The sequence below is a fragment of the Rhizobium sp. BT-226 genome (assembly GCF_025847085.2).
Lineage (GTDB): Bacteria > Pseudomonadota > Alphaproteobacteria > Rhizobiales > Rhizobiaceae > Rhizobium > Rhizobium sophorae.
In genome coordinates, this window is the sequence record NZ_JAOYTI010000003.1 from 978,143 (window position 1) to 1,080,362 (window position 102,220).

A 102,220-nucleotide genomic window follows, 5' to 3' on the forward strand; every position below is an offset into this window, starting at 1 on the left:
TCATGGCCCCGTTGCGGGCCGGCCTTGTCACATGCCTTCTTGCGATGGGGGCAGGCTCTGCCGCCGCCGCCGACAATCCCTATAAGCTTATCGAGCCCGGGGTGATCAGCGTCGGCACGATGGGCGATTCCAAGCCCTATACGTTTGCGACGGCGGACGGCCAGTTCACCGGTTTCGATATCGAGCTGTTTCTCAACGTCGTCTCCCGCCTCGGTTTTCAAAAAGACAAGGTCACGTTCACCGGCCAGGAATTTTCAGCACTCCTGCCGTCGGTCGCAAACGAGCGGTTCGACGTTGCCGTTGCGGCGATCGGAACCACCGAAGCCCGCAAGAAGACCGTCGACTTTTCCGACGGCTATCTTGCCGGTTATCTCTCCGTCCTGACCCCTGATGCCGGTATCAAGGATGCCGATGGTCTCAAGGGCAAGCGTCTCGGCGTCGTGCAGGGGACCTTGCAGGAAGTCTATGCAGCCAAGAATTTCGGGGGAACCGATCTGGTGAAATTCCCCGACAACAATTCTGCCGTGGCCGCCCTCAACAACGGAACGGTCGATGCGCATTTTCTCGATTACGAGGCCGCCAAGCAATATGGCGAGCGATATCCCGCGCTGAAGGTTGCAGTGAATATCCCGTCCTTCGATGCGCCTGCCGGCTTCGTGGTCCGGAAAGGAAATGATGCCTTCCGCACGGCGTTGAACGGCGCGCTTCACGACGCGATGCAGGACGGCACCTGGAAGACCCTTTACGAAAAATGGTTCCCCGGCTCGCCGATGCCGGAACAGTATCTTCCCAAGAAGTGACGCCGTAAGCCGCCCGCTCACGGCGGGCGGCTTACCAAGGCACTGCTAAAGCATGTCGCGCAAAAGTGTGCAGCGGTTTTGCGCTAACGACATGCGTAAAGACAAAGACCTAAAGCGCGACAAGCGAATCTGAAAGATCGCGATGCGCTTTAGGCGGCGTCTGCACCGGGCAAGAATTCATGGGGATCTGAATGAACTGGCTTGAAAATCTGCGCCGCAGCTTCCTGGACTGGGACGCCATGGCGGAAGTTCTGCCGAGCATGATCAGCGTCGGCTTGAAGAATACCCTGATCCTCGCCGCTGCCTCGACCGTGCTCGGCGTCGTCATCGGCATGGCGCTTGCCGTGATGGGCATCTCGCAATCCCGCTGGCTGCGGCTGCCGGCACGCATCTACACCGATGTTTTCCGCGGGCTGCCGGCGATCGTCACGATCCTGATCATCGGCCAGGGTTTTGCCCGGATCGGGCGCGAGATCTTCGGTCCGTCGCCATTTCCGCTCGGCATCCTGGCGCTCAGCCTGATCGCCGGAGCCTATATCGGTGAAATCTTCCGGTCGGGCATCCAAAGTGTCGAACGCGGCCAGATGGAAGCCTGCCGGGCGCTCAGCATGAGCCACGGGCAGGGCATGCGCCTGATCGTCATCCCACAAGGCATCAGGCGGGTTCTGCCGGCGCTGGTCAATCAATTCATCGGAAATGTCAAGGATTCCAGCCTTGTCTACTTCCTTGGATTGCTCGCCTCCGAGCGGGAGATCTTCCGTGTCGGCCAGGATCAGGCCGTCGTCACCGGCAATCTGTCGCCGCTGCTGCTGGCGGGCGTCTTTTATCTCGTCATCACCGTGCCGCTGACCCACTTCGTCAATTATATCGATGCGAGACTGCGGCTCGGAAAGCAAGGCCGCGGCTCGGGTGCTGCGAGCGGATTGGTCGAGGTGAGCGAACTGCGGGCCGCGGCCGGCAAGCATCCCGCGGTCAAGGCGGTCGAGGAGAGTACGCCGCGCTTCAAAGGCGGTGCCCTGAACATCCGGGATCTCACCATGGCTTACGGCGATCTCGCCGTGCTGAAGGGTGTCGATCTCGGCATCGCCGCCGGTACAGTCACCTGCATTATCGGCCCTTCCGGCTCGGGAAAATCGACGCTGCTGCGCTGCATGAACAGGCTTGTCGAACCGAAAGGCGGCGACATCCTGCTCGATGGCGAGAGCATCCTGGCGATGAAGCCGGAGAGGCTGCGCCGGCGTGTGGGCATGGTGTTCCAGCACTTCAACCTGTTTCCCGACCACACGGCACTCGAGAACGTCATGCTTTCGCTGACGAAGATCAAGAAAATGCCGAGGCAGGAGGCGCGGCGCATCGCCGAGGCACGTCTGGCCGATGTCGGTTTGGCAGAGCGTAGGGATCACCGGCCGGCAGGTCTGTCGGGTGGGCAGCAGCAGCGTGTCGCCATCGCACGCGCGCTGGCCATGGATCCGGAGGTCATGCTGTTTGACGAGGTGACCAGTGCGCTCGATCCGGAACTGGTGAAGGGCGTGCTTGACCTGATGGCCGCTCTCGGCCGTCAGGGCATGACGATGGCCGTGGTGACGCATGAGATGGGATTTGCGCGCAGGGTGGCCGATCAGGTCGTCTTCATGGATGAGGGCCGCATCGTCGAGGCCGGCTGCCCGCAGCAGATCTTCGACAATCCCAAAAGCGAGCGGCTGAAGCGCTTCCTTGCGGAAGTTCTCTGAAGCGCCTGAGGCAAGGCATGGTGCCCCGGTCGTCCTCATGCCGGGTGCACCGGATTTCATTCGATCTAGCAAGAGCAGAAAACAAGGTTATCGACATGAATGCTTCCACCAAAACTTCGAAGGTCGTCGTCATTGGCGGCGGGATCTTTGGCGTCTCGACCGCTGTCCATCTGGCACGGCTCGGGGTCCGCACCGTGCTCATCAATGATGGCCCGCTTGCCAACGGGGCCTCCGGTCGTTCGCTCGCCTGGCTCAACTCGGCGCGCAAACGCACCGATGCCTATCACCGGCTGCGGTTGGCCGGCATAGATCGCTATCGCACGCTGGCCGTCCGGTATCCCGATGCGTCGTGGCTGCGCTTCGACGGGGGCTTGACCTGGGATGCGGACGATGGCGCCAACGAGATCGCCGAAATCTTCGACTATGAGCGCGATCTCGGCTATCACGCGCAATGGCTCGCCCCAGAAAGAATTGCCGCGGCGACGCCGGGTGTCGATGCAAGTGCGGTGACGCGGCAAGGCGCAATCTTCAACCCCGGCGAGGGCTGGGTCGATCTTCCGTCCTTGATCGGCACGCTCGTGGAAGAATTCCATACGCTGGGCGGCGAGATCGTCACGGACGCGGGTCGCGCGACGGTCGATGTCGAAGGTGCGGGCGTCCGCGGTGTGATCACGGCGGACGGCACGCGCCGCGATGCGGATGCCGTGCTGCTTGCTGCCGGCAGCGAGGTTCCGGCAATCGTCGCCGAGGCCGGCCAGCATATCGGCGATTCAACGCCTGTCGCCCTTCTCGTCCGGACCAAGCCGATCCGCCATCCCCTGAAGGCCGTGCTCAACACCCCTCGCGTCGCCATCCGGCCGACGCCCGACGGTGGCTTCGCGCTCGACGCCGCCTGGTCCGAGGAAGAGGTGAGCGTCAAGCCCGACGGCAGCTATGATGTCAGACAATCGACGCTGGAGGGATTGCTGCGCGAGGCCTCCAGGGTTCTCGAAGGCAATCCGATGCTGGAGGTCGAAGATTATGGGGTCGGCCCGAAGCCTATCCCGGGCGACGGCGAGCCCGTCTTCGGCGAGCTGCCGTCGATCTCGGGTTACTTCGTCGCCTTCAGCCATAGCGGCGCCACTCTCGGCCTGATTGCCGGCGAACTGCTGGCGGACGAGATCGTCACCGGACGCCGTCATCCGCTGCTGGCGGAATTTCGGCCGGCGCGTTTCAGCGCGTCGCGAAGATGAAGGCAGGAGCGGAGGCCGATGCATCCTTCTGAGCCGTCGAGCGTTCTATCGCCAGGAACAACTGGAGACGCATCATGTTCAAGGACGAACTCGGGGAAACCGGCACAGACAAGGATATGCGCGACGGTGTAGAAACCGCGCCGGCCTCCTTCGAAGAGGCGACCATCAACCCAGATCTTATCAGACCTGAAGGTTTCGCCAGCGAGGCCGAATATCGGGCGTATATTGCGACGTTCGGTGGTCGTGCGTCCGTTGGAGACACCGTTGAGCAGCCTCTCCCGATCTACGAAGGTCATGCCTTGGAAGGCCGGCTGCGAGAACTGAGAGAAGAGATCGAAAACCTCCGCGCTCGTCTTCACGTGATCCAACATCAGGCTGCGACAGTCGTTACGGAAAACGTCCGATGGGCCGATGCAAGCGCTCATGCGCAGCTCGGCAATCAGCCTTGGCTCAAGCTGGCAGGCGCGATGGCGGCGACCTTCGTCGTTACGCGGGGCATCAGGCGGCTGCCTCTGGGGGGCGTGGCGACGACGGTGCTACCATTGTTGGCGGCAGCGATGAACCGGAAGCTCGCCCAACGTCGATGACTATCAAGCGAAACCGATTTCCGCTAGCAGAGGCAGGTGGTCGGAGGCGACCCTTGTCAGCCGGTTTTCCAGGACCGCCGCCTGTTTGACGATGAGATCCTGGGTGACGAAGATGTGGTCGAGACGCATCAGCGGGTAGCGGGATGGAAAGGTTGCTCTCGGCGCGTTGCCGCCTGCGAGTTGGGCGTCTTTCAATGAACGCGCGGCAAGTCGGTAAGTCGCCGATGACGGAATGGCGTTGAAATCGCCGCAGAGAATGCTGGGAAGCGCTTCGTCTGCTGTACCGCGCAGCCAGCCCGAATTCAACAGCGTCGTCATCTGCCGGATACGTTCGCGGCCGCGAAGGCCGAGATGGGTGTTGACGACAAGCAGTTTTCTGTCGCCGACCAGTATTTCGACGGACAGCGCCCCGCGCTGTTCGCCGATGGACGGCAGCGGGCCGGCCTTGACCGCGCCTGTCGGCAGCGCGGTGATGATCGCGTCGCCATACTGCTCCTCGGCAACCGACAGCGCCGGATGGAAATGCGCCTGCATCTTCAGCAGCGAGGCAATCATATGGGCCTGGTCGACGCCGCCGGTCCTGCGCCGGAGGACATCGACCTCCTGAAGCGCGACGATATCGGCCTCAGCCTCGGCGATGACGGAAGCGATGCGGCCGGGATCGAGCTTCCGGTCGCTGCCGATACAGCTGTGCACGTTATAGGTCAGAAGTTTGATCGATTTATCCGGCATTGGCCCCGCTGAAAAGCTTGTTCCCTCCGGGAGAACACGGAACTCGTTCCTCCCCAGGGAGAACATAGAACGTGTTCGCCTTGGGAACACAAAACTCGTTTGATCGTTCCAGATCATCGAGCCGTGGCGCTCGCATCTCGGAAACGGATAATCGATGAGCTTGAAACGCATAATCTTGAATGGACTGCTCGTGGCCGCCCTTTGCCTTGCGATCTTTCTTCTCTATCGGATCTTCCAACAATATAGTCTCGAGCAGATCATCCAATCGGTTCGCAGCATTCCTTTTTCGAGCTTCTGCACGGCCCTTCTCTTTGCGGCGGCATCCTATCTGTGCCTCAGTTGTTTCGATCTCCTGGCGATCCGTTCGCTCGGCAAATCCTTGCCCTATTCCAGGATCGCGCTGACCTCGTTCATCAGCCTGTCGCTCGGCCACAATATCGGCTTTGCCGGCCTGAGCAGCGGCGCCTTCCGCTATCGTTTCTATTCTCGCTGGGGGCTGACGGCGGAGGACGTGGCGAAGATCATCCTGTTTTGCGGCGTCACGGTGGGGCTGGGGTTGATCACGCTTGGCGGTCTTGCCATGATCGTCAATCCCGGCGATGCCGGGCGCCTGCTGCACATCCATCCGGCGAGTGTGCGCATCTTCGGTGCGCTGGCGCTGGTCGTGCCGGTCGTCTATGCGGGCTTGGCGTTCTTCATCCGCGGCACGTTGCGGCTGTGGCGCTGGTCGTTTCAGCTACCGCGATTTTCGATCGCAGTAGCACAGATCGGGGTCGGGACAATCAATTTCATGCTCGTCTCCGCCTGTCTACACCAGATGCTTTCGGCCTTCGGCGACGTTGCCTTCTTCAGGTCGGTGACAGCTTACGTGCTTGCCAATTCAGCGATCCTTGCAACGCATGTTCCGGGCGGTCTCGGCGTGCTCGAGGCGACGGTCTCCTATGTCGTGCCGAAGGAGGCGTCGATCGGCGCGCTGATTGCGTTCCGCTGCGCCTATTTTTTTATCCCGCTGGCGCTCGGCTCTACGCTTCTCATCATCAGCGAGGTGATCTTCAGGCGGAGATCACGCGGGGCGGATGAGGAGGCGGACGAGCGCGCCGAGGCCCAGTCGGTCTAAGGGTGCGAAGGGTCGAACCGGGTCGAAGAGCGCGGTGCCTGAAATCGGCGAAATGCTGCCCGACAATTCGACGGTGAATTCCCGCAAGCGCCGAGGCCCGTCATTGAGCGTATCGACCGCAGCGATGACCGAGCCGCTTTGCACAAAGGCTGCGGCAAAGCTTTCGGGCGTGGTTCCGAGATATTCCGAAAGCAGGCGATTGCGCAGATCCGCGATTGCGCGGCGGTGCTCGTCATTGTCGGCCTCGAACAGCATGTCGCATTCGCAATCCAGCCCTTCCGAGCGATTGTTGAGGTTGGAGGAGCCGATGCGCACCAGCTCGTCATCGGCGATGATCAGTTTGGAATGGACGAGCACCTCGACTTCGCCGTCTTCTCCCGGCGTGACTGCGTAATAGACGCGCAAGCGACCGGCGCGATCGGCACGTTTGAGGCGGCGGATGACGCGGTCGCGATTGCCGCCCATGACAAGCTTTTCGATCAGTCCGTGAGAGCTGCGCGTACAGATGATGACGACTTCAGGCCCGTCTTCCTCCTGCAGCCGCGCGGCAATGGCGTCGGCAACGCGGAAGGAGGCGAGATATTGCGCCTCGATGTAAAGCTGCCGCTGCGCCCGGGCGATGACGTCCAATGTCATGGCGATGCCGTCGCTGATGCCGGGGCAAATTGCGGTCGAGGGCTCCGTCAGCGCGAAGCTGACCGCGACCTCCCTCATGGAAATGGCGAGATCGTCCGGCCAGGCGAAGGGGATATTTTCGGCCAATGGCAGGTGGCTTTCGCCGGTGGCCTTTTCCCAGCGCTGCCTGGCGATATCGCCGATCAGCCTGGCGGCATCGCCGGTGACCATTGCCTGAACGTCATGCAGCGGATCGTAGGAAACGCCCTCGGGGTCGCGCCGCAGTTTCTCATCGGCGCGATGGCGCCTTGTATCCCACCGCCGCGATGTCAGGTCTATGCCGCCGATGAAGGCGACGGCATCGTCGATGCAGACGAGTTTCTGATGGTGGCAGCCGCGCAATGTCGGCTGAAGTTCGAAGCGCAGATCGATCCGCGCATTCCTGGGAAAGTTCTTCTTTCGCAGCACCTGCAGCGACTTTTCCGAATAGATCGGCCCGAGCGTCCAGATGAGGATGCGTATTTCAAGCTCGGAATTTGCCGCGACCAGGGCATGCAGCAAATCGGCCAATGTTTCGTCGGATTTTTCCGGTTGCATCCGGATGTCGGGATTGAAATCCCATCCGATGATCCAGACAGTGCGCCGCGCCTGCCGCAGTACGCGCGCCAATTCGGCGAAATAGCTGTTGCCGTTGATCAGGAAGGCTGCCTTCGCAGCGCTTCCTTCCAGGCGCAAGGCGCCGCCCTCCTGTTTTTGGAGGTCGCCTGGTCGTTGTGATTTCGTCTGGGGCAAGCTCGGGTCATTGAAGATAGTTTCGAATGTCGTCATGATTGCCTCGGCCTCTCACTGGGAGAGCAAACGCTTGAAATATTTTTGGGTTCCCTGTCGCGCCGGATGAGGCGAGCATGCCAGCACCGACGGGCGATACAAAGTGCAAGGAAGCAAGATGTCACTACGAGCAGGCAGCGCCGATCTTCCCCTTCACGGGGGACGCGTGCCGCATTGGCTCGGCGACCGGATGACGCGGCTCGGCACGCTGATCACCGAGGCGATCGTTCATCACTATGGCCGTGACGAATTTCTGCGCAGGCTCGCGCATCCCTTCTGGTTCCAGTCCTTCGGTGCGGTCATGGGCATGGACTGGCATTCCTCCGGTATCACGACCAGCGTTCTCGGCGCGCTGAAGCGCGGGCTGAAGCCGCGTGCCGGCGAACTCGGCCTGCATGTCTGCGGCGGCCGCGGCACGCATTCGCGCAAGACCCCGCAGGAACTCGTTTCGATCGGCGAGCGTGTCGGTCTCGACGGGGAGGGGCTGGCGACCACGAGCCGTCTCATCGCTAAGGTCGACAGTGCTGCCCTTCAGGACGGGTTCGATCTTTATCTCCATGGCTTCATCGTCGCCGACGACGGCCATTGGGTGGTGGTGCAGCAGGGCATGAACGGCGACAAGCGGCAGGCCCGGCGTTACCACTGGCTGTCGGAGGGGCTGGAGAGTTTCGTCGACTCGCCGCATGCAGCAATCGAGGGAAGGAGCCAGGGCGAGATCGTCAATCTTGCCGACCGGCGTGCCGAACGATCGCGGCGCGGTCAGCTCGATCTGCTGGCGACGCTCGGCCCCGACCGGATCATCCGCGAAGCCGCCGCCTTGCAGCGTGCCGAAGAGCCAGCGCCCGAACCCGCCGAACAGCCGATGCTACCGCACCTGATCATGCCTGCTCATCACGATGTCCGCGAGAGCGACGTCAACATGCGGCGCCTGCATGGAAATCTGGCTGCCGCTGCCGATCGCGGGCCGGCGGATTTCGAAGAGCTGCTGCTCGTTCCAGGCGTCGGCGCCCGCACGGTGAAGGCGTTGGCGATGGTGGCGGAAGTCGTCCACGGCGCGCCCTGCCGTTTTTCCGATCCGGCGCGCTTCTCGATCGCCCATGGCGGCAAGGACCGCCATCCTTTTCCGGTTCCGCTCAAGGTCTATGACGAGACGATCGCCGTGATGAAATCGGCGGTGCAGAAGGGCAGGCTCGGACGCGAGGAGGAATTGCAGGCGCTCAGGCGCCTGGACGATCAGTCCAGGCAGATGGAACGCTACGTGACGGGTCCCGACCTCAAGGAAATCATTGCCGGTGAATTCCGCCAATCCGCCGATTTCGGCGGCCGGAGCGTCTTCGGCTGGGAGGAGCCGCCCGCGAAGTAAGGCATCCCTTTATGCCATTACCTTAAGTCGCTGAGCCAGGCAGGGCGACCTTGCCGTTCCGGGCGGCGACACGAAGCTAAAGATAAGCAGCGCTGTAGCTTCAATGGCCGTCGCGTGGGACGGCCTCAATCGGAACCGTCTCTTTCAGATTTTTCCGATGGAAGATGAAGAGCCCCGCCACGACGATGATTGTGGCGCCAATGATGACCTGCGCGTCGGGAATATCTTTGAAGAAGAGGTAGCCGAGGACGATCGCCCAGAGCAGCAGCGTATATTGCAGCGGCGCGAGCAGCGATGCCGGTGCGAGCTTCAGCGAGCGGGTGATGAGCAGATGTGCGCAGGAGGCGACGATGCCGAGCAGCAGCATGCCGGACCAATCGATGAGCGTTGCCGGCTGCCAGTGGCCTACGCTTAAAACGATGCCGGTGATCAGCGCGGCGATCGTCTGCCATGTCACGAGCGTCGTGTCGCTGGTCGAGCGCAGATAGCGGCTCATCACCAGCGACAGCGCAAAGGCAAGGCTGCCCGCAAGACCGAAGAGCGATGGAAGCGACAGCATCGCCGTGGACGGACGCAGAGCGATGACGACGCCGGCAAAGCCGATCAGAACGGCAAGCCAGCGGCGCCAGCCGATCTTCTCTCCGAGAAAGAAATGCGAAAGCGCCGCGATATAGATCGGTCCGGCCATATAGAAGGTCATGACGTCTGCGAGCGGCAGATAGGCGACGGCAGCGTAGAACAGGGCGACATCGCAGGTGGCCATGAAAACACGGATGAACTGCAGGCCCTTCTGCTCGACGCGGAACAAGGCCATCGGCCCTTGCCGGAGGATCATTGGCCCGAGCACGATGAAAGCGCCGACCGAGCGGATCACCAATACTTGGCCGACGGCAAAGCTCGCGACCAGCCACTTGCCCATTGCATCGTTCAGCGCAAAGAGAAGATCGCCAAGCAGCATCAGCACGACGCCGGTCATGATCAGGTTTCCGGCATTGGCGGTAGCCGTCGTTGTCTTCATCTTGGAATCCTCGCAAGAGCGGCCGTGCATGGGCGGCCGGTGCGGCTTCGTCCTTAAGAGCCTCGATGTCAATGGTTCGTTCGAGGCGCACGCACTCGAATATGGCATGAACGTCACTGCGGCACTGCTGTCACGAGCGGCATAAGACGGCGTGGTTTGAACTTCCGGATGTGCTTGGAATGGCGGTCGGCTCCATTCGGAACTTCGATAGCCATCGCATGCTCCGTGGGGCTGAGAGCTTGGGTATGCCTATCCAACCCGCGGCGAGAGCAGAGGTTCCGTTGCAGTACCTTCGAAAGAGCAACCTTCATCGCTCAAATAACTGCTCACCTGCTCTGTCCCCTGTCAGCGGTAATAATCCAGGCGCGAGAATCAAGCAGTACGCCTTCAAAACGCCTAAGGCGCTATCGACATTCGGTCACCCAGACTTTTGTGAAATATATTTCACTATATGAATTATATTGACAGCGTTCCGCTGTTGCGATTATCTGCCCATACCGGACTTCGAGGAGGAACTCCGGTCTTCAATGGATCATCGGCAGCCGCTGAGGCGCCGCCGGATATTTGGGAGGGGCTTCGGCCTCGAGGAGGAAACTTGCGCAAATTTCTAAGCACGACCGCATTGGCGGTCCTCGCATCGACGCTTTATGCCGGCGTGGTCAGCGCGGACACGGAAAATCCGTTCCGCTGCAAGCCGGGTGAAAAATACGTCATGAATGTCATGGTATCGGGCGTCGAATATTGGTTCCCGGTCTATGAAATGTTCAAGCAGGCCGGTCAGCAGCTCGGTTGCGAGACTGCCTATACCGGCACGCCGGAATATGACGTCAACAAACAGATCGCCACTTTCGACCAGGCGCTTGCTCAAAACCCGGCTGGTATTCTCGTTCATCCGATGAACTCCGACCCGTTCATCGAGCCGATCAACCGGGCGATCGACCAGGGCACGGCGGTGGTCACCTTCGCAGCCGATGCGCCGCTTTCCAAGCGCATCTCGTTCGTCACGTCGGACAATACCCGCGAAGGAACTTATGCGGCCGACGCGATTGCCGAAAAGATGGGTGGCAAGGGTGAATATGCCGTTCTGGAAAATCCGGGCCAGGACAACCACGACAAGCGTATCGCCGCCTTCATCGCCCGTATGGAGGAAAAATATCCTGATATGAAGCTGGTCGGCCGCGCTGCGTCCAACCAGGACCCGAACAAGGCCTATCAGGGCCTGATGAGCTTGGTGCAGGCACATCCGAACATTGGCGCCGTCTTCATGCCGGAAGCGAATTCGGCCATCGGCGCTTCGCAGGCCAACAAGGAAAGCGGCGGCAAGATCCTGGTGATGTGCGCCGACGTCAACGCCAACATCCTCGACATGATCAAGGCGGGCGAAGTGTTCGGCTCGATCAATCCGAACCAGGGCATGCAGGGTTACATGGGCTTCATGCTCCTCTGGCTTGCCAAGCATCCGGAACTCATCGACCCGATGAACGACGCCAAGCGCGTTGGCTTCAACCCGATGAGCATTCCGTTCGTCGACAACGGCCTGTCGATCGTCACGGCTGATAATGCCGACGACTTCTACTGGGACAAGTACCTGAAGCGGCGGGGCACCAAAGGCATCGAGGAGTAAGCCTTTGTGCCGGCTGTCCGGGGCAGGAAACTCCGGACAGCCACCGCAAGCGTGAGGAGAAGACGATGATGGCGTCGGTGCCGGTTCTGGAAATTCGCAATGTCAGCAAGCACTTCGGTGCGGTGAAGGCGTTGACGGATGTGAGCTTCAGCCTTGAGAAGGGCGAAGTTCATGCGCTTTGCGGCGAAAACGGCGCGGGCAAGTCGACGCTGATGAACATCATTGCCGGCGTGCTGCAGCCGACCGAGGGGGACGTTCTCGTCGACGGCGCGCCGGTAAAAGTGACGTCGCCGGCCGTGGCGCAATCGCTCGGGCTTGGCCTCGTGCATCAAGAAATCGCGCTCTGCCCCGATGCGACGGTGGCCGAGAACATGTTCATGGCCGCGACCAACCGCCGCCGCTCGCCTTTCATGAACTATGGCCGGCTGGAGCGGGATGCGCAGGTCGTGATGAACCGTCTGGCGCCGATCGACGTTCGCCGTAAAGTCGGCGATTTGTCGATTTCCAGCCAGCAGCTTGTCGAGATCGCCAAGGCGCTGACGCTCGATTGTCGGGTGCTGATCTTCGACGAACCGACGGCGGCATTGACGGAATCGGAGACGCAGGTCCTGTTCGGAATCATCCGCGACCTCAAGGCGCAGGGTATTTCGATCATCTATATCAGCCACCGCATGGCCGAAATCTTCAGCCTGTGCGACCGGGTCACTGTGTTTCGCGATGGCCGCTATGTCTCGACGGAGAAGGTGGCGGACTTGACGCCGGATGATGTGGTGCGCCGCATGGTCGGGCGCGAGATCACCCAGCTCTATCCGGAAAGGCAGGCGCTGGCGGAGCGGACCGATGAGATCATACTGAGCGTCCGCGATCTCGGCGACGGCAGCCGCTTCACGAATGTGAGCTTCGAACTGCGCAAGGGTGAAATTCTCGGCGTCGGCGGGCTGATCGGCTCGGGCCGCACCGAGATCGCCGAAGGCATTTGCGGATTGCGGCCGGTAATCGCCGGCGTGGTGCAGCTGCATGGAGAGCGGCTGCGGGCGCGTTCCTATGCGCAGACCGCGAAGGCGGGCGTCGTCTATCTGTCGGAAGACCGGAAAGGCTCCGGCATCTTTCTCGATCTTTCCATCGCCCAGAACATTGCCGTTCTCGATTTGAAATCGCTGACCGGACCGCTGGGACTGTTGAATTCCAAGGCCGAGGCCGATCGTGCCCGCGACCTGGTTCGGCGGCTGGGTGTGCGGACGGGTGGCATCGACATGCCGGTCTCGTCGTTGTCGGGCGGAAACCAGCAGAAGGTGGCGATTGCCAAGCAGCTGGCGGTCAATCCCAAGGTCATCCTGATGGACGAGCCGACCCGCGGCATCGATGTCGGCGCCAAATCGGAAATCCACCGGCTGCTGCGCGATCTCGCGCGCTCCGGCATCGGCATCGTCGTCATCTCGTCGGAACTGCCGGAGCTTCTCGGCCTGTGCGACCGGGTACTGGTCATCCACGAGGGCACCGTCGCAGGCGAGGTCGAGGGCGAGACGATGACGGAAGAAGCGATCATGCGGCTCGCCTCGGGTATCGGCGGTCACAACAATTCGAAGGCATCAGAGCATGCCGCTTAAGGAAAAAGCAGGGGCAGGAGACAGGGTCATGGCGGACACCACATTGGCAACGGCACATCAGGCGCGCGCGCCCGGCTGGAAACGGCTGGGGACGATGCGCGAGGCGGGACTGATCGCGATCATCCTGGCGCTCTGCATCGTCATGAGCTTTGCCTCGCCGCATTTTCTGACGCTCGGCAATTTCCGGGCGATGCTGATGTCGTTTTCGGTGGAAGGGATCGTTGTCGTCGGCATGACCATCCTGTTGATCGTTGGCGGCATCGACCTGTCGGTCGGCTCGGTCGTCTGCTTCTCGATGGTGCTGTCGGGTTCACTGTTCCTGATGGGGCTCGATCCGTGGAGCGCATCCCTGATCGGGATCATGGCCAGCGGCCTGATCGGCTGTGTCATGGGCTTCTTCGTCACGGTCGTCGGGCTCAACCACTTCATCACCTCGCTTGCGGCCATGGTGATCGTGCGTGGTATCTGCCTGATCATCACCAAGGGCACGCCGCTCTCGCTCTTCACCTTGCCGCCCTCGTTCAAGGCGGTCGGGCAGGGCACATTCTACGGCGTCCCCTATGTGATTCTGATTTTTGTCGCGGTCGTCGTGCTGTTCGATTTCCTGCTGCGCCGGGCAACCGCCTTCCGCAAGGTGTTCTACACCGGCAGCAACGAGAAGGCGGCGCTCTATTCCGGTATCAAGACCAACCAGGTGAAGTTCTGGGTGACGGTGCTCTGCGCCACGCTGTCCGGTGTTGCCGGGGTGATCTACATGTCCCGCTTCGGTGCCGCGACCCCGACCTTTGGTGTCGGCATGGAGCTCAACATCATCGCAGCCGCGGTGATCGGCGGTGCGTCGCTGAATGGCGGCTCCGGCACGATCCTCGGGGCAATTCTCGGCATTGCCCTTCTGTCGGTTGTAACAAGCTCGTTGATCTTGCTCGACGTGTCCGTCTATTGGCAAGACATGATCAAAGGCTGCATTCTGCTTGCTGCCGTCTCGATCGACCATTTCCTGCACAAGCGGAAGGCTGCCTGATATGCCGATAGCCAAACTCAAACCCGCAAATGCGCCGCGCGAGGAAATCGTCATCGCCCGGCAGATGCACCAGGCTCTGGTCCTCCATTTCCTCGAGGGACTGACACAGGCGCAGATTGCCGATCAGCTCGGCATCTCGCACGCCACCGTCAACCGCCTGATCAAGCGCGGCCGCCAGCTCGGCCTGGTCGAGATCAAGATCAAGTCGCCGGTCGAGCCGCTGGTCGATATGGAAGAACAGCTACGCGCGCTTGGCGGCATCGGCCGCGCCGTGGTGGTGCCGACAGTGTCCGACAATCCGCAGACAGCACTTCAGGCCGTCGGCGAAGCGGCAGCAAGGTTGTTGCTGGAAGAGATCACCGACGGCGATACGATCTGCATCACCGGCGGCAAAGGGGTGAGCGCCGTCGTCGCCGGTCTGCAGCCGCCGCGTCGGTTCAATGTCGAGGTCATTCCCGCAACCGGCTGCGTGCAGGGTAAACACTATACTGACGTCAACCATGTCTCGACCTTGATGGCCGACCGGCTTGGGGGGCGTTCCTACCAGATCCACGCGCCGCTCTTTGCCGACGATGCCGAGCAGCGCGCGATGCTGATCAACATGCGTTCCGTCGCAGACGTTTTCAAACGGGCGCGCGAGGCGAAGGTGGCGGTGGTCGGCATCGGCTCGATCCTGTCGGACGATTCGAGCTATTACGACCTGCATCCCTCCTCAAGCACCGACCGCGCCGCGATCGAGCGGTCCGGCGCCTCCTGCGAATTGCTGGCGCATCTGCTCGATGATCATGGCCAGGTCTGCGACTACAGCCTCAACCGTTCGCTGGTGTCGCTGACGCTGCCGGAATTCGCCTCGATCCCCACCAAGATCGGTGTGGCGAGCGGGCCGAACAAGGCAGGCCCGATCCTCAGCGTTCTCAGGGGCAATCATCTGGATACGCTGGTGACCGATGAGGCGACGGGGGCACGGGTGCTGGCACTGGCGAATGGCGAAGGAAAATGGGCATGAGCGGACAGCAACTGACACGTGAGATCGGCAAATCGGGCGTTTCCGCCTCGGCGGTCGGACTGGGCACCTGGGCGATCGGCGGCTGGATGTGGGGCGGGACCGACGAGGCCGAATCCATCGCCGCGATCCAGGCATCGCTCGATGCCGGCGTGACGCTGATCGACACGGCGCCGGCCTATGGGCTTGGACGTTCCGAGGAGATCGTCGGCAAGGCGTTGGTTGGGCGCCGCGACAAGGCTGTCATCGCCACCAAATGCGGCCTTGTCTGGCATACGCAGAAGGGCCGCCATTTCTTCGACCAGGACGGCAAGCCTGTCCACCGTTATCTCGGCCGTGATGCGATCCTGCATGAGGTCGAGGAAAGTCTGAGGCGGCTCGGAACCGACTATATCGACCTCTACATCACCCATTGGCAGGACCCGACGACCCCGATCGAGGAAACGATGCGGGCGCTGGAAGACCTGCGCTCATCGGGCAAGATCCGGGCGATCGGCGCAAGCAATGTCAGCCCCGACGACCTCGGTGCCTATATCGTTGCCGGTGGCCTCGATGCGATCCAAGAGCGGTTCAGCATGATCGACCGGGGGATCGAGGCGGAGCTTCTGCCGCTGAGCAAGGCCAACAGCATTGCGATGCTGAGCTACTCGTCGCTGGCGCTGGGATTGCTGTCCGGCACCGTCGGTCCGGACCGGGTGTTTTCCGGCGACGATCAGCGCAAGAGCAATCCGCGCTTTTCAGTCGGCAACCGCCAGAAGGCGACGGCGCTGGCCGACGCCATCCAACCGGTCGCCGAAAAACACGGCGCCAGCATCGCCCAGATCGTGATTGCCTGGACGCTGGCGCAGCCGGGCGTCACCTTTGCACTTTGCGGGGCGCGCAATCCGGCACAAGCGCTCGACAATGCACGGGCCGGGACCATCCGGCTGGATGCGGCCGATCTTGCGGCCATCGATACGGCCATTGCGGCGAAACTGACTGACATGGACAGGTAGCGGATCGCCATCATGAAACGGCAAGAAATATTGGACGGGCTCCGCCAGAGCCCGAAGGTCGACGTCTGTGTCATCGGCGGCGGCATCAACGGCATCAGCGTCTTTCGCGAGCTGTCGCTGCAGGGACTGAACGTGCTGCTCGTCGAGAAACACGACTATTGCTCCGGCGCCAGCTCGGCGCTGTCGCGCATGGTGCATGGCGGGCTTCGCTATCTTGAAAACGGCGAATTCAAGCTGGTGCAGGAATCCCTGGTCGAGCGCGACCGGCTGCTGCGCAACGCGCCGCATTACGTCGCGCCGCTGCCGACGACGGTGCCGGTGTTCGATATATTTTCCGGTCTCGGCAATGGCATCGTCCGCTTTCTCGGCCTCAGCCGCCGCCCGAGCCGGCGTGGCGCCGTCGCCATCAAGGCGGGCCTGAGCATCTATGATTTCCTGACGCGCAAGCGGGCGCTGATGCCGCGCCACCAGTTTCGCGGCCGGCGCAGAACGCTTGCCAAGTGGCCGGCGCTCAATCCCGACATCAAGAGTTCGGCCACCTATTTCGACGCCTGGGTCAGTCACCCGGAGCGGCTGGGCATCGAGCTTCTGCAGGACGGTCTTTCAGCAAAGTTCGGGGCAATGGCGCTGAACTATGCGGAACTGCGGCGGACAGAGGATGGTCAGTACCGCGTCGAAGACCAGATCGGCGGCGCATCCGTTGCCGTCGAACCGGCGCTGATCATCAACGCCACCGGCGGCTGGATCGACATCGCCAATCAGACCCTGCTTTCGCCAGACGCCCGGCCGTCACCACTGATGGGCGGCACCAAGGGCTCGCATCTGATCATCGACAATGCCGACCTGCGCGACGCACTTGCCGATCACATGATTTACTACGAGAACGAGGACGGCCGGATCTGCATCCTCTTTCCCTATCTCGGCAAGGTTCTGGTCGGTTCCACCGATATCCGCGTCGATGATCCGGAAAAGGTGCGCTGCGAGGCGGACGAGCGGGATTATATCCTGCAGTCGCTCGCCTTCGTGCTGCCAGGCATCGCCATCCGGCCGGAGCAAATCGTTTTCCAGTTTTCCGGCGTGCGGCCGCTGCCGGCCAGCACCGACAGTTTTACAGGGCGCATTCCGCGCGATCATTTCTGCACGGTCGTAGAGCCGAAGGATGGTGGTCCACCGGTTCTGTGCATGATCGGCGGCAAGTGGACGACATTCCGGTCCTTCGGGGAACTGGCGGCCGACATGGCTTTGGAACGGCTAGGCAGGCAGCGCCGTGTTGCGACAACCGATCGGCCGATCGGCGGCGGGCAGGCATTTCCTGCCAACGCGCCTGTCTGGCTTGCGCAGGCGGCGGCCAGCAAAGGCCTTTCCATCCGGCGCATGGCTGAGCTGTTTGCCCGATATGGCACGAATGCCGAGGCGGTTGCCGGTTTCATCGCGGCGAGCCCCGATGCCGTGTTGCCGCACGCCGGCTACTCGGTGCGCGAATTGCTGTTCCTGATCCGCTGTGAAGCGGCGGAGCATCTCGACGACCTGCTTTTGCGGCGCACGACGCTGGCCGTTTCGGGCGAGCTTTCGCTCGACATGATGGATGCCGTACTCGACCTGCTGGCGCAGGAAAAGCGTTGGACGCTCACGCATCGCGCCCGTGAGCGCGACCGTTTTCTCACCCTTCTCAACGAACGCCACGGCGTCGACGAAGACATGCTTTCGGCAAGGGACGAACCAAGGAGCATAGAATGCGACACAACAGCAAAGTCCGGATGAACCGGCTGTTCGGCGGCGGCCGCTGCCTCGACGTGGCGATCGATCACGGCGTCTGCAACGAACCGTCCTTCCTCAACGGGCTGGAGGATATTCAGGCCGTCGTCAAGGCCCTGGTTTCTGCCGGGCCGGATGCGATCCAGATGAATTACGGCCAGGCGGACCTGCTGCAGGACGCGCCCGGCAAGCACAAGCCGGCGCTGGTCATGCGCATCGACATGGGCAATCCCTATAACCGGATCCGCCACCGCGACATGTGGGCGGTGCTGCAGAACGAGGCCGAACCGTTGGTCGGCGCGATCGAAATGGATGCAGCCTGCGTCGTTGTCAACCTATTCATGCTGCCGGACGAGCCGGACCTGTTCCGCCAATGCGTTGAGAACATTTCCCGCGTGCGGGCCGATTGCGACAAGTATGGCATGCCGCTGATGATCGAGCCGCTGGTGATGCAGCCGGTCACCGAAAAGGGCGGTTACATGGTCGATGGCGATGCCGACAAGATCGTTACCTTGACGCGGCTCGCCCGCGAGATGGGGGCGGATATCGTCAAGGCGGATCCGACCACCAATGCCGAGGATTTCCACAGAGTGGTGGAAGCAGCCCGTTGCCCGGTTCTGGTGCGCGGCGGCGGCAAGGAAGATCTTCGTGCCGTCTTCGACAAATCCGCAGCATTGATGCGACAGGGCGCAATGGGCATGGTTTATGGGCGCAACATCTATCAGCACACCAATCCGAGTGCCGTGGTGCGCGGGCTGATGGCGATCGTGCACGAGGATGCGAGCGGCGAACAGGCCTTTGCGCTCTACCAGCAGGGCTGAGTAGCGATTTCAAACCTTGGGAGGGGTTCTGCATGGGAAACTATCTTTTGGGGCTCGACGCCGGAAACACCGTCATCAAGGCGGTAATTTTCGACCGGGTGGGCAACGAGATCGCGGCTGCGTCGGAAGAGGGACAAAGCCGCATGCCGAGCCCGGGGCATGTCGAGCGGGGGCTGGACGAACTCTGGACGAATGCACGAGAAGTCATCCGCGCCTGCATCGAAAAGGCAAGGATCAAGCCGGAGGAAATCGCCGCGATCGGTTGCGCCGGGCATGGCAACGGTCTCTATGCGCTTGATCGCGACGGCGCTCCGCTCATCGGCATCCAGTCGCTGGACACGCGGGCGGCCGGGCTGGTCGATGAATGGCGAGAAGCCGGCATTGGTGACCGGACCTATCCGATTGCCCGCCAGCGCCCGTGGCCATCCCAGACGCCGACATTGCTTGCCTGGCTGAGGCGTCACCGGCCGGACCTGTTCAACCGCATCGGTACGGTGTTCTTCTCCAAGGATTTCGTCGTCAACCGCCTGACCGGCCGCCGCGTCAGCGAGGTGTCCGACATGTCGGGGGCGGGTCTGCTCGATCTTGCCGCGCGCCGCTACGACAAGGCGCTGATGGAAGCCTATGGGCTGGGCGATTGCATGGATCTGTTGCCGCCGCTCATCGAAAGCGCCGACATTGCCGGGAGGGTAACGGACGAGGTGGCGACGCAAACCGGGCTCGCCGCCGGTACGCCTGTGGTCGGCGGGCTGTTCGATGTCGTCGCTTCGGCGCTCGGCTCGGGCGTTTCGCGCACCGGCAGCGCCTCGATCATTGCCGGCACCTGGAGCATCAATCAGGTCGTTATCGACAGTCCCGACCTCGAGGGGCCGGTCTTCATGTCCTCGACCTTCGATCGCAGCCGCTACATGGCGATGGAAAACAGCGCCACCTCGGCTGCCAATCTCGAATGGCTGGTGCGGGAGTTCTTCGAAGGTGAGCATGCGGAAGGCGCTTCGCCCTTCGATGCCTGCTGCGCACTGGCCGGGGCGATCGAGCCCGCGGCAGACGACCCGCTCTACCATCCCTATCTCTATGGCGCCCAGCAGGACGGCCACGCACGCGCCGGCTTCTACGGCATTGCCGGCTGGCACACCAAGGGGCATCTCGTTCGCGCGCTTCTCGAAGGCGTCGCCTTCGGTCATCGCCAGCACATCGAGACGATCCGAAAGGCCGGCGCGGTGTTCAACGAGGCCGTGCTCTCCGGCGGCGGCTCGCGCAGCCTGATCTGGCCGCAGATCTTTGCCGATGTGCTCGCCGTACCCGTCACCGTTGCCCGCTCGCGTGAAACCGGTGCCCTGGGAGCGGCGATCGCGGCCGGAACCGGCGTCGGCGTCTTTGCGGACTTCGGCGCTGGTGCTGCGGTCATGGTCCGGACCGAGCGGCATTATCGCCCGGATGTCTCGCTTGAGGCGCATTACGCGCGCCGCTACGCTCTCTATCAGGATATCGCCGAAGCGATGGCACCGCTCTGGCGGCGTCTGACGGCGGTCCCGCCGGCGGTAGCGGGAGGGGCGGCGTGACGATGCGTGTGAATGATGCGGCCATTGATGCGGGAAGCTACGACTTCATCATCGTCGGCGCGGGATCGGCGGGATGCGTTCTGGCCAACCGGCTGTCGGCCGATCCGAAAACCCGCGTCCTGCTGCTCGAAGCCGGCGGCAGCGACCGGTATCATTGGGTGCATGTGCCGATCGGCTATCTCTACTGCATGGGCAATCCACGCACCGATTGGATGATGAGGACGGCCGCGGAAGCCGGACTGAACGGTCGGTCATTGCCCTATCCGCGTGGAAAACTGCTGGGCGGCTGCTCGTCGATCAACGGCATGATCTATATGCGCGGCCAGGCGGCCGATTACGACGGCTGGCGACAGGCGGGTAATTCCGGCTGGGGCTGGGACGACGTGCTGCCCTATTTCCTGAAATCCGAGGACAACTATCGTGGCAAGTCGCGGATGCACGGGGCAGGCGGCGAATGGCGGGTGGAAAAGCAACGGCTTTCCTGGCCGATCCTCGATGCCTTTCGCGATGCGGCCGAGGAACTCGGTATCCCGAAGACCGACGATTTCAACGATGGCGACAATGAGGGCTCGGGCTATTTCGAGGTCAACCAGCGCGGCGGCCTGCGCTGGAATACGACCAAGGCCTTTCTGCGCCCGGCGATGAAGCGGCCCAATCTTCGTGTGCTGACCAGCGCCGAAACCGAGCGGCTGGAATTTGACGGCAGGATGGTGGCCGGGGTGCGGTTCCGGTTGAACGGGCAGAACCATCTGGCTCGCGCCGGTCGCGAGGTCATCCTGTCCGCCGGTGCGATCAATTCGCCGAAAATCCTGGAGCTTTCCGGGGTCGGTCGCTCGGATGTGTTGTCCGCTGCCGGACTGGACGTCGCCCATGAACTTCCCGGTGTCGGCGAAAACCTGCAGGACCATCTGCAAATCCGGACGGTCTTCCGCATCGAGGGCGCAAAGACGCTGAACCAGCTCTATCACAACCTGTTCACCCGGGCGGGCATGGGGCTTGAATATATGCTGCGCCGGTCCGGGCCGCTGTCTATGGCGCCGAGCCAGCTCGGTATCTTTGCCAAGAGCGATCCGGCTGTTGCGACCGCCGATCTCGAATATCACGTGCAGCCCTTGAGCACCGACCGGCTCGGCGAGCCGCTGCACAAATATCCCGCCGTCACCGTTTCCGTCTGCAATCTGCGGCCGGAGAGCCGGGGGACCGTGCATGTTGGTGGCCCGGACTTTTCCGTGGCGCCGGAAATCCGCCCGAATTATCTTTCGACCGTCGGCGACCGGATTGTTGCGGCGAAATCGATCCGGCACGCCCGCCGGCTCATGGAGGCCGGTGCGATCGCCAAGTACCGGCCGCAGGAGATGCTGCCGGGCATGGAATACCGGACTGACGAGGAACTGATCCGTCGCGTCGGCGATATCGCCACAACGATCTTCCATCCGGTCGGTACCTGCAAGATGGGCAGCGACACGATGGCGGTTGTCGATCCGCAATTGCGGGTGCATGGGCTGGCGAAACTGCGGGTAGTCGATGCCTCGATCATGCCGACGATTGTGTCGGGCAACACCAACTCGCCGGTGATCATGATTGCCGAGAAGGCCGCGGAGAGCATTCTATCAGGGGTGTGATGAGATTAGCGCCTCGCATTGTCTAAAGCGAATGCCTGACCATCCTTTGTCAGAGAGAAAATGCTCTGGTTGCCGCCCCTGCGCTGGCATGGGCGTCGTCACATCATATTCGGGATTTCCAAGGCGCGGGCGTTAAACAACACGTCCTCTATCGCCGGCGTTTCGGCTTAAAGCATGTCAGTGTGCAGCGGTTTTGCGACAACGACATGCGTAACACAGCGCGAAGATCGCGACGCGCTTTAGAGTACGAAGGCATTCGCGCCCGCGACTCGTGAGGATGAGCCCAACCCGCTCAACGCAAGCTGGGCCACCTTCCATTTCGATCAGAGGGTCGAGACGTTCTCAGCCTTCGATTTTCCGGTCTTGCGATCCTGTCCAACTTCGAAGCTGACCTTGTCGCCTTCGCGGAGCGATCCGCCGCTCTGCAGCGCAGACACGTGAACAAAAACGTCCTGGCCGCCACCCTCAGGGGTGATGAAGCCGAAGCCCTTGTCGTCATTGAAGAATTTAACGGTACCTGTCGGCATGAGATAACTATTTCCTTGTATCGTTCGACGATTTGCGAAGGCGAAACTATAGCTTCGGGGCTTCTCTATCAACCCTTTAGCACGCCAACGGCTCTTTGACCGCAAAAAGATATCAACTCCGGCGAAGCTCAATGCGGCTCGTAACAACCGATCGACCTGTCGCGGGGTCGGTATCGATGGTTGTGAGACGCATGCCCGATGCCCCGGTTTTTTCGATCGTCATCTGCGCACGTCGATCGCCATTCACTTCTTTCGCCCATTTGATCGCCAGCCTTATGGCATTACCAGCGCGTTTTCCGCCAAGACCGGCGGTACCGCTGCCCGCGCCCACATAGGAGCCGGTGTAGCTGTCACCGCTGGCCTTGAGGTTAGCGCTGATGACACGGGAAAAAACGACGAGACTGGTGCAGCGCCCATTGAGTGCAAGGGAGCTTGCATTCGCGTCCGACTTGAACCGGCAAGTGACTTTCATGGTGGGTGCATTTGTCCGCACTTTCACCGTACCCTTACCGCTCCAATTTCCCGCCAGTGTTTTGAGGAAGGCGGATTCGTCGGCGTGGGCAGCGCCGGCCATGAGCATTGACGCCGTCGCAGTGGCGATGGCGCAGGCAAGGATCTTCATCATCTGAGTAACTTTCGGGCCGCTTAACATCCGCATCATAACGCTCGGCTGATCGAGGAGAGGGGTGTCATATAACCGCTCGGCGATCATTTCGTTCCGTATGGGAGGCATCGATTGGGCTCGCAGCAACCACTATCTCGCGAAAAGACCTTCGCCGGGGCCTTCGCGGGCTCGTCCGCACGGCAGCCTGAAATCAAAAACACCCCCAGTCGCCTCGGCCTCAAACCGAGACAACCTCCTGAAAGCTCACATCTAGAGCGCCCAGTCCTCCCCATTTTTGACTTCGGCAGCTTTATCCTCGCGGCAAATCGTTTCCAGCGCCAATGAGGCACGACTGGAGTGCCTTTGCTTATGCCGCAGGATTGCAAATTGACGGGACGGTAGAGGAAAGCGCACCTTCACCAGCAGACCTTGCGTCAAGAGCGGCGCGGCCACGGCACCTGAGACGACCGTTGCGCAGAGGCCTTCTCTTGCTGCCGATATGACCGCCTCGTTCGACGGCAGCTCAAGCGCGACAGCCAGATCTCCGGGAGCTATGCCGAGATTGGAAATCGCCGCCTCGAAAGCCGACCGGGTTCCGGACCCTTTTTCTCGCATGACCCATTTCGTGCCTGAAACCAGGTCCGTCGGTGCAATTGGTTTGCCACGCGCCCAGGGATGGCGCGGACCGACGACGACAAGGAGTTCGTCCTCGGCAAGCGGCTGAACATCCAGCGCCGGCTCATCAACGCTGCCTTCGACGAACCCGACTTCGGCCAATCCATCGAGAACCGCTTTTGCCGCCGTGGTCGTGTTGCCGATCATCAGCTTCAGGTCGATGCCCGGATAGCGGATCTTGAAGCGCATCAGCATCGCCGGCAGCCAATAACTTGCGATCGTCTGGCTTGCAAAAACCACCAGTTCACCCTTTTGCAGGCCGCCGAGATCGGACAAGACCAGCGCTGCGGCTTTTGCGCGCGCGAGTGTGGCTCTTGCCTCCCCCAGAAACACCCGCCCCTCATATGTCAGCTCTATGCGGCGTCCGACACGGTGAAAGAGCTCGACGCCATAGGAGGCCTCGAGATTGCGGATGGCCGAACTGACGGCCGATGGCGTGAGGCCGATTGCCGCGGCGGCGTTGGTCAGGTGCTCGCGTTCCGCAACCGCGACGAAAATGGAGAGCTGTTCGAAGGTCATGATGCAATCGTTCGATTTTATCGAATGAACTATATTAAACTATTCAATGGAAGTCGACAATTGAGTGTGGGACAGTACAGTCCTTCTGCAAGGTCTTGCCGATGCTCGTTTCCGTCTCACGTTCCCCGTCGCTTCCTGCCGTCCTGCCGGGGCTCGTCCTTTGTGCGGCAGTCACGCTCCTTGCGCAGCTGGTTGAGCAGTTGCAACTGATGATTTTCGGCGCGCACTGGATCGAGAGCTTCGTGCTGGCCATTCTGATCGGTATTGCCGTGCGCTCCTCGGTCCGTCTGCCGCAGACTTTTAGTCCTGGCATTCACTTCGCCGCCAAGACGCTTCTCGAGATTGCCGTCGTGTTGCTGGGCGCCTCGCTCAGCACGGCCGCCATCCGGCAGGCCGGATTGCCGCTTGTCGGCGGAATTGCCGTTCTGGTTGCTCTGTCCTTGGCCGGCAGCTTTGTTATCGGGCGGCTCTTCGGGCTGTCGACCAGCCTGGCGACCTTGGTTGCTTGCGGCAACTCGATCTGCGGCAATTCTGCGATTGCCGCGGCAGCGCCGGTGATCGGCGCCAAACCGGAAGATATCGCCGCCTCGATAGCCTTTACCGCGCTGCTCGGCGTTGGTGCGGTACTGACGCTACCGCTTCTGCATCTGCTGCTGGGTCTTAGCGCTGTACAGTACGGCGTTTTCGCAGGACTGACAGCCTATGCCGTCCCGCAGGTCTTGGCGGCCACGGCCTCCGCCGGAGCCGTCAGCACCCAGGTGGGCACGCTCGTCAAGCTGATCCGCGTGATGATGCTCGGGCCTGTCATTCTTGTGCTCGGTGCGGTTCATGGTCGCCGTCCCGGCGGCTTCGCAGTCAATCTCCGCCATGTTCTGCCATGGTTCATCCTCGGTTTTGCAGCCATGGCGACGCTTCGCTCCTTTGACGCGATCCCGGCGCCGCTGCTGACCGGGATGTCGGCTGTCTCCGCCGCTTTCACCGTCACCGCCATGGCCGCGTTAGGCCTCTCCGTCGATGTCAGGTCCATCGCCCATACCGGCGGCCGGGTCCTTGCAGCGGCGGCGCTGTCGCTGCTGGCTCTGGCGGCTCTTGGGCTATGTCTGATTGGGCTGCTTCACATCGGCTGATCGAAGTGATTGCCCAAAATACCGGCAAAGATTCCGGTTGCCTTCCAAACGATCGGCGGCTAGCCTGTATATACAGGTCGAGTGAAAGCAAAGATCGTCATGCGGGTCATCTCTTCACAGCAAGCTGCGGATCTCCTCGAAGACGGGATGACTGTGGCTGCTTCGGGTTTTGGAGGATGCTGCCATCCCGAAGCCATCACGGCTGCGGTCGAGGAGCGTTTCCTTGCCTCCGGAAAACCCCGCAATCTGACGCTCCTGTTTGCTGCCAGCACCGGCGATCGTCAGACGCGCGGCATGGGGCATTTTGGCTATGAAGGCCTCGTCGCCTGCGTGATCGCCGGGGGATGGCGGGGAACGCCGCGCCTTGGCAGGCTGGCGATCGAGGAAAAGATCGAAGCGCATTGCTGGCCGCAAGGCGTCATCGCCCAGCTCTATCGAGCGATTGCCGCCGGTCAGCCCGGGGTGGTCACTCATATCGGGCTCGGCTCTTTCATGGATCCGCTGCATGGCGGCGGCCGCATGAATGCGACGACGCCGCGTGCGCTTGTCGAGCGTGTGTCGTTGCGCGGCAAGGAATGGCTGCTTTATCCCTCCATGCCGCTCGACTGCGTGCTTTTGCGCGGAACGACGGCCGACGAAGACGGCAACATCACCCTCGAGGACGAGGCCTTCCCGCTCGACGTGCTCGCCATGGCGCAGGCAGGCCGAAATTCCGGCGGTATCGTCATCGTCCAGGTCAAGCGGATTGCCGAGCGCGGCTCGCTACCGCCGGGCGATGTTCGCATCCCGGCGGCGCTAGTCGATTATGTCGTCGTCTGCGATGATCCGGCTCAGCACGGCGTCAGTTTCGCCGAGACGGACAATATCGCCTATACCGGGCGCGTCCGGATGGCGGTGAGCCGCCTGCAGCCGGCACCGCTGTCGGCCGATAAGATTATTCAGCGCCGTGCCTTCCTGGAGCTGGCGCCGCTCAATCGTCCGACGATCAACCTCGGCATCGGCATTGCGGCCGGGATCGGCCGTATCGCTAGCGAAGAGGGATTCGACGATTATACGGTGACGATCGAATCCGGCGTCATCGGCGGCGTGCCGGCCGAGGAGCTGTCCTTTGGCGCCGCCGTCAATCCGACCGCCATCGTCCCACAGGCTTCGCAGTTCGATTTTTACGACGGCGGCGGCCTCGATATCGCCTTTCTCGGCATGGCCGAGGTGGATCGGCATGGGGCGGTCAATGTCAGCCGCTTCAACAATTCCATCGTCGGGGTCGGCGGCTTCACCAATATTTCGCAGACGGCGGGGCGTGTCGTCTATCTCGGTGCATTTTCGGCCGGCGGCGCGGAAATTGTGGTTGCCGACGGCAGGCTTGACATCATCCGGGACGGCAGAGTTTGCAAGATCGTCGATCATGTCGACCAGATCAGTTCGAGCCCCGCCTTTGCGCCGGAGGGGCAATCACAGCTCGTCGTTACCGAGCGGGCTGTCTTTCGGGTGATCGACGGATGCTTGACGCTGATTGAGTTTGCCCCCGGCATCGATCTTGCCGCCCATGTTCTCGACCGCCTGCCGAAGGGCGTCGCAGTGTCGGACCAGTTGAAGCAGATGGATGCGCGCCTGTTTTCGACCCACGCCATGAAGGACTTTGCCCCATGAAAATCGAGGGAGCCGTCATCATCGTCACGGGCTCGGCAACGGGCGTCGGGGCCGCATGCGTGAAGCAGTTCGCCGAGGGTGGTGCCCGCGTGGTCATCAACTACAGCCGCAGCAAGAAAGAGGCCGATGAGACCGGCGATATCTGCCGCAGCCTGGGCGCGGACGTCGAGATCGTCCAGGCCGATGTTGCCGATGACGCAGCTTGCCGCCGAATGGTCGCGACTGCCGTCAATCGATGGGGGCGGCTCGACGCCTTGGTGAACAATGCTGCAATGACGGTCAAATCCGATCCTTTCGATCTGGAGACGCTGTCGGCCGAAGATTTCCAGAGTGTTTTCGGTGTCAACGTCATCGGCGCCTATCAGATGTGCCGGGCGGCGGTGCCTGCCATGCGTGACAGCGGCGGCGGTGCGATCGTCAATGTCTCATCCAATGTTGCCTTTACCGGCGGCGGCAGCTCGCTTGCCTATACGGCATCCAAGGGCGCGCTGAATGCGCTGACCTTGGCCTTGGCGCGCACCTGCGGCCCCGATATCCGCGTGAACGCGGTTTGCCCCGGCATCATCGATACGCGCTGGATGCGCGACACGCTCGGGCCGGATGCCTATGGAGCCATTGCCAAGCGATTTTCGGAAACCGCGCCGCTCGGCCGGGTCGCCACCCCGGAAGACGTTGCCGGCGCCATTGTCTGGCTTGTTCAGGGGGCTGACTTCGTCACCGGTGAATTGCTTTCCGTCGATGGCGGCATTCGCCTGTCCGGTGGCGTTCGCAAACCCGTGGTATCCGGCGGAGCCGCATCGTGACGCTGTCGGCCCAATCCATCCTCGACTTCCCGGTGCCGCAAGCAACGCATGTGGTCACCGCAAGGGATGCCATCCTCTACGCCCTGTCGGTTGGCTACGGCACCAACCCGCTCGACGAAAACGCGTTGAACTACGTCTATGAACGCGATCTCGTGACCGCGCCGACCCTTGCCAATATCGTGGCGCATCCGGGGCCATGGATGAAGGACACAGGCGTCGACTGGGCGCGTCTGGTGCATTCCGAACATCGCCTGACGATCCATCGGCCGGTCCCCCTCGATGTGCCGCTCATCTCCCGCTCGCGCGTCCTGTCGGTGGTCGACCGCGGCGTTGAGAAAGGAATGTTCGTCAGCTTCGAGCGCTTGATCGCAACCGTGGACGGTGATGAGCCGATCGCGACCATCGTTCAGACCAATGCGTGCCGCGGCGACGGTGGATGCGGCTCGGCGGGATCTGCGCCCGAACCGTTGCCGATAGTCCCGGACAGAGAGCCGGACCTTGAATTCAATATCGACATCCCTGATAACGCCGCACTGCTCTATCGCCTGAACGGCGATCTCAATCCGCTGCATGTCGATCCGCAGGCAGCCGGCAGGAGCGGCTTTGACCGGCCGATCCTGCATGGGCTCTGCAGCTTCGGTTATGCGGGCAACGCCATTGTCGCTGCCATCGATCCAAGCATGACCGTCGGCTTGAGCGCGATCGCGGCGCGTTTCAGCGCGCCGATCTTTCCCGGCGAAACGATCACCGTGCAGATGTGGCGGAACGATGCCGAGATCCGCTTCCGCGGCCTCGTTGCTTCTCGCGGCGCGACCATCCTCGACAATGGCATGGCGAGGTTGTCATGACGAAAGCGGTCAAACCGGCCGCCGGCGAGGCGCGCCATTATATCAGGATCAAGGAGCAGATCCTGGCCGAGATCGCCGAGGGCAAGCTGCGGCCGGGAGACCGGGTATCCTCCGAAAGCGAATTGGTGGCGGCATTCGGCGTCAGCCGCATGACGGCGAACCGGGCGCTGCGGGAATTGATGTTCGAAGGTGTCCTCAAGCGATCCGCCGGGATCGGAACCTTCGTGTCGCCAAAACACCTCGATGTGGATCTGCTTCAAATCCGCAACATAGCCGACGAAATACTGGAGCGCGGTCACACGCATCAGGCGGCGGTCGTCAAGGCCGGCTTGATGCAGGCCGATGCCAACGTCGCTGACGCGCTCGAACTGACCCTCGGCGCTGAGGTGATGCATTCGCTGATCGTGCACATGGAAAACGACCAGCCCATTCAGGTCGAGGAGCGCTACGTCAATCCGCTGGTCGCGCCCGACTATCTATCGACCGATTTTCACAGCATGACGCCAAACGAATATCTGACGAAGGTGGCGCCGATAACGGCGTTCGAACATATCGTCCAGGCCGTCAAACCGGACACGGCGATCCGCAAATATCTAGGCCTGAAGAACGATCATCCTTGTTTGCGCGTCTTTCGACGGACCTGGTCGGGCGAGGCCGTCGTCACATGTGCGCTGTTATACTATCCCGGCGCGCAATATCGGCTGGAAGCACGATCCACCAAGGGTCCCTCCAAACCCGTCGCCATTCTCGGAGAGAAACAGTGAGCGCCACCAATTCTCCATCGATCATCTTCAGCTCGGCGCCGCCCACGATCGAGGACATCGCAGCAATTGCCCGTCGTCACGCCAGGATCGAGATCTCCGCCGAGGTCGATGCCCGGATTGTGGCCGCGCGCGCCGTCGTCGATCGCTATACGGAAAAGGATCTGCCGGTCTATGGCTTGACGACGGGACTTGGGGCAGGGGTCGATACACGACTTGCGACGGAAGATCTGGTGGCGTTCCAGATGCGTGTGCCGCAAGCCCGCGCGGTCGGCGTCGGAGAACCGCTTGCCCGGGAATCCGTGCGGGCGATGATGGCCGTCAGGGCCGCCGGCATGGCGGCGGGCGGTTCCGGCGTTTCGCTGAAAGTCTTCCAGGGTCTGATTGCCGCCATCAATGCAGGTATTCATCCTGTCGTCCCATCATTGGGCTCGATCGGTGCGGCGGATTTGGCTCCGCTTGCCCATATGACCCGCGGCCTTCTCGGCTTCGGCGACATCGAGCTTGACGGCGAAGTGCTGCCGGCCGCCGTCGCCCTTGAAAGGGCCGGCTTGAAGCCCCTCGAATTCGCGCCAAAGGACGGGCATGCGCTTGTTGTGGCCAACAGCCTCTCCATCGGCCTCGCCTGCTTGACGCTTGTAGATATCGAGCGGCTGTTCGATTGGTCCCTGAAGGCGATTGCCGTTAATTTCGAAGCATTCCGGGCTAATGTCAGTGCCTTCGACGACCGCGCTCTGGCTGCAAGACCGGCCTTTGGGCAGCGCCGCGTCGCGGCTCAACTGATGGAGCTTCTTTCGGGCAGCTCCTTGCTTGCCGCCGATGCAGCAAGGCGTCTCCAGGATCCTTTGAGCTACCGCTGCACACCGCAGGTCTGGGGCGCGTTGAGGCATGCGATCGATGAGGCAAGGCAGGCGACTGAGATTGAGCTCGTCAGTTCCAGCGACAATCCTGTTGTGATCGCATCCGAAGGCGTCATTCTTTCACACGGCAATTTTGACATGACCGCGTTTGTGCTCGCCTGGGAAAGGCTGGGGCAGGCGATGGCACATTGTGCGGCAGGCACCGCCTATCGGATCATGAAGATCATGTCGCCTGCTATGTCCGACCTGCCACGCTTTCTGACCCCGATGGGCCAGAGCCGTACCGGTTTTGCGACCGTGCAAAAGACCGTCTCTGCCATGGAGGCCGAAATCCGCCATCTGGCCATGCCGGTTTCGCTTTCGCCCATTCCTGTCGCCGATGGCGTCGAAGACCAGGCATCGATGGCTCCGAGTGTTTTGGCAAAGGCGCAGGCGATCGTCGAGCGCCTGCGCTATCTGGTCGCCATCGAACTGATCGCATCGGTACAGGCCGTCGAACTCAGAGGCGTCTCGGGCGAATTGGGCAAGGGATCGGCGCAAGCCTATGCTTTCGTGCGCACCCACGTCCCGGCGCTTGAAGAGGATCGCGCGCAAGGGCCGGATTTTGCGACGATTGCCGCATTGATCGGGCTCGGCCCGCAATAAGCCGGTTCGCCACTGCCCCGGCAAGAAGGGCAGGGCGCCGACCGGTCATGCCGACGGTTATTCCGGGGAATGCCGTCGGTTCGTTCATTGAAAAGTCAACAAGAGGGAATGACTATGAAAAATTGGACAAAAGGCATCTTTGCAGCCGGCATCATGGCAGCCGCCATGTTCCAGTCTGCATCCGCAGAGACCATCAAGGTCGGCAGCAAGAATTTCACCGAGCAGTTCATCCTCGCCGAAATGTATGCCGCCGTTCTGGAAAATGCCGGCTTGACCGTCGAGCGCAAGATCAACCTCGGTGGCACGCTGATTGCGCACCAGGCATTGGTGGCGGGTGAGATCGATCTCTATCCGGAATATACCGGCACGGCGCTGGCGTCCGTCGTCAAGGGCGAGATGTCGACCGATGCCGACAAGGTCTACACCCAGGTCAAGGACTTCTATGCCAAGCAGTTCAACCTCACATGGCTGAAGCCGAGCGGCATCAACAACGGCTATGTCATCGTTGTCCGCCAGGAAACGGCGCAGGCCAATAATCTGAAGACGCTGTCGGACCTCGCCAAGGTTTCCAAGACCCTGGTCTTCGGCGGCGGCGCTGAATTTCCCGACCGCGCCGATGGCTTGCCCGGCCTTAAGCGTGTCTATGACGCCGAGTTCAAGGAGTTCAAGCAGTTTGCCAAGCTTGGCCTTCGTTATGACGCGCTGGAACAAAAGGACATCGACGTCGCCAATGGCGCCGCGACCGACTGGCAGATCGGCTCGAAGAACCTCGTGCCGCTGGCAGACGACAAGGGTCTGTTTCCGCCCTACTACGTGGCCCCTGTTGTCCGCCAGGACGTGCTGAAGGCCAATCCGAAGGTTGCCGAACTGCTGGAAGCGGTCGGCTCCCATCTCGACAATGAGAAGATGCGTGTCCTCAATGCCAAGGTCGAGACCGATCACGAGGAAGCCAAGGACGTGGCGGTCGAGTTCCTCAAGGAAAACGGCCTGCTGCCGAAATGATTGTCACGCCCGCGGCCGGATATCGATCTGGCCGCGACCTGGCGTGGCGATCTTCTTACGGTGTTTGTTCGAAAATCCGTCCGCTCAGCAGCCGGACAGGAATGCGGAGAAGTGGGAAATGCAGGAAATCTGGATCGATTATCTCAATGCCCTCGATGCCAAGGCACTGGCGCTGACGAATGACGAGATTCTCGATGCGGTGTCGAAAGCGCTGGATGCGCAGGGCAGGGGCGAAACCGTCATCGAGCCGCGTGTTCATCTTGTGCCGGAGAGCTCCGACAAAGGCCATTTCAACGTGCTTCGCGGCTATGTCAAAGCGCTGAATTATGCCGGCGTCAAAGTCGTCGGTGACTTCGTCGACAACTACAAGGTCGATCTGCCCTCGGAGCTTGCGGTCCTCAACCTGTTCGATCCGAACACCGGCGTACCGAAGGCCATCATCGACGCGACTGCCATCACCGACATGCGCACCGGCGCCGTGACTGCTCTTGGCGCAAAATATCTCGCCCGCAAGGACAGCAAGGTGCTCGGCCATATCGGTGCCCGCGGAACCTCTTACTGGAATGTCCGGCTTCTCGACCATCTCTTCGACTTCGAGGAAATCCGCGTGCATTCGCGCCGGCCGGAAAGTCGTGATGCCTTCGCCAAGCGTCTTGAGGCGGATCTCGGTAAGAAGATCGTCGTCACCGACAATTGGGAGGATTGCCTCAAGGGTGCCGACATCATGGTCGAGGCCAGCCGCCTGCCGGAACCGGCGCCGCTGTTCAAGACTGAATGGGTGAAGAAGGGTGCCTTCGTCGTGCCCTATGGCACGATGAGCGCGCTCGAATTCGATCTCACCGACATCATGGACAAGGTCGTCGTCGATGATTGGGGACAATGCGGCCCTGGCAAGCCTTTCGGAGCGCTTCGCCGTCACGTCGACGAGGGCAAGGTGACGGCCGAGAACTTGCATGCCGAAATCGGCCAGATCGTCTGCGGCAGGAAATCCGGCCGCGAGAGCGACGAGGAAACGATCCTGTTCTGGCATCGCGGCCTCAGCACGACCGACGTGGCGCTCGGCGCCGCCATGGTCGACAAGGCAAGAGAGATGAACATCGGCCAGCGGCTGCGGTTCGCATAATTGCCATGGTGATGTCCAAGCCGATCGCCTGTTCGAGAATGTATAATCTCAGTCCGCGCATTCGCGGCCTGTGGGATGCGCTGTTTGCGCAGGTCAGCCTGCGGTCCGGCATTGAACTCGAGATCATCGCTCATGCAGCACCGGCACCGCTGTCGGAATTGTGGGCGAGGCCGGACATGGGCGCGGTCTTCATGTGCGGCTATCCGTTTTCACGCATGCCCGAGGCTGCGCGACCGGCGGTGCTTACCGCACCCGTCTCGAGCGAGGCATGGTCTTTGGACCAGCCGCTCTATGCCAGCCACATTCTCGTCGCCTCCACCGGACCGGTGAATGCTGTGGCGGATCTCGCACCGGTACGCTGGGGCTGGACCGTGCGCGATTCCCAGTCGGGCTACCACGCGGCGCGTTCCTTTCTTGCCGACCGGTTTGCCGGGAAAATGAAGCAGAGCATGACGGTCGGACCGCTGCTCAACCCGTCAGGTATCGTCGCCGCCCTCAAGGACGGCAGGATCGATGCGGGCGCGATCGACGCTTACGCCTTCCAATTATTGTCGATGCACGAACCCGACGCGATCGATGGTCTTCGTATTCTGGCGACGACCGATCCGCTTCCTGCGCCGCTACTGGTTGCAGCGCAGACATTGCCGTTGGAAATCGCCGCAGCGTTGCAGCAAAGCCTCGTGACGCTGCATGAAACGCCTGAGGGAGCGGCGGTTTTGGTGCGGCTCGGCCTCAGGCGGTTCTCGACGGTCGTTCCCCCGGCCTACGATATTATGCCGCTGAGGGCCGACGACGCCGATCGCAGATTGGGGATCTCATGGTAGACAGGCGAATGAGCGCCCCGATGCGGAGGTCTCGACGATGAAATGGGTCCCTAAACATCTCGACCGGCTCTTCGAAGCGCTGTTGGAGCACCTGTATCTCGTTTTTTCCTCGGTCGGCATTGCCCTGGTGATCTCGCTGATCGTCGGGATATGGGCGGCAAGGCGGCCGCGGAGTTTTGCGGCGATCGTCATTTTCACCGGTATCCTGTTCGCGGTGCCGAGCCTGGCGCTGTTTGCGCTTCTCATTCCCATCATGGGCATCGGTGCGGCACCCGCCATAACCGGTCTTGCCGCTTACTCGCTGATGATCCTGATCCGCAATATCGGCATGGGATTTCAGGCTATTCCGCGTGACATACTCGAAGCCGCCGACGGCATGGGATACGGCACGGCACGGCGGATTTGGGAAGTCGAGCTGCCGCTGGCGATGCCCTATATCGTCGGCGGCATCCGCATCGCCATGGTGACGGTCATCGGCATTGCGACCGTTGCCGCCTATATCAATGCCGGCGGGCTTGGCGTCATCATTTTCGAAGGCATCGACCAGCGCTTTCCTGAAAAGATCATCGCAGGCGGACTGCTGACGTCATTTCTGGCGCTCTTTGCCGACTACTGTTTTGCATCGTTCGAAAAGCTGCTGCGCCGGCGCAGTGGGGGTAAAGCAGCATGATCGTAATCGATGCATTCAGCTGGATCTTCAACAACTCCGGGACCTTTTTCAACGCCTTCAATCGCCATCTTCTGATGTGCGTCCTGTCGCTCGGCATCGCCTTCGTCATTGCCGTGCCGCTCGGATTTGCCGTCGCACGGGCACCCCGCGCCGCCTTTGCAGTGGTCAATATTGCCGGCGCCTTGCGCTCCATCCCGAGCCTTGCGATCCTGTCGGCGACGATGCCTTTTCTCGGCATCGGATTGCTGCCGTCGGTGATCGCCCTCATCGTCCTGGCCGTGCCGCCGCTGCTGTTGAGCACGATCATCGGCATCCGCGAGATCGACGCCTCAGTGATCGATGCGGCCGACGGAATGGGCATGAGCGCCGGGCAGATGCTGTGGGAGATCGAACTTCCTCTGGCCGTTCCGTCGATTCTGTCGGGCGTCAGGACGAGCGCCATCCAGGTCATCGGCGGGGCGGCGCTGGCCTCCTTCATCGGCGGCGGCGGGCTTGGCGATTTCATCAATGCCGGCATTGCGATCATGAACATGCCGCGCCTTCTCGTCGGAGCGGTGCCGATAGCCTTGCTCGCAATCTTTGCGGAATTGGCCTTCGGCGCCCTGGAGCGCGTCTTCACTCAACGGCGCTAAGCGGCCGAAAGCGGATATCAGGATGATTCACCTCGATCATGTGACAAAGAATTACGACAGAAGCGGCCAGCATGCGGTCGACAATCTCGATCTCCTGATCGAGACCGGTACGACGGTTGCCCTGATCGGTCCTTCGGGCTGCGGCAAGACCACGACCATGCGCATGATCAATCAATTGGAGACACCGACGACGGGACGCGTGCTGGTCGATGGCAAGGATATCGCCCGGGTCGATCAGAAGGAGCTGCGCCGCAGTATCGGCTATGTCATCCAGCAGGTCGGTCTGTTTCCGCATATGTCAATCGCACGCAACGTCGCAACCGTCCCGCGGCTTCTCGGCTGGGAAAAGCCGCGCAGCGATCGCCGCGTCGACGAACTCCTGGATCTCGTCGGTCTTGATCCGGCCATCATGCGGCAGCGCCTGCCGCACGAATTGTCGGGCGGGCAGCGCCAGCGCGTCGGTTTCGCCCGCGCACTCGCAGCCGACCCCGCAATCATGCTGATGGACGAACCATTCGGCGCGATCGATCCGATCACCCGCGTCCGGCTTCAGGACGAATTCCGCGATATTCTCAGGAAGGTGAAGAAGACCGTCGTCATCGTCACGCATGACCTCGACGAGGCGATCAAGATGGGTGATCGCATCGCGATCATGCGGGACGGCCGCCTCCTTCAATATGATAGCCCGCAGGAAATCCTCGCGCGTCCCGTCAATGAATTCGTCGAGAGTTTCCTCGGCCCCGACCGAGCCATAAAAAGGCTGAGCTTGATTGCCGTATCGACGATCATGACCGCGCCGGAACCGTCCAATGGCGATGCCCAGATTGCTGCTGACGCCACGGTTCACGACGCCTTGGCACTCATCCTCTCCGGTGAGATGCCAGGCCTGCATGTCAGAGCCGCCGATGGCACGCTTGCGGGATATTTGTCTCGTGACACCTTATTGCGTGCCAATCGGCTGTAGAGCTCACCTAGATGCGAGCGCGGCGCCGAGGGTTCGAGCGGTCGATATCGCGGCGCAACTTATTGACTCGCTCGCCGCGGCGCACACGCATACGAGGGGATCAACTACTAATGGTCCCCACGCGCGCTGAAAGGGATTGCCGATCGCCCTCCTCAGGTTGTAGATCGGTTTTACACAATGGGATTGTGCAAGCGGCCGGAATAACGTCAACTCCGCTGGTTCATTGCCGGCCGCTGTCTGAAGCTTTCCCAACGCACTGCGCTGTCACATGAGGGGTCCGACGCCATTGACTTCGCTTGTTATTCCTAGTCGCCCGCTCTCGTTGGCGCGCAACGTCATCTCCACCCCGAGCGCTTACTTCTGGTCAACGCCGATCATCCTGGCACTGTCTGTCTTTCTATTTGTCTCGGAAGCACCAGGCGTGATCCGCGATTTCCAGATCAGCCAGAATCCTTTGACGCTCGAAAATGGCGACGTGCAAAACGGGCGATGCACGACACGTAGGGCAGTCTCTACCGATTGCGAGGCACGCCTTGTCTACAGCTATGGCGGACGAGACTACGACACCGAGGTCGAGGTCATGTTCGTCGATTTCCATACTGGCGACTACGAAACCGGTCTTGTGATATCTGCCGATCATCCGGAACTTGCGACGATGAGCCTGGGCCTGGACATGCTCTGGAACCGGATCATCACGCTCACCGTGTTTGCGCTACTGTTTGGCGGCATGGGCTTGGGAATGATTTTCCTCGCGATGCGCATTTGGTGGGTCAAGGGCCAATTGCTTCGGCCTGCTATGCTGACCCCCGTTCCGGTCGAGGTCACCGCATTCGACCGCAGACGCGGCGTCTTTTCCATCACCTACAATGACAAGATTGCCAACGACAAAACGGGGCGATCGGCTTACACGCGCATGAAGAATGGAGAGGAGCCTCTGATCGTCGGGGAAGCCAATGGCAAAGCGATCGGACTGGCGGTTAGGCACGGCAATACTGCCCTGCCAGTGCTTCTGGACGATCGACTGCAGCGCGTGAAGCTTACCGATGATGAGCGCAACGCAGCTTTGCACCTTTCGCGTATCAGCAAGAAGGCGATCGGGGTGTGCCGGTTTTGATTGAAGACCCCAAGCAGGCGGGGGTATCGATCTGGAGGCGATTGCAGGTGTTCTTCGGTACGTTGCTTCTGATCCTCGTCGGTGTGGTCGGCTTCTGGCTTTGGTACGTCACGACCTCCACGACAGCATTCCAATCTCCTGGCATGGACATCAACAACCTCATGCCGGCGCCGTTAAACGAGTGGGGATGCGAGCAGCTCAAGAAGCGGTTTGGTCAGGATCGCGCGCCCCTTGGTTGCGTCGCAGAGGATTACACGAGCTGGAAATGAGGTTGCCCCTTTTTTGGCGAGTTCCGGTCTGCCAAGGACCGGTATCTTCGAACTTAGCCGTTTTCGTTGGCTGCACACTTGCCGGCAAAAAAAACTTGCGGATGGCAGGTAACACCCCGTTGCGGAACCAGGAGTGCTTCGGCAAATGTCACCTTACTTAGCGTGAGGTGAGTTTATGTCATTTCGGATCGAGCTTCTGGTTGCAAAACACGTCAGCGGCGCGGCCGATGTATTGGTAAACGCCTATGCCCTGCCTCCGTGGAACGAGAACTGGTCCCTTGAAGCGGCAGCTGAAAATGTGACCTATGTGCTCCAAACCCCTAGATCGGTTGCACTTGTGGCAGTTGATGAAGGCAAGGTGCTCGGGATTGCACTGGGCATAAGACAGCGGCGCCATACCGGCCCGGTCATTTACCTGGACGAGCTTTCAGTGCAGCCCGACGCACAGGGCAAGGGAATAGGGACCGCTCTGCTTTCTGCAATGTTTGAAACAGCCAAGGCTGAAGGATGTAGCAGCGTTTGGTTGATCTCACAGCGAGGAGGCGCGCTCTCGGAGTTCTATCAGCGTAGCGGATTTGCGATGAGAAGCGACCTTGGTATCTACTCAAGGTCGAGCGGATAACGCTCGATTGGGAATCTCCGATCCGCCGGCGAAAATCCTGGGCATGCATGGTGGAAGTGCGGGTGGCCGAGCATCGTTCAAAGGTTGCGCAACATCATCGGCGATCGCTTTGGCTTGATGTGGATGGTGGAGCCTGCGGCGACTTCATGCCGCCACCGCGTATCGATCGAGAATTACGCCCTTCCGTACATCCGGCTCGCGCGCAGCAGGCGTTGCGAGTAGGGGTGTTCGACCGCACCTCTTCGGAGGGCGCCGACATCGACCTGTTCGACGATCTCGCCCGCTTCCATGATGGCGACGCGGCTGCACATGTGTGAGACGACAGCGAGGTCGTGGCTGACGAGCAGATAGGTCAGACCGCGATTGACGCGCAAATCCTGGAGGAGATTGAGGATTTCGGCCTGGACCGACACGTCGAGCGCCGATGTCGGTTCGTCGAGAAGCAGAACATCCGGATCCAGCATCAGCGCGCGGGCGATCGCCACGCGCTGGCGCTGCCCGCCGGAGAGCTGGTGCGGAAATCTGTAGCTCAGCGCCGGATCGAGACCGACCGATCTCAGGACGGCGTTCACGTCGATGGAATTCGTATCCAGGCCCTGGTTGCGCAGCGGTTCCTTCAGCTGCGAGCGGATGGTCTTGCGGGGATGGAGGGATCCGTAGGGGTCCTGGAACACCATCTGCACCCGGCGGAAGAATGGCCGACTGCGCCGTTGATTCAACGGCTCGCCTTGAAGCTCGATCCGGCCGTCATAATTGGCGTTGAGGCCGGAAAGCGCCCTCAGGACAGTGGACTTCCCACAGCCGGACTCGCCGACCAGGCCGAAAGCAGTTCCCTTTTCGATGGCGAAGCTTACGTCTCGAACGACAGGTCGCTGCCCGGGTCCGAAACGGACCGTAAGATTGTCGATTTTAATCACCGCGGCGGCTCCAATGCGAATTCTTCAAGCCAAGCGGGATCTCGTTTCAGGATCGGCAGCCGGGCAGGGGGATCTTCGATCGTCGGCAAGGATGCCAGCAACCCTTGGGTGTAAGGATGTCTGGCCTTGTCGAGATCGCGCGCCTCGAGCACTTCCACGACCCGCCCCGCATACATGATGAGCACGCGATCGCAGAAATTCCGGATGAGATTAAGGTCGTGGCTGATGAAGATCAGCCCGAGATTACGACGCAAGACGAGCTCGTCGAGCAGAGCCAGGATCTCGAGCCTCACCGTCACATCGAGCGCTGACGTCGGCTCGTCTGCGATCAGCACTTCGGGTTCGGCAATCAACATCATGGCGATCATCGCCCGCTGGCCCATGCCGCCCGAGATTTCGTGCGGATAAAGGCGGGCCACGCGCTCGGGATCACGGATCTGGACGGCTTCGAGCATATCGAGCGCTTGGCTGTAGGTCTTGCTCTTGCTCGCCCTCGGATGATGAAAGCGGTAGGTCTCGGCGATCTGTTCGCCGATCCGCATGACCGGATTGAGCGAATATTTCGGATCCTGCAGGATCAGGCCGATCCGCCGGCCCCTGATCGTCATCATCGTTTTTTCGTTCGCCTTGAGCAGATCGACGTCGCGAAAGCGCATTCTTTCGGCATTGACGATGGCCGTGGGTGGCAGCAGCTTCATGATGGCGCGGCCGACGGTCGACTTTCCCGATCCGGATTCGCCGACGATCCCGAGCTTTTCCTGTCCAAGCGAAAAGCTCACGCCGCGCACGGCCCGCACCTGTCCGCCGCCAAATGCGATTTCGAGATTTTGAATATCGATCAAGGGCTCTGTCATTCTGAACCTCGGGGATCGAGAACATCGCGAAGCGCGTCGCCGACGAGGTTGAAGGCGAGGCTGACGAGCGCAATGGCAATGCCGGGTGCTGCGATGACCCAGGGGCTATCGAGCATGAATTCACGTCCGCTGGCGGCCATTGAACCCCATTCCGGCCATGGCGGCTGCGCGCCGAGGCCGAGGAAGCCGAGGCCGGCGGCAGTGATGATGATGCCGGCCATGTTGAGGGTGACACGGACGATCACCGAGGGAATGCACATCGGCAGGATGTGACGAATGATGATCGCGATTGATGTCGCGCCCTGCAGGCGCACGGCGGCGATATAGTCCGCCTTGCGAAGGCTGAGCGTCTCGGCGCGCGCCAGGCGCGCGATCGGCGGCCAGGCCGTCAGTGAAATCGCGATGATCGCATTGGTGATGCCTGGACCAAGCGCTGCGGCAAAACCCAGCGCCAGCACGAGGCCGGGGAAGGAGAGAAAAATATCGGTGACGCGCATCAGGATTTCATCGACGATGCCGCCGAAATAACCCGAGACGGTGCCGATCAGCAGGCCGAGCGGGGCGACGATCACCGTGACGAGCATGATGATGTAGAGCGTCGTGCGGGCGCCATAGATCACCCGTGAAAAGACGTCGCGGCCGAAATTGTCGGTGCCGAGCCAATGGCTCGCCGATGGCGCGGCAAGCCGCCCGGCCATGTCCTGAACGATCGGATCGTAGCTCGTCAGCAGGGGTGCGGCCAGCGCCACGACGATCAGCAGCAGGATGATGGCCAATCCGGCGAGGCCAAGCGGGTGCAGGCTGAATTTCCGCCAGCCCTGATGAATTTGCTGCGCCGATGACTGGAACCAGCCTCGAGGTTCCGGTGCGAGCAGCCAGTTGCGAAGGCCGCCGGTGTTGACGCTGTCTGCGTGCTCAGAGGAGATCGTCATGGCGTCACCGTGTCCTCGGATCAAGAATGCGATAAAGGAAGTCCGACAGGATGTTGATCGTCAGGAAGACGGCGCCGATCGTCAGCACCGAACCCATGACCACGTTCATGTCGTTCATCTGCAGCCCCCGGGTCAGGTACTGGCCGAGCCCCGGCCACCCGAAGACGGTCTCGATCAGCACCGCGCCTTCGAGCAGACCGCCGAAGGTCAGCGCCATGATCGTCAGGAGCTGCACGCGGATGTTCTTGAATGCGTGGCGCCAGACCACCTTGCGGGTGCCGAGCCCCTTGGCCCGCGCCGTGATGATGTATTCCTGGCTGAGTTGCTCCAGCATGAAGCTCCGCGACATGCGGCTGATATAGGCGACGGAATAATAGCCGAGGATTGCCGCCGGAAGGATGATGTGGCCAAGGGCGTTGTAAAACACGTCCCATTGGCCTTGAATCGCCGCGTCGATCAGGAGAAAGCCCGTCATCGGCGTGACGAGGCCTTCATAGAAGACATCGATCCGGCCCGAGGCGCCGACGAGCTTCAGCTTCGCGTAAAAGACGAAGAGCGCCATCAGCCCGGTCCAGAAGATCGGGATGGAGTGGCCGGCAAGGGCGACGATCCGCGCGATGTGGTCGATAATGGTTCCGCGCCTGACCGCAGCGGTGATCCCTAAGGGAATGCCGACGATCGCTCCGATGATCATGGCGATGATCGCAAGTTCGATCGTCGCGGGAAAGATCGCCATCAGATCGGTGAGGATCGGCTGGCCCGTCGTCGCCGACATGCCGAGATCGCCTGTGGCGATCTTGCCGACATAGGAGAGGAACTGCATCCAGATCGGCTGCCCAAGACCCAGCTCGTTATAGACGCGATCGTAAACCTCCTTGCTGACTTCCGCCCCGGTAATGGCGAGCACCGGGTCAGCGGGCAGCAGGCGGCCCATCGAGAAGGTCAGGAAGAGCAGGCCGAGCAGCGTCGTCACAACGGCCACAATACGTCCCGCCAGGCGGCGCAGCAGGCTCAGTGCCGGGTGCGGGGCCGCCTCGGCGAACCCGCCCGCCGGGGAGTGCCGGCTGCTCTCCCGCTTCGATGTCATATCGGCGCTTGCCACGGCGTTCTACTCCTTGGTCACGTCATGCCAGCGCGTCGACCATGTCGTATGCCCGTGATAGCCCTTCACGTTGGCGCGCATGACATAGGGGTCGGTTCGCTGGAAGAAGATGACCAGCGGCGAAGCCATGCCGGCATAGATGCCGTCCATCTTCTTGAAGATGTCGGTACGCTTTTCCGTGTCGCGCTCCTTCATCGATTGGTCGATGAGCGTGTTGAGCTCGTCCACCTTCATGCCCGTGCGCCAGAGGTAATAGCTTCCGAGGCGTGCCTCGTCGCTATTGTCGGGGTTGAAGGCATATTGCGTGGCGACCGCGAAGGGATCGGGCAGACGGGCGCCGGAATTGCCGAGCAGCACTTCGAATTTGCGCTCGCGGAAAGCGGGCGTGAATTCGCCGGGCACGAGATCGAGATCGATGCCGGCGGCGCGGGCACTCGCCTGCAGCGCTTCGGCGAAGGGCAGGGTCGGGGCTCCCGACGGATTGAGCACCTTCTTCAGGCCATTGGGATATCCGGCCTCCGCCAGCAGTTGCTTGGCCTTGGCGGGATCATAATCGTAGCGCACCTCCCCTTCGCCGGGAGCGCCGATCATGCCGCGCGGGATCATCGACTGCCAGGGAAAGCCCGTATGGCGCATGATGTTGCCGGAGATCGCTTTCCAGTCGAAGGCATGCTGGAAGGCCTCGCGAACCTTCGGCTTCTGCAAATCCGGGTCTTTCTGATTGAGGGCGATATAGTAGAAGCCGAGCCCCGGGACATTCTCGATGACCATGTCCTTCCTGGTGGCGAGCGCATCGAGGTCGCCGCTTGCTACATACTGGCCGACATCGACGTCGCCAGCTTCGAGCTGTAGCCGGAGATTGCCGGATTCAGGGATGTGACGAGCGACGACGCGGGCCATGGCCGGCTTGCCGCCCCAATATTTCGGCTGCGCATTGAAGATCGCGACATCGTTCGGCCGCCACTGCGCCAGACTGAATGGGCCACTGCCGGCGGAATTGGCGGAAAGCCAAGCGCCGCCGAAATCGCCGTTCGCCTCGTGCGACAGAACCGTCTTCTTGTCGACGATGCCGATCGACGAGCCCGCCAGCGAATAGAGCACCAGATCGGTATTGACCGACTGCGGCAGCTCGATCTCGAGCGTGTGTTCGTCTTTTGCGCGAACGAGCTTTTCGACGTTTTCAGGCGTGAAGCCCCAGAGTGCCACGTCGGTGGAGCCGACCTGGCCCATCTTGATGACGCGCTGGATCGACCAGGCCGCATCCTCGGCGGTCACCTTGTTGCCGCTCTGGAAGACCGCGTCGTCGCGTAATGTCAGCGTGATGATCTTGCCATCCGCCGAGACGCTCCATTGCGTTGCGAGCATCGGCTTCAGCGTTTTCAGATCGTCCGGCGACAGTTGCACGAGGTTGTCGTAGAGATTCGAGATCAGCTCGGAAACCGTGCGGGCATTGTTCTGGGCCGGATCGAGCGTCCTTATGCCGGTGAGATTGGTGCCGATCACCAGCATGTTGGGCGGCGACGCCGCAAAGCTGGGCTGCGCCGTCGTCAGGGCGCCGGCAATTGCGATCGTTGTCAGTACTTGTCTCAGCATCTCAAGACCTCCCAATCCTGTTGTTTGCGGAAATGGAGCAATTCCAGGAAAAGTGCGAAGCGGTTTTCCGTCTGGAATTGCGTAAAAACAAAGGGTTAGAGCGGCTCTGCGCTTCCATGAAAAGCTTTAGCCGCTCTCGTGTCGAAATCAGCCGGCCGCCTTTACGGCCGGCTGGTCTGAATGAGTTTGAATGTCGCCTTCGGCCTCCCAGCCTTGAAGCAGCCGATGAAGCTCCTCGCGGTCATACTGGTCGAGCTGCGGCAATCCCGGCACACGCACGGGGCCGACATCGAGACCGGAATAGGTGACGGCTTCCTTGACGACGGTCACGTTCGCGCCATTGCGGAATTTGGTTCGCATCCGCTCGAATGGCTCAAGCTTGTTGACGATCGCCCTGGCGGCGGCAAAATCGCCTTTTTCAAGCGCAGCGTGGACCGCAAGCGAGAGCTTCGGCGCGACATTGACGAGGCCGGACGTGAAGCCGCGGGCGCCCGCAGCCGTAAATGTCGGCGCCCAGCTCTCCGCCAGGCCGCAGACGAACAGCGCGCCGCCGGGGCTCGCCGCCGGGATAGCTCTCGACAACAACATCAGATCGGTCGTGGCGAATTTGATACCGGCAATATTGCCGTGACTTGCGAGGCGGACGATATCGGCGACGGCGAAACCATCCGCCCTGACATAGGCGATGAGCGGCAGGGCGGAAGCATCCGCAAGATTGCAGAAATAGTCGATCTGGGCCGCAGGTGCTGCGAAAGGATCGACGGGTTGATGCGACATGACGGCGGATGCACCGATCGCGGCCGCATCTTTCGCCATGCCGATCGCCTCGCGCAGCGACCGGCCGATTGCCGCCGTCACCGGCGCCTTGCCGGCAACGCCTGAAACCGCCGCCTCATGGACGATCCTGATTTCCTGCGGCGTCAGAGCATAGAATTCCCCGGTATTGCCGGCAGCGACGATGTTGTGAATGCCCGCTGCCGCCACCCGCTCATAGACCTTCGCCGTGATCCGGGGTTCAACTTCACCCTTGCCATCATAGGCGGTCACCGGAACACCCGATACGCCTGTAAGCGCCTTGCGCATGGTTGCGATGCTCATCTTTCTCCCCCGTTATCTTTCCATCTATTCGCTGTCATCGCGATGGGATGATCCCCGAAGCGGAAGGGCGGCAGGCCCTCTGCATCCACGTCGAAGGCGATGACTGTCCCCGCCTCGAAACGCCCGCTGCGATCCGTCGACAGGCTCGTGACGAAGAGGGTGCGCAGATCCGGTCCTCCGAAACACGGCATGGTCGGTGCGGGGACCGGCAGAATGTAGATTTCGACGATTTCGCCTTCGGGCGATATTCGGTTGAGGCGACCGGCGGAAACGCCGGCACTCCAGTAGAACCCGTCACGATCGGTTGTCGCTCCGTCCGGCCGACCCTCGTCTTCCGTGAAGCTGCGGAGCCGGCGCCTATCGCCGAGGTCGCCCGTATCAGGATCGAAGTCGAATGCCTGCAGGAAGCATTGCCGGCTGTCGGAATGATATATCCGCCGGCCGTCCGGCGACCAGGCAAGGCCATTGGAACTCGTCAGTCCGGTTGCAACGGTTCGCGTGCGACCATCGGCGCCCACGCGATAAAGTGCGGCCTCATCGGTCTGCGGCTTGGCTTCGCTGAACGAGCCAATCCAGAAGTGCCCGTCGGGGCCGACCTTTCCGTCATTGAGGCGGCAGTTGATGTGGCGCCCGACTGGATCCGACACAAGCTCGAAATCTCCGGAGACAGGATCGAAGAGATGGACGCCTGTCTGGAGCGCCACGACGATCCTGTGATCGCGGCAAAGCCCGAGGGCGCCGATTGCAGCCGGCATGTCGAAGCGGTCGATCTTTCCAGAAGCCGAGAGCCGGACGAGCGCCGGCGCCAGAATATCGACGAACCACAAAGTGCCGGTCTCCTCGTCCCATACCGGCGATTCACCAACCGTCAGCGGCTGCTGGATCACGGAACGGACGTCCGGGCGGATGATCCGCGGGGCCGTCATTCAACCGTCTCCAGGCTCTTGGCCAGGCCCTCGGCGTCGCGCATGCGGATGGTGCCGTCGTGATTGATCTCACAGAACCCACCGCCCTGGAACGTCAGCGCGACCGGCCCTTCGGATCCCTCTTCGATCAGGGCGTGGTCGCGCGGCCGGTCCTGTGGCTGGTAGCCCAATCGTGCCGCCAGATCGTTCTCCCACCACATCTCCTCGGTGTCGGAAACGCCGTAGACCACTGTTGCTGCGATCGACGGGTGCGAAAGGCCGATCCTGACCAATTGCGCCAGGTCTCGCGCGCTGATCCAGATCGCAATGGATCGCTCGCTGTTGGGATAGGTGCCCGCATTGCCGATGCGGATGGAAAGAGAGCGAATGCCCGATGTGTCGTAATAAAGCCCCGCCACAAGTTCGCCCCAGCATTTGGAAAGTCCATATGGGCTGTCGGGGCGCATCGGGTCGAGCGGCGACACGAGCTGGCCGCGCGGATAAAAGCCCGTGGCATGATTGCTCGATGCATAGACGACCCGTCGGACCTTGTTGATCCGCGCCGCTTCATAGAGATTGTATGTTCCAAGCACGTTCGCGTGCAGAATGGCGTTCATGTCGGTGCCGCTTGCAATGCCGGCGAGATGAACCACACCGTCGACATCCTTCAGCGCAGCCGTCGCCTCGTCGAGCTTTGTAAGGTCGGCCCTTACGAAATTCTCGTTTTCGCCAAGCCCGTCAGGTTCCTGGAGATCGATCAGGCTGAGGTGCTCGACATGCGACCGAAGAAGCGGGCGCAGCAGCGTCCCCACACGACCGGCAGCACCCGTCATAGCGACCCGTTTCATCGTCTCTCCTCCCATATCGCTCAAACGCCCTGGAACATGCGGGCACGAGCATTCAGTATGTGTCTTTTCATCGCATCGTGAGCTTCAGTTTCCTGCCGCGCGAAGATCGCCTCGACGATCACCGCATGCTCATCCTGGACGCTGCGGATCTGTTCCGGCGTCCGCTTCAAGCTCAAGCTTCGTGTAACGGAATGCCCGATGGCGAAATGCGGCTTGAACCACTCGCGCAGGGTGATGTGGAACTGGTTACCGGTCGCCATGGCAATTGCATCATGCAGAGCCTGGTCCTCCTCGGCGCCAAGCTGCCCGTTGCGCAAACATTGCTCGATCGAAAGAAGCGCTGCCGTTATCCGTTCCTTGTCGACCGGTTGCCAGTTTCGCGCCGCAAGCTCCGCCGCCTCGGCTTCGAGACCGGCGCGGAATTCGAAGAACCGCTGGACATCGGCCAAGGAGCCGACCGGCACCATTTTCAGCATCGACGAATCCGGCCTTTGCCTGACATAGGAACCGGAACCCTTGCGCGAAACGACCAGGCCATCGGCTCTCAAGCGTTCGAGCGCTTCGCGCACGACGGGTCTTGATGCGCCGAAATCAGCGGCGAGTTTCGTCTCCGGCGGCAGCCGTTCGTTCACCGGAAAGTTGCCGTCGGCGATCATCCCCACGATCTTCTCGTAGATGATGTCGCTGAAGCGCGTTGCGCCCCTGTTCGAAACGGCATCGACGGCGAATGTCATCATGGTCCTTTTCTCTCAACGCCGCGTGCGCCGGGTCAGCGGCCGCACCGTGGCTGTCGCCGGCCATGATGTTCAGGGCGGCGACAGCATCTGACAGATCCAACGTTTTTCGTCCTGTTGGCCGTATTTCAGCGGCACAACGTCGCATTTCAATGCAGCATGGCTACAAAATTTGTAATTATCTGTCAACTCTTGTAATCATTTGAGAACGTGTCTATGGTCTCGATCGTAGCGCCGAGGAGGGCGCCAGCGTCGGGTCGGGAGCCCGCCGCATCAGCCGGTGCAAAGGCTGCGCCGGCACAAAAGGGAGGAATTCGATGGCCAAAGAAATACTGTCGCGTGGCGTCACCCGCCGCGCCGTGCTTGGTGGCATGGCTGGTGTCGCGGCGCTGTCTATCGCCGGTCGCGTGTCTGCCGCAGGCGGCGAAGCGCCGGCCCTTGCACAGCTCGCCAAGGATGGAAAGCTGCCGCCGCTGGCTGAGCGCCTGCCGAAAAAGCCGATGGTCGTGACGCCGTTCGAGAAGGTTGGCACCTATGGTGGTTCGCTGCGCCGCGGACTTCGCGGTTCATCCGACCATAACGGCATCCTGCGTATGGTCGGCAACCAGAGTCTCGTGCGCTGGAACCTCGATTTTACCGCCGTGCAGCCGAACCTTGCCGAGCGCTGGGAAGTCAGCGACGACGCAACACAATTCACGTTCCATCTCATCGAAGGCGTGCGCTGGTCCGACGGTCATCCCTTTACGGCCGATGACGTCGTTTTCGCGATCGAAGACTGCGTCAAGAATACCGAGCTCTACAGCTCGACGCCGGCGCAGCTTGCTGTCGCCGGCAAGCCGGTCACCGTCGAGAAGATTGACGACTATACGGTGAAGTTCACCTTTGCTGCGGCCAACGCGCTTTACCTGGAAAACCTCGCCACACCGCTTGGCCAGCATCCGACGCTGTTCCCGAAGCATTACTGCAGCCAGTTCCTGCCGAAATATAATCCCAATATCGAGGCCGATGCGAAGAAGGCCGGCGTCACGAGCTGGACGGAGCTCTTCCGCAGCCGTTGCGGCGACATCGAGATCCCATCGCGATGGGGCAATGTTGACAAGCCGACGCTCGATCCATGGGTGGTCAAGGAGCCCTATGCCGGCGGCGCGACGCGCGTCGTCATGACCCGCAACCCTTATTTCTGGCAGGTCGATACCGAGGGAAACCAGCTCCCCTACATCGATGAAATCAACTTCGGCATCTCGCAGGACGTCGAATCGCTGATGCTGAACGTCATCTCTGGAAAGATCGACATCCAGGAACGTCACATCAGCGTTCTCGCCAACAAGCCGACGCTGTCCAAGAACATGGAAAAGGGCGATTATCGGCTGCTGACGCTCGTGCCTTCGGCCTCGCAACAGTGCCAGATCTACTTCAACATCACCCACAAAGATCCTGCCATGCGCAAGATGTTTGCCGACAAGTCGTTCCGGCAAGCGCTCTCGATCGGCATCAACCGCCAGGAGCTCATCGACATCGTCTATTTCGGACAGAGCGAGCCCTACCAGGCCGGGCCGCGTCCGACCCATCCCTGGTATAACGAAAAATACGCGCGCCAATTCACCGAATTTGATGCCGACAAGGCAGGCGCGATGCTCGATGAGGCCGGCTATAAGAAAGGCGGCGACGGTTTTCGCCTCCGGCCCGACGGCCAGAAGGTGTTCTTCTCGATCGACGTCATTCCGACGCTCTATCCCGACCTCGTCGATGCCCTGGAACTGGTCAAGGCGCATTGGGCTCAGATCGGTGTAGACATGAAGGTCAACACGATCGAGCGGGCGCTCTATTACACCCGCGGCGACGACAACGCCCATGATGCGGCGGTGTGGCCGGGTCCTGGCGGCCTCGATCCGATGCTCGATCCGCGCGATTTCTTCGCCTTCCATCCGCAGGGTTCGCGTTACGCCATTCCGTGGACGCTTTGGTACACCTCCAACGGTGCACGCGGCGAAGAACCGCCGGAAAGCCAGAAGAAGCGCATGAAGCTCTTCGACGAAGCGCGTTCGACGGCCGATCTCGACAAGCGCGGCGCGATCATGAAGCAGATCTTCGACATCGCGGCCGAGGAATTCGAGACCGTCGGCCTTTGCCTTGCCGTCGGCGGCTTCGGCATCATCCGCAACAATCTGCGCAATGTTCCCGAGAAGGAGCCGGATAGCTGGTCCTGGCCCAATCCCGGCCCTGCAATGCCGCAGCAATTCACCTTCACGAGCTGATTTTCGTCTTGAGCGCCGTACCATCAGGTAGGGCGCTTTCTTTCAGTTCGCCCTCCGAGATGCCTTGTCGGTACTAACGGTCGACAAGGCCCGGAAGGCGGCGTTCAACGCAAGAGGCGCCTCATGCTGGTCTTTATCGTCAAACGCTTCCTATGGATGATTCCGTCGCTGTTTGCCGTCAGCTTCTTGGCTTTCGTGCTGATCCAGCTGCCGCCGGGCGATTATGTCACGACCTATATTGCGACGCTGGCAGCCTCCAACGAAATCGTCGATCAGAACACGGCGGCGCAATTGCGTGAGCGCTTCGGCCTCGGCGACCCGATGCTCGTCCAATATTTCAAATGGATATGGGGCATTCTCACGCGCGGCGATTTCGGCATCTCCTTCGAATGGCAGCAGCCGGTCTCGGACCTGATCTGGGAGCGCATGGCGCTGACGCTCGTTTTGGCCCTTTCGACATTGATCGCCACCTGGGCGATCGCACTGCCGATCGGCGTCTTTTCCGCTGTGCGCAAATATTCGATCGGCGACTATTTCTTCACCGCCTTCACCTTTTTCGGCCTGGCTGTTCCATCCTTCCTGCTGGCGCTGGTGCTGATGTACATCGCGGCGGTCGAATTCGGACAGGATGTCGGCGGGCTCTTTTCGCCGGAATATGAGAACGCGTCCTGGAGCTTCGCCAAGATGGTCGACCTCTTCTCGCATCTCTGGCTTCCCGTCATCATCCTTGCCGTCTCCTCGACGGCGAGCCTCATCCGCGTCATGCGCGCCAACATGCTCGATGAACTGCCGAAGCCTTACGTGACCACGGCACGGGCAAAAGGGCTCTCTGAGTTCCGGCTGCTGATGAAATATCCTCTGATGATCGCCCTCAATCCGTTCATCTCGACGATCGCCTGGCTGCTGCCCAATCTCATTTCCGGCTCGGTCGTCGTTGCCATCGTCCTCAATCTGCCGACGGCGGCTCCTTTGCTGCTGCAGGCGCTGATGGCCCAGGACATGTATCTCGCCGGCGCCTTCGTCCTGCTGATCTGCGCGCTGACGCTGATAGGCTCTCTGATCAGCGACATCCTGCTTGCGCTGGTCGATCCCCGCATCCGGTTGGAATAGGAGCCTCACATGGCCGACATCACCGTTACAAACATTCCCCCGGATCGCGCCGCCGTTGCATCGCAGTGGCAGCTCATCTGGTGGGCTTTCCGCCGGCACCGGCTGGCCATGGTGGCGCTTGTCGTCACCGTGCTGATGTATATCGTCGCCCTCATTCCCGGCTTCTTCGCCATCAACGATCCGTACCTGCAAAATGCGCGGGCGACCTTTCACCCGCCGCAGAAATTGCATCTGATCGATACTGAGAACGGGTTCTCCTTCGGCCCGCATTATTATCCGATGAAGCTGACCCGCGATCCGGAAACGCTGGCCGCCATCTACAAGGAAGACACGACGAAACGTGTCGATGTCCAGTTCTTCGGGCGCGGTTATGAATATTTCGTGTTCGGCCTGTTCAGGACCAACATCCATCTGATCGCCTCGCCCGACAAGACGACGCCGCTGCTTCTCTTCGGCGCCGACAGGCTTGGGCGCGACGTCTTCAGCCGAACGGTGCAGGGCTCGCAGATTTCGTTGTCGATCGGCCTCGTCGGTGTCTTCTTCTCGCTGATGCTCGGCATCGTGCTCGGTGGCATTTCGGGCTACTACGGCGGCCGCATCGATTTCTTCTTGCAGCGGGTGATCGATTTCGTGCTGTCGCTGCCGACGATCCCGATCTGGCTGGCGATGGCCGCCGCCCTGCCGCAGGACTGGCCTGCGACGCTGCAATATATGATGATCACGATCATCCTGTCGCTGACCGGCTGGGCGCAGCTCGCCCGCGTCGTTCGCGGCCGCTTCCTGTCTTTGCGCACCGAGGAATTCGTCGCCGCCGCGAGGCTCGACGGCGTTCGCGAAAGACGCATCATCTTTCGTCACATGCTGCCGAGTTTCGCCAGCCATATCATCGCGTCGATCACGTTGGCGGTGCCGGCAATGATCCTTGCCGAAACCTCTCTCTCCTTCCTGGGGCTCGGTCTGCAGCCGCCGACCATTTCCTGGGGCGTGCTTCTGCGCGAGGCCCAGAACATTCGTTCGATCGCCACCGCGCCATGGCTCTTCATGCCGGGCTGCGCCGTCGTGGTCGCCGTGATGGCGCTCAACCTTCTCGGCGACGGCCTGCGCGATGCGGCCGACCCCTACAACAAATGAGGCCGGCATGACCGATATCCTTCCCATTGCCGGCAGGCCTCTGTTGCAGGTGAAAAATCTGACGGTCGAGTTCCCACTGCGCACCGGCGTCTTTCGCGCCGTCAGCGATCTGTCTTTCTCGATCGAGCCGGGCAAGACGCTCTGTGTCGTCGGCGAAAGCGGATCCGGCAAGTCGGTGACGGCGCGTTCGATCCTGCAGATCGTCGATGCGCCTGGCCGCATATCCGGCGGGTCGATCATCCTGAACGATCAGAACGGCGGCTCGATCGATCTGACCAGCCTCAATCCGCGCGGGCGTCAGATCCGAGCGATCCGCGGCCGAGACATCGCCATGATCTTCCAGGAGCCGATGTCGTCGCTGTCGCCAATCCACACGGTGGGCAACCAGATCGTCGAAGCGCTTCGCCTTCACACCCGGATGAGCAAGGCAGAGGCGCGCGCGGAAGCCATATCGCTGCTCAGCCAAGTCGAAATTCCCTCGCCGGAAAAAGCGCTGGACCGATATGCCTTTCAGTATTCCGGCGGGATGCGCCAGCGCGCGATGATCGCCATGGCGCTTGCATGCAAACCCCAGCTGCTGATCGCCGACGAGCCGACCACGGCCCTCGACGTGACAACCCAGGCCGAAATTCTCGACCTGATCGCCCGGCTGCAGAAGGCCAAGGGCATGGCCGTTCTCTTCATCACGCATGACATGGGTGTCGTGGCGCAGATTGCCGACGATGTGCTGGTCATGCATAACGGCGTCGCCAAGGAATATGCGCCAGTCGAGCAGATTTTTCATGCGCCGAAAGACGACTATACCCGGATGCTGATTGGCTCGGTGCTGAAGCTGGAAGCGAAGGCCGAAATCCGGCTGGCGCGCGCGCCGCTCGACACGACGGCCCCACCGATCCTCGAACTCCGCAATGTCTCGATGGATTTCGGCGAGGTGAAAGCGCTGGACGATGTTTCCATTTCGCTTCTGCCGGGCGAAACGCTCGGCATCGTCGGCGAAAGCGGTTCCGGCAAGACGACGATGGGTCGCTCGATCATGCGGCTGATCGATCCGACTGCCGGTGAAATCCTTTATCGCCGCGCCGACGGCGACATCATCGATCTGGCAACGGCAAAAGGTCAGACGCTCGCCGCCGCACGGCGGGAATTGCGGATGGTGTTTCAGGATCCTTTCGGCTCCCTCAACCCGCGCATGACCGTCTCCCAGATCATTGGCGAGCCGTTGCTCGTCAATGGCGTCGCAAAAGGGCGGGCGCTGGAGGAGCGCGTTTGCCATCTGATGGAGCAGGTTGGCCTCGACCCGAGGGCGCGCGAACGCTACCCGCACGCATTCTCCGGCGGCCAGCGCCAGCGCATCGGCATTGCCCGCGCCATCACGCTCAATCCGCGCGTCATCGTTGCTGATGAAGCTACCTCGGCGCTCGACGTCTCGGTGCGCTCGCAAGTGCTCGATCTGTTGATGCGCCTGCAGGACGAACTCGGGCTCGCCTATATCTTCATCAGTCATGACATCGGCGTTATCCGCTACATGTGCGACCGTGTCGGCGTCATGTACAAAGGCCAGCTCGTCGAAATCGGCGACGCGGAGAAGGTCTGCCGCACACCCGAGCACGCCTATACGCAGGCGCTCATATCAGCGATTCCGCGCCCTGATCCGCGTGATCGCGATCAATCGCGGCGCTTCCGCTACGTCGCGCCGGACATTTTGAAGAATGGGAGTTTTCAGCGATGAAAATCACCGGAATCCGCACTTTTCTCATGCATGTCGGTCAGCCCGATCCCGCCAACTGGGCTTCCGACCAACGCTCCGGTAGTGGCGTCTCGAAACAGTTCGGCGGCACCAGAAACTGGCTCTTTCTGAAGGTCGATACCGACGAGGGCATCACCGGCATCGGTGAATGCTCAGGCTGGCCGCGCGTCGTCGAGACGGCGATCCATGATCTCGCCCCACTCCTCATTGGCGAAGATCCGGCCCATACCGAGCGGCTGTGGCAGAAGATGCATATCGCGATGATGGGCCATGGCATGCTCGGAACGGTCGGAGGCGGTGCGATGACCGGCATCGACATGGCGCTATGGGACATCAAGGGCAAGGCGCTCGGCGTGCCTGTCTGGATGCTGCTCGGCGGCAAGGTGCGCGACCGGATCCCGATCTATTCGCATGCGAATACGCCCGAGCGCGCGCTTGCCATCAAAGCGCGAGGCATAAAGGCGATCAAATGCGGCGGCGTCGCCGATCCGGTCTGCAAGGTTGCTGCGCTGCGTGACGCCGTCGGTGACGACATGGACATCGCCATCGATCTGCATGGGCCGCCGTGGCTGACGCCTGCGGATGCCTGCCGGCTGGTGCGGGCGCTCGAACCCTATGAATTGATGTGGGTGGAAGATCCGATTGCGCCGGAGAATATCGACGGCTACCGGCGCATCCGCGACGCAGCACATGTGCCGCTTGCCGCCGGCGAGCGCTCGGCGACCATCTTCGGCGAGCGTGAGCTCATAGAGAAGGAACTGGTCGACATCATCCAGCCGGACACCGGCCGGGCCGGCGGCATCACCCAGATGAAGAAGATCGCGGCCATGGCCGAAGCCCATCATATCCAGATGGCGCCGCATTCGGGTTCGCTCGGGCCGGTGGCGGAATATGCGGCTCTGCATCTGCTTGCAGCGATCCCCAACGCCCTCATCCTTGAGCGGCTCGACGACGACTGGGACGGCCGCCGCCAGACGATCGTGCCGCACCCGCAACAGGTCGACGGCTTGATTGCCGTTCCTGATGGCCCGGGACTTGGCTGCGATATCGACGAGGCCTTCGTGGCGCGCTTCCCCAGCAACGGCAATGTCTCGGTGCCGCAAAGTGCCAGTGCCTACAATCCCGGAACCGACAACGAGAATCTCTACGTGCAGACGCGACAGTCGCGCCGCACCTATTTCAATCGCTAGAAGGACAGAAAGATGAAGATCGACCGCATGCGGGTTTTCATGACCCGCGACAAGGACCGTCCGCGCGTGATCGTCGCGCTCGACACCGATGACGGGCTGACGGGTTGGGGCGAATGCTACAATCACGGCCCCGACAAGGCGCTGCCGCCGCTGCTCGATTATCTCTACGAATTTCTCTCCGGCCAGGACCCGACACGCGTGGAGTATCTCGTCAATCTGCTGATCCAGCAGAGCCGGTTTCCGCCGGGCGCACTTGGCCTTGCCGCGATCTCCGCGCTCGATCACTGCCTGTGGGACCTTGCGGCCAAGGCGGTGAATGTCCCGGTCTACAAGCTGCTCGGCGGCGAAGTGCGCGACCGCATCAAGGTCTATGCCGGTGTCTACACCGCGCCGGATGCGCCGGCGGCGCGCGACGAGTTCGATCGTCTGAAGGAGGGATGGGGGTTCACCGCCTTCAAGCTCAGCCCCTGGCGGATCGACATGCACTCCAACCGCTGGGGTAATGTCGTCAAAGCCTCGGCGGATTATTTCCGCTCGCTGCGCGAAACGGTCAATGACGAATACGAGATCGCGTTCGATGCCCATGCGAAGATTTTCGAGCCGATCGCCGCTCGCCAGCTCGGCAATGCGCTGGCGCCCTATGATCCGCTGTTTTTCGAGGAGCCTCTGCGTCCTGAAAATATCGAGGCCTGGGGCGACCTGAAACAGGGGCTCAACTGCACGCTGGCGACCGGCGAGTCGCTCTATAACAGAAACGAGTTCCTGCGCCTGCTGCAGGTCAAGGGCGCCGACCTCATCCAGCCCGATATCTGCGTCGTCGGCGGCATCAGCGAAATGCGCCGCATCGCCACCCTCGCCGAAGCCTTCTTCGTCGGCGTGGCGCCGCACAACCCGATGGGGCCGCTTGCGACGGCGGTCAATGTCCATTTTTCGGCGGCGGCACAGAATTTCCGCATCCTCGAATACCGGCTGCCGAAGGGACAGGCCTATGTCTATGGCGGCCTCGATATCGAGAAGCGGGAGGGAGAAACCCGTTACGTCGTCGATCCCTATCTGCCGAAGGACGGCTATCTGGAACTGCGTCCCGACCGGCCGGGCTGGGGCGTCGAAATGGACGAGAAGGCGATGGAAGAGGAAGGCTACATCCATTGGCAGCGACGCGTGCCGAAGCGGCCCGACGGCTCCTACGCCTTCGCCTGAGGGCATTGCCCGCTTTAAAAAACAGGAGCTGACCGCCCGGATGGCGCGGCCAGCTCCTGCAGGGCGACGGCTCTAGGCATCTTTCGGCAGCACTGAGCGAACCCTTGCGATGAAGACATGGAAGTCCCGCATGTAAGTGCGAAGGAAATCGGCGGTTTTGTCGTTGGTGACCTCGCCGTCATCGGTGATCAGCCCCGGTGTGAACTGGATGTAGGCTTCCGGGGCATTCATCTGGGGAGAGTTGCAGAAACTGAGCACGCTGCGCAAATTCTGCTGGGCGACTGCCGTGCCAATCGCGCCCGGCGACGTGCCGATCACCGCTGACGGCTTGCGTGTGAACGAGTTGGTGCCGTACGGGCGGCTCGCCCAGTCGATGGCGTTTTTCAGCCCGCCGGGTATGGATCGATTGTATTCGGGTGTGACGAACAGCACGGCGTCGACGGCCGCGATTGCCGCCTTGAATGTCTTGCCAGCCGGAGGGTAGTCGGCGTCATAGTCGTAGCTGTAGAGCGGCAGGTCCTTGAAGGATATTTCCGACATTTCAAGTTCCGGCGGGGCGAGCCGCACCAACGCCTTAGCGAGCTTGCGGTTGATCGAGCCCTTGGCGAGGCTGCCGATGAGATAGCCTACTTTATGCGTGGTCATGGGGTTCTCCAATATCTCGCGTGATAAGGGACGTATCATACGCAAGAATCATAGAAGGGGTTCCTGTCCTTCGATCGCAAGTCACTCATCTCCGAGGAACGTGACCGTCTCGTCGAGCGGGGCGCGGCCTGTTCGGGCGTAACTGACCGTGGGATCTTCGTACCCGATCGACATGCCGCAGAAGAGGATGAGCCCGTCCGGGGGTGACAGGACCTCTGCGACCGTCTCGCGAACCTGCGACCACGCCATCTGCGGGCAACTGTGCAGACCTTCGGCGCGGAGCAGCAGCATGACGGTCTGCAGATACATGCCGACGTCGGCCCATTGGGGTAGGCCCAGGTCACGGTCGATGTAGCAGAACAGGGCGGCGGGCGCGCCGAAACAGTTCCAATTGGCGATTGCTGCCCGCTGGCGCGCCTCCCAGTCCTCGCGGGCAATGCCGAGCGCGCTGTAGCGCTCCTTGCCGAAGGCGGACCGGCGCTCCCCATAGGGGGGCTTCAGCGCGGACGGGTACATCTCGTACTGCCGCTTGTCCCAGGCGTCGCCATGGGCCACGCGCTCGACGGCGGACGTCTTGAGTTCTGCCAGCGGTGCGCCGGTCATCACGTAGGTGTTCCACGGCTGGATGTTCGATCCTGACGGCGACCAAGCTGCGGCGGACAGCACACGCTCAAGCACCTCCCTCTCCACAGGCTCGTCTTTGAATCCGCGCACCGACCGTCGACTTTTGACTGCCTCATATACGTCCATGATCGCCTCCATGGCGCTGGCCGTTCGTTACGTCCATACTCATGGCCGCTTCCTCCTGACTGTTCCGTTCCTGATGTGGTTCATTATCTCCATTCGCAATGGAGGCGTAATCACACCGTGGTGTAGGAGGCGTACATCAAACGTACATCAGGGATCGATGCGTTCGGGGGTATGTGGGCGAAGCATCGCGGGACTCCCGCGCCACGGGCATCCCGGCCTGGAATTACGCCCCCGAACGGCCTCAGTTTGGCGCTTGCTCTCAAGCCGCAGTCATCTCTTCGGAACCGCCTTCTTCGCCATTGCGCTGCTCTTGCCGCGGCGCGCCGATCCTGAGTTGCCTACAAGATCATCTTCCGCAGAATTGGACGCCAATCATGAGCCGCAAGAGCGACGCTTCATCATTTCGTCAGGTGCTCGCGGCTCGGACGCGTTCCACTGGGGAGCGAGGATGCCATCCGAAGATGTCGGCGAGCGTATCGAGCATCGCAGTGGCTGCGGCGGATTGAAGTGAATAGTAGATCGTCTGGGCAGCCCTTCGCGTCTGCACCAGTTCCTGTTCTCGAAGAATTGCCAAATGCTGGGAAGTCGAAGATTGGCTCAATCCCACCTCGTCGGCCAGGACGCTTACTGACATTTCTCCTTCGGCCAACAGATGCAGGATGTGAAGCCGTTTGGCATTCCCCATAGCCGACAGGAAGTTTGCTTCGTTGTCGAAGGCGTTGGTTTCAGGGGAAAGCGCGGCTGACGATTGATTGTTCAAGGCGAGATCTCCTTTGGGGGAACCAAAGCCGGGCACCTGATCATATCCCCGAGCTTTAATTTAGAGATAACGCATGCGTGCGGGGCCGAAACCCATTATCGGCGCCGCATCGTCTTTTCCGGCGCGAATCGGATACGGCGTGCATCAAATGGACAGCGGCGGCAGATCATGTTCGAGGCCGGCATCCTTCGCCTACTACCGCGGGCCGACCTGGCGCATTTGTGCGGGCAGTGTTTCCCAGGCCCGGATCAGTTCGCCGATGGAGGCCGCCTCCATTTTGTGCATGACATTGCTGCGATGCAGCTTGACCGTCACCTCGCTGATGCCGAGGTCGAAGGCGATCTGCTTGTTGAGGCGGCCGCGCGCCACTTCATGTAGGACCTCGCGCTCGCGCTGCGTCAGTGTCTCCAGGCGCTTGATATTGCGCTTGGTGACCGCCGCTTCGGCTCGCCGTTCGGCGTCCATCGCAATGCCGGCGGTCACGGCGTCGAGCAGCGTCTGGTCCCGCACCGGTTTGGTGAGAAAATCCACGGCGCCGGCCTTCATCGCCTGGACGGTCATCGGGATGTCGCCATGCCCGGTCAGGAAGATGATCGGCTTGGAAATGCCGTTTTCGGCCAGATGGCTCTGCAGGTGAAGGCCGCTTGCGCCTGGCATGCGCACGTCGAGGATCAGGCAGCCGGGGCTATCCAATATATCGGCGTCAAGCAGTTCGCGGGTCGAAGCAAAACTGGTCGACTGGAAGCCCGCCGACAGGATCAGCTCCGACAGCGCCTCGCGGACCGATGCGTCGTCATCGACGATAATGACAAGCGGCTGATTTTCGTCATAACTGTGCTGCAATGATAACGGCGCCGATCTCCGCAGCAACGGCTGGTCAACTCTCATGTCACCCTCCATCTGTCGATTTATGCAAAGCGTTGGCAATGGCCGTCAGCAGGGCCTGGGCATCGAAGGGCTTGCGGAAAAATCCACTTGCGCCTTGAGCACGTCCCTGGTCGGCTATCTCGTGGCGGCCCGTGATCATGAATACCGGCAGCTCCGGACGCGACTTCCTCACCAGGTCACGAAGTTCGAAGCCGTCGATGCCAGGCATTCCGATATCGGTGATCAGCAGGTCGAGGTCCGACAGCCCGTTGACGAGCAGCGAGCCCGCTGATGAGAAGCTGCGGGCCACATAACCCGCAGATTCCAGAAGGTCGCCCATCGATTCAAGCAACCTTGGATCGTCATCGACAATTGCCACGACGTGTCTTGTCTTGTTCATGTTTCAATTCCCTCCCACTCGGCGCGAGTGGGTTATCGGTATTTCCAATCTCTCCGCGATCCGCACCAGATCGGCGAGTGATGCCGCCGCCATTTTGTGCATCACGTTTCTTCTGTGGATCTGCAGCGTGACTTCGCTGATCCCCAATTCGGCTGCGGCCTGCTTGTTGAGAAGGCCGCTGACGACCAGCGGCAGCACCTCGCGCTCGCGCGGCGTCAGGTCGAGATAATGTTGTCTGAGCATGTCGATCTCGCCGCGCTCGGCTCTCTTTTCCCGATCCTGAGCAATCGCCGCGTGGATTGCCGCCATGAGATCCGCATCGCTGAACGGCTTGGTCAGGAAGTCCACCGCGCCATGCTTGATCGCACGCACGGAGGAGGGAATGTCGCCGTGTCCCGTAATGAAGACGATCGGCGGATGATCCCCGTCGGCGATCTGCCTCTGCAGATCGAGACCATTGATGTCAGGCAGTTCGATATCCAGCACGAGGCAGGCGGGCACGTCCGGCTTGTCCGCTCTCACGTAGTCGCAGGCCGATTCGAAGGCGATGGCGTGCATGCCGTGCGAGTCCAGCAGCTCGCCGAGCGCTTCCCGGATACGTTCATCGTCGTCGACGATGAAGACGATATGGTCGTCGGCCGTCATGGCGCCGCCTTCGTTTCAATAGGCAATGTGAAGATCAACGTCGCTCCGCACGGATTGTTCTTCTCGGCCCACAATCGTCCGCCGTGCAGTTCGACGATCGAGCGGCAGATGGCCAGCCCCATGCCCATGCCGTTTTCCTTGGTCGTAAAAAACGGCTCGAACATCTTTTCGGGAAAGTCGATGCCCTGGCCGCGATCGCTGATCTCGATCTGGAGGATATTCCCGATCTGGCGCACGCGGATTTCGATGACCTTGTCGCCTGTCGTGGCATCCATTGCCTCGATGCCGTTGCGGATGAGATTGATCAGAACTTGCTGGATCTGGATGCGGTCGATTGCGATGAGCGGAAGGGTGGCGTCGACCCCCACCTCCATCCGAACGTGACGACGCCAGGCCTCGTCGGCCATGAGGTTGCGCGCTTCGTTGACGATACCGGAGAGCGTCGATGGGGTCCTCCTGTCTACGGATTGCTTGAACAGAGCGCGAATGCGGCTGACGACATCCGCCGCCGAGTTGGCATCCCGGATGATGCGCTCGACCGTCCTCTGTGCCCGCTCCATATTCGGCGGCTCGGCCATGAGCCAGCGCTGGCAGGCGTGTGAGTTGGCCACGACGGCCGCGAGCGGCTGGTTCACCTCGTGCGCAATGGAGGCTGAAAGCTCGGCCAGGCTCGCCACTTGGCTCGCCCGTGCCAGACCCTCCCGCGCTCGACGCAGATCTTCCTCCGCGTGAACCTCACCGTCGATATCAAGGCAGATGACATTCCACTGGACGATGGCGCCTTCGGCATTGCGCATCGGTGCCGCACGCGTCTCGACCCAGCGATATTCACCATCATGGCGCCGCAGACGGTGCCTGCGCGCATAGGGCTCGCCAGTGGACAATGAATGGGCATAGTTTTCCTTGACCCCTGCCAAATCGTCGGGATGAACACCGGCATCGAGTGTGCCGTCCAGCCGGGTTTTGCCCGTTCCATCCAACTCTTCGAGATTATAACCGAGGAAGTCCCGCAGTTGCTGGCTGCGATAGATCGGTTCTCCATCGGGTGCTGCGCAATCGATCATTGCCGGCAGCGTTTCAACGAGCTGCCAGAGCGATCGTTCTCTCTCCCGCAGTGCCTCCTCGACGCGCAGTTGATCGTCGATGTCATGCGACAGACCATACCATTGGACGATCCGGCCGCTCTGATCCCGCAGCGGCTCCGCGCTGCCCTTCACCCAGCGGTAGACGCCATCGGCGCGCCGCAGGCGATACTGGCTGGAGAAGCGCTCTCCCGTAGCAAAGGAATGGTTGAGCGCTTGCTCGAGGCTGGCTGCATCGTCGGGATGGACCGCGGCCGCGATGAGCGCCGCCAGTCGGCCGACGCCCGGCTTTTCCATATCGGCAATGTCGAGACCCAGAAAATCGATCAGGCGCTGGTTGAAGAAGGTCGGAGCGCCTTCCGGATTGAGCCGCCAGAGCAGGCTCGGAACCATGTCTACGAGTTGCGAAAGCTCCCGCTCCCGGTCGCGCAGTGCTTCCTGCGCGCGCATTTCATCGTCGATATCGACGGATATGACATACCATTGCATGATCGCGCCGCTTTGATCGCGTAGCGGCTCGGCTCGGCCATCGACCCAGCGATAGGCTCCGTCGAAACGGCGCATGCGATATTTTATCGAGAAGGGATCGCCGCTGGCGAGGGAATGATGAACCGTCTCGAGCAACCTTGATGCGTCGTCGGGATGGACGAGGGTGTGGATGACCGAGGAGAGGCGGCTCATGCCGGGCCTATCCATATCGCCTACGTCGAGACCGAAAAAGTCGATCAAGCGCTTGTTGAAGAAGACCGGTTCGCCTTCCGGCGTCAGGCGCCTGATCTGGGCCGGGACCATGTCCACGAGCTGCGACAGCTCGCGTTCGCGGTGGCGCAACGCTTCCAGCGCGCGCACCTCCTCGTCGATGTCGAGGGAGACGCCGTACCATTGCACGACCGTTCCGTCGTCATCGCGGCGCGGCTCCACCCTGCATTCGGCCCAGCGGTAGACGCCATCCTTTTCAAGCCAGCGGAACCGCATGGCGGTGCCGCCGCCGGTTTCGAAACAATTACGCAGCGTGCGCTGCACGTCGGACGCATCCTCGGGATGGACCAGCTGCTGCAGGAGCTCGTCGATGCGCGGTTCGGCCTGCGCGTCAAAATTGGCGATGACGGCGTGGAAATGATCCTGGTAGCGTTTGTTGAAGTAGATCGATCCGCCTGTCGGTTCCACGCTCCATATGCGGACCGGCACGGCGTCGATCATCTGCTGAAGCTGCCGTTCGCTCCGGCGCACGGTCTCTTCGGCATGCACCTGATCATCAATATCGTGACAAAGGCCGTACCACTGGACGATGTTTCCGGCCTGATCGCGCATCGGCTCGGCACGGCTCGACATCCAGCGATAGAGACCGTCGGCGCGGCGCAGCCGATACCGCATGACGAAGGTCTCGCCGGTGGCGAGGCAATGGCGAAGGGCGTCCCTGAAACCGGCAGTATCATCGGGATGAACGGTGGCCTGCAGGACGGCCTCCAGCCGGCTCATGCCTGGTCTGTCGGAGTCCGCCACGTCAAGACCGAGGAAATCGACCATCCGCCTATTGAAGAAGGTCGGCTCGCCCTCGGGCGTCAGACGCCAGACATGACTTGGAACCATGTCCACGAGCTGCGAGAGCTCCCGTTCCCGGTCGCGCAACGTCTCCACGTTTTGGTGCAATCTGAGCACTGCCAGCTGGTGCTGTCGCGATATGGCGGCGACAATCAGCGCCGAAAATGCCGAGATGGCCAGAAACAGCTGCAGCATGATCTGATTGTGTCTCTGGGATTCAGGATCACCGGCAAATTGGCTGGCGCCTGTTATCGTGAATACCGCCGTGATCAGAGCAAGCAGAGCGAGCGATACGGCGGCGCCCTTGAACTCGAAACGGACCGCGGCCCAAAGAAGAGGTGGCATGATGATATAGGCGAAAGGAAGGTAGCCGCTCAGCGAAAGAGCTGCGACACCGAGAAAGATCAGCCCCAGGACGCAGGCTTCCACCCATTGCGCGGCCGAGAACTCCGTCTTGCTGCGCCAGCTGTGAAAGAGGACCAATGCCAGCGGTGCGACGATGAGGACACCGGTTGCGTCGCCGATCCACCATAGCGGCCAGGCCGTCGTGAAGGATTGCGATTGGATCGCGAACCAGGCAAGCGTGGCACTTCCCACGGTCGCGCTCACGATCGGTGCAATTCCGGCAGCCAGGATGACGAATGTGAGAACTTCCTGCAGAGTTTCCAGCTGACCCGGATGCTTCAAGGTCCGGTTCACCAGCCATGCCGCGACCATTGCTCCCAGAGCGTTGCCGACATAAATCAGGAAGGCCGCAGCCACGGGGCTATAGAACCACAGGAAGTTGCTGAACATCTCTGCCAGGCAGCCCGCCAGGATCCACCATGGCCAGCTGCGCCTGGAGGCGAGGATGAGCGTAGCGACGAAAAGCCCGCCCGGAGGCCAGATGGAAATACCCGTTCCCGGCACGATTGCCAGCGACTGTGCGAAGCCGCAGGCGAGTACATAGGCGAGAAAGAAAAGCCCCAGATGCAGGAACTGGGGACGGTGCGACCAGACGCTCAGCATCAACTGCTCCTGCCGGACAGAGAGAACCGGGGGATCGTCGGCATTTCTTGCAGCAGTCGTTCTCGATTTCGGGGCTGGCGAGCTCATGTTACGAAGCGTAATCCCGCCGCACCACAACCGCAACTCATGGAAACCCATGCATTGCGCGGGAATGTAGCCGGAATTTTCGGGAGAACGACGGATCGGAAGACTGTCCTGTTTCCCGATGGCGGATCCTAGACTTCAGGCTGGTTCCGCTATGCCCTATGGCTGGGGCGCCCGACCTCGGGCACGATTGAAGGCGTCCGGCTTTCCGGTCATTGTCGATTCGCGCGAGACATCGCAGTTGAGATGCAGCAGAGGATGCCGATATGAAAATCACGGTGGTGGGAGCAAGCGGCCTCATCGGAACGAGGCTCAGCGAGAAGTTGCGCCGATCGGGCCACGACGTCGCGGCCGCATCATTGTCGCTTGGCGTCGACACGGTTACCGGCAAGGGTCTGGACGTGGCGATGGTGGGAACCGAAGTCGTTGTGGACGTGACCAATGCCGCATCGTTCGGTGACAGTTCGGCGTTCGATTTCTTCAAGGCGTCGACGAAGAATTTGCTCGCAGCTGCGGCGGAAGCCCGTGTCCGGCACTATCTCGCACTCTCCGTCGTTGGCACGCCGCGCCTCGTGGAGAGCGACTATTTTCGCGCGAAAATGGTGCAGGAAAATCTCATCCGGGCGTCAGGTCGACCCTACACGATCCTCCGCTCCACGCAATTTTACGAGTTCATAAACGGATTGATTGACATCGGTGCTGACGGCAATGTCTTTCGGTTGCCATCGGCCTTCATGAGGCCGGTCGCAGCCGGGGATGTCGCCGCATTCCTGGCGGAACTGGCAGCCGGCGCTCCCTCGGGCGATGTCGTCGAAATCGGCGGCCCGGAGCAGTTCGGCATCGATGAAATCGCCCGGATCTATCTCGCCGCGAACGAAGACGAACGGCAGGTGATAACCGATCGATCCACGTCGTATTTCGGAGTCGAACTGACCGACGACGCTCTGATTCCCGGCGCCGGTGCCCGCGTGGCGCGCCAGACGCTTCCCGACTGGCTCTACCAATCGATGGGGGAGTAGGCCGTGCGGCTTTTCTTCCGGCCGGTAGGAGACTTAAAATCGACCCGCCACAGAACGTCCATCTGGCTGCGATTAGAACCCTCAAAGGCTCACCGCAATCTTTAAATTGAGATGAGCGGGGGTTTCAAGGCTTGCCTCCTGAAAGATTGGCGGCGGGTACAATAATGAGCGAGCATATTCCGTGTCGGTTGAGCAGCGTCTAACCCAGCCGCCTAGATCAGTGCTTCGGGGATGCCCCAAGGTTGACAAAAAGACATCCATTGCCGATCTCTATCTGGGTCAGAAGGTCGGCCCTTACCTCTTCGCCAACAACCGCTTTTATGTGCCGCCACTTTTGGCTCTTCGGATGTGCAGGCACCGGTACGCCTTCTCGCAAGAACAGCGTCACTTCAGGAGCTTCATCTGATTTGTAGATGCAAATTCTCACCGGCTCACATCCCTATTAACAGCAAATATTGTGCACTGCAAAACAAGGGATGGCAAACATTCATTTGCCGGGTAAGTCAAGTTTGGGCCGGTGTAGACCCGTGATCCTGAGGCGCCGCCCGATGCTGAGGACGGCGTCCGTAGGTCGAGGGGCGCGACGCCGGAGGTTCGGATGTTTTCACCTAAGTCGCCGGGGTTCATCACAACGAAGCACTCAAGAAACCTTCATGAAGCTCAGGGTTGAAATGGCCGCGACCGGCTCCAAATCCCGTCGGCGGTAGTCGAAACGCGAGGGGAGGGCGCATGGGCAACGCGCATATCGATCGGATCGGCCGGGGCAAATCGGCCTTGGGCTTCATTCTCGTCATTTTCTGCCTTCTGTCCTGCTGTCAGGTATTGGCGGCGCCCGCCGATATCGGCGGCCTGACGGTGACCCTGCCCGATGCCGCTTCCGGCTGGAGGAAAGCCGGCAAGGGCAATCTCTTCATGCTGCAGAAGGATTTTCCGGAAACGGAGGATGACAAGCGCGGCAGTGCTTTAATCCAGATCACCAAGCCGCTCTCGGCAGCGCGCAATTCTCTGCAGGCCGGCATGAAGACCTTCGTCGCGACGCTTCCCGACATGGCGAAGGAAGATATCCTGATCAAGCATTATGGGGTCACGGTGAACGGCTACGACATTCGCGTGGAAGAACGCTGCTGCGTCCATCAGAAGAACGTGACCATCGACCAGATCGTCGTCGGCATCGCCGGCGACAAACGGCAGACCTATCTGCAGCTCGTGCTGCTGAATGTGAACGGCGACAGAAGCAGTAGCGCCGAGGCCGATTTCGCAGCGCTTGTGCGATCGGTGAAGCTTGATCCTGCCGACAAGGATTTCGATCTCGTGCCGGCGAGCGACGACGGCGGGCTGGACGGCGTTTTCACCCATCTCGATACCGGTCTCCGGCCGAACGTCTTCGGCGGCATGGATTTCTATTCGGACAGCACGATCACCATGTTCGATCCGAAGGGCCAGTTCAGCACGGAGCTGCCGAGGGCCGGCCGGAGCATTGCCGAACATTGCAGGGAGACCCCGACCGATTGCGGCCTCTACAAGCTTGCCGGCGGCGGTTTCTTCTCCTCCGTCGGGTCGATCGAAATGCGCCGCGTCACCTCTGCCTACGGCACGATCGAGATCGAGACGAAACCGTTCTCGAAAAAGGGCGAAGACCTGGTGATTGCCGACGCAGACTATCGCGTCGTACCGCCATTTGATGAGGGCACGACGCTCGACGGCGAATGGGTATCCACCTTCGCCTCGAGCGGCATGACCGCGACCTCATCGGGATCGGTGGCGTCCAGCCATACGCTGACGCTTCATCGAAACGGTACTTTCGAACGCACAGGCTGGTCCGGCGCCTCGATGACCAACGAAATCGGCGGATCGCGATCGGGCGTCACCACATCAGGCAACCGGCCGGGCGCAAGCGGACGCTACAAGCTTTCCGGCTACCGTCTCGACCTGACCGACGCGAGCGGCAAGACGGAAAGCATGAGCATATTCGAACCGGACAAAGGTTCCGACGGGCTTCTGGTGATCAACGGCAACAACTACCTGAAGGATGACGGGAAATAGCCGGACAGCGCCCAACATATTGACGAATTTGGATTTCTACGGCGAATTCATTGACCTCCCGCTCGGCTTGAAAGCCACCCGGCTTAACAGTCATTTCGTGCCGATGGACTTGCTCATACCGCTTGAATCTGCCTGACGTCGCCGGCCGTCTCGGCGGGCTGAAACGGGCGGTTTGGTTAAGCATTTGTAAATTGGTAACGAATCGAGGCATATAGTAACTGCGCAACTGAAGCGCTTTCGTTCAGAATTGCGCAGTTACTTGGGAAAAAGATCATGCAGCCGAGTCTTGCTCTTCAAGACGATCAAGAGCACCTCCCGTCGCTTCTGGCAACAGATGCGAAGGAGTTATCCTATCAACTTCAGCAGCATCAGGCAAAAATCTTCCCCCCGCTGTCGCAAAAAACCATCAGAACATTTTCGCCGGCGGAAGCTGCGGCCTTCATCGGCATCGGTGAAGGTTATCTCCGCCAGGTAGCCGCCGACGGCCATGGGCCTGATCCGCTCGCAAACGGACGGCGGCTTTACAGTGCAACGGATATGGACCGGATTCGCAGGGTCCTCGATGAGCGAAACGGAACGCCAAAATATGTGCCGGCCCGCCGGACGGGCGAAAAACTCCAGATCATCTCCGTGATGAATTTCAAGGGCGGCTCAGGCAAGACCACCACCGCGGCCCATCTGGCGCAGTTCATGGCGCTCAGGGGCTACCGCGTGCTCGCCGTCGACCTCGATCCGCAGGCCTCCTTGTCCGCCTTGTTTGGCCACCAGCCGGAGTTCGACGTTGGAGAGGGCGAAACGATCTACGGTGCGATCCGATATGAGGAGCCGCGCCCGATCGCTGACATCGTGCGCGCCACCTACACGCCCAATCTGCATCTCATTCCGGGCAATCTCGAGCTGATGGAATTCGAGCACGAGACCCCAAAGGCGATGGCGTCGGGGACGGCGGAGACGATGTTCTTTGCCCGCATCGGCGAGGTCCTGACGGAAATTGAAAGCCTTTATGACGTCGTCGTCATCGACTGCCCGCCGCAGCTGGGGTTCCTGACGATGTCGGCGCTCTGTGCGGCAACCTCAGTCTTGATCACGGTCCACCCGCAGATGCTGGATGTCATGTCGATGTCGCAGTTTCTGACGATGACGAGTGAGCTGATGTCGGTCGTCGAAAAGGCCGGCGGGCGTACCAGCTATGACTGGATGCGCTATCTCGTGACGCGGTTCGAACCGAATGACGGACCGCAAAGCCAGATGACCGGCTTCATGCGGGCGATCTTCGGCAATCGAATGCTCCACAACGCCATGGTGAAATCGACGGCGGTCGCCGACGCCGGCGTCACCAAGCAGACACTCTACGAGGTCGAGCGGTCGCAGTTCACACGCGGAACCTACGATCGGGCGCTGGAATCCCTCAACCTCGTGAATGGCGAGATCGAGGCGCATATTCGCTCCACCTGGGGGAGGAAATAGATAGATGGCGCGCAAAAACCTCATCGAAATTTCCGCTCCGAGCCCGGCAAGGGCGGATGCGGTCGCGCCGCGCGATAATCGTCCGATCGCCGGATTCGTGCCGCAGGAGCGCAGTGCCGCGCCGGTCGGCGGCATTACCAAGACGCTCGGCAACATTACCGAGAAAATGGAGCGGGCGAGTGAGCTGGAACGGCAGCTTGCCACCGGCCAGACCATCGTCGAACTCGATCCCGGCCTGATCGACGCTTCCTTCGTCAGCGACCGATTGGCGATCGATGCGACCGAACTTGCGCAGCTCGTCGAGCAGATCCGCGAGCATGGGCAGCAGGTTCCGATTCTTGTCCGCCCACATCCCGAAACCAGGGGACGCTATCAGGTCGCCTACGGCCATCGTCGCTTGGCTGCCGCCCGAGAAATTGGCATCAGGGTGCGTGCGGTCGTCCGCGATCTCACCGACGGTCAGCTGGTCGTCAGCCAGGGACAGGAAAACAGCGCTCGAACCAATCTCTCCTACATCGAGCGTGCGCTCTTCGCATCGCGGCTCGAGGAACGCAGCTTTGGCCGCGATGTCATCATGGCGGCTCTCGGCGTGGACAAGGCGGCGCTGTCGAGAATGCTGATCGTCATACGACAGGTCCCCCTGGGGCTCGTCAACGCCATAGGTGCGGCACCTGATATCGGCCGCCGGCGATGGTTGGAACTGGGCGAGCGGCTTGAGAAAGCCGATGTCGAAAAGATCATCGCGGAGTTGTCCGCGGACGACGCGCGCAAAATTTCGAGCGACGAGCGGTTTCAGCGGGCACTCGTTCTGGCAACGAAGAAGACGACTGCACCGAAGCCGGTGGTGGCTAAAACCCAGGTTAGTGGCGTGCCTGTCATGATCAAGAAGACAGCATCCGGTGCGACCTTCGTCTTCGACGGCAAGACGGCGCCCGGTTTCGATCAATTCGTCCAGGAAAGGCTGAAGGGCCTGTTCCAGGAGTTCAACAAGGACAGAGGAGCGTAGCGCGCAAAAGAAAAAGGCCCCCAACGACGACGCCGTGGAAGCCCTTCTCAGATCTTAAGCACATCGAGAATCGCATTTCCCCGAATCACAGTCAAGCGTCTTAGGCACCAAATTGGTGGATGGTTTTCTTTTGCCTGAACGAAGGTGAAGGCAAATGGAGAGTGGATATGTGACGACGCCCTTTGGGCGGCGGCCGATGTCGCTTGGCATGCTGGCAAGCCAGCAACTGGCCGAGACCATCGAGCCGGGAATGAAACGCAGCAAATGGAAGCTGTTCAGGGCGATCTGCGAAGCGCGACCGGCGCTTGGCGTCACCGATCGGGCATTGACGGTGCTCGACGCGCTTTTGACCTTTTACCCTGACGACGAAATCTCCGAGGAAAAGGGACTGATCGTCTTCCCGTCGAATGCGCAGCTTTCGTTGCGCGCTCGAGGCATGACCCCAGCCACCCTCAGGCGGCATCTTGCCGTCCTGGTCGAGGCCGGCCTGATCCTGCGCAAGGACAGCCCGAATGGCAAACGCTATGCGCGCCGCGACAGGGCAGGGGCCATCGGCGAGGCCTTCGGCTTCAGCGTCGCACCGCTTCTGGCCCGTGCTGTCGAAATCGAAAGCCTGGCCGCCCAGGCGGTTGCCGACCGGGAGCTGTTACGGGTGACCAGGGAACGCTTGACGGTCTGCCGGCGCGATATCTCCAAGCTGATTGAGACGGCCCTCGAAGAGGAGGTTTCCGGTGATTGGGAAGGTATTTCGGCGATGTTTCGCACGCTCCTTGCCCGAATTCCGCGAGTTGCGACGGCCGAAGCACTGGCGCCGTTGCTCGACGAGATGGGGCTGCTGCGCGACGAGATCGTCAACGCATTGGAAAGACGGATAAAAACACAAAAAATAGACTCCAATGAGTCTCAAATTGAGCGTCACAAACAGAATTCAAACCCTGACTCCACTTATGAACTTGAACCAGGCTTCGAAACGAAGCAGGGCGAAAGGGCGGTGGCCGATAATGAGCCGAACGCCGAAGCGCCGGACGAGCGAAGATTGAAACAGCCGAAGCCTTCCGGAGGGATGGCCAACAAGGCGAAAGACACGGCCGATCCAGGGGCCGTGCATAGCCTGAAATCGTTCCCGCTTGGCCTCATCCTCCAGGCCTGCCCTCAAATTCTCGATTATGGCCCCGGCGGGACGATCGGCAATTGGCGAGACCTTATGTCGGCCGCCGTCGTCGTGCGCTCGATGCTCGGCGTCAGTCCCTCGGCCTATGAGGAAGCCTGCTCGGGCATGGGGCCGGAAAATGCCGCAACCGTGATCGCCTGCATCCTGGAAAGGGGAGGGCATATCAACTCGCCTGGCGGTTATCTCCGCGATTTGACCCGAAGAACCGAGAGGGGCGAGTTTGCTATCGGCCCGATGCTGATGGCGCTCGTGCGGGCTAACAGTGGAGTGCGGCGACATGCCGGTTGATCGTAAGGAAGCTGCGGCTACGACATTGATCCGCAACGCTGGCAAAGCGGCAACAAGGCAAAGAAAAACCAGCCGGTGAGGGCGGGTTTGGTTGGCGTTCCCTTCGATGGAAGGATCCGGCTCTGTTGCGGCGACGCTCGAGAGGACGCCGGCCGGACGATCCGCGTTTGACTGTCGACTACAACGTGCGCGTTCGCCCGAACGACCGCAGATAATCAGCGCATTGAAATTAGTAGACAGGTGATGGTCGCAAGCCTGCGGCAGAAACAGGTCGGCTCTGGACGAAGCGCTGCATTGAAAGTCTACAGCGCCTGTTCGATCAGGGGCTTGTTCCGGCCAACAGAGTGTATGCGCTGCAGCGGGAGGCTGCAAACTCCCCGGAGCGATTGGGACCTTTTGCGGTAGAACACGCAGCATCGCTCGGCTATAAAGTTCATGCCACGTTGGCCTTTTGGCGGTAATCGATGCCTAATCCTCCCGAATCTTCAGCCGAAAGCGTTGGCAAATCTAGCACGGGTCGCAATCAGCCAGCAGATTCAGCGACGCCAGCGGCCGCCTCGGATTCGCCAGAAATCACCGAAGGCGACAACCCGCAACTCCCCCATGGAACCTTCGTGCAAAGTCGACAGGCTGCGAGCAATCTATTGCGTGCGCTACGCCGCGATTTGGCGGCAAGTTCTGCTTTGGCGAAGACCAAGACGATGGCTTCGTTTTTGAGAACGAAGCTAAGGCGGTCGATGCGGCTGGAAACCATATCAGCTCCCGCCAAATGGATGACGACCGCTCTGGCCAAAGCCGGGCGCGGCATTCGCGATCGGGGTTCGAAGCCGCGCGAAAGTCGCCGACGCCGATGGCTTCCGGCGAACTGGTGGAAATTCGCTTTAGGGTCGGCCTTGCTTGTCTGCCTCCTCGTATGCAGCGTGCTGGTGTGGGCACTCAAAGACGTACCCTGGAGCGAGATCCGTGACGGGACGTTAAAGCCTGTCGTTGTGCTGGAAACCGCCGACGGTGCGCCGCTCGTAAGGCAGGGACCTTATCAAGGGCCATATGCGCAGTACGACCAGTTCCCGCCTCGTCTGATCGAGGCCGTCCTTTCGATTGAGGATCGCCGGTTCATGGATCATTTCGGCGTCGATCCCAGAGGGATCGGGAGGGCGTTTCTCCGGAATTTGGAGGCTGGCTCGGTGGTGGAGGGGGGCAGCACCATCACCCAGCAACTCATCAAGCTGCAATACCTGGACAGTGATCGAACGATTAAGCGAAAGATACAGGAGGTTGTGATCGCAGTCTGGCTGGAGTGGAAGCTCGGTAAGCGGCAAATCCTGACGCGCTATCTCAACAGCGTCTATCTTGGCGCGGGCGCTACCGGCATGCCTGCCGCCGCGCGAATCTATTTCAACAAGGATATCGGCGCCCTTAACCTGCCGGAGTCGGCGATGCTGGCGGGATTGCTGCGGGCGCCGAGTCAATGGAACCCCATCGACAATTTCGAAGGCGCCCGGCAGCGCACCACAGTCGTTCTCGACGCGATGGCGACCAATGAAAAGATCACCGCGCCAGAGGCGGCGGAGGCCAAGGCGAGCTTTGCCAAGCTGCATCCGACGACGCCGACGCCGCGCTCGGGAAGCTGGTTTGCGGACTGGATTTCGCCGCAAGCGAGCGAAATCGCCGGCTCCTCGCCAGGTTCGACGACGGTGCGAACCACGATGGTGCCGCAATTGCAGCAAATCGCCGAAAGGGTCGTGAAAGGAGCCTTGGACGGTGAAGGAAAGACAGTCGGAGCATCGCAGGCCGCGTTGGTTGCGATGACGCCCGATGGCGCGGTCGTCGCGATGGTTGGCGGGCGCGACTACAAGGCAAGCCAGTTCAACCGCGCCGTCACAGCGATGCGCCAGCCGGGTTCCACCTTCAAGCTGTTCGTCTACTATGCCGCATTGAAGGCTGGGTTCACCTTGTCTGACCAGGTTCTGGACGCGCCAATTGACATCGCTGGCTGGTCGCCAGAAAATTCCGGCGGCAACTATCGCGGTTGGGTAACGCTTGCCGAGGCGTTCGCGCGATCGCTCAATGCCGCTTCAGTGGCGCTTGCCGAAGAGGTTGGTTTAGAGAATGTGATTGCCGCAGCGCGTGAACTCGGCATCGATGCGCCACTTGCCAATACGCCGTCTTTGGCGCTTGGGACATCCGAAGTAAATCTGCTTAACCTCACCAGCGCCTATGCGTCCGTCCAACTCGGTAGGGCACCTGTCAAGCCCTGGGGCATCATCGATTTTCAAGCGGCAGGGCAGCCCAAGACGTTTCGAGTTGGCTCACAATCAAAGCCGAATGTCGATCTTTCGCCCTACCAGTCCGATCTCCTCGGCCTGCTGCAGTTGGTGGTCGAGCGAGGTACTGGGCGTGGAGCGGATCCCGGCACGTTTGCGGCCGGCAAGACCGGCACCAGCCAGAACAACCGGGATGCCTGGTTCGTCGGCTTCACGGAATCGCTCGTCGTCGGTGTGTGGGTTGGCAATGATGATGACGCGCCGATGAAGGGGGTGACGGGCGGCGCCCTGCCAGCGCATATTTGGCGGGATTTCATGCGCCAGGCGACGGCCGAACCCACGCTGAATGGAGTGCGATCGACAGAAGCGGCAAGCGATGGTCAAGGCGCACCGCAGTCCTGTAACATCACCGCCTGCTCGCGCAGTTACCGCTCCTTCCGGCCTTCCGACTGTACCTATCAGCCATATTCGGGCGGCCGACGGCTCTGCGAAAAGTGACGTGGCGCGCGTAACGAGGTGGTCTGCAATCATCTCTTTACAGCTAACATGTCAGTCTGATACATCTAATCTCAATAGTCGAGAGGAAGCATATTTGACCCAGAAATTCGGCCTGTCAGTCGCTCTTGCCACGCCGTTTGACAGCAATAGCGATATTGCGATCGATGCGATGATCGTGCAGGCAAGGCGAAGCCTCGCTGCCGGATGTTCCAGCGTAACCCTGTTCGGAACGACGGGTGAGGGCTCCTCCATCGGAAGCCGGGAACGTGACCGCGTCCTCGCGTCTTTCCTCGATGCCGGGATCGCGGCAAAAAACATCATCGTTGGTGTGCTGGTCGATGCCGCCGAGGATGCGGCGATTCAGGCAGATCATGCTCTTTCCCAGGGCGTTCGTAATATTCTTCTTGCCCCGCCGTCCTATTTCAAGACTGTCAGCGACGACGGTGTCTTCCAGTGGTTTTCGGCCGTCTTCGCTATTTTGGGAGACAAGGCGCGGGACATCATCGTCTACAATCTTCCCTCGCTCACCATGGTTCCGCTGACCGTGTCGCTGATCGGACGGCTGCGGACCGCCTTCCCCAATATCGTGACAGGCGTCAAGGATTCTTCCGGCGACTGGCCGTACACCGAGAGCCTGCTCAAGGCGCATGGCGATCTCATTATCCTGGTGGGCGATGAACGGCATCTTGCCAGGGGCGTGCGGCTCGGTGGCCAGGGGGCGATCTCCGGCATGGCGAATTTTGTGCCCCGCGACGTCAAGCTGATGGCCGAAGAAGGCAAGGACGATCCCCGCGTCGAGGGTTTTGTGGCCGAACTGCTGAAATATCCTGTTGTCTCGGCCGTGAAAGCCATGGTGGCGCATGTGACGTCGGAGGATATCTGGCTTGCGGTTCGCCCGCCGCTTGCTTCAATATCCGCCGAAGGGCAGGCGCAGCTTGCTCTTGCTTTCGATCGTCTTTTCCAGTCGAAAGCGGCATAGGTCAGGCATGTTTTGGGAAGAGGCGATGGACGAAACGGACGAGCAGCCGACGCTGCGGGAAAAGGCGTATGCGAGCTTCACACGCCACCTTCTTGCGCGTGACGTGCGCCCCGGACAGTTCGTTTCGCAGCGCCGCCTCGTCGAGCTGACAGGGCTGACGCTTGGCGCCATCCGCGAACTCATCCCGAGGCTCGAAGCCGAAGGGCTGATCAAGACGGTGCCCCAGCGGGGTTTGCAGATTGCGCATATCGACCTCAACCTCATTCGCGAGGCGTTCCAGCTGCGCGTGTTCCTGGAGAAGGAAGCGGTCGCGCTTTTCACCCGCTCTGCGTCTGACGAGACAATCGCCGGACTTTTGAAGCAGCATCAGGATATCGCCGACGCCATTCGAAGCGGCGATGGATCGCACGAATTGGAAGTGCATGCGCAGGCTGTCGATTGGGGCATGCACGACGCCTTCATCGATGCCCTTGGAAATACCATCATCTCGAACGCCTACCGGGTGAACTCGATCAAGATGCGCCTGATCAGTCAGGACCGTTTTCGCATCGAAGGTCACGTCGGGCCTGTCATGGTTGAGCACCTGAAGGTGCTCGAGGCGATCGAACGACGATCGGCGGAGGACGCCGTCAACAGCCTTGTCGCACATATCAATCATGCAAGAGATCGTGCGCTCAGGATATAATCGGAAATAAACAGCCGGGGATGAGGAGATCGCCGGCAAAAGGAGGAGGAATCACATGTCATCGTTTTTGAATCCGACGAGACGCGGCTTTCTGGCAGGTACGGCCGCTTTTGGCGCCAGCAGCATGCTCGGCGTGCGGTTGGCATCGGCTGCCGTCGATTGGAAGCGCTTTGCCGGCACGACGCTTGAAGTCAACCTGGTCAAGAGCCCGCGCAGCGAAATACTTCTGAAGTACTTGTCCGAATTCGAGGAGCTCACCGGCATCAAGGTCAATGCCGAAGCGACGCCCGAACAACAGCAGCGTCAGAAAACGACCATCGAGCTGAGCTCCGGCAAGCCCAGCTTCGATGTTGTGCACATGAGCTACCACGTCCAGAAGCGGCAGTTCGAAAAGGGCGGCTGGCTTGCCGATATCGGCGGTTTTCTCAAGGACCCCTCTCTGACCGACCCGTCTCTGATTGAAAGCGACTTCGCCGAAGCCGGCCTGACTTTTGCCAGAGATCCGGACGGCGTCCTGCGTTCGCTTCCATTCTCGGTCGATTACTGGATCATCTACTGGAACAAGACGCTGTTCGAGAAGAAGGGGCTCGCCTACCCGACGACGTTCGAAGAACTCGCCAGTGCTGCGGAGGCGCTCACCGATCCTTCCACCAACACCTACGGCTTCGTCGCCCGCGGCCTGAAGAACGCCAACACGCCGGTCTGGACGTCGCTGCTGCTTGGGTATGGTTCGAGCCCGCTCGGTCCGGATGGCAAGCTGCGCACGACATCACAAGAAGCGATCGATGCAGCCAAGCTTTACCAAAGGCTGATGACCAAGACCGCTCCTCCCGGCGTCTCCGGCTTCAACTGGGCCGAGGCGCAGTCGGCCTTCCTGCAGGGCAAGATCGGCATGTGGCTGGACGGCGTCGGTTTTGCGCCGCCGATCGAGAATCCGGAAAAGTCGCGCGTCGTCGGCCAGGTCGGTTACGGCATCATGCCGAAAGGTCCGAAGGCGCAGGCCGCAGGCACCTTCGGCGACGGGCTTGGCGTCGTCGCGGCAAGCCAGAAGAAAGAAGCCGGCTACCTCTTCTGCCAATGGGCGATTTCGCATGAAATGGGTGCACGTCTGCTGCAGGCCGGCGCCGGCGTTCCTTTCCGCCAGTCCGTCCTCGAGGATGCGAAGGTCCGCGAAGGCGTCAAGATGCCGGCCGCATGGCTTGATGCCGTCGTCGGTTCCGGCAAAATCTCGCAGCTCGCGCTGCCGGTCATCATACCGGTCACCGAGTTCCGCGACGTCTATGGCGTCGGTCTCACCAACATGATCGGCGGCGCCGATCCCGAAACCGAACTGAAGGCAGCGACGGCACAGTTCGAACCCGTCCTGGCGAAAAGCGAGGGATAATGGCCTCGACAAGCATCGAAACGGCCACAGTGGCCAAGACGTCGAAAGGAGGGAGCAAACCGGATCGGTTTGCTCCCAACTACTGGCCCTTCGTCATCCCGGCGCTCATAGTCATCGCCGCCGTCATCGTCTTTCCGTGGGTGTTTACGGTGTGGATGAGCGTCAACAACTGGACGCTCGGCCAATCGCAGGTCTTTGCAGGGCTGGACAATTACGCGCGTCTCACCACCGACATGCGCTTTTGGGAGTCGCTGTGGCATACGGTGCTCTATACGACGCTTTCCGTGGTGGTCCCCCTTTTTCTGGGGACGCTTGCGGCACTGATCTTCGATGCTCAATTTCCGTTGCGCGGTCTTATTCGCGGCATATTCGTGATGCCGATGATGGCCACGCCCGTCGCCATCGCACTCGTCTGGACGATGATGTACCATCCGCAGCTCGGCGTTCTCAACTATCTCCTCTCCTTCATCGGCATCGGCCCGCAGGAGTGGATCTATAATCAGAGCAGCGTCATCCCGTCGCTGGTGCTGGTCGAGACCTGGCAATGGACGCCGCTGATCATGCTGATCGTGCTCGGTGGGCTCGCGGCGGTTCCGCGCGAACCTTATGAAAGTGCGGAGATCGATGGCGCCAATGTCTGGCAGAAATTCCGTTATCTGACGCTGCCGATGATCGCACCGTTCCTAATGATCGCCGTGATCATCCGCAGCATCGATGCGGTAAAAAGTTTCGACATCATCTATGCCATGACCCAAGGCGGCCCCGGCACGGCGTCGGAGACGATCAACATCTATCTCTACAACACCGCTTTCGCCTACTACGACATCGGCTATGGCTCGGCTATGGCGGTTGTCTTCTTCATCCTCATCGTCCTGCTCTCCTTCGTCCTTATGATGCTGCGGCAACGCGTGAACTGGTCCGACGGGGGGGCACGCTGATGAAACGCAAGACGCTCGATCGCATCGGACTGCTGTTTGTTGCCCTGGTGATGATCTCGCCGGTCGTCCTGTTCTTCCTCTGGATGATCTCGCTGTCGCTGAAATATGAGATCGACAACGGCGCCTATCCGCCAATCTTCATTCCGGAGCGCTTGGCCTGGTCGAACTATCTGAAGGTTTTCGAGGAGAACAACTTCTTCCTCTATCTTTGGAATTCGGTGCTGGTGACGGGTGCCGCCACGCTTCTGGCGCTGCTGATCGGCGTGCCGGCCGGATATGGCATCGCGCGGTTGAAGGCGGAGAAGTCCGCGATGGTCATCATGATTGCGCGCATGACGCCGGGCCTTTCCTTCCTGATCCCGCTCTTCCTGCTGTTTCAGTGGCTAAATCTGCTCGGCACGCTTCTGCCGCAGATCATCATCCATCTCGTCGTCACCGTGCCGATCGTTGTGTGGATCATGATCGGGTATTTCGAGACGACGCCGATGGAGCTGGAGGAGGCTGCAAGCATCGATGGCGCGACGCCCTGGCAGGTTTTCCGCCTGGTCGCTTTGCCGATCGCCAGGCCGGGCATCGTTGTCGCCTTCATCCTGTCGGTCATCTTCTCGTGGAACAACTTCGTCTTCGGCATCGTGCTCGCCAGCCGCGAGACGCGCACGCTTCCTGTCGCGGTCTACAACATGCTCTCGTTCGAGCAGGTCAGTTGGGGTCCGCTGGCGGCGGCGGCGTTGATCGTCACCTTGCCCGTGCTGATCTTGACGGTGTTTGCGCAACGGCAGATCGTGGCGGGCCTGACGGCCGGAGCCGTCAAGTAAGCGGGTGAGACAACGAACTTGACGACTTCTTCTGCCTTCGATGCGCCTCCCGGTCGGGCGCGCCGCGTTTTGTGTGTCGGCGCGGCGGTTATGGACACCCTGTTTCGGGTGCGCTCGTTACCGACCGGCCAGGGCAAAATCCTGCCCTACGATATGCTCCAGATCGCCGAAGGCATGGCATCGAGTGCCGCCTTTGCGGTCGCCCGGCTGGGCGGCAATGCCAGCCTCTGGGGCGCAGTCGGCAACGATACCACCGGCGAACGCATCATTGCCGACCTCGGTAACAGCGGCATAGACACGAGCGGCATGCTGCGCGTGGACGGCGCCCGCTCGGCCGTCTCGACCATTCTCGTCGATGATCAGGGCGAGCGCCTGATTGTGCCTTTCTACGATGCGGGCCTGCACGAGACGGTCAAGCCGGTCACAAGAGAGGACGTTTCTTCTTTCGATGCGGTGCTAGTCGACGTCCGGTGGCCGAAGCTTGCGGTGCGGACGCTGTTGGCCGCCCGAGAGGCGGGCAAACCGGGCATTCTCGATGGCGATGTCGCAGGCGATGGCGTGATCGAGATGCTTGCACCGGCGGCCAGCCACATCGTATTCTCGCAGCCGGCCGCCGAGCGCCTTGCGGGTGCAGCCGAGCTGGTGAAGGTCGTCGGCCTTCTGAAGCGAAAGTTCGAGCATGCTTTCATCAGCGTCACGGCTGGCGAAAATGGTTCCTTCTGGTTCGATGACCTAACCGGCGACGTCTTCCATCTTGCCGCTTCGAAGGTGAGGACGGTCGATACGCTCGCAGCCGGCGATATCTTCCATGGCGCTTTCGCGCTGGCCACCGCGGAAGGCTTGCCGATAGAAGAAGCGATGCGCTTTTCATCCATGGCGGCGGCGCTCAAATGCCAGGTCTTCGGCGGACGTATCGGCGCGCCCACCAGAGCCGAGATCCGCGATGCCCTGCGGGATTGGAGCGCTGGGCGGTAGTCGTCGCCTGCAGCATGAGTTTTCAAAGCCAGGATCAGCGCTCCATCAGCTTTTGACTGAGCCGGCGGTCATGCCCGCCAGGAAGTAGCGTTGAGCAACCAGGTAAAGGACCAGAAGGGGAAGGGAACCGAGCACGCTCATCGCCATCATTTCGTTCCATTCGAAAGCGTGCTGGCCCATTAGAAGCTGGATGCCGATCGGAACGGTTCTGAGGTCCATCGACTTTGTCAGCGTCAGCGCAAAGAGGAATTCGTTCCACGCCAGCAGGAAGGTGTAGACCGCGGTGGCGACGATCCCGGGGATGGAGACCGGAACGATGACGCGCCATAGGGCCGTCCAGCTCGAGCCGCCGTCGACCAGGACGGCCTCGTCCAGCTCTTTCGGCAAGGTGTTGAGATAGCCTGTCATCAGCAGGACGGCGTAAGGCAGCGTGAAGACCATGTAGGTCAGGATCAGCGCCAGATAGGTATCGAAGATCCTGAAGGCGACCACCATTCCGAAATAGGGGATGAGAAGGGTGATCGGTGGAACGGTCTGGGTGCTGATGATGAAGATGTTCAAGGTGTTCTTGAAACGGAACTGGTAGCGGCTGAAGCCGTAGGCGGTTACGATCGCGACAATCAGGGTCAGGGCGGTGACGACGCCGGCGACGAAGTAACTGTTGATGAAGAACCGCACTTTCACGGGATCGTTGAAGATCGTCAGATAGGCGGCCACCGTAAAATCATCCGGCAACAGCCGCGGCGGAAGGGCGAAGATTTCCGTATTCGACTTCAGCGAACTGAAAAACATCCACACGATCGGAAAGGTCGAAAAGACGAGGCCGATCGCCAGGCCGAGATAGGTCAGGATGGTCGGCAATACCGAGCTCTTGAAGGAACGCTTTGCCATGGATCACCTGCGCTGCTGGTGTTTGATGTAGAAGTAGGTGACGCTCATCGAGATGATGAGGATGATCATTGCGCTCGCCGAAGCCAGCGAGAATTCGTACTGGGAGAAGGCGAGTTTGTAGGTGAAGGTGGAGAGCACTTCCGTCGAATAGATCGGGCCGCCGCCCGTCGTCATCCATACGAGTGGAAAAACCTGCATCGTCCAGATGAAGTCGAGGAGCGCGATGCTGATGATGATCGGCATCAGCTGCGGAATGGTGATGTACCAGAACTTTTGGACTTCGTTCGCGCCATCGATACCGGCTGCCTCGTAAAGCTCCTTCGATATACCCTGGAGGCCGGCGAGCAGGCTGACCATGTAGAGCGGATAGCCCGCCCAGATGTTTGCGAAGGTCAAAGCGTGGATGGCCGTGCGTGTCGAGGAGAACCACTCGACCTTGAAGTTGATGATATGGAGCGCCATCAGCACGCTGTTGACGACGCCGTTCGGGTCGAGCAGCAGGCGCCAGATGATGGCGATGATGACGGCCGTGAACAGCCAGGGCAGGATGAAGAGCACGCGCAGGATGCTGCGAATGAGCGGATCGACGCGGTTGGTGTTCAACAGCAGCGCGAAGGCCAGGCCGATGATGAAGTGGAAGATGACGCTCATGATCGTGAAATAAAGCGTCTGCACGACCGACTGCCAGAAGACCGGATTCTCGAAGATGGTCATGTAATTCTGGACGCCCGCGAAGGCAGCGTCCTTTTTCATGATGGCGCCGTCCATCAGTGAATATTTGAAGACCATCACCATAGGAAACAGCATCAGCAGAACAAGCAGCAGTGTCGCCGGCGAAACGTAGAAATACGGCACCAGCTTCCTCAAGGTGCTGTAACGAAGCCATCCTTTTCTTCGCGCTTTGGCTTGCGCGGCGACCAGAGCCGTAGCCGAATGATTCATGAGCTGTGACTTTCCATTCTGCCGAGATTTGACGACTTGCACCGGCAGCGCATGGTTGCGCTGCCGGTGATCCGTGAAAGCGGCGTGCTTAGAACTTCGCCAGCCAAGCCTTCTCAGTATTGGCAGCTGCCTCCTTGGCTGACTGCCCGCCGTCGAACATCTTCTGAACTTCGACGTTCATGTCGCGCATCAGCTCTTCGGCAACCGGAAGGCCGACGAATTCGTTCGCCGGATAACCGCTCTGGAAGATTTTGAAGGCTTCCGCGAAGATCGGGTCCGAGGCCACGAAGTCCGGCTTGGCATGGACGTTGCCGGGGAAGGCATTGGCAATCGAGACGAGACGGCCGTTGACGTCAGGGCTCATCAGGTATTCGACGAGCTTCCAGGCTTCTTCCTTGTGCTGGCTGCCCTCGCTGATGCCGATGCCCCAGGACGCATAGGGCATGCCGCGCTTGCCGGTGTAGCCATCAGTGGCCGGCAAGGCGGAGATGCCGAAATTGAGCTTCGGATTACGCTCGCGGATGAGGTTCACATGGGCGAGGGAATCCACCATCATTCCGACGCGGCCATTGACGAATTCCTCGACCTTGTCCTGTTCCTTCTTGGCAAAAATGCCGGGAGAAATAACGCCTTCCTTGTTGAGAGAAGCGATATAGTCGAGCGTGCCGACGACGGCTTCATTTTCGAGGTCAGGTTTGCCGTCCTTCAGCATCGAGGCGCCGGAGGCCCAGACCCAGGACATGACGTCGTTCTGGATTCCGCTCGGAGACTGCAGCGATAGCGGCAGGACCCAGCCGTACTGGTTCTTCGAGGCGTCGGTCATTTTCTTCGCGGCTTTGGCAAATTCCGTGCGCGTGGCCGGCAGCTTGTCGACGCCGGCGGCCTTGGCGATATCCAGGTTGATGAAGACGGGGTAGACGAAGGATGCCAGCGGGAACATCACGCTCTTGCCATCGATCTTGACGATATCGGTGATCTGGCTCTTGTCGTATTTCGCCTTCTCCATCAGTTCGTCCATGGAGGCGATTGCGCCCTGCTTGGAGAGCCCGTTTACCCACGCACCATCGAGGCCCACCACGTCGCTCAGCGTTCCGGAGGCTGCGCCGACGACGATCTGGTCACGCGTTGTGGCATAGGGACCGCTGACCAGCGTCACCTTGATGCCGGGGTTTTTGGCTTCGAAATCGTTCATGATGCTGCGCAGAGCGCCCGACGGCATTTCGGGTTCCCACCATTGAATGAACTCGATGGTGGTGTCGGCAAACGCCGATGTGGCGCAGAGCGCCCATACCGCCACGGCAGCCCGCATCGTCACGCCGAATTTTCTGATATTCATTTGTGCCTCCCAAAGATTGTCAGTTAATCGATCCTCCTCAAGATCGTAGGCAAAGTAGGTTCCCTGAAGCCCCTATCTGTCAATGAAGAACTGCGATCAGGAAAAGATGGGAGGCCGGCATTCACGGCGCGTGCTGCGTTAAATCATTGATAAAAAATCATAAAATTGATTGACATCATCAGTGTTTTTCTGCAGCATTTGTATTGCTTGTGACGCATTTTTTCTTTACTTTCGTAAACAAATGAAAGTTTACCCAATAAAATGAAAAAGCGTGGCACCCGGCTTCTTCATTGCAGATTTTCGAATTTTAGGTGCTGAAACAAGCGCCTTTTGCAACCGCGCGGCGCAAACGGCACAAGTCACAAATGGAGGGAATATTTCGATTTTCGAAAGGAGGGCAGGGCCTGCACAAAAATGACGGATCACGCCGGTTATGCGTTGATTCTCGACGATTCCGGAAAACGAAGCTCACCTGTACAATTGCCGAATGCGTGATTTGGCGCGTCGGCGGATCTGCCGTTGTGCGAAATCGTTCCCGATCAGTTGTCGTCGTCCCGCCAATAAGGAATTGAATGGCCAAGAAAAGTTATAAATCGATGGACGACTTCGCGAGCGCCTCCGGCGTATCGCGTCCGACCTTGTCGAAATATTTCGATGATCCCTCGCAGATCAAGGAGGTGACCCGCAAGCGTATCGAGGCGGCTCTCAAGAAGTCGCATTTCGAGCCGAACCTGTTCGCGCGGCATCTCAATCGCAAGCGGACCAGGAATATCGGGATTCTGGTCCCGACCATGTCGGATCCCTTTTATGTGCAGGTCGTGTCGCTGATCGAGCTGGAGTTGCGTGAAAAGGGATTCTGGCCTGTCCAGATTTCTTCGCACACGCGGCCGGAGCTGGAGGCGGAGGCCGTTCGGACCTTGCTCTCGCTGAAGGTCGCGGGTGCGATCGTGGCGCCGCTCGGAGCCGGTTCGCGCCGTTCCGCGCTGGAAAGGCTGAGGGATGCCATACCCGTCGTCTGCTTCGACAATCCTGCCGACGCCGACCTTCCTTATGTCGGTAACGACAATGCGCAAAGCATGGCAGCCATTGTGCAATATCTCTGCCGGTCCGGTGAGCCGCCGATCTTCCTGGAAATTCCGCATATGACCGAAAATGCCGGCGAGCGGCAGGCGGGCTACCGCGCGACGATGGCGAGGGAAGGGCATTCCCCGTTGGTCATCGATTGCGACGCGCCGCCTTCCTGGGAATTCGAGCGCCTCGGATACGAGCAGATGCAGAGAATTCTTGCGAATGGCAGTCTTCCGGGCAAAACGCTGCTATGCGCCAACGACCGCTTCGCTTTCGGCGCGATGGCAGCTGCATTCGCTTCGGGACTGAAAATCGGCCGTAGCGAGGGGTGCGATGTACGCATCGCCGGGCACGACGATCACCCGCTCAGCCGATATACCTGTCCGTCGCTGACGACGATGGCCCAGAACGCGCCCGAGATCGCCGCAAAATCCGTGGAGCTTTTGCTGGCGCATATGGAGAGCGAGGATGACGGAACGACCCCTGTGACGAACAAGGTAATCCTCGAGGCAACGCTAGTTATGCGCGAGTCGGCTTGAGGGCGGCACGGGTTTCCGCGTCAACGGGCAAGCGCTGGGTCCATGGCGCGCCATGCCGTTGTCATGGCTTCGAGGGCCTCTTGCCCCTCCGGAATGGCTTGCCTCTTCGATACGAAGCCATGGATCTGTCCGGGCCAGGTCCGGGTCGTTGCCTTCGCCTCGGTGCTGAGCCGCTCGGCATAGGCGGCCCCTTCGTCGAACAGCACGTCATGTCCGGCAAGGATCACGAGGGCCGGCGCCACGCCCGCCAGCGACGCTACATTAAGCGGTGAGGCTCGCCAGTCCGACCGGCTCGCGGCGTCCGGCAGATAGTGGTCTCGGAACCATTTCATCGCGGCTGCCGTCAGGCCGAAATCCTCTTCGTAACGTGAATAGCTGTCGGTCGTCTGCAACTGGTCGGTCACCGGGTAGATCAGCACCTGTCCGATGACAGGCGGCACCTGCCCGTCCCGCGCCAGCAGGGCGACGACGGCGGCCAGATTGCCGCCGGCGCTATCGCCAGCGACGACAATCCGCAAGGGATCGATGCCGAGCGCATCAGCCTGCTCTGTCATCCAGACGAGTGCGGCGGCACAGTCGTCAATGGCAGCGGGAAAGGGATGTTCCGGGGCCAGGCGATAGTCGGGCGAAACCACGACGGCGCCTGCCATATTGGCAAGCGTCCGGCAGATATCCTCGTGGGTTTCCGGCGCTCCGATCACAAAGCCGCCACCATGGAGATAAAGCAAGGCCGGTGCGCCCTGGCGCGGCGCGGCCCGTCCGCGCCATATTTTCAACCTGATGGCGCCGGCATGCCTTTCCAGGATCTCGGCGACGTCCTCGAGCGGCCGCTGGATCTCTGCGAAACTATCCAGATATTGCTGCCGCGCCAGCGCCGGCGTGCAGCTTTCGACCGGCGTTTCCGGATCGCCCGGCCATGCAAGCGCGCGTTTGGCGGATTCATCCAGTTGTGTCATGCCAGCAAGCTCCTCGCTTCGTCTTCCCGCAATTCCATCGGCTGCGCGACGGTACCCGAAATGGTCTGCGCGATACCGGTTTCGCCGGCACGCAGGATCGCTTCCATGACTTCGAGCACGTGCAGCGCCAGATCGCCTGAAGCGCGCGGCTTACGGCCTTCGATGATTGCGCGTGCGAGATCGGCAAGACCAAGCATGCGATAGTTGGCACGGTCCGGCGCTGCGATCGGCCAGTTGACGGCGCCAAAGAGTTCGCCTGATGTATCCGTTTCCTGCCAAGGCGCGCCACGGCCGGAGAGCGCGACGGAGCCGCCGAAATTGTCGGGGTCGGGCAAGCGGAGCGAGCCTTCGGTGCCGTGGAGTTCAATGGGGTGGTTGGAATGGCGGAATACGTCCCAGGAGGTGCCGAAGGTGACCGTGGCGCCGCAATCGAATTCCAGCAGCGACAGCACGCTGGTCGGCGTGCCGACCTTGAACGTGGTGCCCTGTTTCGGCCCTTCGGCGGTGATGAGCCGCTCTTCCTGCCCGCTTGTGGCGACGGCCTGCACACGGCGGATCGGCCCCATCAGATTGACCATCATCGTGAGATAATAAGGCCCCATATCCATGAGTGGGCCTGCGCCGGCCTGGTAATAAAAGCTGGGATCCGGATGCCAGTGTTCCATGCCACGCCCCATCATGAAGGCTGTCCCGGTCACCGGCTTGCCGATGGCGCCGGCTTCCATCTGCCGCCGGGCATGGCGTCCGGCCGCGCCCAGGAACGTGTCTGGCGCCGAGCCGAGCATGAGGCCCTTGGCGGCGGCGGCATCCACCAAGCCGCGTCCTTCTGCGGCCGTGACGCCGAGCGGCTTCTCCGTGAAGACATGCTTGCCTGCCGATAGAGCCCGCATCGAAACGTCAAAATGTGCGGCCGGGATCGTCAGGTTGAGGACGAGGTCGATGTTCTTATCGTCAATGAGGCTGTCGACGTCCGCCGCGTGCAAATTGAACTCCGCCGCGCGACGCTTGGCGGCGTCGGCGTTGAGATCGGCACAGGCGGTGATTTCGACGCCGCAAAACAGCGGCGCGTTGCGCATATAGGCAAGCGAAATATTGCCGCATCCGACAACGCCGATCTTGAGTTTCATACCATTGGTCTGTGCCATCTAAGAACCTGATTTGCCGTTGCGGCTGCGGAGAGTTGAGGGGTGCCGACGTTTTAAGCGTAAGGAATAAATTATATTGACGCACGGTAACATTTGACCGTACGTAATGACAAGACGCTGGGATCGCAATCTCCGATGAAGAGCTCGCCGTTTCCGGTTTTCGATCCGCCTCTCGGCGGAGGGGCTTTCGGCAGACGCGGGGTGAAACGCGCGAGGATTGCGTGCGCGGAAGCTTACGGCTTCGGTATCGGCTGCGATCAACGAATAGGTCAGGACCAAGATATGAAAAATGCTGAGCTGCAGATCGGTTGCCAGACATTCACCTGGGAGATGCTGGGGACAGATTGGGGCGGCGGTCCGGACGATCTGGTGCGCGCCATTGCCGGTGGCGGATATGCCGGTATCGAAATCACCGACACGATGATCGGTCACTACGCGCTCAAGCCCGCCGCCTTTGCCCGTACGCTGACGGATGCCGGCTTGGCGTTGGTTTCCTTTGCCTTCGGCTCCCCCAGCGGCTTCACGGTGGCGGAAAAGATTGCCGCCGATCTCGACACGGCGCGGCGATGGGTCGATTTCGCGGCGAACTTTCCCGGTGCGATGGTCTCGATGGGGTCGGCGACGGTTGTCTCGGATGGTCCGCGCGATGAGAAGTTCGCCATTGCGGCGGAGTGCTATAATCGTGCGACCGAGATCGGACAGTCGGCTGGCGTCGTTGTTGCTGTCCATCCTTCCTCGCACCACAACACGCTCCTCTTCACCCGGAACGACTATGACCGCCTGTTTGCTCTCTTGGATCCACGCGTGGGTTGGGTGCCGGATACCGGCCATATCCTGCGTGGCGGCCAGCAGATCGACGATACGCTGGCAGTCTACCGGGACCGTATCCGCTACGTGCATCTGAAGGATGTCGACGCCGGCGGGATCTGGGCGATGCTGGGCGAAGGCGTCTGCGACGTGCCTGCCGTGATTTCGGCCGTTCGGGATGCGCCGAACTTTATCGGCTGGATCGTGGTCGAGGAAGAATCGGACCATGCCGCAACCGATCCTGCTGCGGCCGTTCGCGCGAACCGCGAGACGCTTCGTGGTCTGGGATTTTAGCCCAGCTCGTATTCCCTGGCGTCGGCCAAAGCCATGCGTCGACGCCAAAGCCTCTCCTGTCTCTCTTGTAAATTGGAGAGGTGGACTGCAGGTCACGCGTAGCGAACCTCGACCCCGAGCTTGTCCAGCCGGTGGCGAATGCTGTGCGGCATGTTGCTGTCGGTGATGATCAGATCGACGCGCGACAGCGAGAAAGCTTTGGAGGAAGCGCCGATATCGAATTTGCTCGAATCCGCCACGAGGACGACACGCCGGGCCATGCGAACCAGGTTGCGCTTGGTCCGGGCGATGTCTTCGGAAACATCGACGACGTCGAAGGCCTGATCGATCGCGTGGGCGCCGACAAAGGCCTGGTGGGCGACGAGGCCGCCAACCGCCTTGTCGGAGTCCTGTACGATCGTGCTGACGGTACTGGGAAACACGCGGCCGCCGATCATGTGTACGTCGAGCCCTGGCCGGTACATCAGATGCTGGGCGATGTTCATCGCCGTTGTCGCAACCACGACGTTGTTGACCGTTGGCATCTGCATGGCCACCTGCAGCAGGGTCGAACCGCTGTCGAAGACGATCGACTGATTATCGATGATCTGTCGCGCAGCCATCTGGGCGATGCGTCGCTTCGCATCGAAATTGCGCTGCATGCGTTCCTCGAAGGCCGCCGCCGGCGAGTCGGACGGCAGGGCGATTGCCCCGCCATGTGTTTTGATCAGCTGCTTCTTGGCGTCCATGATTTCAAGGTCGGAGCGGATCGTCACTTCCGAGACTTCGAAGAATTCCGCGAGCTGGCGGGTGCGCGCCTGACCGACCCGTTGAAGTTCCAGCATGATCTGCTGCCGCCTCTGTTCTGCAAGCATATGTGATCCCGACTGCTGTTATTTGCAACAACGCGACTTTTGAAAAACGAAAGTTCGCCGTCTCATTCCACGGCTCGTGCTGCAGAAATAGCCGTTCGATGACAAAAATGCACGTCAAAAATTCATCATTCATGTAAAAACGAAAGAAATCGAAATATTGAATATTTGTTTGTTTTCGAGTTAGGGTTTCGCCAGCATCGGCGCCAGCAATCGCAAAGGCTGCCATCACAAAGGAAGTATCGCCATGGGTCTCGGAACCAAAGTCCGCCTCGCACGCCTGTTCTCGAATCCATCGGGTCATTTGTTTGGAGGCGCCGTCGATCATTTTGTCGGTTATGGCAATGTGCGTGAGGGCGGGCTTGCCGACCTGCCGGGTGCACTCAGACGCGTCATGGCGGGAGGCCCCGACTACATCAGCATCCAGCCTGGCGCGGCGCGCCACCTGTGGTCGGAATATGCCGGGAAGGCAGCGCTCGTCATTCAGGGCGGTTGCTTCACCGCCGACGACCGTATTCGCCAGCTCATTGCGACTCCGGAAGACGCGGTGCGTTATGGTGCGGACGCTCTGGCTGTCGCCATTCCCGTGCGCGGCGCCACCGAAGGGGAGTATATCCGCTGGCTCACCGATACGGTCAACGCCGCCGCCCGCTTCGAGATGCCGGTCGTCGCCCATGTCTATCCCCGTGATTTCTCCGACGGTGGCAAGATCGTGTTCACCCCGGATGAGATTGCCTATGCGGTGCGCATCGGCTTCGAGGCCGGCGTCGACGTGATCAAGGTCGGCTATACCGGCGATTTCGAGTCCTTCCGCGAGACCGTTGCGACCTGTCCGATTCCAGTCGTGATCGCAGGCGGCCCGAAAACGGATACGCTGCTCGGAGCGCTCGTCCAGACCTCGGAAGCATTGCGCGCTGGAGCCAAAGGCGCGGTCGTCGGTCGCAACCTTTGGGGTCACGGCGATACGACCATGGCGGCGCGCGCCTTCAAGTTCGTCATTCATAACGGGATGGCGCCGGAGGATGCGCTGGCGGCGGCCGGTGCTTGAGACATGTCGCGCCCTTTCCAGGTTCTGGGCTTCGGCGCCCTGGCAATCGATGACATCATCTATGTCGATCGGGGGCTGACGGCCGGCAAGGGGAAAGTGACGAAGCGTGCCATTGACCATGGCGGCAACGTGGCGACGGCCCTTGTTGCCGTCGCCCGGCTCGGCGGACGGGCCGGCTTCATCGGCTGGCTCGGTGATGAGCTAACGGCCGACGTGGCGGGCAGCGAACTCGAGCAGGACGGCGTCGACATATCGCTGGCTCCCCGCCACGCTGATGCCGCGCCGATCCGCTCCGTGATCACGGTCGGTCCCGACGGCGACCGGTTCATCGCTTATGATGACGACGTGCTGCACGGCACGTCGGATGCGCTGCCCGACGACATTCTGATGCAAGCCCCGGTACTGCTGATCGACGGCTATGCCACGCACTCCGAAAGTGTCGTGGCGCGCGCACGCGCCCTGGGCCTGGCCGTGATTGCCGATATCGAATGGACGGTCGGCGCCGCGACCGACCGGATCCTGGCTTTCGCCGATCATCTGGTGCTGCCGCTCGCCTTTGGGCAGGAATACACCGGCGAGGATGATCCCAGGATGATCCTGGACAAGCTCTGGTCCGGGGATCGGTCTGCTGTTGTCCTGACTGATGGCGAACGAGGGACCTATCTCCGCCAGAAAGGCGATACCGTCAGGTGGCATGTGCCGGCCTATCAGGTTCAGGCGGTCGATACGACCGGCGCCGGTGATTGTTTTCACGGTGCCTACGCCCTTGCCCTCGCGGAGGGGAAGAGCCCGCTTGATTGCACTGCCTATGCCACGGCGGCGGCGGCCATTTCCGTGACCGCACGGGGAGGGCGCCGAGGCCTGCCAGATCACCAGACGTGCATGGCATGGATGGCGGCGGAGAATGCGCCCGCGCCGCTCCCGATTCCCAGATGTCAAGAATGAGCGCGGGCGGCGATGGGTGCTGGCTCCGGTCGACCGCCCCAACAGAGCCTCACGGTCACGTGTCATTGAATCGCATTGAGCGATCACTCAACGGCTGCAACTGCAACCATAAAAGTTACGCGCGGTAAAAAATATAATTCCGCATTTGATTTTTAATTTCTCTCAAAAGATTTATATTTTTCAGATAGATACTAGAGACGGTTGGTGATCTGCGGCGAACTATCCTCGATTCTTTGGTTGACTTTGAAGCTCAGGCCTGAGCTTTCTTGTCGAAAGGATCGGAGACGGCGGGAGCGCCGTCTGAAGATATGATCCGGACTGGTACGGGAGGACGAGACGTGGCTGTGGCTGTACTCGACAAGATCTGCAAGACCTATGGAAACAGCTACCATGCGATCAAGGATCTGAGCCTGACGATCCATGATGGCGAGTTTCTGATTCTGGTCGGGCCGTCCGGATGCGGCAAATCGACCGCTCTGCGCATGATTGCCGGGCTCGAGGAAATCAGCAGCGGAACATTGAGCATCGGCGGTCAGGACGTCGTGGATCTCGCGCCCAAGGACCGGGACATTGCCATGGTCTTTCAGAGCTATGCGCTTTATCCGCACATGACCGTATTCGACAACATTGCATTTTCGATGAAGCTGGCGGGAAAGAACAAGGCCGAACGCACCAAGCGCGTGCACGAGATCGCCAAGATCCTGCAGCTGGAGCCCTTGCTGGGCAACAAGCCCACGCAGCTTTCCGGCGGCCAGCGCCAGCGTGTTGCGATGGGCCGCGCCATGGTCCGCGAGCCTGCGGCATTCCTCATGGACGAACCGCTCTCGAACCTCGATGCGAAGCTGCGTGTTCAGATGCGGGCAGAGATCGCAAGCCTGCAGAGACAGCTGGGCGTGACGACGATCTATGTGACGCACGACCAGACCGAAGCGCTGACCATGGGCGATCGGGTCGCGGTGCTGAAGGGCGGCGTGCTTCAGCAGGTGGATACGCCCAAGGCTCTGTATCATCGCCCGGTCAATGCGTTTGTCGCGGGCTTTATCGGTTCGCCGTCGATGAACCTTTTCGAAGGGCGTCTGGCGAGCGGGCGGATCCATCTGTCGGGCTTCTCCATTCCCTTGTCCGACGGCGCCTTCGAGCGTGCTCCCGGTCTATCGGCTTTCGAGGGAAAGGCCGTGATCTTTGGGGTCAGGCCCGAAGACCTCTATGACAGCCGGTTGCCGTCCGGAGCCTCCCATCCGACGATCCCGGTTGTCGTGAAGTCGATCGAGGAACTTGGGTCCGAACTGATCGTGCATTTGAAGATCGACGCGGTCCGCATCGACTCGGGCGATCCCGATGCCGTCGAGGACCTGAGCGGGGCCGCCAACGCCGTTGCGCGGTTCGAAGCGGTCAGCGCGGTCGAGACGGGCCAATCGATCGATCTGGCCATCGACCCGGCGAAACTTCACTTTTTCAATCCTCAAACACATATGGCGCTGTGAAGTGACGAGGGAGAGCCGACATGTCGGTGTCGGTCCGGCCAGAAGACGTCGGCAACGTTCGATGTCTTGAAAGCATTCCATCCGACGCCGAAACCAGCATTCATCTTCAATATCCGATCCAAAGGGCTTATCGATGCCAGCAAAACAGGAACGACGTCTCCGCATCGGCGTATTGGGAGCGGGCCAGATTGCCCAGGCCGCGCACTTCGAGAGCTGCACGAAGGCAGCCAATGCCGACCTCTATGCGATTTGCGACGTCGCCGAGGATCTCCGCGAACGCATGGCCATCACCCACGGGGCGGAAAAAACCTATGGCGACTACGAAAAGATGCTGGCCGATCCCGATCTTGATGCCGTGGTCATCGCGACGGCCGATGCCTTTCACGTCCCGGCTTCCCTACGCGCCCTTCAGGCGGGTAAACATGTCCTCTGCGAAAAACCGGTCGGCGTCACCATCGAGGAATGCCTTGAACTGAAGGCCGCAGTCGACAAGTCGGGAAGGGTGTTTCAGGTCGGGCATATGAAGCGTTTCGATGCGGGGCTCCAAGCTGCCAAATCCTTCATCCGCGATGAAATGGGCGAGATGGTCGCTCTCAAAGCATGGTATTGCGACAGCACGCACCGCTATCCGATGACCGATGCGGTCCAGCCTCTGATCGTCACCAGCGCCAATGCGAAGAAACCCTCCGCCAATCCGAAGGCCGACCTGCGGCGCTACTATATGCTTGCGCACGGTTGCCATCTGATCGACACGGCACGTTATTTCGCCGGCGACATCGTTTCCGTCAACGCTCGTCTGTCCGAGCGAGCCGGTATCTGGTGCTGGTTCGTGGACGTGGAATTTGCCTCCGGCACGCTCGGCCATCTCGATCTCACCGTCCAGGTGCGCATGGACTGGCACGAAGGCTTTCAGATCTACGGCAAGAACGGCAGCATTTTGGGCAAGACCTATAACCCGTGGTACTACAAGACCAGCGAGGTGGACATTTTCCGGGAGGCGGACGGCGCGACCCATCGCGTTCTCGGTGCCGACGGCCACTTCTATCGCCGTCAGGTCGAAGGCTTCGCCCGCACCATTCTGGATGGCGCCGTGATGCAAGGCGCCGATATCGATGATGGTCTGGCATCCGTCCGGGCCATGGTCGCCGTTGCGCGCTCCGTCGAAAGCGGCAAGGCGGTTGCGCTGTCCGACGTCACGGGTGGCGTGTGATGAAGCTCGGCATCTTCGCAAAGACCTTCGAGGGAACGGAACCCGCAACCGTTCTCAACTCGGTCGCTGGCGCCGGGTTCACCTGTGCACAATACAACATGGCCTGCTCGGGCCTTGCGCCGATGCCGGAGATCATTACGGAAGCCCAGGCCCGCTCGGTTGCCGAAGCGGCGCGCGAAAGCGGCGTCGAGATCGTTGCCATTTCGGGCACCTTCAACATGATCCATCCGGATCCCGCCGTGCGCGAGGCCGGCCTTCGCAACCTCGCGACTCTGGCCGAGCGCAGCACGAGCATGTCGACGACCTTGATCACGCTCTGCACCGGCACACGCGACACCATCGACCAGTGGCAGGCGCATGCCGACAACGACACGCCGGAGGCCTGGCGGGATCTCCTCGACGCCATGGGGGCGGCCATCGAGATCGCCGAGCGTTACGATGTCGATCTCGGCATCGAGCCCGAGCTTGCCAATGTCGTCAACTCGGCTGAGAAAGCTTACCGGCTGATCGCGGCACTGAAGAGCCCCCGCATCAAGATCGTACTCGATCCGGCCAATCTCTTCGAGGTCGCGACGCTGGGTGAGCAGCGGAGGATTGTGTCTTCCGCCATCGACCTTCTGGCCGATCGGATCGTCATGGCGCATGCGAAAGATCGCAACCCCGACGGTAGTTTTGCAACCGCCGGCAAAGGTGTCCTTGACTACGCGCATTATCTCGGCCGTCTCAAGGCGATTGGCTTTAACGGCAGTCTTGTCACGCATGGTCTTGCGGCCTCGGAGGCGGCCGGTGTGGCAACCTTCCTGAAGAATAGCCTCGACGGTAATTCTGCGGGGGCAGGAAAATGAAACGGGCGCAACCGTTCGAAACCAGCGACGGGACCATCCTTAATGTGGATATGGCGGGCGAGGGCGCGTCCGTGATATTCCAGCATGGCCTATGCGGAGACGCGGCGCAAACCGACGAAGTCTTTCCGCTCGAAGCGGGGTTTCGCCGGGTTACGATCGAAGCGCGCGGCCACGGCCACTCCCAAGCCGGCAATCTGGGGCAGGTGTCGATCGCGACCTTCTGCGATGATATCGCCGCCTATATCGAAAAGAACCTTACGCTGCCGATCGTGATCGGCGGCATCTCGATGGGTGCTGCGATCGCCTTGCGTCTCGCGGTCAAGCGGCCCGAGCTTGTCAAGGCTCTGATCATCGCAAGGCCGGCTTGGCTGACGGCATCCGCGCCGGAGAATATGGCACCCAACGCCGAAGTCGGGCGGCTTTTGAAAACCCTGCCGCAGGATGAGGCAAAGGCCGCGTTCCTTGCCGGGCCGGTTGGCGTGCGACTCGCCGCCGAGGCGCCGGACAATCTGGCCTCGCTCGCCGGCTTTTTCTCCCGCTCTCCTTTGGATGTGACCGCCGAACTGCTCACCAGGATCTCAAATGACGGTCCTGATGTGACCGACGAGGAGGTCGGCAATCTCACCTTGCCGACACTTGTTATCGGCCATGATCGGGACAGCATTCATCCTTTCGCCTACGCGCATGCTCTTGCCGAGCGGATTGCCGGCGCGCGCTTCGTGCAGATCACATCGAAGACCGAGAGCCGCCCGCAATACGTCGCCGACTTCCGGCTTGCCATGGGCAATTTTCTGAAGGAGCTCTGAAACAATGACGACCCCCTCCAAGACCTGGATCGCCGGTCTTCCGAAAGACCGCCTGATTGCCGAATTCTCCGTCTGGTCGGCCGATCTCCTACGTCTGGCGGACGATCTGGCACGCATCGATCCTTACGTCGACATTCTCCACATCGATGTCGCCGATGGCCACTTCGCACCGGCAATGTTGTTTTTCCCCGATCTTGTTGCCGGTGTGCGCAAAGTGTCCTCGCGCCCGATCCATGTTCATCTGATGGTCGCCGACAGCATCCTCCTGTCGCAGATCGAGCAGTTCGCCGATGCCGGCAGCGACCTGATCAGTCTCCATGTTGAAAACGAAAGTGTCGCCGCCGAGGCTCTTGATCTTCTCGATCGCCGCGGCGTCGCAGCCGGCATGGTGCTGAAGGTCGATACCCCTGTCGAACGCGTCGAGAAATACGCTTCCCGGCTGAGCTTTGTGACGCTGCTCGGCACGGCGATCGGCGTGAAGGGCCAGGGCCTCGACGAGAAGGCCGGAGCGCGGCTTCGGCAGACAAAGCAAGTCATCGCCGGTTGCGGTGCGGCGCATCGGATTGTGCTTGCGGCCGACGGCGGTATTCGCGAGCACACCGTGCCTCTTCTGCATCAGTCGGGTGCGGAGACGGTCGTTCTCGGCTCCCTGGCTTTCAATGCGCCATCGCTCGACGAGCGGATGGCATGGCTCCGCGCACTCTAGAGCGGTTCAGCTTTTCACGGAAGCGCAGAACCGCTCTATCCTTTTGTTTTTACGCAATTCCGGACGGAAAACCGCTTCGCACCTTTCCTGGAATTGCTCTAACTCATGGTCTTCACATGCAGCAGATTGCCATTGGAATCGACCTCGGTGGGACGCAGGTGCGCGCTGCCCTCGTCGACGAGCAGGGCCGGATTCTGGCGCGTGCAGCCGAACCAACGGATGCGCTGGCAGGGCCTGACCGGGTGCTCGACCAAATCTGCGGCCTGACAGATGGACTGCTTGCAGCATCGAACCCCGCTTCTGTGGCGGGCGTCGGCGTATCCGCTCCGGGTCCACTCGATACGGTCGCCGGCGTCGCCTCGAATATCCCGACCCTCTCCGGCTTTGTCGATTTTCCGCTGAAGGCGGAATTGCAGAAGCGGTTTCCGTTTCCGGTCAACCTCGAGAACGATGCTATTGCCGCTGCCATTGGCGAGTGGCAGTTCGGAATTGGCAAGGGATTTGATAACCTGGTCTATGTCACCGTGAGCACCGGCATTGGCGGTGGCGTTGTTTCGGACGGTCGCGTGGTGCGCGGCCGCAAGGGCATGGCAGCCCATATCGGGCACATGTCGGTCGTGCCGAACGGAGAGCTTTGCCCCTGCGGCAACAGGGGTTGTTTCGAGGCCTACGGATCCGGAACGGCTTTTGCGCGCCGCGCCCAGATGAGGGCGATGCAATCCAACGGGACGGCGATAGGCAGCGATGGCCGCGCCATCGACAGCCGCAGCGTTTTCGCGGCCGCCAGAAATGGCGATCGTCTGGCAAATCAACTGATTGACGAGGAAGCGGAAATTCTCGGTCGCGGCTTCACCAGCCTGATCCATATCTTCAGTCCCGATATCATCGTGATGGGAGGAGGGCTTTCTCACGAATTCGACCGGCTGCAGCCCGGCATTCAAGCCTACATCACGCAATGGGCAATGCCGGCATTCAAGGATGTCAAGGTGGTGCTGGCAGCATTGGATCAGAACTCGGGCCTCGTCGGCGCAGCGGCTCTGGCGTTTCTGAGCGGCAAGGTACCTGCGATCGATCAGCTTTAGAGCCTTTCCGTATCGAGAGGTTGCTCTCCGTCAGGGCGGCGGGGCGGTACTTTCCCTCAGGATCAGTTCGACTGGCCACAATTCGTGGACCTCATCCACGGCACGTCCAGCGATAAGCTGTAGCGTCAGCTCAGCGCAGCGCGTGCCCGCGGCACGCATGGACGATCGTGTTGTCGAGAGCGACGGCACCATGTTTTCTGCCGTCAGATAAGGGAAAACGTCGTCATGGGCGATAACCGACACATCCTGACCCACGGTCATCCCAAGCGAACGGACGGCACGGTAAACACCAAGCGCTGTCATCGTGGAACCGGCAACGATGGCGGTCGGCGCATTCGCGCTCTCCAGAAAAGAGCGGGCATGACGGAAGCCGCTCTCGTCGGAGAATTTATCGCAGACCATCAGGTTGGGATCGACGACGAGCCCACGCTCCTGATGGGCAATCCGAAAACCATGTTCGCGATGGATCGAATACGTCTTGCCCCGCAGTCCATTGATCATGGCAATGCGCCGGTGCCCGAGATCGAGCAGGTGTTCGGTGGCTCTACGCACGGCATTTTCATTATCGATATCGAGCCACGCGTGAACGTGCTCGGTCTCCGAGCGGCCGTGAACCAGGAAAGGCAGGCCCAAGCTGTTCAGCAGCTCGATCCGCGGGTCCTTGGGGCGAGGCGAATGAATGATCACTGCATCCACTCTGCGACTTTCGACCAGGCGTCGGTAGGCCTGCATTTCGTCGTCATCATTGTGCGCGGTAATAGGCGTGATGAGAATATCGGTATCGGCCGTTTCCAGGCGCTGCGCCATCCCCGACATGAATTCAGCGAAATGGATTTCTCCCGAACGCGCCATCATGACGCCTATCGCTCCGGCTCTCCCGGTCTTTAGCCGCACGGCATTGATATCGGGGCGATAGCCAAGCCGCATTGCTTCGCTCGCAACCCGGGCGCGCGTGGATTCGCTCACTTCGGGATAGCCGCTGAGCGCACGGCTGACCGTCGTCGGAGAGAGCCCAAGCTGCTTTGCAAATTCACGAAGTTTCATCGGATGTCTTCTTTGTCCCGGCAATCAATGGAGGAAGCGTCGGCGATGCGCAACGGGCAAGTCTCAATCCGGCAAAAATTGAAATCGGTTTCAATTTTGTTGTTTTGAATCTCAGCTCGCAGGGGTAAAAAATACCTCCCATCACTGTATATCGGCCATTTTCCCATCAGAATACAACTGGGGATCGTTAATCGTGTTGGCTTGACGCCTCTGCGACCTTCTGCAATGGTTTGGTGGCCAAATCGATTTCAATTTCTGGGAGGAGATCATGAAAAAGTTTGCTTTAGCTTTGTCGGCACTCAGCGTCGCTATCGCTGCCGGCTCTGTCCGTGCCGCTGAAATTTCGTTTGCCGCAAATACCACCGGCAAAAACGTCGAATTCCTTCACAACCAGCTCGCAATTTTCGAGAAGAATACCGGCAATCATGTCAAGCTCGTCACCATGCCGTCATCGAGCAGCGAGCAGTTTTCCCAATATCGCCTGTGGCTTGCTGCTGGAAACAAGGACGTCGATGTCTATCAGACGGATGTCATCTGGGCACCGCAGCTTGCCGACCAGTTCGTAGATCTGAAGGAAGCAGCCAAAGACGTGGTCGGCCAGTTCTTCCCGTCGATCATCGCGTCTCAGACTGTCAATGGCCGGCTTGTGGCGCTGCCGTTGTTTACCGATGCTCCAGCGCTGTTTTACCGAAAGGACCTGTTAGAGAAATATGGAAAACAGCCGCCGAAGACCTGGGACGAGATGGCAGCAACCGCCAAAGAGATTCAGGACAAAGAACGCCAGGCCGGACAGAAGGACCTCTGGGGCTACGTCTTCCAGGGCAATTCCTACGAAGGGCTTACCTGCAACGGACTGGAATGGGTGAAGTCGTCGGGCGGCGGCCAGATCGTCGAGCCGGACGGGACGATCTCGATCAATAACGAGAAGGCGGCAGCAGCGCTTGAACGGGCCAAGGGCTGGATTGGCACGATCTCACCGCCAGGGGTGCTCGCATATCAGGAAGAAGAATCGCGCGGCGTCTGGCAGACCGGCAACGCCGTCTTCATGCGCAACTGGCCTTATGCCTATTCTCTCGGAAACGGTGCCGACAGCGCGGTGAAGGGCAAGTTCGACGTGATGACGCTACCGGTTGCGGCCGTCGGCGATAAGCCGTCTTCGACACTTGGCGGCTGGAACCTGGCGGTTTCGAAATATTCCGAAAAGCAGGACGCAGCGGTCGCGCTGGTCAAATTCCTGGCGTCGAAGGACGTTCAAAAGGCACGTGCCATCGAACTCTCCAATTTGCCGACCCTGACGGATCTCTATGACGACAAGGATGTCGCTGCCGCGCAGCCCTTCATGCCGAACTGGAAACCCATTTTCCAGGACGCGGTGCCACGCCCTTCGGCGACGGCCAAGATAAAGTACAATGAGGTGTCCTCGAAGTTCTGGACTGCAGTGCACAATACCTTGTCAGGCAGCGGCTCAGCTGCCGAGAACCTCGAGCTTCTCGAAGTCGACCTAACGACCCTCAAGGGCGACGCTTGGTGAGTATTCCGACCGGCGGCTGTCAGGCCGCCGGTCCGGTCTTCGGACGCGCCGACGAGGGATAGACGTTTCATGAGCGAAATCGTAGTTCCACAAGCAATCAAGCCCAGGGTTTCCCATTTCAGAGCCACCACGGAGTTGCGGTCCGAGCGCATTCGATCGGCATGGATGTTTCTGGCGCCGACGCTGTTGATCTTGGCAATCGTCGCTGGCTGGCCGCTGTTCAGAACGATCTATTTCAGTTTTACGAATGCGTCGCTGAACGACCTTGGCAATGCGCAGTTCGTCGGCTTTGACAATTATTTGTCTTGGGTAACACTGAAGAGCGGAAGGACCGTCTATCGCGGGCTGCTTGCCGATCCGGTCTGGTGGAATGCCGCCTGGAACACCGCCAAGTTTACCGTCCTTTCGGTGGTGATCGAGACCGTGCTCGGGCTGATCGTCGCCTTGGTGCTGAACGCACGGTTCGTCGGGCGTGGGATCGTACGGGCTGCAATCCTCATTCCTTGGGCGATCCCAACAATCGTCTCAGCAAAGATGTGGGCCTGGATGCTCAATGATCAGTTCGGCATTCTGAACGATATTCTGCTCGGCTTTGGTCTTATCAGCGAGAAGATTGCCTGGACCGCCAATCTGGAAACGGCGATGATCGCAGTGCTGATCGTCGACGTCTGGAAGACGACGCCCTTCATGGCGCTTCTGATTCTTGCGGGACTACAGATGGTTCCGGGAGACATCTATGAGGCTGCCAAGATCGACGGCGTCAATCCGGTCAAGGTTTTCTGGCGTCTGACACTGCCGCTGATCCGACCGGCCATCATGGTTGCCGTAATCTTCCGGATGCTGGATGCGATGCGCATCTTCGACCTGATCTATGTACTAACGCCCAACAATGCGCAGACGAAGACCATGTCGGTCATGGCGCGTGAGAACCTGTTCGACTTCGACAAGTTCGCCTACGGCGCCACCGCGTCAACGGTGCTTTTCCTCATCATTGCCTCCGTAACCGTCCTTTATATCTGGCTCGGTCGCGTCAAGCTCGGCGGGGAGGAACGTTGATGCTGCTTTCGATCGCCAAGAATACGCTCTTCTACCTGCTCGTCACAATCATCGTCATCATTGCGGTATTTCCGTTCTACTATGCAATCCTTACGAGCCTGAAGACCGGCACGGCCCTTTTCAAAGTCGATTATTGGCCGACCTCGATCTCCTTCGGCAACTACACTTCCGTGATGGGCCAGGGCGGTTTCGTCCGCAGTCTGGCAAATTCCGCGATGATCGCTTGCGTCGTGGTTTCAGCATCCTTGCTGCTTTCGATCACCGCTTCGTTCGCTTTGGCCCGGGTGCACTTCCGCGGGCGGGCACTGTTGATGTTGACCATCCTCTCGGTGTCGATGTTTCCGCAGATTGCCGTTCTTGCGGGCCTCTTCGAACTCATCCGCTGGATCGGCATCTTCAACACACCCTTCGCGCTGATCTTTTCCTACATGATCTTCACGCTCCCCTTCACCGTCTGGGTGCTGACGACCTTCATGCGGGAATTGCCGATCGAGATCGAGGAGGCGGCGATCGTCGACGGCGCCTCACCATGGGTCATCATCACCCAGGTGTTCATGCCGTTGATGTGGCCGGCGCTGGTGACGACCGGACTGCTCGCCTTCATCACCGCCTGGAACGAGTTTCTTTTCGCGCTGACGTTCACATCGTCGGATACGCAGCGAACCGTCCCAGTGGCGATCGCCCTGCTTTCGGGCAACAGCGAATTCGAGATCCCCTGGGGCAACATCATGGCGGCTTCGGTGATCGTCACCGTGCCGGTCGTCGTGCTTGTTTTGATATTCCAGCGCCGGATCATTTCGGGGCTGACCGCCGGCGGCGTCAAGGGTTGAGGGAGTAGGACATGGCAGAAATCCGACTGGAGAATATCCGCAAGAGCTTCGGCGCTTTCGAGGTGATCAAAGGCGTGACGATGGACATCCGCCGGGGTGAGTTCATGGTGTTCGTGGGGCCATCGGGATGCGGCAAGTCCACGCTGCTGCGGCTTATCTCCGGGCTCGAGGACATCACATCGGGAACCCTCTCCTTCGACAACAAGACGGTGAACCAGCACGCGCCGTCGAAGAGAGGGATCGCCATGGTGTTCCAGTCCTACGCGCTCTATCCGCATATGACGGTCTTCGACAACATGGCTTTCGGCATGAAACTTTCCGGGAGCACCAGAGACGAATGCCGCCAGCGTGTTGAACAGGCTGCCGGCATGCTGCAGCTCTCCCCCTACTTAGACCGCTTGCCGCGGCAGCTTTCCGGCGGGCAGCGTCAGCGCGTCGCAATCGGCCGGGCGATCGTACGCGATCCCAAGGTCTTTCTCTTCGACGAGCCGCTGTCCAACCTCGATGCGGCGCTTCGCGTCGCGACGAGGCTGGAAATCGCGAAGCTTCATCGCAACATGCACGACACGACGATGATCTATGTGACCCATGACCAGGTCGAGGCTATGACACTCGCCGATCGGATCTGCGTGTTAAGGGACGGCGTCGTCGAGCAGATCGGCTCGCCGCTGGAACTTTACGAAAGCCCCAATTCGGTCTTCGTTGCCGGCTTCATCGGTTCGCCGAAAATGAATTTCCTCTCGGGCGGGCCGGCGCAACCCTATGATAGCCATACGATTGGCGTGCGCGCAGAGCATGTTCGCATCACGCCCGAGTCGCCCGTTTGGAGCGGCACGGTCATCCATTCAGAAATCCTCGGCGCCGATAGCTTCGTCTATCTGGATATCGGGGCGGATGAGCCGTTCGTCGTGCGGGAAGCCGGTGTCTCCCGCCACGCGCCCGGCCAAACACTTGGCCTTGTGCCGCTTGCCAGCCACGTTCACCGTTTCGACCGGTCGGGCCGGGCGCTTGAGCGAGCATCCATGCGGGCTGCCTGATTTTCCCAGGGTCGATGTTCCTCCCAAGGCTCGATCCGTTTTTAACTATAAGGAGAGAAGACGTGACCATTCGCACCGTTGTGTGGGGAGAGAATATCCACGAGAATACCAACGAAATCGTCCGGGGGATCTATCCCGAAGGCATGCACACGACGATCGCCAACGCGCTGAACACCGATCCAAGTATCTCGGCGACGACGGCGACGCTGCAGGAGCCGGAACACGGCCTCAGCGAAGCCCGCCTTAATGAGACCGACGTCTTGACCTGGTGGGGCCACAAGGATCACGGCGCGGTCTCCGACGTCGTCGTCGAGCGTGTTGCCAAGCGCGTCTGGGAAGGCATGGGCCTGCTGGTGTTGCATTCCGGCCATTTCTCCAAGATCTTCAAACGGCTGATGGGCACGCCCTGCGCGCTGAAATGGCGCGAGGCGGGCGAGCGCGAGCGTCTGTGGACGATCAACCAGCGCCATCCGATCGCCGCCGGCATCGGCGAGCATTTCGAGCTTGAGAACGAGGAAATGTACGGCGAGCAGTTTTCGGTGCCGGAACCGCTCGAAACGGTGTT

General features: G+C 60.7%; 90 protein-coding genes and 1 pseudogene (1 of these 91 only partly in view). 62 read left to right on the top strand and 29 right to left on the bottom strand.

From position 1 onward, the window contains the following. From OIU37_RS24125 to OIU37_RS24140, 4 genes are all read left to right on the top strand, one after another. Nucleotides 1–800, top strand: partial view of an ABC transporter substrate-binding protein gene (locus OIU37_RS24125; RefSeq protein WP_171603817.1) — the 3' portion only. Its footprint begins 28 nt before the window's first position; only the last 800 of its 828 coding nucleotides appear in the window; the start codon falls outside the window, past its left edge; it ends in the stop codon at nucleotides 798–800. Nucleotides 801–991: 191 nt separating this feature from the next. After that, nucleotides 992–2,530, top strand: a complete 1,539-nt coding sequence (locus OIU37_RS24130) for an amino acid ABC transporter permease/ATP-binding protein (protein ID WP_171603818.1) — start codon at nucleotides 992–994, stop codon at nucleotides 2,528–2,530. 95 nt (nucleotides 2,531–2,625) lie between these two features. Further along, nucleotides 2,626–3,762 (top strand): FAD-binding oxidoreductase, encoded by a 1,137-nt coding sequence (locus OIU37_RS24135; RefSeq protein ID WP_171603819.1) that lies wholly within the window; start codon nucleotides 2,626–2,628, stop codon nucleotides 3,760–3,762. A 74-nt stretch (nucleotides 3,763–3,836) separates the two neighbouring features. After that, nucleotides 3,837–4,349, top strand: coding sequence for a hypothetical protein (locus OIU37_RS24140; RefSeq protein WP_171603820.1), 513 nt, complete (start codon nucleotides 3,837–3,839; stop codon nucleotides 4,347–4,349). 3 nt (nucleotides 4,350–4,352) lie between these two features. Here OIU37_RS24140 and OIU37_RS24145 read toward each other — a convergent pair whose 3' ends face one another. Further along, on the bottom strand, nucleotides 4,353–5,081 hold the full coding sequence (locus OIU37_RS24145) for an endonuclease/exonuclease/phosphatase family protein (protein ID WP_171603821.1): 729 nt from the start codon (nucleotides 5,079–5,081) through the stop codon (nucleotides 4,353–4,355). A 154-nt stretch (nucleotides 5,082–5,235) separates the two neighbouring features. On the opposite strand from OIU37_RS24145, the gene OIU37_RS24150 reads away from it, so the two are divergent. Then, nucleotides 5,236–6,198, top strand: a complete 963-nt coding sequence (locus OIU37_RS24150) for a lysylphosphatidylglycerol synthase domain-containing protein (protein ID WP_171603822.1) — start codon at nucleotides 5,236–5,238, stop codon at nucleotides 6,196–6,198. On the opposite strand, the gene OIU37_RS24155 is transcribed toward OIU37_RS24150, so the two are convergent. Then, entirely contained in the window at nucleotides 6,145–7,641 is a 1,497-nt protein-coding gene (locus OIU37_RS24155; RefSeq protein ID WP_171603823.1) for a phospholipase D-like domain-containing protein, read from the bottom strand. The two genes, OIU37_RS24150 and OIU37_RS24155, sit on opposite strands and share 54 nt — an antisense overlap. A gap of 118 nt (nucleotides 7,642–7,759) precedes the next feature. Between OIU37_RS24155 and OIU37_RS24160 the strand changes: the two genes are divergently transcribed. After that, on the top strand, nucleotides 7,760–9,004 hold the full coding sequence (locus tag OIU37_RS24160; protein ID WP_171603824.1) for a DUF763 domain-containing protein: 1,245 nt from the start codon (nucleotides 7,760–7,762) through the stop codon (nucleotides 9,002–9,004). Between the two features lie 100 nt (nucleotides 9,005–9,104). Here the strand turns inward: OIU37_RS24160 and OIU37_RS24165 are convergent, their stop codons facing one another. Next, the gene (locus OIU37_RS24165; protein ID WP_180696030.1) at nucleotides 9,105–10,022 is read right to left on the bottom strand and encodes a DMT family transporter; all 918 of its coding nucleotides are present in this window, start codon (nucleotides 10,020–10,022) and stop codon (nucleotides 9,105–9,107) included. Between the two features lie 595 nt (nucleotides 10,023–10,617). Here OIU37_RS24165 and OIU37_RS24170 point away from each other — a divergent pair. From OIU37_RS24170 to OIU37_RS24210, 9 genes are all read left to right on the top strand, one after another. Then, nucleotides 10,618–11,646, top strand: coding sequence for a substrate-binding domain-containing protein (locus OIU37_RS24170; protein WP_264258844.1), 1,029 nt, complete (start codon nucleotides 10,618–10,620; stop codon nucleotides 11,644–11,646). Between the two features lie 68 nt (nucleotides 11,647–11,714). Next, nucleotides 11,715–13,253, top strand: coding sequence for a sugar ABC transporter ATP-binding protein (locus tag OIU37_RS24175; RefSeq protein ID WP_264258908.1), 1,539 nt, complete (start codon nucleotides 11,715–11,717; stop codon nucleotides 13,251–13,253). Nucleotides 13,254–13,281: 28 nt separating this feature from the next. After that, nucleotides 13,282–14,274: an ABC transporter permease gene (locus OIU37_RS24180; RefSeq protein WP_240604701.1), complete on the top strand. Its 993-nt coding sequence runs from the start codon at nucleotides 13,282–13,284 to the stop codon at nucleotides 14,272–14,274. 1 nt (nucleotide 14,275) lies between these two features. Continuing rightward, nucleotides 14,276–15,280 carry a sugar-binding transcriptional regulator gene (locus OIU37_RS24185; protein WP_033183272.1) on the top strand — a complete coding sequence of 335 codons (1,005 nt, stop codon included), beginning with the start codon at nucleotides 14,276–14,278 and terminating at the stop codon, nucleotides 15,278–15,280. Next, on the top strand, nucleotides 15,277–16,272 hold the full coding sequence (locus OIU37_RS24190) for an aldo/keto reductase (RefSeq protein WP_240604700.1): 996 nt from the start codon (nucleotides 15,277–15,279) through the stop codon (nucleotides 16,270–16,272). The genes OIU37_RS24185 and OIU37_RS24190 overlap by 4 nt, the downstream gene beginning before the upstream one ends. 12 nt (nucleotides 16,273–16,284) lie before the next feature. After that, nucleotides 16,285–18,033, top strand: a complete 1,749-nt coding sequence (locus OIU37_RS24195; RefSeq protein WP_264258845.1) for a glycerol-3-phosphate dehydrogenase/oxidase — start codon at nucleotides 16,285–16,287, stop codon at nucleotides 18,031–18,033. Further along, nucleotides 18,006–18,848, top strand: coding sequence for a class I fructose-bisphosphate aldolase (locus OIU37_RS24200; RefSeq protein WP_264258846.1), 843 nt, complete (start codon nucleotides 18,006–18,008; stop codon nucleotides 18,846–18,848). The genes OIU37_RS24195 and OIU37_RS24200 overlap by 28 nt, the downstream gene beginning before the upstream one ends. 32 nt (nucleotides 18,849–18,880) lie before the next feature. After that, nucleotides 18,881–20,410, top strand: a complete 1,530-nt coding sequence (locus OIU37_RS24205) for an FGGY-family carbohydrate kinase (RefSeq protein ID WP_264258847.1) — start codon at nucleotides 18,881–18,883, stop codon at nucleotides 20,408–20,410. Between the two features lie 2 nt (nucleotides 20,411–20,412). After that, nucleotides 20,413–22,032, top strand: coding sequence for a GMC family oxidoreductase (locus OIU37_RS24210; RefSeq protein WP_206679808.1), 1,620 nt, complete (start codon nucleotides 20,413–20,415; stop codon nucleotides 22,030–22,032). 323 nt (nucleotides 22,033–22,355) lie between these two features. Here the strand turns inward: OIU37_RS24210 and OIU37_RS24215 are convergent, their stop codons facing one another. The 3 genes from OIU37_RS24215 to OIU37_RS24225 form a co-directional block, all read right to left on the bottom strand. Continuing rightward, complete coding sequence (locus OIU37_RS24215; protein WP_003550088.1) at nucleotides 22,356–22,559, bottom strand: cold-shock protein; 204 nt, start codon at nucleotides 22,557–22,559, stop codon at nucleotides 22,356–22,358. A gap of 112 nt (nucleotides 22,560–22,671) precedes the next feature. Continuing rightward, nucleotides 22,672–23,292, bottom strand: a complete 621-nt coding sequence (locus OIU37_RS24220; protein ID WP_171603834.1) for a hypothetical protein — start codon at nucleotides 23,290–23,292, stop codon at nucleotides 22,672–22,674. Nucleotides 23,293–23,433: 141 nt separating this feature from the next. Further along, nucleotides 23,434–24,357: a LysR family transcriptional regulator gene (locus tag OIU37_RS24225; RefSeq protein WP_264258849.1), complete on the bottom strand. Its 924-nt coding sequence runs from the start codon at nucleotides 24,355–24,357 to the stop codon at nucleotides 23,434–23,436. Between the two features lie 101 nt (nucleotides 24,358–24,458). On the opposite strand from OIU37_RS24225, the gene OIU37_RS24230 reads away from it, so the two are divergent. From OIU37_RS24230 to OIU37_RS24295, 14 genes and pseudogenes are all read left to right on the top strand, one after another. Beyond that, nucleotides 24,459–25,484, top strand: a complete 1,026-nt coding sequence (locus tag OIU37_RS24230; protein WP_264258850.1) for a YeiH family protein — start codon at nucleotides 24,459–24,461, stop codon at nucleotides 25,482–25,484. A gap of 99 nt (nucleotides 25,485–25,583) precedes the next feature. Then, on the top strand, nucleotides 25,584–27,134 hold the full coding sequence (locus tag OIU37_RS24235; RefSeq protein ID WP_264258851.1) for an acyl CoA:acetate/3-ketoacid CoA transferase: 1,551 nt from the start codon (nucleotides 25,584–25,586) through the stop codon (nucleotides 27,132–27,134). Next, nucleotides 27,131–27,937: an SDR family NAD(P)-dependent oxidoreductase gene (locus OIU37_RS24240; protein ID WP_264258852.1), complete on the top strand. Its 807-nt coding sequence runs from the start codon at nucleotides 27,131–27,133 to the stop codon at nucleotides 27,935–27,937. Before OIU37_RS24235 ends, OIU37_RS24240 begins: the two co-directional genes overlap by 4 nt. After that, nucleotides 27,934–28,785: a MaoC family dehydratase gene (locus OIU37_RS24245; protein WP_264258853.1), complete on the top strand. Its 852-nt coding sequence runs from the start codon at nucleotides 27,934–27,936 to the stop codon at nucleotides 28,783–28,785. Before OIU37_RS24240 ends, OIU37_RS24245 begins: the two co-directional genes overlap by 4 nt. Continuing rightward, nucleotides 28,782–29,549, top strand: a complete 768-nt coding sequence (gene hutC, locus OIU37_RS24250; RefSeq protein WP_264258854.1) for a histidine utilization repressor — start codon at nucleotides 28,782–28,784, stop codon at nucleotides 29,547–29,549. The genes OIU37_RS24245 and hutC overlap by 4 nt, the downstream gene beginning before the upstream one ends. Then, nucleotides 29,546–31,051, top strand: a complete 1,506-nt coding sequence (hutH, locus tag OIU37_RS24255; RefSeq protein WP_264258855.1) for a histidine ammonia-lyase — start codon at nucleotides 29,546–29,548, stop codon at nucleotides 31,049–31,051. Before hutC ends, hutH begins: the two co-directional genes overlap by 4 nt. 114 nt (nucleotides 31,052–31,165) lie before the next feature. Next, nucleotides 31,166–32,053 (top strand): glycine betaine ABC transporter substrate-binding protein, encoded by an 888-nt coding sequence (locus tag OIU37_RS24260; protein WP_372353427.1) that lies wholly within the window; start codon nucleotides 31,166–31,168, stop codon nucleotides 32,051–32,053. 118 nt (nucleotides 32,054–32,171) lie between these two features. After that, nucleotides 32,172–33,176 (top strand): ornithine cyclodeaminase family protein, encoded by a 1,005-nt coding sequence (locus tag OIU37_RS24265; RefSeq protein WP_171603843.1) that lies wholly within the window; start codon nucleotides 32,172–32,174, stop codon nucleotides 33,174–33,176. A gap of 5 nt (nucleotides 33,177–33,181) precedes the next feature. Further along, entirely contained in the window at nucleotides 33,182–34,000 is an 819-nt protein-coding gene (locus tag OIU37_RS24270; protein WP_264258857.1) for a phosphate/phosphite/phosphonate ABC transporter substrate-binding protein, read from the top strand. A 37-nt stretch (nucleotides 34,001–34,037) separates the two neighbouring features. Further along, nucleotides 34,038–34,670: an ABC transporter permease gene (locus OIU37_RS24275; protein WP_112907086.1), complete on the top strand. Its 633-nt coding sequence runs from the start codon at nucleotides 34,038–34,040 to the stop codon at nucleotides 34,668–34,670. Next, a complete protein-coding gene (locus OIU37_RS24280) occupies nucleotides 34,667–35,302 on the top strand; it encodes an ABC transporter permease (RefSeq protein ID WP_171603845.1) in 636 nt (211 codons plus the stop codon). The genes OIU37_RS24275 and OIU37_RS24280 overlap by 4 nt, the downstream gene beginning before the upstream one ends. A gap of 22 nt (nucleotides 35,303–35,324) precedes the next feature. Further along, nucleotides 35,325–36,266: an ABC transporter ATP-binding protein gene (locus tag OIU37_RS24285; protein ID WP_180696022.1), complete on the top strand. Its 942-nt coding sequence runs from the start codon at nucleotides 35,325–35,327 to the stop codon at nucleotides 36,264–36,266. Between the two features lie 268 nt (nucleotides 36,267–36,534). Further along, nucleotides 36,535–37,649, top strand: a pseudogene (locus OIU37_RS24290) (hypothetical protein). Between the two features lie 175 nt (nucleotides 37,650–37,824). After that, complete coding sequence (locus OIU37_RS24295) at nucleotides 37,825–38,271, top strand: GNAT family N-acetyltransferase (protein WP_128402364.1); 447 nt, start codon at nucleotides 37,825–37,827, stop codon at nucleotides 38,269–38,271. A gap of 173 nt (nucleotides 38,272–38,444) precedes the next feature. Here the strand turns inward: OIU37_RS24295 and OIU37_RS24300 are convergent, their stop codons facing one another. The 9 genes from OIU37_RS24300 to OIU37_RS24340 form a co-directional block, all read right to left on the bottom strand. Next, nucleotides 38,445–39,188, bottom strand: a complete 744-nt coding sequence (locus tag OIU37_RS24300; RefSeq protein ID WP_171603847.1) for an ABC transporter ATP-binding protein — start codon at nucleotides 39,186–39,188, stop codon at nucleotides 38,445–38,447. After that, on the bottom strand, nucleotides 39,185–40,042 hold the full coding sequence (locus OIU37_RS24305) for an ABC transporter ATP-binding protein (protein ID WP_180696021.1): 858 nt from the start codon (nucleotides 40,040–40,042) through the stop codon (nucleotides 39,185–39,187). The genes OIU37_RS24300 and OIU37_RS24305 overlap by 4 nt, the downstream gene beginning before the upstream one ends. After that, the gene (locus tag OIU37_RS24310; protein ID WP_171603849.1) at nucleotides 40,039–40,974 is read right to left on the bottom strand and encodes an ABC transporter permease; all 936 of its coding nucleotides are present in this window, start codon (nucleotides 40,972–40,974) and stop codon (nucleotides 40,039–40,041) included. The genes OIU37_RS24305 and OIU37_RS24310 overlap by 4 nt, the downstream gene beginning before the upstream one ends. A gap of 4 nt (nucleotides 40,975–40,978) precedes the next feature. Continuing rightward, nucleotides 40,979–42,076, bottom strand: a complete 1,098-nt coding sequence (locus OIU37_RS24315; protein ID WP_171603850.1) for an ABC transporter permease — start codon at nucleotides 42,074–42,076, stop codon at nucleotides 40,979–40,981. Nucleotides 42,077–42,082: 6 nt separating this feature from the next. Next, nucleotides 42,083–43,669: an ABC transporter substrate-binding protein gene (locus OIU37_RS24320; RefSeq protein ID WP_171603851.1), complete on the bottom strand. Its 1,587-nt coding sequence runs from the start codon at nucleotides 43,667–43,669 to the stop codon at nucleotides 42,083–42,085. Between the two features lie 147 nt (nucleotides 43,670–43,816). Continuing rightward, entirely contained in the window at nucleotides 43,817–44,767 is a 951-nt protein-coding gene (locus OIU37_RS24325; protein WP_171603852.1) for a dihydrodipicolinate synthase family protein, read from the bottom strand. Further along, complete coding sequence (locus tag OIU37_RS24330) at nucleotides 44,764–45,693, bottom strand: SMP-30/gluconolactonase/LRE family protein (RefSeq protein ID WP_264258858.1); 930 nt, start codon at nucleotides 45,691–45,693, stop codon at nucleotides 44,764–44,766. Before OIU37_RS24330 ends, OIU37_RS24325 begins: the two co-directional genes overlap by 4 nt. Further along, on the bottom strand, nucleotides 45,690–46,520 hold the full coding sequence (locus OIU37_RS24335; protein WP_180696019.1) for an NAD(P)-dependent oxidoreductase: 831 nt from the start codon (nucleotides 46,518–46,520) through the stop codon (nucleotides 45,690–45,692). Before OIU37_RS24335 ends, OIU37_RS24330 begins: the two co-directional genes overlap by 4 nt. Nucleotides 46,521–46,540: 20 nt before the next feature. Beyond that, nucleotides 46,541–47,254 carry a FadR/GntR family transcriptional regulator gene (locus tag OIU37_RS24340; RefSeq protein ID WP_171603939.1) on the bottom strand — a complete coding sequence of 238 codons (714 nt, stop codon included), beginning with the start codon at nucleotides 47,252–47,254 and terminating at the stop codon, nucleotides 46,541–46,543. Nucleotides 47,255–47,571: 317 nt separating this feature from the next. Here OIU37_RS24340 and OIU37_RS24345 point away from each other — a divergent pair, with 317 nt between their 5' ends. The 6 genes from OIU37_RS24345 (at nucleotide 47,572) to OIU37_RS24370 (ending at nucleotide 55,887) form a co-directional block, all read left to right on the top strand. Then, nucleotides 47,572–49,509: an ABC transporter substrate-binding protein gene (locus OIU37_RS24345; protein WP_171603855.1), complete on the top strand. Its 1,938-nt coding sequence runs from the start codon at nucleotides 47,572–47,574 to the stop codon at nucleotides 49,507–49,509. A 123-nt stretch (nucleotides 49,510–49,632) separates the two neighbouring features. Further along, nucleotides 49,633–50,619 (top strand): ABC transporter permease, encoded by a 987-nt coding sequence (locus tag OIU37_RS24350; RefSeq protein WP_168308234.1) that lies wholly within the window; start codon nucleotides 49,633–49,635, stop codon nucleotides 50,617–50,619. Nucleotides 50,620–50,628: 9 nt separating this feature from the next. Then, entirely contained in the window at nucleotides 50,629–51,750 is a 1,122-nt protein-coding gene (locus OIU37_RS24355) for an ABC transporter permease (protein ID WP_264258860.1), read from the top strand. A gap of 7 nt (nucleotides 51,751–51,757) precedes the next feature. Further along, nucleotides 51,758–53,479 (top strand): ABC transporter ATP-binding protein, encoded by a 1,722-nt coding sequence (locus tag OIU37_RS24360; protein ID WP_171603856.1) that lies wholly within the window; start codon nucleotides 51,758–51,760, stop codon nucleotides 53,477–53,479. Next, the gene (locus OIU37_RS24365; protein WP_264258861.1) at nucleotides 53,476–54,687 is read left to right on the top strand and encodes a mandelate racemase/muconate lactonizing enzyme family protein; all 1,212 of its coding nucleotides are present in this window, start codon (nucleotides 53,476–53,478) and stop codon (nucleotides 54,685–54,687) included. Before OIU37_RS24360 ends, OIU37_RS24365 begins: the two co-directional genes overlap by 4 nt. Before the next feature lie 12 nt (nucleotides 54,688–54,699). Beyond that, nucleotides 54,700–55,887 carry a galactarate dehydratase gene (locus OIU37_RS24370; RefSeq protein WP_003562625.1) on the top strand — a complete coding sequence of 396 codons (1,188 nt, stop codon included), beginning with the start codon at nucleotides 54,700–54,702 and terminating at the stop codon, nucleotides 55,885–55,887. 72 nt (nucleotides 55,888–55,959) lie between these two features. Here OIU37_RS24370 and OIU37_RS24375 read toward each other — a convergent pair whose 3' ends face one another. From OIU37_RS24375 to OIU37_RS24405, 7 genes are all read right to left on the bottom strand, one after another. Beyond that, complete coding sequence (locus OIU37_RS24375; protein ID WP_171603858.1) at nucleotides 55,960–56,532, bottom strand: NADPH-dependent FMN reductase; 573 nt, start codon at nucleotides 56,530–56,532, stop codon at nucleotides 55,960–55,962. Between the two features lie 81 nt (nucleotides 56,533–56,613). Then, nucleotides 56,614–57,282: a nitroreductase gene (locus OIU37_RS24380; protein ID WP_171603859.1), complete on the bottom strand. Its 669-nt coding sequence runs from the start codon at nucleotides 57,280–57,282 to the stop codon at nucleotides 56,614–56,616. 406 nt (nucleotides 57,283–57,688) lie between these two features. After that, nucleotides 57,689–58,042, bottom strand: a complete 354-nt coding sequence (locus OIU37_RS24385) for a helix-turn-helix transcriptional regulator (protein WP_171603860.1) — start codon at nucleotides 58,040–58,042, stop codon at nucleotides 57,689–57,691. A gap of 195 nt (nucleotides 58,043–58,237) precedes the next feature. Next, entirely contained in the window at nucleotides 58,238–58,930 is a 693-nt protein-coding gene (locus tag OIU37_RS24390) for a response regulator transcription factor (RefSeq protein WP_171603861.1), read from the bottom strand. A 1-nt stretch (nucleotide 58,931) separates the two neighbouring features. Beyond that, complete coding sequence (locus OIU37_RS24395; RefSeq protein WP_168267667.1) at nucleotides 58,932–59,309, bottom strand: response regulator transcription factor; 378 nt, start codon at nucleotides 59,307–59,309, stop codon at nucleotides 58,932–58,934. Between the two features lie 3 nt (nucleotides 59,310–59,312). Then, nucleotides 59,313–59,954: a response regulator transcription factor gene (locus OIU37_RS24400; RefSeq protein WP_264258862.1), complete on the bottom strand. Its 642-nt coding sequence runs from the start codon at nucleotides 59,952–59,954 to the stop codon at nucleotides 59,313–59,315. Further along, complete coding sequence (locus tag OIU37_RS24405) at nucleotides 59,951–63,586, bottom strand: PAS domain-containing protein (protein ID WP_264258863.1); 3,636 nt, start codon at nucleotides 63,584–63,586, stop codon at nucleotides 59,951–59,953. Before OIU37_RS24405 ends, OIU37_RS24400 begins: the two co-directional genes overlap by 4 nt. A gap of 350 nt (nucleotides 63,587–63,936) precedes the next feature. Between OIU37_RS24405 and OIU37_RS24410 the strand changes: the two genes are divergently transcribed. The 12 genes from OIU37_RS24410 (at nucleotide 63,937) to OIU37_RS24465 (ending at nucleotide 79,202) form a co-directional block, all read left to right on the top strand. Continuing rightward, complete coding sequence (locus OIU37_RS24410) at nucleotides 63,937–64,689, top strand: SDR family oxidoreductase (protein WP_171603864.1); 753 nt, start codon at nucleotides 63,937–63,939, stop codon at nucleotides 64,687–64,689. 729 nt (nucleotides 64,690–65,418) lie between these two features. Continuing rightward, complete coding sequence (locus OIU37_RS24415; protein WP_171603865.1) at nucleotides 65,419–66,732, top strand: hypothetical protein; 1,314 nt, start codon at nucleotides 65,419–65,421, stop codon at nucleotides 66,730–66,732. Between the two features lie 273 nt (nucleotides 66,733–67,005). Next, on the top strand, nucleotides 67,006–68,199 hold the full coding sequence (repA, locus tag OIU37_RS24420) for a plasmid partitioning protein RepA (protein ID WP_171603866.1): 1,194 nt from the start codon (nucleotides 67,006–67,008) through the stop codon (nucleotides 68,197–68,199). 4 nt (nucleotides 68,200–68,203) lie between these two features. Then, nucleotides 68,204–69,205 carry a plasmid partitioning protein RepB gene (gene repB, locus OIU37_RS24425; RefSeq protein WP_171603867.1) on the top strand — a complete coding sequence of 334 codons (1,002 nt, stop codon included), beginning with the start codon at nucleotides 68,204–68,206 and terminating at the stop codon, nucleotides 69,203–69,205. A gap of 154 nt (nucleotides 69,206–69,359) precedes the next feature. Next, nucleotides 69,360–70,664, top strand: a complete 1,305-nt coding sequence (gene repC, locus OIU37_RS24430; protein ID WP_180696009.1) for a plasmid replication protein RepC — start codon at nucleotides 69,360–69,362, stop codon at nucleotides 70,662–70,664. A gap of 464 nt (nucleotides 70,665–71,128) precedes the next feature. Beyond that, entirely contained in the window at nucleotides 71,129–73,426 is a 2,298-nt protein-coding gene (locus tag OIU37_RS24435) for a PBP1A family penicillin-binding protein (RefSeq protein ID WP_240604684.1), read from the top strand. A gap of 94 nt (nucleotides 73,427–73,520) precedes the next feature. Further along, nucleotides 73,521–74,405 (top strand): dihydrodipicolinate synthase family protein, encoded by an 885-nt coding sequence (locus OIU37_RS24440; protein ID WP_264258864.1) that lies wholly within the window; start codon nucleotides 73,521–73,523, stop codon nucleotides 74,403–74,405. Nucleotides 74,406–74,412: 7 nt separating this feature from the next. Further along, nucleotides 74,413–75,090, top strand: a complete 678-nt coding sequence (locus OIU37_RS24445) for a GntR family transcriptional regulator (RefSeq protein WP_240604682.1) — start codon at nucleotides 74,413–74,415, stop codon at nucleotides 75,088–75,090. A 55-nt stretch (nucleotides 75,091–75,145) separates the two neighbouring features. Then, entirely contained in the window at nucleotides 75,146–76,474 is a 1,329-nt protein-coding gene (locus tag OIU37_RS24450) for an ABC transporter substrate-binding protein (RefSeq protein WP_264258865.1), read from the top strand. After that, nucleotides 76,474–77,412 carry a carbohydrate ABC transporter permease gene (locus OIU37_RS24455; protein WP_264258866.1) on the top strand — a complete coding sequence of 313 codons (939 nt, stop codon included), beginning with the start codon at nucleotides 76,474–76,476 and terminating at the stop codon, nucleotides 77,410–77,412. The genes OIU37_RS24450 and OIU37_RS24455 overlap by 1 nt, the downstream gene beginning before the upstream one ends. Continuing rightward, nucleotides 77,412–78,227, top strand: coding sequence for a carbohydrate ABC transporter permease (locus OIU37_RS24460; RefSeq protein WP_027664817.1), 816 nt, complete (start codon nucleotides 77,412–77,414; stop codon nucleotides 78,225–78,227). The genes OIU37_RS24455 and OIU37_RS24460 overlap by 1 nt, the downstream gene beginning before the upstream one ends. Nucleotides 78,228–78,245: 18 nt before the next feature. Then, nucleotides 78,246–79,202 carry a sugar kinase gene (locus OIU37_RS24465; RefSeq protein ID WP_240604679.1) on the top strand — a complete coding sequence of 319 codons (957 nt, stop codon included), beginning with the start codon at nucleotides 78,246–78,248 and terminating at the stop codon, nucleotides 79,200–79,202. Nucleotides 79,203–79,247: 45 nt separating this feature from the next. On the opposite strand, the gene OIU37_RS24470 is transcribed toward OIU37_RS24465, so the two are convergent. The 3 genes from OIU37_RS24470 to OIU37_RS24480 all read right to left on the bottom strand — a co-directional run bounded on the left by OIU37_RS24470 (nucleotide 79,248) and on the right by OIU37_RS24480 (nucleotide 82,371). After that, on the bottom strand, nucleotides 79,248–80,093 hold the full coding sequence (locus tag OIU37_RS24470; protein WP_171603873.1) for a carbohydrate ABC transporter permease: 846 nt from the start codon (nucleotides 80,091–80,093) through the stop codon (nucleotides 79,248–79,250). Nucleotides 80,094–80,096: 3 nt separating this feature from the next. Continuing rightward, nucleotides 80,097–81,035, bottom strand: a complete 939-nt coding sequence (locus OIU37_RS24475) for a carbohydrate ABC transporter permease (protein ID WP_164049153.1) — start codon at nucleotides 81,033–81,035, stop codon at nucleotides 80,097–80,099. A gap of 88 nt (nucleotides 81,036–81,123) precedes the next feature. Further along, nucleotides 81,124–82,371 (bottom strand): sugar ABC transporter substrate-binding protein, encoded by a 1,248-nt coding sequence (locus OIU37_RS24480; protein ID WP_171603874.1) that lies wholly within the window; start codon nucleotides 82,369–82,371, stop codon nucleotides 81,124–81,126. A 572-nt stretch (nucleotides 82,372–82,943) separates the two neighbouring features. Between OIU37_RS24480 and OIU37_RS24485 the strand changes: the two genes are divergently transcribed. Beyond that, on the top strand, nucleotides 82,944–83,978 hold the full coding sequence (locus OIU37_RS24485) for a LacI family DNA-binding transcriptional regulator (RefSeq protein WP_171603875.1): 1,035 nt from the start codon (nucleotides 82,944–82,946) through the stop codon (nucleotides 83,976–83,978). A 20-nt stretch (nucleotides 83,979–83,998) separates the two neighbouring features. Here OIU37_RS24485 and OIU37_RS24490 read toward each other — a convergent pair whose 3' ends face one another. Both OIU37_RS24490 and OIU37_RS24495 read right to left on the bottom strand, forming a co-directional pair. Beyond that, a complete protein-coding gene (locus tag OIU37_RS24490; RefSeq protein WP_240604678.1) occupies nucleotides 83,999–84,934 on the bottom strand; it encodes an alpha/beta hydrolase in 936 nt (311 codons plus the stop codon). Further along, nucleotides 84,931–86,079, bottom strand: coding sequence for a Gfo/Idh/MocA family protein (locus OIU37_RS24495; protein ID WP_264258867.1), 1,149 nt, complete (start codon nucleotides 86,077–86,079; stop codon nucleotides 84,931–84,933). Before OIU37_RS24495 ends, OIU37_RS24490 begins: the two co-directional genes overlap by 4 nt. A 282-nt stretch (nucleotides 86,080–86,361) precedes the next feature. Between OIU37_RS24495 and OIU37_RS24500 the strand changes: the two genes are divergently transcribed. After that, nucleotides 86,362–87,180, top strand: coding sequence for a sugar phosphate isomerase/epimerase (locus OIU37_RS24500; RefSeq protein ID WP_264258868.1), 819 nt, complete (start codon nucleotides 86,362–86,364; stop codon nucleotides 87,178–87,180). Nucleotides 87,181–87,272: 92 nt separating this feature from the next. Here the strand turns inward: OIU37_RS24500 and OIU37_RS24505 are convergent, their stop codons facing one another. Further along, entirely contained in the window at nucleotides 87,273–88,034 is a 762-nt protein-coding gene (locus tag OIU37_RS24505; RefSeq protein WP_264258869.1) for a DeoR/GlpR family DNA-binding transcription regulator, read from the bottom strand. Between the two features lie 244 nt (nucleotides 88,035–88,278). Between OIU37_RS24505 and OIU37_RS24510 the strand changes: the two genes are divergently transcribed. From OIU37_RS24510 to OIU37_RS24545, 8 genes are all read left to right on the top strand, one after another. Further along, complete coding sequence (locus OIU37_RS24510) at nucleotides 88,279–89,079, top strand: class I fructose-bisphosphate aldolase (protein ID WP_017956604.1); 801 nt, start codon at nucleotides 88,279–88,281, stop codon at nucleotides 89,077–89,079. Between the two features lie 3 nt (nucleotides 89,080–89,082). Beyond that, complete coding sequence (locus OIU37_RS24515) at nucleotides 89,083–90,024, top strand: PfkB family carbohydrate kinase (RefSeq protein ID WP_240604675.1); 942 nt, start codon at nucleotides 89,083–89,085, stop codon at nucleotides 90,022–90,024. 338 nt (nucleotides 90,025–90,362) lie between these two features. Then, nucleotides 90,363–91,508, top strand: coding sequence for an ABC transporter ATP-binding protein (locus OIU37_RS24520; RefSeq protein WP_264258871.1), 1,146 nt, complete (start codon nucleotides 90,363–90,365; stop codon nucleotides 91,506–91,508). A 133-nt stretch (nucleotides 91,509–91,641) separates the two neighbouring features. Beyond that, the gene (locus OIU37_RS24525; protein WP_264258872.1) at nucleotides 91,642–92,718 is read left to right on the top strand and encodes a Gfo/Idh/MocA family protein; all 1,077 of its coding nucleotides are present in this window, start codon (nucleotides 91,642–91,644) and stop codon (nucleotides 92,716–92,718) included. Beyond that, on the top strand, nucleotides 92,718–93,563 hold the full coding sequence (locus OIU37_RS24530; protein WP_264258873.1) for a sugar phosphate isomerase/epimerase: 846 nt from the start codon (nucleotides 92,718–92,720) through the stop codon (nucleotides 93,561–93,563). The genes OIU37_RS24525 and OIU37_RS24530 overlap by 1 nt, the downstream gene beginning before the upstream one ends. Beyond that, on the top strand, nucleotides 93,560–94,369 hold the full coding sequence (locus OIU37_RS24535; RefSeq protein ID WP_264258874.1) for an alpha/beta fold hydrolase: 810 nt from the start codon (nucleotides 93,560–93,562) through the stop codon (nucleotides 94,367–94,369). The genes OIU37_RS24530 and OIU37_RS24535 overlap by 4 nt, the downstream gene beginning before the upstream one ends. A 4-nt stretch (nucleotides 94,370–94,373) precedes the next feature. Beyond that, the gene (locus OIU37_RS24540) at nucleotides 94,374–95,075 is read left to right on the top strand and encodes a ribulose-phosphate 3-epimerase (protein WP_264258875.1); all 702 of its coding nucleotides are present in this window, start codon (nucleotides 94,374–94,376) and stop codon (nucleotides 95,073–95,075) included. Nucleotides 95,076–95,191: 116 nt separating this feature from the next. Further along, nucleotides 95,192–96,157, top strand: a complete 966-nt coding sequence (locus OIU37_RS24545) for an ROK family protein (RefSeq protein ID WP_264258876.1) — start codon at nucleotides 95,192–95,194, stop codon at nucleotides 96,155–96,157. 30 nt (nucleotides 96,158–96,187) lie between these two features. On the opposite strand, the gene OIU37_RS24550 is transcribed toward OIU37_RS24545, so the two are convergent. Next, nucleotides 96,188–97,201 (bottom strand): substrate-binding domain-containing protein, encoded by a 1,014-nt coding sequence (locus OIU37_RS24550; protein WP_264258878.1) that lies wholly within the window; start codon nucleotides 97,199–97,201, stop codon nucleotides 96,188–96,190. 268 nt (nucleotides 97,202–97,469) lie between these two features. Between OIU37_RS24550 and OIU37_RS24555 the strand changes: the two genes are divergently transcribed. From OIU37_RS24555 to OIU37_RS24575, 5 genes are all read left to right on the top strand, one after another. Beyond that, on the top strand, nucleotides 97,470–98,732 hold the full coding sequence (locus OIU37_RS24555) for an ABC transporter substrate-binding protein (protein WP_264258879.1): 1,263 nt from the start codon (nucleotides 97,470–97,472) through the stop codon (nucleotides 98,730–98,732). Nucleotides 98,733–98,801: 69 nt separating this feature from the next. Then, entirely contained in the window at nucleotides 98,802–99,788 is a 987-nt protein-coding gene (locus OIU37_RS24560; RefSeq protein WP_264258880.1) for a carbohydrate ABC transporter permease, read from the top strand. Beyond that, on the top strand, nucleotides 99,788–100,618 hold the full coding sequence (locus OIU37_RS24565; RefSeq protein ID WP_003550173.1) for a carbohydrate ABC transporter permease: 831 nt from the start codon (nucleotides 99,788–99,790) through the stop codon (nucleotides 100,616–100,618). Before OIU37_RS24560 ends, OIU37_RS24565 begins: the two co-directional genes overlap by 1 nt. An 11-nt stretch (nucleotides 100,619–100,629) precedes the next feature. Then, nucleotides 100,630–101,655 carry an ABC transporter ATP-binding protein gene (locus OIU37_RS24570; protein ID WP_264258881.1) on the top strand — a complete coding sequence of 342 codons (1,026 nt, stop codon included), beginning with the start codon at nucleotides 100,630–100,632 and terminating at the stop codon, nucleotides 101,653–101,655. 62 nt (nucleotides 101,656–101,717) lie between these two features. Beyond that, nucleotides 101,718–102,220 (top strand): ThuA domain-containing protein (locus tag OIU37_RS24575; RefSeq protein ID WP_264258882.1); only part of this gene is annotated, 503 nt, incomplete at its 3' end.

Coding starts and splice junctions, on each gene's coding strand:
- OIU37_RS24325 (WP_171603852.1), bottom strand. CDS start 44,767: ATGAGCATCGCAACCATGCGCAAGGCGCTTACAGGCGTATCGGGTGTT.
- OIU37_RS24265 (WP_171603843.1), top strand. CDS start 32,172: ATGCAGGAAATCTGGATCGATTATCTCAATGCCCTCGATGCCAAGGCA.
- OIU37_RS24200 (WP_264258846.1), top strand. CDS start 18,006: ATGCGACACAACAGCAAAGTCCGGATGAACCGGCTGTTCGGCGGCGGC.
- OIU37_RS24560 (WP_264258880.1), top strand. CDS start 98,802: ATGAGCGAAATCGTAGTTCCACAAGCAATCAAGCCCAGGGTTTCCCAT.
- OIU37_RS24220 (WP_171603834.1), bottom strand. CDS start 23,292: ATGCCTCCCATACGGAACGAAATGATCGCCGAGCGGTTATATGACACC.
- OIU37_RS24185 (WP_033183272.1), top strand. CDS start 14,276: ATGCCGATAGCCAAACTCAAACCCGCAAATGCGCCGCGCGAGGAAATC.
- OIU37_RS24150 (WP_171603822.1), top strand. CDS start 5,236: ATGAGCTTGAAACGCATAATCTTGAATGGACTGCTCGTGGCCGCCCTT.
- OIU37_RS24550 (WP_264258878.1), bottom strand. CDS start 97,201: ATGAAACTTCGTGAATTTGCAAAGCAGCTTGGGCTCTCTCCGACGACG.
- OIU37_RS24165 (WP_180696030.1), bottom strand. CDS start 10,022: ATGAAGACAACGACGGCTACCGCCAATGCCGGAAACCTGATCATGACC.
- OIU37_RS24355 (WP_264258860.1), top strand. CDS start 50,629: ATGGCCGACATCACCGTTACAAACATTCCCCCGGATCGCGCCGCCGTT.
- OIU37_RS24175 (WP_264258908.1), top strand. CDS start 11,715: ATGGCGTCGGTGCCGGTTCTGGAAATTCGCAATGTCAGCAAGCACTTC.
- OIU37_RS24140 (WP_171603820.1), top strand. CDS start 3,837: ATGTTCAAGGACGAACTCGGGGAAACCGGCACAGACAAGGATATGCGC.
- repA (WP_171603866.1), top strand. CDS start 67,006: ATGCAGCCGAGTCTTGCTCTTCAAGACGATCAAGAGCACCTCCCGTCG.
- OIU37_RS24365 (WP_264258861.1), top strand. CDS start 53,476: ATGAAAATCACCGGAATCCGCACTTTTCTCATGCATGTCGGTCAGCCC.
- OIU37_RS24225 (WP_264258849.1), bottom strand. CDS start 24,357: ATGACCTTCGAACAGCTCTCCATTTTCGTCGCGGTTGCGGAACGCGAG.
- OIU37_RS24215 (WP_003550088.1), bottom strand. CDS start 22,559: ATGCCGACAGGTACCGTTAAATTCTTCAATGACGACAAGGGCTTCGGC.
- hutC (WP_264258854.1), top strand. CDS start 28,782: ATGACGAAAGCGGTCAAACCGGCCGCCGGCGAGGCGCGCCATTATATC.
- OIU37_RS24160 (WP_171603824.1), top strand. CDS start 7,760: ATGTCACTACGAGCAGGCAGCGCCGATCTTCCCCTTCACGGGGGACGC.
- OIU37_RS24460 (WP_027664817.1), top strand. CDS start 77,412: ATGAAACGCAAGACGCTCGATCGCATCGGACTGCTGTTTGTTGCCCTG.
- OIU37_RS24405 (WP_264258863.1), bottom strand. CDS start 63,586: ATGCTGAGCGTCTGGTCGCACCGTCCCCAGTTCCTGCATCTGGGGCTT.
- OIU37_RS24305 (WP_180696021.1), bottom strand. CDS start 40,042: ATGACAGAGCCCTTGATCGATATTCAAAATCTCGAAATCGCATTTGGC.
- OIU37_RS24320 (WP_171603851.1), bottom strand. CDS start 43,669: ATGCTGAGACAAGTACTGACAACGATCGCAATTGCCGGCGCCCTGACG.
- OIU37_RS24195 (WP_264258845.1), top strand. CDS start 16,285: ATGAAACGGCAAGAAATATTGGACGGGCTCCGCCAGAGCCCGAAGGTC.
- OIU37_RS24190 (WP_240604700.1), top strand. CDS start 15,277: ATGAGCGGACAGCAACTGACACGTGAGATCGGCAAATCGGGCGTTTCC.
- OIU37_RS24205 (WP_264258847.1), top strand. CDS start 18,881: ATGGGAAACTATCTTTTGGGGCTCGACGCCGGAAACACCGTCATCAAG.
- OIU37_RS24455 (WP_264258866.1), top strand. CDS start 76,474: ATGGCCTCGACAAGCATCGAAACGGCCACAGTGGCCAAGACGTCGAAA.
- OIU37_RS24370 (WP_003562625.1), top strand. CDS start 54,700: ATGAAGATCGACCGCATGCGGGTTTTCATGACCCGCGACAAGGACCGT.
- OIU37_RS24210 (WP_206679808.1), top strand. CDS start 20,413: ATGCGTGTGAATGATGCGGCCATTGATGCGGGAAGCTACGACTTCATC.
- OIU37_RS24130 (WP_171603818.1), top strand. CDS start 992: ATGAACTGGCTTGAAAATCTGCGCCGCAGCTTCCTGGACTGGGACGCC.
- OIU37_RS24350 (WP_168308234.1), top strand. CDS start 49,633: ATGCTGGTCTTTATCGTCAAACGCTTCCTATGGATGATTCCGTCGCTG.
- OIU37_RS24285 (WP_180696022.1), top strand. CDS start 35,325: ATGATTCACCTCGATCATGTGACAAAGAATTACGACAGAAGCGGCCAG.
- OIU37_RS24530 (WP_264258873.1), top strand. CDS start 92,718: ATGAAGCTCGGCATCTTCGCAAAGACCTTCGAGGGAACGGAACCCGCA.
- OIU37_RS24505 (WP_264258869.1), bottom strand. CDS start 88,034: ATGCTTGCAGAACAGAGGCGGCAGCAGATCATGCTGGAACTTCAACGG.
- OIU37_RS24275 (WP_112907086.1), top strand. CDS start 34,038: ATGAAATGGGTCCCTAAACATCTCGACCGGCTCTTCGAAGCGCTGTTG.
- OIU37_RS24270 (WP_264258857.1), top strand. CDS start 33,182: ATGGTGATGTCCAAGCCGATCGCCTGTTCGAGAATGTATAATCTCAGT.
- OIU37_RS24380 (WP_171603859.1), bottom strand. CDS start 57,282: ATGGACGTATATGAGGCAGTCAAAAGTCGACGGTCGGTGCGCGGATTC.
- OIU37_RS24565 (WP_003550173.1), top strand. CDS start 99,788: ATGCTGCTTTCGATCGCCAAGAATACGCTCTTCTACCTGCTCGTCACA.
- OIU37_RS24230 (WP_264258850.1), top strand. CDS start 24,459: ATGCTCGTTTCCGTCTCACGTTCCCCGTCGCTTCCTGCCGTCCTGCCG.
- OIU37_RS24155 (WP_171603823.1), bottom strand. CDS start 7,641: ATGACGACATTCGAAACTATCTTCAATGACCCGAGCTTGCCCCAGACG.
- OIU37_RS24260 (WP_372353427.1), top strand. CDS start 31,166: ATGAAAAATTGGACAAAAGGCATCTTTGCAGCCGGCATCATGGCAGCC.
- OIU37_RS24235 (WP_264258851.1), top strand. CDS start 25,584: ATGCGGGTCATCTCTTCACAGCAAGCTGCGGATCTCCTCGAAGACGGG.
- OIU37_RS24395 (WP_168267667.1), bottom strand. CDS start 59,309: ATGAACAAGACAAGACACGTCGTGGCAATTGTCGATGACGATCCAAGG.
- OIU37_RS24450 (WP_264258865.1), top strand. CDS start 75,146: ATGTCATCGTTTTTGAATCCGACGAGACGCGGCTTTCTGGCAGGTACG.
- OIU37_RS24295 (WP_128402364.1), top strand. CDS start 37,825: ATGTCATTTCGGATCGAGCTTCTGGTTGCAAAACACGTCAGCGGCGCG.
- OIU37_RS24510 (WP_017956604.1), top strand. CDS start 88,279: ATGGGTCTCGGAACCAAAGTCCGCCTCGCACGCCTGTTCTCGAATCCA.
- OIU37_RS24495 (WP_264258867.1), bottom strand. CDS start 86,079: ATGGCACAGACCAATGGTATGAAACTCAAGATCGGCGTTGTCGGATGC.
- OIU37_RS24480 (WP_171603874.1), bottom strand. CDS start 82,371: ATGAATATCAGAAAATTCGGCGTGACGATGCGGGCTGCCGTGGCGGTA.
- repC (WP_180696009.1), top strand. CDS start 69,360: ATGGAGAGTGGATATGTGACGACGCCCTTTGGGCGGCGGCCGATGTCG.
- OIU37_RS24435 (WP_240604684.1), top strand. CDS start 71,129: ATGCCTAATCCTCCCGAATCTTCAGCCGAAAGCGTTGGCAAATCTAGC.
- OIU37_RS24145 (WP_171603821.1), bottom strand. CDS start 5,081: ATGCCGGATAAATCGATCAAACTTCTGACCTATAACGTGCACAGCTGT.
- OIU37_RS24490 (WP_240604678.1), bottom strand. CDS start 84,934: ATGACACAACTGGATGAATCCGCCAAACGCGCGCTTGCATGGCCGGGC.
- OIU37_RS24515 (WP_240604675.1), top strand. CDS start 89,083: ATGTCGCGCCCTTTCCAGGTTCTGGGCTTCGGCGCCCTGGCAATCGAT.
- OIU37_RS24345 (WP_171603855.1), top strand. CDS start 47,572: ATGGCCAAAGAAATACTGTCGCGTGGCGTCACCCGCCGCGCCGTGCTT.
- OIU37_RS24240 (WP_264258852.1), top strand. CDS start 27,131: ATGAAAATCGAGGGAGCCGTCATCATCGTCACGGGCTCGGCAACGGGC.
- OIU37_RS24310 (WP_171603849.1), bottom strand. CDS start 40,974: ATGACGATCTCCTCTGAGCACGCAGACAGCGTCAACACCGGCGGCCTT.
- OIU37_RS24335 (WP_180696019.1), bottom strand. CDS start 46,520: ATGAAACGGGTCGCTATGACGGGTGCTGCCGGTCGTGTGGGGACGCTG.
- OIU37_RS24500 (WP_264258868.1), top strand. CDS start 86,362: ATGAAAAATGCTGAGCTGCAGATCGGTTGCCAGACATTCACCTGGGAG.
- OIU37_RS24340 (WP_171603939.1), bottom strand. CDS start 47,254: ATGACATTCGCCGTCGATGCCGTTTCGAACAGGGGCGCAACGCGCTTC.
- OIU37_RS24135 (WP_171603819.1), top strand. CDS start 2,626: ATGAATGCTTCCACCAAAACTTCGAAGGTCGTCGTCATTGGCGGCGGG.
- OIU37_RS24280 (WP_171603845.1), top strand. CDS start 34,667: ATGATCGTAATCGATGCATTCAGCTGGATCTTCAACAACTCCGGGACC.
- OIU37_RS24360 (WP_171603856.1), top strand. CDS start 51,758: ATGACCGATATCCTTCCCATTGCCGGCAGGCCTCTGTTGCAGGTGAAA.
- OIU37_RS24415 (WP_171603865.1), top strand. CDS start 65,419: ATGGGCAACGCGCATATCGATCGGATCGGCCGGGGCAAATCGGCCTTG.
- OIU37_RS24410 (WP_171603864.1), top strand. CDS start 63,937: ATGAAAATCACGGTGGTGGGAGCAAGCGGCCTCATCGGAACGAGGCTC.
- OIU37_RS24390 (WP_171603861.1), bottom strand. CDS start 58,930: ATGAGAGTTGACCAGCCGTTGCTGCGGAGATCGGCGCCGTTATCATTG.
- OIU37_RS24535 (WP_264258874.1), top strand. CDS start 93,560: ATGAAACGGGCGCAACCGTTCGAAACCAGCGACGGGACCATCCTTAAT.
- OIU37_RS24445 (WP_240604682.1), top strand. CDS start 74,413: ATGTTTTGGGAAGAGGCGATGGACGAAACGGACGAGCAGCCGACGCTG.
- repB (WP_171603867.1), top strand. CDS start 68,204: ATGGCGCGCAAAAACCTCATCGAAATTTCCGCTCCGAGCCCGGCAAGG.
- OIU37_RS24470 (WP_171603873.1), bottom strand. CDS start 80,093: ATGGCAAAGCGTTCCTTCAAGAGCTCGGTATTGCCGACCATCCTGACC.
- OIU37_RS24330 (WP_264258858.1), bottom strand. CDS start 45,693: ATGACGGCCCCGCGGATCATCCGCCCGGACGTCCGTTCCGTGATCCAG.
- OIU37_RS24485 (WP_171603875.1), top strand. CDS start 82,944: ATGGCCAAGAAAAGTTATAAATCGATGGACGACTTCGCGAGCGCCTCC.
- OIU37_RS24400 (WP_264258862.1), bottom strand. CDS start 59,954: ATGACGGCCGACGACCATATCGTCTTCATCGTCGACGACGATGAACGT.
- OIU37_RS24545 (WP_264258876.1), top strand. CDS start 95,192: ATGCAGCAGATTGCCATTGGAATCGACCTCGGTGGGACGCAGGTGCGC.
- OIU37_RS24375 (WP_171603858.1), bottom strand. CDS start 56,532: ATGACCACGCATAAAGTAGGCTATCTCATCGGCAGCCTCGCCAAGGGC.
- OIU37_RS24475 (WP_164049153.1), bottom strand. CDS start 81,035: ATGAATCATTCGGCTACGGCTCTGGTCGCCGCGCAAGCCAAAGCGCGA.
- OIU37_RS24570 (WP_264258881.1), top strand. CDS start 100,630: ATGGCAGAAATCCGACTGGAGAATATCCGCAAGAGCTTCGGCGCTTTC.
- OIU37_RS24525 (WP_264258872.1), top strand. CDS start 91,642: ATGCCAGCAAAACAGGAACGACGTCTCCGCATCGGCGTATTGGGAGCG.
- OIU37_RS24555 (WP_264258879.1), top strand. CDS start 97,470: ATGAAAAAGTTTGCTTTAGCTTTGTCGGCACTCAGCGTCGCTATCGCT.
- OIU37_RS24180 (WP_240604701.1), top strand. CDS start 13,282: ATGGCGGACACCACATTGGCAACGGCACATCAGGCGCGCGCGCCCGGC.
- OIU37_RS24540 (WP_264258875.1), top strand. CDS start 94,374: ATGACGACCCCCTCCAAGACCTGGATCGCCGGTCTTCCGAAAGACCGC.